Source organism: Methylophilales bacterium, assembly GCA_019823025.1.
Classification (GTDB): Bacteria; Pseudomonadota; Gammaproteobacteria; order Burkholderiales; family Methylophilaceae; genus BACL14.
In genome coordinates this window covers 230,685-346,027 of sequence record CP081940.1, presented here as the reverse complement: position 1 = coordinate 346,027, position 115,343 = coordinate 230,685, and the positions used below count along the sequence as shown (strand labels likewise).

The following is a 115,343-nucleotide window of genomic DNA, read 5'->3' as shown; positions in this document are numbered from 1 at the left end:
AAAAAAAGCAATCCCTCCAAAAATCAAGAATATCTTAGGAAAGGTTAAGAAAAATATCCCTGAAGGACTGTGGCAGAAATGTCCGTCATGCCAAACAGTTTTATACGGTACCGACTTAGAAAAAAATAACTACGTATGTCCTAATTGCGATTTTCATCACCGCATTAACGCCAGAAAAAGAATTAGTTTACTTTTAGATACCCCTGACCAGATAGAGCTTGGAAAAGATATTAAACCTATTGATCCATTATCTTTTAAGGATTCGAAACCCTATAAAGATAGAATTAAATCATCTCAAAAACAAACTAATGAGAATGATGCATTAGTTACAGTTAAGGGGCATTTAGAGTCATTGGAAGTGGTAATTGCATGTTTTGAATTTAAATTTATGGGTGGGTCAATGGGCTCAGTTGTCGGAGAAAAGTTTGTAGAGTCAGTAAATACCGCAATTAAGTTTAAATGTCCTTTCATCTGTGTCTCCTCAAGCGGAGGTGCAAGAATGCAAGAGGGATTATTATCTTTGTTTCAGATGGCAAAAACTAGTGCTGCCTTAACAAAGTTAAGCAAAGCAAAACAACCTTTTGTATCAGTGTTGACCGACCCAACTATGGGCGGAGTCTCAGCCAGCTTTGCAATGCTCGGAGATATAATAATTGCCGAGCCAAAGGCATTAATTGGATTTGCTGGCCCTAGAGTTATTGAGCAGACGGTAAGGGAAAAATTACCAGAAGGATTCCAAACGTCTGAGTTTTTGTTAACCCATGGTGCTATCGACATGATTGTGGACAGAAGGCAGTTAAGAAAGACATTGGCAGACCTTATTGTAAACCTTAAAAATTGAAGTGACTCGTGGGTTAAATAAGTCAGACTCTCTTGATGAATGGTTGGATTTCATTGATCAAATTACCATAGATGAAATAGAGCTGGGCCTTGATCGTGTCCGTCAAGCTTATAAAAATTTAAACATAAAACAATCATTCCCCATCGTAATGGTTGGTGGGACAAATGGTAAAGGCTCTACGTGTGCTTTTCTTGAATCTATTTATCATGGTGCTAGCTATAAAGTCGCAAGTTATTCATCACCACATTTTTTTAAATTCAATGAAAGAGTTAGGATTAATAAGACTGCTTGCTCAAATGAAGAAATTGTTAATGCTCTATTTAGGGTTAATGAGGCAAGAAAAAATATACCATTAACCTATTTTGAAATGACTACATTGGCAGCAATGTTGATATTCGTTGAGAGTGATATCGACATTGCCATAATGGAGGTAGGATTAGGAGGTAGACTAGATGCTGTGAATATTTTCGATCCAGAAGTTTCATTAATCACCTCTGTATCAATAGATCACCAAGAGTTTTTAGGAGACTCCATTGAAAAAATATTTAAAGAAAAAGTAGGGATTTTTAGGGAAAATAAAAATGCTATTTTAAATTTTAATAATAAGGAAGCATTTTTAAAAAAATTTAAAGATACCTCTAATGCGATTTTATCGCAATTAAATTCTGACTATTTTATAAAGGTTGATGGCTCAAAAATAGACTTCTATGGCCAAAGAAAAAATTTTTTAAACCTACCATTACCTAAGCTTTTTGGTAAAACACAACTTCAAAACTTATCTGGAGCTCTAAGGGTTGTTGAGCTTATCTATAAAAAGTATCCAATAACTCAAAGTAGCTTAAAGAAAGGTATAAAAGAAACAGATATAATTGGTAGGTTGCATTGTATAAATAAAAATCCATTCATCATTTTAGATGTTGCTCACAACAAAGAATCTGCTGAATCATTAAATCAATTTTTTATAAAACAAAAGCTTAAAGGAAAAGTTCGTTGTGTTTTTTCACTCCTTAAAGGGAAAAATATCATGGACATTACTGAGCAATTTATTGATTATGTAGATGAATGGTATATTTCAGAAATTGATTCACCTAGGGCATTACAAGCAAAAGAAATAATTTCATCACTTCAAAAGCAGAGAAAGGATGTCACCTATCATTCTTTTAAAAATACTGAAAAGGCCTTTTCGGCCGCATACAAAAATAGTGATGATAATGATAATATAATAGCGTTTGGTTCCTTTTTTATTGTAAGTGAAATTTTAAAAGATAATTCAATATGTCAAATTCAAAAGACTCAGTAACCAACCTTCTTCTTATCAAGAGAGCGAAGAGAAGGCTTGTGGGCGCGATAATAATTTTAATAATTTTATTTTCCTTATCTATTTTTTTTGTAAAAACTAAAACAGAAGCCATGAAGAGTAACCCAAAAATTTCTTTCTTAGAGACAACTCAGCAATATGCTGCCTCTGAAAATGTAATCAGTAAGTTTGAAAGTAAGAATTCGCCTGCAAAAGAAGAGCAAACAACTGAACATAATTCTTCAAAAAAAAAAGGCTTTACAGTTCAGTTAGGTATTTTTTCGGATGAAATAAATATGAAAAGAGTGAAAGATCAAGTTAATTTAATGGGCTACAAAACAAATACAGAAGCAATAAAAATCGATGATGAGCTAAAAATAAGACTTACAACAGAATTTTTTTCAAATGAAAAACAGGCGCGTTTAATTCTTCAAGAAATTAAGAAGGCAAATTTATCTGGTTTTATCAGAAAGCACCCATAGATTTATGTCATTTATCGATATCATAGTTTTACTAGTTTTATTTGCCTCCTTAATTTTTGGTTTTTTTAGGGGTTTTGTTAAGGAGCTACTCAGCCTCATGGCCTGGGCATTTGCTTTCTTTGTGGCGTATTATTTTTCTTCAAGTGTAGCTATATTTCTTCCTTTTGAAGCTGAATTCTCTATAAAGTATGTTGGTAGCTTTGTTCTAATTTTTATTTTCGTTCTAATTGTTTCATCTATATTGATAAAATTTTTAAGTACGTTTATTCATAAAATTGGCTTAGGCGCATCAAATATTATTCTCGGTGGATTGTTTGGTATATTGAGAGGAGTTATTGTTGTTTATTTATTGATTTTTGTTATTGAAAAAACCTCCTACGCTGAAGAAGCATCATGGCAACATGCAAATTCAATAGTTCTTATAAAACTTTTAGTAGAAAAAACATTTCCTTATTTGCCCCAGGACTGGGTTAACAATGTAAAATATGAAGAGAATTCAATCTAGATGAGAATTATATGTGCGGGATAATTGGAATAGTTTCAAATAGCCCTGTAAATCAGATGCTCTATGATGGATTATTAGTCCTTCAACATAGAGGCCAAGATGCTGCCGGCATAGCGACATGTGATAATGGTCGAATTAAAATGTACAAAAATAATGGCCTCGTTAAAGATGTTTTTCATACGAGACATATGAGGCATTTATCAGGAAATATTGGCATTGGACATGTTAGGTATCCCACAGCAGGATCTTCCTCTGCTGCAGAAGCGCAACCATTTTATGTGAACTCACCGTACGGCTTAGTCCTTGGGCATAATGGAAATTTGACTAATTCTGAAAAGCTGAAGGGTGATATGTTTAAACAAGATTTAAGGCATATCAATACAAACTCGGATTCAGAGGTGTTGCTAAATGTTTTAGCCGATGCTATTGAAAAATCAACAAAAAAAAATGTATTAACGTCAGATATTATTTTTGATTCTGTTAGCTCTGTGTATAAGAGATGTAAAGGGGCTTACGCTGTAGTTTCAATGATAAATAACTTCGGGCTGCTTGCCTTTAGAGATCCTCATGGAATTAGACCGTTAGTTATTGGAATAAAGCAGTCTGAAGATGGTCCAGAATATGTTGTTGCCTCTGAAACAGTCGCGCTTGATATTTTAGGGTTTAAATTACTCAGAGATGTAGAGCCTGGAGAAGCAATTTTTATTGACCTCGATGGAAATTTTTATTCAAAAATTTGTTGTGATGTGGTCAAGAAAACACCTTGTATATTCGAATATGTTTACTTAGCGCGTCCGGACTCTATGATTGATAATATATCGGTCTACCAAACAAGATTAAATATGGGCAGGTCACTTGCTAAAAAAATTAAGAGTGAATGGGCAGATCTTGACATAGACGTTGTGATACCCATCCCAGATACAAGCAGGCCAAGCGCACATGAAGTAGCACTCGTGCTTAACGCTGAATTTAGAGAGGGATTCATTAAAAATAGATATATTGGACGAACTTTCATTATGCCAGGTCAAGAATTAAGAAAAAAATCTGTCAGACAGAAACTTAATCCAATTAAAGTTGAGTTTAAAGACAAAAATGTGCTTTTGATAGATGATTCAATTGTTCGCGGGACTACATCAAGGGAGATAATTCAAATGGCTAGGGATGCTGGGGCAAAAAATGTATTTTTTGCATCTGCTGCTCCACCAGTAAGATATCCTAACGTATACGGGATTGATATGCCATCTCGAGACGAGCTGGTAGCTTTTAATAAAGATGATGAGCAAATTTGCAAAGAGATTGGAGCCGATGCTCTAATTTACCAAGATCTTGAGGAGCTTAAGAGAAACATTCTCCAAGAGGGAAATATAATTGAAGACTTTGATTGCTCATGTTTTGATGGGAAATATGTTACTAATGATATTGATGATGCCTATCTTAATAGAATCGAAATGCTAAGGTCAGATAAAAATTTGAATGAGCCATCAAAAAGTACATCTCAACTTGATTTAATTCTTGATCCAACATCTGAAGAGGAAGAGCCTGCATAAGAACACCTTGCTATTGTGTTTTGTAAGGCTGTATAATTTATAGAGATAAAGTAAATAATTTTAAGTTAATTTAAGTTATTTTGGGTGAATTTAGTCCAACTTGCTCCACCCGATACTAAAAAAAGAAGCTAAAAAGGAAGCTAATGAATAAAAAAAAATCACGAAGTAGTAAATTTGAAACAAATGCCGTCAGAGCTGGGACAATACGTTCAAGCCAGGGCGAACATTCTGAATCTCTTTATTTAACCTCAAGTTTTATTTTCGAAAGTGCTGAACAGGCCGCTGAAAGATTTTTGAATCAAGAAACAGGTAATGTTTATTCTAGATTTACTAATCCCTCAGTTAAGATGTTTGAAGATAGGCTGGCTGTCCTTGAGGAAGCTGAGGAATGTGTTGCTACCTCAACGGGGATGTCAGCAATTTTGTCATGCATCATGAGTTTATGTAAATCGGGAGACCATGTAATTGTCTCTAGAAGTGTATTCGGTACCACGGTTAAGTTATTCGATAATATTTTATCTGAATGGGGACTGGAGGTTAGTTACGTTTCTCTTTCAAGTAAAAATGAGTGGCAGAATTCATTAAAGAAAAATACAAAACTTTTCTTTGTTGAAACTCCTTCGAATCCTCTCATGGAAGTATGTGATATCCAATTTTTAGCAGACCTAGCCCATGAAAATAAAAGTTTATTGGTTGTAGATAATTGTTTTTGCACCCCGGCTCATCAAATTCCCACTAGATTCGGAGCAGATATAATAATCCATTCAGCAACCAAGTATCTTGATGGACAAGGCAGATGCCTGGGAGGGGCTGTTTTAGGTGATAGTTATCTTATGAAAAAAGTAAGGGGTTTTTTAAGGTCGGGTGGGACATCAATGAGCCCTTTTAATGCATGGGTTTTTTTAAAAGGGCTTGAAACGCTTAAGATAAGAATGGATGCCCATTCAAGTAATGCAAATAAATTAGCGGTTTGGTTAGAACAAAATAAAAATGTTGAACATGTTTACTATCCTGGTTTGGATTCACATCCTCAGTTTGAATTAGTAAAAAAACAACAAACTACTGGTGGCGGTATCGTCTCATTCAAGGTCAAGGGTGGAAAATCAGAGGCATGGAGTTTAATTAATAACACCAAATTATTATCAATAACAGCAAATTTAGGTGATACCAGATCTACGATAACTCACCCCGCAACAACAACGCATTCAAGGTTAAATCAAGACCAAAGAGATCTCGCAGGAATTACTGACAACCTCATAAGAATTGCAGTTGGCCTTGAGGATATTGATGATATAAAAGCAGATATTAAATAAATATTAAGTGAACATTTGCACTTAGTGGCCATGCTATACATGGTAAAATATTTTTTAAAGTAAACCAAAGAATTTATAAATTATGGATGATCAATTCGCAAAAGAAACAATCCCAGTAAGCCTTGACGGAGAGATGAAAAAATCGTACCTGGATTACGCAATGAGCGTAATCGTTGGGCGAGCTTTACCTGATGTCAGAGATGGATTAAAGCCTGTACATCGACGCGTTTTATATGCCATGCACGAACTAAGCAATAGTTTTAATCGACCCTATAAAAAATCTGCAAGAATTGTAGGTGATGTAATTGGTAAATATCATCCACATGGAGACACGGCAGTTTATGACACCATTGTTAGGATGGCACAAGATTTCAGTCTCAGATATATGCTAGTTGACGGCCAAGGAAATTTTGGTTCTGTTGATGGAGATAATGCCGCGGCAATGCGTTATACCGAAATTAGAATGTCCAAAATATCCCATGAACTATTATCTGATATCGAAAAAGAGACAGTTGATTTTGGTCCTAATTATGATGGTTCAGAGTATGAGCCTCTTATCATGCCAACAAAGCTTCCTAATCTGCTTATTAACGGAAGCTCTGGAATTGCTGTAGGTATGGCAACAAACATACCACCACATAACCTGACAGAGGTTATTGATGGATTGAAGGAACTTTTAAAGAAACCCGAAATTACTATAGACGAACTTATCCAGAAAATACCAGCTCCAGATTTTCCAACAGCAGGAATAATTCATGGAATATCTGGTGTAAGAGATGGTTATAGAACAGGACGTGGCAGGGTTGTGATGAGAGGAAGGACCCATATCGAAGAGCTTGATAGGGGAAAAAGGGAGGCTATTATTGTCGATGAGCTCCCGTACCAGGTAAATAAGAAGAATTTTATTGAAAAAATTGCCGAACTTGTAAATGGTAAAAAAATTGATGGAATCTCGGACCTAAGAGATGAGTCTGACAAATCAGGGATGAGAGTTGTGATTGAGTTAAAACGTGGTGAAATTCCAGATGTTGTGCTTAATAACTTGTTCAAACAAACTCAACTTCAGGATAGCTTTGGTATGAATATGGTTGCCCTAATAGATGGACAGCCAAAACTTCTAAATTTAAAAGAAATTCTAGATGCCTTTCTTAGGCATAGAAGAGAAGTTATTACACGAAGAACTGTTTATGACTTAAGAAAGGCTAGAGACCGAGGGCATGTTTTGGAAGGTTTGGCAGTGGCGTTAGAAAATGTCGATGAAATGATTAAAATTATTAAATCCGCAAAGACGCCTCCAGAAGCAAAAATTGAATTAATGAAGCAAACATGGAAATCAACTGTAGTTGAGGGTATGCTTCAAAAAACTACAACAGGTCTCTCAAAGCCTGATGGCTTATCTGATAAATTTGGCCTTACAGAAAAAGGTTATAAACTCTCTGATAACCAAGCTCAAGAAATACTCCAACTCAGATTACAAAGGCTAACAGGGCTTGAGCAAGAAAAAATTGTTAGCGAATATAAAAATATTCTTGAAGTAATAAGTGACCTTTTAGATATATTAGGAAATGCTGAGAGAGTTACTAAGATAATTGAAACAGAACTTGATGAAATTAAAGCTCAATATGCTGATGATAGAAGGAGTGAGATTATTGAGGATGCATTTGATTTATCAATCGAAGACCTAATTACACCTCAAGACTTAGTCGTTACTATATCTAATACAGGTTATATAAAAGCCCAAGTGCTTGATGAATATCGCGCTCAGCGAAGAGGTGGGCGAGGAAAGCAGGCAATGACTGCAAAAGAAGATGACTTCATTGAGCAGATGTTTGTTGCCAATACGCACGACAATATTTTATGCTTCTCAAGCAGAGGTCAGGTTTATTGGTTAAAAGTTTATGAAGTTCCTCAGGGAAGCAGGGTAAGTAAAGGTAAGCCAATTGTAAACTTGTTCCCCTTAATGCCTGGAGAAAAAATAAATGCAACACTGGTAGTCAAAGACTTTGTTGATGATAAGTTTATTTTTATGGCAACTTCTAAGGGCACCGTCAAGAAAACACCTCTCTCTGATTTTTCGAATCCTAGAAAGAACGGGATCATCGCAATCAAGCTTGATAATGGAGATTATTTAATTGGCGCTGAAATTACTAATGGGGAAAACGATATCGTCCTTGTCTCCAATGGTGGTAAGGCAGTATGGTTTGATGAAAATAGTGTTAGAAGTATGGGGAGAAATGCAAGAGGTGTAAGAGGCATGAAGATTCCAGATGAAAATCAAGCTCTTTCACTTCTCATTGCGTCCTCGGAAGATGAATCTGTGTTAGTTGCAACAGAAAATGGTTATGGTAAGAGAACAGTCTTATCTGATTTTAGAAAGTCTGGTAGAGGTACACAAGGTGTTAAAGCAATTCAGGTAAGCGATCGAAATGGCATTGTAGTTGCTGCAAGATTAGTTGGTGATTCCGATGAAATCATGTTAATTACCACTGGCGGGGTATTAATAAGAACCCGTGTTTCGGAAATTAGAGAGCTAGGAAGAGCAACGCAAGGTGTGACATTAATCAACTTAACCAAAGATGAGAAGCTATCAGGATTAGCCAAGATAGTAGAACCAGAACAAATTGAAATGAATCAAGATGAGCTACCAATATAATTTCTCTGCTGGACCAGCAATGATTCCAAAAGAGGTAATGTTGCAAGCACAGCAAGAATTTTTAAATTTTAATGAGACTGGAATTTCCGTAATGGAAATGTCCCACAGAAGTAAAGAATATCTTCCAATCGTGGAAAAAGCTGAAAAAAGTTTAAGAACTTTACTTAAAATACCAAATAACTATAAGGTCCTTTTTTTACAAGGGGGTGCGATTACTCAAAACTTCATGGTCCCAATGAATTTACTTAACAGCGGGTCAGCAAGCTATGTTGTTTCAGGATATTGGTCAAAGAGAACTTATAATGATGCCCAACCTTTTGGCACAATAAAATTGGCGGGATCATCAGAGGAAAGTAACTTTAAAAAAGCGCCTAGTGTTGGATCTTGGAATTTTGATAAAAATGACGCTTATGTTCACTTTTGTCAAAATGAAACCGTTCATGGCGTTGAGTATCTTGATTCAATTAAAATAGGAGCAGTTCCTCTAGTTTGCGACATGTCTTCAACGATTTTATCAAGACCTGTGAATATTGATGATTATGGAGTGGTCTATGCTGGAGCGCAAAAAAATATTGGCCCTTCTGGACTAACTTTAGTAATAGTTAGGGATGATTTACTTGCATTCGCAGACCAAAAAACTCCATCAACCTTAAACTGGAAAATCCAATCAGAGAATAATTCAATGATTAACACTCCTACTACATTTAGTATTTATATGGCTGGATTGGTTTTTGAGTGGCTTTTGAAATTGGGTGGCTTAAAAAAAATGGAAGAATTAAATATTAAAAAATCTAATTATCTATACAACTTCATTGATGCAGATGATTTTTATATTAATGATATTGAAATTAAAAATAGATCTAGAATGAATGTGCCCTTTAGACTAGTAAAAGATGACTTAACCAAAAAATTTGTTGCTACAGCAGAGGAAAAGGGGTTGTATGCTCTAAAAGGACATAGGGTAGTGGGAGGTTTAAGAGCCTCCTTATATAACGCTATGCCATTTGATGGGGTAGAATGTTTAGTTGAGTTTATGAAAGATTTTAAAAAAAATAATACATGACAAAAAAATTAGAAAAATTAAGGCAAAACATTGATGATATTGATAAAAAGCTCTTAGAACTTATATCTAGCAGGGGGCTCTTGGCAAAAGAAATTGGACTCCTAAAAGATGATGGTGTTATATATAAACCAGAAAGAGAAGCCCAGGTCATAACAAAGCTTATCAAAGAAAATAAAGGCCCACTTTCAAATGATAGCGTTACAAACATTTATAAGGCAATTATTTCAAATTGTAGAGCATTAGAAAAAAAATTAGCTATTTCATTTCTGGGTCCATCTGGCACATTCAGTGAAGAAGCAACCATCAAGCATTTCGGTGAAAATGTAAAATCAATACCAACAAGCAGTATTGATGAGGTGTTTAATAATGTTCAATCAGAAAAAGTACAATATGGTGTTGTTCCGATAGAGAATTCGACGGAGGGCGGCATTAGCCGAACTCTTGATTTATTGTTGATGAAAGACTTGAAAATTTGTGGGGAGATAACATTACCCGTTCATCACTGCTTAATATCAAAATCTAAGGATTTAAAAAAAATAACAAGCATATATGCCCATGGTCAATCACTAGCTCAATGTCATGACTGGATAGCCAACAACCTTCCTAACGCTGAGAAAATTACAGTGTTAAGTAATGCAGAAGGTGCAAAAATCGCATCAAAAGAGAAGCATTCTGCTGCTATTGCGAGTGCTAGGGCAGCCAGTCTATTCAAACTTAATATACTACAAAATCATATTGAAGATGAACCAAACAATACCACAAGGTTCTTAATTCTATCTGACCAAGAGATTTCACCATCAGGCAACGATAAGACATCAATAGTGGTTGCTACAAAAAATAAACCGGGTGCGATTGTTGATTTAATACAACCATTCGCCTCAAGAAAAGTTAGTTTAACTAAGTTAGAATCTAGACCCTCAAGGATTGGTATGTGGGAATATGTTTTTTTTATTGATATTGAAGGACACAGGGATGATTCTAAAATTAAATTATGCCTCAAGGATATTGAAAAAAAATCTTCGTTCATGAAATTTTTAGGATCTTATCCAAAAAATTAAATCTTAATTATCTATGGCTATAACTACTCCAAAATATATTGCTGAATTGGAGCCCTATGAAGGCGGGAGACCAATAAAGGAAGTTTCAAGGGAGCTTGGAATATCTCCAAATAAAATTGTAAAACTCGCTTCAAATGAAAATCCGCTTGGTGTAAGTCCAAAAGCTAAGATTGCAATTGATGAGAGTATCAATGAATCTCATAGATATCCAGATGGAAATGGATATTATTTAAAACTATCTCTGTGCAATAAATTTTCAATAAATTCCGACCAAATTATATTGGGCAACGGGTCTAATGATGTCCTTGAGCTTGCAGCAAGAACTTTTATCTCACCAGGAGAGGAGGTTATATACTCAAAACATGCATTTGCTGTCTATGAGATAGTAACGAATGCTGTTGGTGGTATTGGCGTTAAAGCAAAGCCAATGGAAGACTTTGGTCATAACTTAGACGAATTCATAAAGCTCATTTCAGAGAAGACGAAACTAATCTTTATTGCCAATCCAAATAACCCTACGGGAAATCTGATTGAAAAATCAAAAATATCAGCCTTTTTATCTAAAGTACCAAAACATATTTTGATTGTCCTTGATGAAGCCTATGATGAATACTTAAGAGATGAGGATAAATCAATTGCTTTTAACTGGCTTGCAGATTATAAAAACTTATTAATAACCCGAAGTTTTTCTAAAGCGCATGGCTTAGCTGGATTAAGAATTGGTTATGGTGTTGGAAGTAAAAAAGTTATTAATTTAATGAATAGGGTCAGGCAGCCCTTCAATGTAAATAGTATTGCTCAAGCTGCTGCTATAGCCTCTCTCGGGGATGATGACTTCATTAACACAAGTAGGGTTATTAATGACCAAGGCAGATTACAGCTAGAAGATGCATTTAGGGCACTTAAAATTAAATATGTTCCCTCGTATGGAAATTTTATTAGTTTTAATTTAGGAGACGAAACAAAAGCAATGATGTATTATCAGCATTTGTTGAAAAATGGCGTTATTGTGAGACCTATTCAAAACTATGAGATGACCTCATGGTTGAGGGTGAGCATAGGTCTTAAAAACGAAAATGATACTTTTATTGAATATTTAAAAAGCTTTAAGTAATAGGATAATTATGATTATTGTAATGAACAACTCAGCAACGGACGAAGAAATAAATTTTGTTGTCTCAAGAATAAAAGAGAAAGGCTTAGATGCAAGCATCTCAAAAGGCACAGAAAAAACGGTCATTGGTGCTGTTGGAGATGAGAGACTCTTAGACCCCAAGCTCCTAGACAACCTTCCTGGTGTAGAACAGGCCCTAAGGATAGTTAAGCCATATAAAATAGTTGCAAGAGAATGGCACCCTGAAGATACTGTTATTGAAATTAATGGTCACCCAATTGGCGGAAAAAATATACAAGTTATCTCGGGCCCTTGTTCTGTGGAAACTCCTGATCAAATGAAAAATGCAGCTGAAGGTGTAAAAGCGGCAGGGGTTAAGATTATGAGAGGTGGAGCATTCAAACCAAGAACAAGTCCTTATAGTTTTCAAGGGACTGGATTTGAAGGCCTAGAGATGTTTCGAGAAGCTGCAGATAATGCAGGTTTACCTATAGTTACTGAGCTTCTAGATGTCAGACACCTAGATAAATTTTTAGAGCAAAAGGTTGATGTGATCCAAATTGGCACACGGAGCATGCAAAACTTCGAATTATTAAGAGAAGTTGGAAGATTAAAATTGCCTGTTATATTAAAAAGAGGTATGTCTGCCACAATATCTGAATGGCTAATGGCTGCTGAATATATTGCCTCAGGTGGAAATCATAATATTATATTTTGTGAGCGGGGTATCAGGACTTTTGAAACGTACTATAGAAATGTTTTAGATGTGACTGCGATACCTGTACTTAAGAAAGAAACTCACCTTCCTGTGATTATAGATCCCTCACATGCGGGCGGAAAGGCCTGGATGGTTGCTGCTTTATCTAGGGCAGGAATAGCTGCTGGAGCAGATGGACTGCTTGTTGAAATGCACCCTACCCCAAGTGAGGCATGGTGCGATGCTGACCAAGCAATAACGCCAACAGAATTACAAAAACTAATGAAAGAACTTAGCGCTATTGCAAATATTTTAGGAAGAGATATATCTAAGTAACTCATGATATCCATGAGTTTTTTTTAGACATTTTCCCCTGTCTATGAATTAATTTCTCATCCATTATTCACCATAATAAATTTTAATGATTGGAAAAAAATGCATATCCGTGTTTTAGGTTCAGGCGCTGGTGGCGGGTTCCCACAATGGAACTGTAATTGCGAAAACTGCGCTGGTCTTCGAAAAAAAAATCCATGCCTTAAGGCAAGAAACCAATCTTCCATAACAGTAAGTTCTAATGATGAAGATTGGATTTTATTTAATGCCTCACCAGATATTAGAGCTCAAATAGAATCATTCCCACCACTTCAACCAGCAAGAAAAATTAGAGATACAGGAATAACATCAATTGTTATCACCGATGGACAGATTGACCATACAACAGGACTATTAATCCTAAGAGAGCATGATAAACCTTGGGATATCTACTGCACCAAGGAGGTGTATGAAGATATGACAACAGGCTTTCCTATCTTTAACATCCTTGAACATTTCAGGGGTATAAAATGGCATGAGGTCCAAACCGATCAAAGTAGCTACACAATTCCTAAAGCAGATAATCTTATTTTCACTGCAGTTCCATTAAAGAGTGAAGCGCCACCATATTCACCACATAGGCATAATACGGTACCAGGCGATAATGTTGGATATAAAATAGAAGATACGCAAAAGGGTAAAAATCTTTTTTATGCCCCAGGACTCGGTGTCATTGAAGATCATGTATTGGACTACATGAAAAATGCAGATGTTGTGCTTATTGATGGGACAGTCTGGACGGACGATGAAATGTCAAAGCATGGAATTAATAATAAAAAAGCCAGTGAAATGGGTCATCTCGATCAATCGAGTAAGGGCGGAATAATGGAGACACTTAACTCTCTGAAAAAGCCTAGAAAAATTTTAATCCATATTAACAATACAAATCCAATTTTAAGAGAAGATTCTGATGAGCGTAAACTTTTAGAGGAAAATGGAATCGAAGTCTCTTACGATGGGATGGATATTATTTTATAAAGGGAATATAAATGTCAGCACCTTGGACAAGAAAAGAGTTTGAAGATAAGTTAAGAGAGAAAGGGAAGGGCTATCATATTTATCATCCATTTCATGTGATGATGTATGAGGGTAAATTATCAAAAGAACAGCTGCAAAGTTGGGTGATGAACAGATTCTACTATCAAATAAGTATCCCGTTGAAGGACGCAGCAATTTTATCAAATTGCCCAGTGAAAGAGATAAGGAAAGAGTGGATAGTTAGAATTTTAGATCATGATGGTGAGGGTGATGCCGAGGGAGGTATTGAAGCATGGATAAATTTAGGGCGTGCGGTTGGTTTGAAAAGAGAAGAAGTAACATCTCTGGAGGGAGTTAGCCCAGGCGTTAAATTTGCTGTGGATGCATACATCAACTTTGCGAAACAAAGAACATGGCAAGAATCTGTTTGTTCATCACTGACCGAATTATTTGCCCCACACATACATCAACAAAGGATTAGTTCGTGGCCTGAAATGTACCCATGGATTGATGAGTCAGGTTTGAGTTACTTTAAAAAAAGATTAACTGAGGCTCGAAGAGATGTCGAGCATGGGCTTGGGGTAACTTTGGATTATTTTAGTACATCAAGAGAAATGCAAGAAAAAGCATTGGACATACTACAATTTAAAATTAACGTTCTATGGGTTATTGCAGATTCAATTATGTTAGCATCATCAAGTATCAAAGTTGATGATCGTGATTATATGAGGCAACCTAAATAAAATGACAATCAAACCAGAAGATATTTATAAAATTGCTCCACATCACAGATTTCAGTGGGAAAAAGCTCAAGATTGCTACGTTATTTTATTTCCAGAGGGTATGGTTAAGTTAAATGGTGGTGCGGGCGAAGTTTTAAATTTGGTTAACGATAACCTTTCTGTTGAAAAAATCACTGAAGCGCTAACTAAAAAATTTCCAGATGCCGATGGTATCGATAAGGACATTATTGGTATGATTGAGATGGCTCTTGAGAAAGCATGGATAGAAAAGACTAATTAAGAGGTTAAAAATGGCTGAAAAAAATAATGGAGTTTCAAGCAATACAACAGCAATGCAACCGCTTTGGTTGCTTGCTGAAATAACCTATCAGTGCCCACTTCAATGTGCTTTTTGTTATAACCCTACAGATTTTGATAAGCATACTCAAAATGAGCTAGACACGGAATCTTGGATTAAGATTCTAAGGCAAGCAAGAGATTTGGGCGCAGCGCAACTTGGAATTTCGGGAGGTGAACCTCTTTTAAGAAAAGACATTGAAGAAATTGTAACTGAAGCGAGTTCGCTTGGTTACTACAGTAACTTAATAACCTCTGGCGCTGGGATGAATGAAAAAAGAATCGATGCGTTAAAAGATGGTGGTCTTGATCATATTCAATTATCAATGCATGACATCACAGAAGAAATAAATAATTTTATAACCAATACGAAAACTTTTAAATTAAAACAAAAAATAGCAGCGATGATTAAAGATAGGGGGTACCCGATGGTCCTTAACGTCGTTTTGCATAGATATAATATTGATCATATTAAGGAGATTTTAGAAATGGCTGAGGGTTTAGGAGCTGATTATATTGAGCTAGCAAACACCCAATATTATGGTTGGTCATTGGTAAATAGAGATCAGCTTATGCCAAAAAAAGAACAAGTGCTGCATGCAGAAAAAGTGACAAATGAATTCAGAGAGCGTATCGGCAATAAAATGAAAATATTTTTTGTGGTGCCTGATTATTACGATGATCGACCTAAAAAATGTATGAATGGTTGGGGAGAGGTATTCATGATTGTCACTGCCAATGGAGATGTGTTGCCGTGTCATTCAGCGAGAGTAATCCCTAATTTAGAATTTCCTAACGTAAGAAATACAGATGTAAAACAGATTTGGTATGACTCACCCGCTTTTAATAAATTTCGGGGAACTGATTGGATGAAGGAACCGTGCAGATCATGCTCTGAAAAAGAAAATGATTTGGGTGGTTGTAGGTGTCAGGCAATGCTCTTAGCCGGTGATGCCGAGAGTGCTGATCCAGTTTGTTCAAAGTCACCAAATCGCCATTTAATAGATCAAGCAATAAAAGACACTGAAAATCCTGGCCTTAAAGCCAAACCGATAATGTTTAGGTCAAATAAAAATTCTAAGAAAATTTCTGAAGGAGAGGAAAAAGAGAGATTAGCAAAATTCCATGCTCTACCTTAATTAATCTATAATTAAAGGCATGAATCTCTTTCTTAACCCAAAAGTCATTGCACTTGCTGTATTAGCAAGCCTCGCTCCATTTGCAATTGATACATATTTACCCGGCTTTCATATAATCGCAACTGATTTATCGTCAACACCTGCTTATGTTCAACAAAGCTTGACCTTTTATCTTATCCCTTACACCATCATGACTTTATTTCATGGTGCAATATCTGATTCAATTGGTCGGATTACCACCATCAAATGGGGTCTGACTTTATTCTTTTTTGCCTCAATTGGTTGTGCTGTAGCTACTTCGGTAGAACAATTATGGTTTTTTAGGGCTCTTCAAGGAATTGGAGGAGGTGCAGGAAATGTCGTGGCTCGTGCGATGGTTCGTGATCTCTATGAGGGTGCACAAGCGCAAAGAGTAATGGCAACTATTCAGATAATATTTGGAATTGCCCCTGCAGTAGCACCTATTTTTGGTGGTTTTTTACTTGATTATGGATGGCAAAGTATATTTATCTTTCTAGCTCTTTACGCAGGAATTGCTATTTACTTTAGCTCAAGGGTATTACCTGAAACGATGCTTTTAAAAGATAGGCTTCCATTTGACATAAAATCAATTGCAACTCGCTATAGTACAATATTTAAAAATAAGGAATTTTTACTTTTAATACTATCTCTCTCAGCAAATTTTTCAGCCTTTTTTTTATACGTGCTTGCAAGCCCAATATTCCTGATTGATTTGTTAGGCTTTACTGAAAAACAGTTTGCATACTTATTCGTTCCAACCGTCTGCGGCATGATCATAGGTTCGTTTATTGCCAAAAAAACAGCAGGTGTAATCAATCCATCGAGAGTAGCAAGGCTTGGTTATTTTTGGATGTTTTTAATTGCGCTATCAAATTTAATATATTGTTATTTATTTGATAATAACCCGACATTTAATATAGGTTTCATAGCCCTTTATAACATTGGTATGGCTGCGATTATGCCAATTATCTCAATCGCTGCGCTTGATTGTTTTCCAAAAGCGAGAGGTACTGCGGCTTCAGGTCAAGCCTTTATGCAAATGTTTTTTTCGTCTGCAGTAGCAGGCGTAATCGTGCCAATTTGTTGGTTCTCAACATTTGGCTTATCGTTAGGATTATTTCTTATATTGATATTCGGGTTATTTTGCATAACCCGAACAAAACTTTGGGCTTATAGATCTAAGTTCTAAATATTCTTAACTACAGTTATAGATTTGGTAAACACCTGATTGTGTACCTTTTCCATCTTCAGGATCACTTATCATATACAAAGTATTTCCACCCTGCTCAACAGCAGCATTTTTAGCTAGTCGAATCTCATCTTGCATAGTGTAATCATCTCTTCGTTCCGCATAGCCTGTCATTCTAACTTTAACTTGAGCTTTTAGTACACAGCTGTTTTGGTCAATTGAGTCAACAATAGTTACATTTTCTGAACCTGGCTCTTCTTTTACGTATGATGTACTGCAGGCAATTAGAAAAGGGAGTGCCAAAGCAGTTATAATAATTTTGTTACTCAACATAAGTTCCTCCAAATTTTAAATTAGTATCTACAAACATAGATCTTAAACAAGGCTGACTGCGTTCCTCTATATTGTTTGTATTGAGACATTATAATAGTGTTACCATTTTTTTCAACTGCAGCATTTTTACCTAGTTGAATTAAGTTTTTTTTCGAAATGTCGTTATAGTCAGAGTATCCTTTTACTTTGTTTCTTACTTCACCTTTGAACTCACATTTATTTTGATCAACGCTTGTGACTAAATTTACATCGCTTGAACCAGGAGATTCCTGAACAAACTTTGCACCACCACAAGATATCAGTAACAAAAATATAATACTAAAAATTTTATTTTTACGAAACATTACTTTTACCCCTCATTCTCTATTAACATAGATCGCTTATCAGTTATTGTAGAAAACTTTTCAGCTTCTGGTAAAGGGTCTTTCCTTGAGGTAATGATCGGCCATACCTTAGATAATCTTGCATTGATTTCAATAAATTCTTGTTGGTCTTCAGGCACATCATCATCAGCATAGATTGCCTCAACAGGGCACTCGGCCACACATAATGTGCAATCGATGCACTCTTCAGGGTCAATAGCCAAGAAATTAGGTCCTTCAACAAAGCAGTCTACTGGGCAGACATCGACACAGTCTGTGTATTTACATTTAATACAACTTTGTGTTACTACATACGTCATTTTTCATATCCTTTAAAAAGTGAATTTTAAATTATTTTGTAATATTATTCTATGGTTTCAATCATGCCGGCACCAACCGTATGGTAGGTAGTCTCATCGATGATGATGAATGCACCGGTACTTCTATTTTGTTCATACTGATCAACAATTAAGGGTTGAGCTAACTTGAAATTAATATTAGCAATATCATTAGTTTTAAGCTCGTTAGCCCTTTCCTTGTCCAAAGTATTTATATTAATTTTGTTATTAATACTTGAAATTTTTGCTTTAGATAATCTGGTTGTATGCATAATCAAATAGGTTCTATTAATATTTAAATCTGATTCAGATAACCAACAAACGTTCGCTGTAAATTTTTTAGTGCTTATTAAGTTGTCATCTTTTTGAACGATCATATCCCCCCTAGAAATATCAATTTCATCATTAAGTGATAGGGTTACCGACTGCTCATAGTTTGCTTCAGAAATAAGCTCCTCTCCAATACGAATCTCTTTGATGGTTGATTCATAGCTTGATGGGAGCACTTTTATTTTGTCGTTTACTTTTAATGAGCCTGACTCGATTTTTCCCATAAAAGCTCTAAAGTCATGCAGTGCTTCATTAGCTGAATCTCTAGGTCGGCAAACAAGCTGAATAGGGAATCGTAACCGTGAATTTTTTGTTTCTTCTGTAGAGTCAATATTTTCAAGTGTTTCTAAGAGCGTTGCCCCTTTATACCAACTTAAGGAATCTCCTCTATCAACAATCATATCGCCATTTAAAGCTGACATGGGGATAAAGCTTATGTTTGCTTCTGGTTTATTTAATTTAATAGCAGATGCAAAAGAATTGTATTCTTCACATATATTTTGATATTCATTTTCATCATAATTAACTAAATCCATCTTATTGACCGCAACGATGATATTTTTAATCCCAACAAGCTTTGTTAAGTAAGAATGGCGTCTTGTTTGTGTCAACATCCCTTTTCTGGCATCAACGAGGATGATCGCAAGTTGAGCAGTCGAGGCAGCAGTAACCATATTTCTTGTGTATTGCTCATGGCCAGGTGCATCTGCAATGATATATTTTTTCGATCCGGTACTAAAATATCGATAGGCCACGTCAATAGTTATTCCTTGCTCTCTTTCGGCTTGAAGCCCATCTGTAATTAAGGATAAATCTAGTACTGTCATACCCTTTTTCTTTGAGGTCTTCTCAATTTGGCTTAAAGTATCCGTTAGGATAGTTTTCGTATCATACAGAAGCCTACCTATCAGGGTACTTTTTCCATCATCAACGCTACCACACGTCATGAACCTTAAAACCGAATTGTTTTTATTCATATCATTCATTAAAAATATCCTTCTTTTTTCCTTTGCTCCATAGAGGCCTCTGATACTTGATCATCTAAACGAGTTTCACCCCTCTCTGTGATCACCGTTGAAGCAGTTTCCATAATTATTTTTTCGATTGAATCTGCTGAGCTTGCGACCGGTGCTGTACAGGTAATATCACCCACAGTTCTAAATCGAACCATCATATTCTCTATTTTTTCATCAGGGGTAGGGGGGGTAACGTCAGTGATAGGGACAATTGCCCCATTTCTTTTTACAATATCTCTCTTGTGAGCAAAGTAGATACTTGGAAGCTCTAAATTTTCCCTTTCTATGTACTGCCAGACATCCATCTCGGTCCAATTAGATATAGGAAAGGCCCTAATATTTTCACCTTTGTGCACCTTCGCGTTATATAAATTCCATAATTCTGGGCGTTGATTTTTTGGATCCCATTGACCAAATTCATCACGAAAACTCATAATTCTTTCTTTTGCTCTCGCTTTTTCTTCGTCTCTCCTGGCTCCACCAATGCAGCAGTCAAATTCATTTTCCTCAATAGCTTCTAGCAAAGTAATTGATTGATATTTATTCCTTGGCTCATTGGGTGTCTTTAAGACGATCGTGCCTTTCTTCATAGAATCTTCTAATGATGCCACTATTAGTCTTTCACCCAGCTCTTTAGTTTTTTTATCACGAAATTTAATTACTTCAGGATAGTTATGGCCTGTATCAATATGCATAAGTGGGAATGGAAAGCGACCAGGCCTAAAAGCTTTCTCAGCAATTCTGAGAAGACATAAGGAATCCTTACCACCTGAGAAAAGTAAAACAGGGTTCGAGCATTGGCCAGCTACCTCTCTCATTATGTGGATTGCTTCCGATTCTAGCCAGTCAAGGTGACTTAATTTATTTTTCATTACTTACCTTCTCTATTGTGGAGGCCACATTCACGTTTTTCATCCACCTTTGTTGGGTCAAAGTAGTCATATTCATTCACTAATTTATATTTTTCCATATAAGTATCCAGGTCTTTATCTGTCCAGTGGTAAAAGGGACTTATTTTTAATAAGCCAGATTCAGTTTTATTAATAATATCTAACCCGTCACGAAATTCTGTTTGCCCTTTTCTTAAGTTTGTAATCCATAAATCAGGTTGAATTTCTGCCATCGCTCTCCTGAAGGGTTCAAGTTTTACTTGCTCTGTAAATAATTCATGGCGTGGATCATCAATTTCAGGCATTTCACCCATTACAGCCTCTCTAAAGGCTGAGGTATGAAGTGGAGTGAACAATTTTATATTTAAACTCAATTCACCAATAATTTTTTCAGCATAAAGATAGGTAGCCTTGGTGTTATAACCGGAGTCACACCAAACTATCTTTAATTTTGGCATGAGCTTGGTGCATAGATGGAGTATCGCAACCTCGTAGGGTCTAAAGTTTGTTGTTAGGATAGGGTTTTTTGTTTCTGCAAATGCCCACTCTACAATATCTTCAGGTGTTTTTTTATTAAATTCTTTATTAATTTGTACTAAGTTATCCATCGTAAAATTTAATTTCTGTTAATTATTTTCCATGCCGGTTCTGTTTGATCAACGGCACCCTGATAAGGGGTGGTGAAATCACTCAGGCCTAATAATGCGTCTTTGGCATCCTTATCTTTTCTAATTAGAAAGCTATTAAAACCCGATCTCTTAAGGAAGAATAGTTGGTCCCTTAACACATCTCCAATAGCTCTTAGTTCATTTTTATATTTATATTTCATCCTCAATAGATTCCCTATTGAAAAAATTCTACCGTCTGCAAATTTTTTTGTGCTTACTGCAATGCAAGGTAAATTATGCATATCTTCAATTTGATTTATAAAGCTATCAATTTCTTCATGTGTTTCTATCCAGATTCCGATTTCCTGGTTTGATATTCTGCTCTTCAAATTATCTTGATGATGCAAAAAAACCTTAACTGGTAGCAATAGCTTTCCTTCTTTAGGAATTGGCGTTTTTTCAATTTGCTCACTTGTTAATGAGTCTTCCCCTGTGAGTTTGAAAATTACAACCTTGCCCGCCTGCTTTTTAACCTCTATCTCAGTCTCTGGAGGCATTATTTGCTGCCAATCATCATCTACGATGCTATTATCTTTAATTAATTGTGAGCTCATACAGTCTTTTCCTTTTTCCCGTAAACCTCTTCTTTAAATGGCTCAAGTCCTATTCGTGAAACACAATCAATGAAGACTTCATCCGGATGACGATTTTTAACATAGGTATTAATAATTTTTTTTATGACCTTAGGCATTTCTTCTTCTGAGAAAGAGGGCCCTATCACTTTACCGATACTTGCAAAATTTCCTTGATTCCCACCTAGTGTCAACTGGTACCATTCACTACCATCTTTATCAACTCCTAAAATACCAATATGCCCAACATGATGATGGCCACAAGCATTCATGCACCCGGAAATATTTAAATTTATATCGCCTATATCGTGAAGGTAGTCCATATCATCGAAGATATCTTGGATAGATTTTGCTATTGGAATACTTTTAGCATTTGCGAGTGAACAAAAGTCACCACCAGGACAGCAAATAATATCAGTGAGTAAACCAATATTAGGGGTTGTTAATTTCTTAACTTTTGCTTTCTCCCAAAGCTCAAAAAGATTATCTTCCGAAACATCTGACAAGATAAGATTTTGTTCATGAGAGACACGAATCTCACCAAAGCTATATTGATCTGCTAGCGAAGCAACCGTTCTCATTTGGTCTGATGTTGCATCCCCAGGTGCCTGCTCATTGCTTTTGAGTGACAAAGTCACCGATCTATAACCTTCTTTTTTATGCCTATGCGTACACCTCAATAACCACTGGGTAAAAGATTTATTTGTAGTGTGTTTTTTAAGATCATCTTTTTTATCAGTCTTGTAGTTTGGCTCAGAGAAGAAAGCCTTAACTCGATTAATTTCTTTACTATCTATCGTATTTGGGCCATTTTTAATTGTAGCCCATTCCTTATCAACTAATTGTTTAAATTTTTCAATACCAAGAGCCTTAACCAAGATTTTAATTCTTGCTTTGTACATGTTATCTCTTCGTCCATAAAGGTTATAGACGCGAAGAATTGCCTCACAATAAGTGAGTATATGTTTCCAAGATAAATTTTCCCTGATAACTGATCCTAGAATAGGCGTGCGGCCTAGACCACCACCAACCCATACTTTGATCGCCATTTCATTATTTTTGTCAGAGAAAACTTCAAGTCCAATATCGTGTGCCTGAACAATCGCGCGATCTTTTGATGAACCAGTTACCGCAATTTTAAATTTTCTTGGTAGCAGAGCAAACTCAGGATGAAAGGTGCTCCATTGCCTTATAATTTCTGCTAAGTAACGGGGATCAATGATTTCATCGGGTGTAACCCCTGCAAATTGATCGGTGGTAATGTTCCTGATACAGTTTCCAGATGTTTGTATTGCATGCATTTCAACCGTGGCAAGCTCTCTTAAAATTTTAGGTGTATTTTCTAACTTCGGCCAATTAAATTGAATATTTTGTCGAGTACTAAAATGACCATAACCTCGGTCATACTTATCTGCGATATCAGCAAGCTTTGTAAGTTGAGCTGAAGATAATAAGCCATAGGGTATCGCAACTCTAAGCATAGGGGCGTGTCTTTGGATGTAAAGACCGTTTTGAAGCCTAAGTGGTCTAAACTCCTCCTCGGTTAATTCTTTATTTAAAAAGCGTGTGAGTTGTCCCTCGTATTGATTTACTCTTTCATTTACGAGTGTTTGATCTAATGAATCGTACTTATACATAATTTGCCTTAAACATTAATTGCATACCTACAATAAGTAGAATTATAACCAATATGAATCGTAAGAATTTTTCATCTATTCTTACACTCAGTTTACTGCCGAATAGTACGCCGGGAACAGAACCAATTAAAAGGGCTATCAATAAATTTATATCTACTGTACCTAAATTATAATGGCCGATACCTGCAAAAAGGGTCAATGGTACAGCATGGGCGATATCAGTTCCAATAATTTTCCTAAGTTGTATTTTAGGGTAAAGTAAAAGCAAGGCTGTGACTCCAATTGCACCTGCGCCCACCGAAGTCAATGTAACAACGGCTCCTAAAAAAATGCCCAATATAACGGTAAGTACATTTATATTTAGGCTTGTTTTCAATTTCTGCTTTACGGACTTTTTAATAATTATTGGCTGAAATAAAACTGCAATTGAAGTTAAAATAAGCGCTATTCCAAGTGAGAAGTTTATTATTTCAACATTTTGCAATGAGTAAAGGTCAATATCTTTTAGATAATAAGTTACTAGGTAAGATGACGGTAGGCTGCCAAGGAGTAGATTCCTAACAATTTTCCAATCAACATTACCTAGTTTATGGTGAGATACAGCTCCTGCAGATTTAGTAATAGCCGCATATAAAAGATCTGTTCCAACAGCAATAGCAGTTGGGAATTTAAAAAATAATACAAGTAATGGTGTCATTAGTGACCCACCACCAACACCAGTTAATCCAACAAGAGTCCCAACTACAAAACCAGAAATAATATATTCAAAAATCACGATAAATAATTTGAAGAAAATTTGTAAAATTGCATGCAATATAACAGTTTTTAATATACTATAAAATAATAATAAATTCTATTTATATAACTTTTAAGAATATGAAATTACAACAACTTAGATGTATTTCTCAAATTGTTCAATCTGAATTTAATATCTCAAAAGCATCAGAGATTTTGAACACTTCTCAACCTGGTGTAAGTAAGCACATTAAGCTTCTAGAGGAGGAGATTGGAATTAAAATTTTCCAAAGAAATGGTAAGAGGCTCGTTGGCTTGACTGATCCAGGAAAAAAAGTTTTGGGGTCTATAGAGGCAATACTTCAAGAGTCAAACAATATTAAAGTTATTTCAGAGGAATATATACAAAAAGATCAAGGTACTTTTACAATTGCTACAACACATACCCAGGCAAGATACAAACTTCCAAAGGTCGTTGAAGAATTTGTAAAAAAATATCCAAAAATTAATTTGAATATCCACCAGGGTAATCCGTCGCAAGTTACTGAACAGATTATCAGTGGTGAGGCCGATGTAGGTATTGCTACGGAGTCCATTAATTTAAGTGAAGATATACATACCATACCTTGTTATCAATGGAATCGTTGTATTGTAATGCCAAAAAATCACCCATTAACAAAAGCAAGGCGAATTACTTTGGAGGATTTAGCCTCATATCCGATGATAACTTATGACTATGCGTTCACTGGAAGCACAATTGTTTCTGAAGTTTTTAAAAATGCCAATATAGAACCAAATATTATGTTGACCGCGATTGATGCTGATGTCATCAAAACCTATGTAAGTCTGAACATGGGCATAGGATTAATTGCTGAAATGGCTTATGACTCAACTACTGACCATCCAATGGTCAGCAGAGATGTCAGTCATTTATTCCCTCTTAGTACGACCTATATTGGGATTAGACGTGAGAATTTTTTAAGAAAATATACCTCTGACTTCATCTGTATGTTTATCCCGCAAACAAGCAAAAAAGAACTAAAAAAAATATTGAATAAAAAATCACTTTAATTATATAAATTACTCCAATATCTTTTTTTATTAAAAAATATCTATTATAATCAATAAGTTAGTCTATTGATGAATCTTAAATATTGCTATATACTTAATTTAAGACTGTTCACATAACATTATCCATTGTTAACTACGGTCAATGTAATTCATGACCAAAAGTCTTCAAAAAACAAATCATGACCAAAAGTCTTCTTGTTTTAAAACCTGATAATTAAATCACGATCAATCAAATAAAAGATTTGACGTTATTTAACTTTAATTATCACTTTTTAATTAAACAATTTTAGGGAATAAATTACTATCATGAAATCAGATTTAGAAATAGCACAAAGTGCTCACTTAGAAAAAATTGAAGACGTCGCAAAAAAAATAAATATCACTCAAAATGCATTAATTAATTTTGGCCCATTTATGGCAAAAATTAATTCAAAAGAATTGGGTCATAAAGAAAAAAAGAAGGCAAAGCTAATTCTAGTCACTGCAATGAGCCCAACACCTGCGGGTGAGGGTAAGACAACAACAACTATTGGTTTAACAGATGCACTCGCAAGTCAAGGTAAAAGTGTCGTGGCATGTTTGCGAGAGCCATCATTGGGTCCTGTATTTGGTATGAAAGGTGGTGCTACAGGGGGGGGATATGCTCAAGCAATACCAATGGAAAACATCAACCTTCATTTTACGGGCGATTTTCACGCAATTACTTCAGCAAACAATCTTCTTTCAGCCTTAATAGATAACCATATTTACCATGGAAATGAGCTAGGGATTGATCTTGATGCAATTACTTTTAAGAGAGGGTTGGATATGAATGATAGATCCTTAAGAAAGGTAAATATAGATAACGCACGTTATCAATATCAAGGGGGGTTTGATATTTCTGTAGCAAGTGAGGTGATGGCAATTTTTTGTTTAGCCTCGTCATTAGAAGATTTGACTAATAGGTTAGGCGAAATTCAAGTAGCTCAAAATCTTGATAAGACTAAATCGCCGATATATGCAAAAGATTTAAAGGCGCAAGGAGCAATGGCTGCATTGTTAAAAGATGCTTTTATGCCAAACTTGGTCCAAACCTTAGAGCATAACCCGGTACTAATTCACGGCGGTCCTTTTGCTAATATTGCGCATGGTTGTAACTCATATATTGCTACCCAGCTAGGAACCAATATGGCTGAATATGTTGTAACAGAAGCAGGTTTTGGTGCTGACTTAGGGGCAGAAAAATTTATTGATATCAAGTGCAGACAAACAGGCCTCGAGCCAAGCTTGATTGTTATCGTTGCTACCATTAGAGCTATGAAATACCATGGCGGCAAAAAAGTAGAAGATCTTAACAATGAGGACTTGGATGCTCTTGAAAAAGGCTTCGCTAACCTAGAGCGCCATATCGAAAATTGCAGTCAACATTATGGATTAAATTTAGTAGTTGGAATCAATCACTTTAAAACGGATACCGATGAAGAGATTAAACTTATCCAAGAAAAAGTAGAGAAACTAGGCTTCAAGGCTATCTTATGTTCGCACTGGGGGGAGGGTTCCAAAGGTGCAGAATTATTAGCTAAAGAGGCAATCAATCTTGTCGACAAACCAAATCAATTTAAATATCTTTATGACACAAAGGATTCTATTAAATCCAAATTAAATACAATTGCTCAAAATATTTACCGAGCTAAAGATGTGATGTTTGAAGATGAGGCTTTAAAGCAGCTCAATCTTATCGAGGATGAATATGCTCATTTTCCTGTATGTATTGCAAAAACGCCATATTCATTCTCAGGAGATGCTAAAGAGATTGGTGCTGTTTTAGATCATACATTAACCATTAGAGAGATTAGGTTGGTAAGGGGCGCAGGATTTATTGTTGCTATTTGCGGCAGTGTAATGACGATGCCAGGGCTTCCACTAAAGCCAGCGAGTGAAGGTATTGCAATCAACTCAAGTGGAGAGATCGAAGGTCTAAGCTAAATATGCGTATATTAATCTCAGAAGAGCAATCTGAGTTAATCGTAAATAAGTCAAAGTTCATTGGATATAGCGTTATCGCAAATTCAAGAGAAGGCTTTTTAGATAAAGTGAGAGAGATAAAAATAAATAACCCATCAGCAAGCCATGCTGTTTATGGCTTGCGCATCAAAAAAAATACTATCGAACCTCATTTTAGTGATGATGGTGAACCATCCGGGACAGGCGGAAGGCCACTAATCAGCATTTTAGAATCTAAAAAAATTATCAATGGTGGTCTCGTGGTTGTTCGTTATTATGGTGGCATAAATTTAGGGAAGGGGGGTCTTGCAAGAGCCTACAGTCAGGCAGGCGAAAAAGCAATTTTGGCCTCAAGGTTAGATAATTTTATTGAATTACATGATTATATATTATTCTTTAAATACAGTAGTTTAGATTTTATTTCTAAAGTAATACTTGATAATAAAGGTGTCATACTAGATCGTAACTTTGATCAAAATATTACACTTAAAATAAGGGTAAGTGCTTCAACTAAGGCGCTGATAGAAAAAAAATTTCCAACGGCTAAAATCCAATTATTAGTCTAAACTTTTTCTTTATTTTTATTTGAAAAGTTAAACCCTCAGTCATTAAGCACCATAGTTAAATCTATGTTGTAATTCTGTTATTATTTATTATAAAAACAACCTTAGGAATATACCAATGAAACTTGAATCAATAGCACTTCATCACGGTTATGAATCAAAAAAAAATGACCAGAAAGCTGCAACAGTACCAATTTACCAAACTTCAGGATTCACTATTGATGATACGCAACATGGTGCAGATTTGTTCGACTTGAAGGTTGAAGGAAATATTTATACAAGAATTGGTAATCCTACCAACGACGTCCTTGAGAAAAGGGTTGCAGAAATGGAAGGTGGGATTGCTGGTTTATCTCTTGCTTCTGGAATGGCTGCAATTACTTATGCTATTCAGACCATCACAAGATCGGGCGATAATATCATAAGCACAAACCAACTATATGGTGGAACATATAACTGTTTTACACATAGCTTCCCTAAGCAAGGCATTACTGTGAAAATGGTTGATGGAGCTGATTATGAAGGGATTGAGGCAGCTATAGATGAGAAAACTAAAGCTTTATATTGTGAATCAATTGGTAATCCTCTAGGAAATATTATTGATTTAAAAAAGTTTGCAGATATTGCCCATAGGCATGGCATTCCCTTGATTGTTGATAATACTGTTGCAACGCCTTATTTATGTAGACCTATTGACTTTGGCGCAGATATTGTGGTGCATTCCCTAACAAAATATATAGATGGTCACGGAGCTACGATTGGAGGAATTATTGTAGATTCTGGAAAATTTGATTGGGCTAAAGATCCTAAAAAATACCCTATGCTGAATGAACCAGACCCTTCTTATCATGGTGTGATATATACCGAAACATTTGGAGCCGCAGCATTTGTTGGTTGCTGTCGTGTCGTTCCTTTGAGAGAAACAGGCGCATGTTTAGCTCCCAATAATGCTTACATTATTATGCTAGGTCTTGAGTCGCTAGGCGTAAGAATGGAACGACATTGTGAGAATGCACTTGCGTTAGCGAAATATTTAGAAAGTCATGATCGTGTGGAATGGGTAAATTATGCTGCTCTTCCTGAGGATAAATACAATGATGTTTGTAAAAAAATTACTAATGGTCAGGCATCAGGCATTGTTAGTTTTGGTCTCAAAGGTGGAATAGATGCAGGCGCTAAATTTATTGACGCACTTCAAATGATTTTGAGAGTACTCAGTATGGGGGATGCAAAATCACTTGCCTGTCATCCAGCATCAACATTACATAGGCAATTAACTCCAGAACAGAAGGTTTTAGCAGGTGTAAGTGAGGACTTGGTAAGAATCTCTGTAGGTATTGAACATATTGATGACATTATTCAAGATGTTGAGCAGGCAATTGAGGCTTCAAAAAAATAAGGCATAATTTTATTAAAACCAATTACAAGGAATTTTAAGATATGAAACTTGAATCGATAGCACTTCATCATGGTTATGAATCTGAAAAAACTACGAAGTCAGCAACAACACCAATTTACCAAACAACCTCATTTACATTTGATGATACAAAACATGGGGCAGACTTATTTGACCTTAAGGTTGAGGGAAATATTTATACCCGAATAATGAACCCCACTAACGGTGTGCTGGAACAAAGAGTCGCTGAAATGGAAGGCGGAATTGCTGCCTTATCTCTTGCCTCTGGTATGGCTGCAATTACTTATGCTATTCAGTGCATTACGAGAACGGGCGATAATATTGTGAGTACCAATCAGCTTTATGGGGGGACATATAACTTATTCGCACATAGTTTTCCTCAGCAGGGAATAAATGTAAAGATGGTTGATGGTGCTGATTTTAAGGCAATCGATGCGGCAATCGATGAAAAAACGAAGGCATTATATTGTGAGTCAATTGGTAACCCTTTGGGAAATATTATTGACTTAAAAGAGCTTGCAGACATCGCTCATAAGCATGGTATTCCTTTGATAGTCGACAATACCGTCCCAACTCCGTATTTGTGTCGACCTATCGATTTTGGAGCTGATATTGTGATTCATTCGCTAACAAAATACATGGGTGGTCATGGAACAACAATTGGCGGAGTCATTGTTGATTCTGGAAAATTTGATTGGGCAAAGGAGCCTAAAAAATATCCTATGCTTAATGAGCCAGATCCCTCTTATCATGGCGTTGTTTACACGGAAGCGTTAGGGCCGGCGGCCTTCATTGGTCGATGTAGAGTTGTTCCTTTAAGGAATACTGGGGCAGCACTCTCTCCTCATAGTGCCTTTTTAATAATGCAGGGACTTGAGACATTGGGTTTAAGGATAAAGCAGCATTGCGAGAATGCTCTTGCACTAGCCAAATATTTAGAAGGTCATGAATCAGTGGAATGGGTAAATTACGCGGCACTCCCTAATGATAAATACAACGCTCTTTGTAAAAAAATTACGAACGGCCAAGCATCAGGCATTATTAGTTTTGGAATAAAAGGCGGTATTGAGGCAGGAACTAAATTTATCGATGCACTTCAAATGATTTTGAGGTTAGTGAATATTGGAGATGCTAAGTCACTCGCCTGTCATCCTGCTTCTACAACTCATAGACAACTTAATCCAGAAGAGTTAGCTCTGGCAGGCGTTAGTGAAGATATGATCAGAATTTCTGTGGGCATTGAACATATCGATGATATTATTCAGGATGTTGAGCAAGCTATTGAAGCTTCAAAAAAATAATGCTCCTTGAGATAATCTTAGGATTAATATTATTAGTCAGCATCATTATCTTATGGAAAGTCTATGGAGGTTCTGGTGGAGGCAATCATCTAGATAAGCTTCTCGAGGAAAAGCATCGAGCGATGATTCTTGATATCAATGATAGCCTGAATAAATCATCTGATCGTCTAAACAAAACAGTTACAGAAGAATTAAAGTCGACAAGAAAGTCATTAAACGACCTCCAGCTATCGCAACAAGAAGCTTTATCAAAGATTCGTGAAGAAATTACTGAAAAAATACATAAAACACTTTCTGAGCAAGGAAAGGCTCAACAAGAAACTCTTCAAAACTCTCTTAAAAATACAGCACTGCAGTTAATTGCCTCTGTTGAAACGTTGACTAAATCAGTTGATAAAAGACTTGAGGCCATCACAGGAAAAGTGCAGGAAAGGCTCGATGAGGGATTTAAGAAAACAAACCAAACCTTTATAAGTGTCATGGAGCGATTAGCTACGATTGACGAAGCACAGAAAAAGATTGATGGCTTAACAACCAACATGGTCAGTCTGCAAGAGCTATTAGGAGATAAAAGATCTAGAGGGGCATTCGGAGAACTCCAATTAGAAGGTTTAATAAAAAACATATTACCACCAGATTCATACAGTTTTCAGCATACCTTCTCAAAAGGAGTCAGGGCAGATTGCGTATTATTTCTGCCAGACCCTACAGGAACAGTAGCCGTTGATTCAAAATTTCCGATGGAAAATTATCAAAAAATGTTTGATGTAAAGTTAACAGATATAGATAAAGCTAAAGCCCAAAAACAATTTAAATTAGATGTCAAAAAACATATCAATGATATCGCGTCAAAATATATTATTACAGATGAAACTTCTGATGGTGCTGTTATGTTTCTTCCAGCTGAAGCTGTCTTTGCAGAAATACATGCTTATCACCCTGAACTTATTCAAGAAGCAATGGCAAAAAAAGTTTGGCTAGTTTCACCCACAACATTAATGGCCGTTCTCAATACTGCAAGGGCAGTTCTAAAGGATGTTGAAACAAGAAAACAAGTGCATATTATAAAATCTGAACTTGGTAAGCTAGGTAAAGAGTTTGATCGGTTTGATACCAGAATGAAAAAGCTGGCTGATAACATTCGTCAAGCACATGAAAATGCTCAGGATGTACATATAACAAGTCAAAAAATAACACAAAGGTTTACCCAAATTGAGAAAGTTGAGCTTGAACAAGACTCAAATAATGTATTAGATTTCGAAGAAAAGCCTATGATTGGCAAAGAAAATGAATCTTAAACTTTTATTTTTTGCATCCCTTAGAGAGCTGTTTGAGTTTAGCCAAAAAGAAATTACATTAACAAAAGAAGTAAGAACAGCAGAGGAGTTTTTGTTGGTCATGAGTAAACAAAGTGGAGGAGAGTGGGTTAACTTGTTTGAGAATAAAAACATGTATAAGTTAGCTATCAATCAAGAGCTTTCTTTATGGAAAGATCCCATTCATGAGGGAGATGAGCTTGCAATTTTTCCACCGATAACGGGCGGGTAAATGAACATCATTATCCAAGAAAATAGCTTTTCTATCTCAAAAATTATTTCAGAGTTCTCAAAAAAAGAAAATGTGGGGGCTGTAGTAAGTTTCAGTGGTTATGTTCGCGAGTTCTCAAAAGAGAGGCAATTAAAGTCAATGGAACTTGAGCATTACCCAGGTATGACTGAAAAAGCTCTTGAAGATATTGTGCAAAGTGCCAAAAGTCATTGGGATATTCAGGAAGTAACCATTGTTCATAGAGTAGGCAAGCTTTTACCTAAGGATATAATTGTAGGTGTAATTGTTTCAAGTAAGCACAGATCAAATGCCTTCAAGGCTTGTGAATTTATTATTGATTTTCTAAAAACAGATGCACCATTTTGGAAGAAAGAAATTTCTGATGAGGGAGAAATATGGGTTGCTGAAAGGCAGGAGGATGTTGTTAAGAAAACAAACTGGAATAAATTAGATTAAATTTACATTTTTCAAGCATAATTGCACCTGTAACTAATATAAGTTTTTTAAATATGAACATAAAAAAAGTGGTATTCCCAGTCGCTGGCTTAGGCTCAAGATTCTTACCTGCGACCAAAGCTATTCCAAAAGAAATGTTACCAATTAATGATAAGCCTTTAATTCAATATGCTGTTGAAGAAGCAATTGATGCTGGATTCACCGAATTAATTTTTATTACGGGAGAAACTAAAAAATCCATCACAGATCATTTTGAATTTAATCCTGACCTAACTGTTTCAAATCTAACAACAGATAAAAAAAAATATTTATCAGAAATGCATAAAATTATCCCTGATCATGTTTCATGTAAATATATTATACAAGAAGAGCCACTTGGGCTTGGACATGCAATTCTTCAGGCAAAAGAAGCAGTTGGTAAAGAGCCCTTTGCAGTTGTACTGGCAGACGATCTTATTGAAGCAAAAAAAGGCGTTCTTCAGCAAATGCTAGATCGCTATGAGGATGAAAATTCATCAATTGTTTCGGTACAAAAAATTAAAAAATCAGAGTCAGTGAATTATGGAATTATAGAGTTTAAGGATGATAAAAATGCACTTATTAAAACTACAAATATTATTGAAAAACCTTTACCAGAAAATGCACCCTCTAGTTTTGGTGTTGTAGGAAGGTACATATTCTGTAATAAGATATTTTCTTATCTTGAAAAAATATCAGTGGGGGTAGGTAACGAAATTCAACTTACGGATGCTATCAAGTTATTATTAAAAACAAACCCTATTTATAGCTATGAATTTACTGGAACAAGATATGATTGTGGATCTAAATTAGGTTTTATAAAAGCCAATATTTCATTTGCCCTCAAGGATGATCAGACTAAAAATGAATTGAAGGGATTTATTAAAAATCTATTATGAAGATTGAGGGTATAGTAAATAACTCCAAAGTCTTATATACATCTGATGAAATTAAAGTTGGTATTTCAAATATTGCAGGTACGATTAACGAATATTTTAGAGGTATAAAAGATTGCGTAACTGTTTTACCCGTAATGAAAGGAGCGATTCCATTTGCAGGTTACCTTATTCCACAGCTTTCATTTAATACAATTATTGAGTATATCCACGTGACTCGATATCACCAAAATATAGGAACAAAAGATTGCTCTTGGATCTATAAGCCAAATAAAAGTGTTGTCAAAGATAAGGTTATACTGGTTTTGGATGATATTCTTGATGAGGGGATTACACTCCTAAATATAAAAGATGAGTTAAAATTAATGGGAGCAAGATCAATAGTGACAGCCGTTTTATTCGATAAAAAAATCAATAAAAAAAAATCAACGCATGCAGACTTTGTAGGCTTAGCAGTGCCTAATAAGTATGTTTATGGTTTTGGTTTAGACTTTAAAGGTAATGGGCGAAACCTTCCTAACCTCTATTCATTCAATGAAAAATAAAAAACAAAACAGAAGGCTTGATCCTCAATTAGCTCGAGAATCTGAGCTTTATGAAAACCCAATACCGAGCAGAGAACTAATCCTACAAGTGATGGATGAGCATGGAGTTCCTGTGAAAAAGTTAGACTTGATAAAAATTTTAGAGATTCAAGATGATGAAATTATTTTTTTTGAAAAAAGAATACGAGCAATGGAACGACAAGGACAAATCTTAATTAATCGCAAAGATGTTCTTTGCATATCAAAAAAAATAAATTTAAGCTCGGGTCGAGTGATGGGTCACCCTGATGGTTATGGTTTTTTGATACCAGACGACGAAGAAATGGATGATGTTTTTCTATCTCCAAGAGAAATGTCTCAAGTATTTAATAAAGATCGTGTCATGGTTCAGGTAACAGGCCAGGATAGAAGGGGTAGGTTGGAGGGGAAGATTGTTGAAGTATTGGAGAGAGTAAATAAGGTTTTAGTGGGAAGGGTTATTCAGGGTCAGGGCGTGACAGTGGTTTCAGCTGAAGATAAAAGAATAAGCCAAGATATATTAATTCCATATGATTTGGATCTTGATGCAAAAACAGGTGATGTCGTTGAGGTAGAGATAACAACCCAACCTAGCTTTAGAAGTAAGCCTATGGGTAAAGTGATAAATATTCTCGGAAATTACTCTGATAGTGGCATTGAAATAGAAATTGCTTTAAGAAAACATAATCTACCCTATGAGTTCAAAAAGGAGGTTATCAATGAGGCTGAGTCTTTTGATCAAGAGGTAAAGGAAAAAGATTTCAAGGGCCGGATTGATATAAGAGATTTACCTCTAGTAACTATTGATGGTGAGTCTGCAAGAGATTTTGACGACGCAGTTTATGCAGAGCAAAAAAAAGATAGTTGGCGGTTGGTTGTTGCAATTGCTGACGTTAGTACTTATGTTAAAGAGACCTCAATGTTAAATGAGTCTGCAATTGAAAGAGGTAACTCGGTTTACTTTCCAAGGCGTGTTATACCCATGCTGCCTGAGGCGCTTTCAAACGGTCTTTGTTCGCTAAACCCGCACGTTGATCGATTGTGCATGGTCTGTGATATGACTTTTGATTTGAATGGAGATATAACAAAGTATAAATTTTATCCTTCCGTAATGAACTCAAAGGCAAGACTAACCTATACTATTGTTGATAAAATCCTCAATAAGAACGACCAGACATTAAAAAAAGAATATGAAAAATCATATAAGGATTTAGTGAATTTACAAAATCTATTTAAGCTTCTGTCGAAAAAAAGGGAGAAAAGAGGCGCTATTGATTTTGATTCAACTGAAACTTCAATTGTCTTCAATGACAAGGGAAAAATAGACTTTATAAAACCCATTTATAGAAATGAGGCTCATCGAATCATAGAAGAATGTATGTTGTCTGCAAATGTTTGTGCAGCAAACTATCTATTAGATAACCCTGGAGATGGTATATACCGAAATCATGAGACCCCATCAGAAGAAAAATTAACAAACCTAAGAGATTTTTTACTTGATTTTGGTCTTACATTGGGAGGTGGATCGGAACCTACAGTTAAGGATTATGGGGAAATATTAAAAAAAATTGCTAATCGACCTGATGCACATTTATTACAAACCGTTTTACTGAGGTCAATGCAGCAAGCTGCTTACAGCAGTAAAAATCTAGGCCATTTTGGTCTCGCCTATTCAGCATATACTCACTTTACTTCGCCTATTAGGAGATATCCTGATTTACTGGTTCATCGGGCAATTAAGTCACAACTTGATGGTAAGAACCCTAAGATTAAAAATATTGAAGCAATAGCATTGCATTGTTCAACTACTGAAAGGACAGCTGATGATGCCACAAGGGATGTTGAATCCTGGCTGAAGTGTTACTTTATGCAAGATAAGGTAGGGGAGAGTTTTTGGGGTACGGTTGCAGGCGTAACGGGCTTTGGTTTATTTATGGAGCTTGATGATATATATATCGAAGGGCTTTTACATGTCACTGAGTTAGGGAATGATTACTTTACCTACGATAAAGCAAGACATGCAATGGTAGGTGAAAAGACGAACTTAACCTATCGGCTTGGTGATCGGTTGGAGATAAAGGTTATCAGGGTTGATTTAGATTCAATAAAAATTGATTTAGGATTAATCAGCTCACAAAAAAAACCTTCCAAAAAATTTAAAAAATCATTTATCAGGGCTGAAAAAAGCAAGAAAAAAATTAAACGAAGAAAGAAAAAATGAGTACTGAAAAAAAAATATATGGATTCCATTCAATTACCTCACAAATAAGGTTAGACCCTTTGGTTGTAAAGGAGGTATTTATTGATGAGGCACGGTCCGATGGCAGAGTAAATGATTTAATGAAGATAATTAAAATAAATGAAGTTAAATTTCATTTATCAACCAAAGATAGACTTGATGGCATGGTTTCTAGCAATAAGCATCAAGGTGTGGTGGCTTTAGTGAGAGAATCTCAAAATAAGTATGTAACCGTTGAAGATATTATTGAAGAAAATTATGACAAGCCTCTTTTATTTTTAATCCTTGATGGTGTCGTTGATCCACATAACCTTGGTGCTTGTTTTAGGGTTGCTGATGCTATGGGTGTTGATGCACTAATCTGCCCAAAAGATAATGCGGTAGGATTAAACGCGACTGTAAGGAAGGTTGCATGTGGTGGAGCGGAGTCTGTCCCGTTTGTCGTTGTAACAAATTTAGCTAGAACAATCAGATACCTAAAAAATTCAAACGTTTTTGTTTATGGAACTGATGATGATGCAAACAAACCCCTTCAAAAAACTAACTTTAAAGGTTCTATTGCTATAGTGATGGGGTCTGAAGGAAAAGGAATGAGGCGCTTAACAAAGGAGTTATGTGATGATATTTTTTCAATTCCAATGTTGGGGCAAGTTGAAAGTTTAAATGTAAGTGTTGCCTCAGGCATCTGTTTATATGAAATTAACAGACAAAGAAAATTATAGACGCTGTTTTTTTATAATACCTTCCAGTTTTTATAAAAAATTCCCTTACTATATTTCATAAAAAAGTTTACGCAATGCATTAAGAAATTAAGCGTGAAATATGAATAGGTCGGACGCAAAATATCTATGAATGCACAGTACCTCAAATCATCCTCCTCATTTATACTTTGATGAATTAAGGTATCATCAAAGATGAACAATGGGTTATCCTTCCAGCGGTTTTTTACATTATCAACTTCAATGAATGAGCCGGGATTCTTTACTTTGTTAAAATTGTATAAAACTCGGTAACTTAATCTTAGCGGACCAAAATGTTTTGATGTTCTAGTTTTCTCTCTAAATAAGGATACACCTATTGTTTTAATATATTTAAAGTCTTTATTAAGGTCAGGTATAGACTTATTTAGCTGATTCCCATACCAACGATAAAATATCATTGTCCTTTTGCTATGTTTCTCTTTATGAAATTGTTTTTTGATTTGTATTTTATTTTTATCAAAAAGCCTAATAATTTCATTAATTTCATCTTGATGTGATTTTGGCATCGATGAAAGTTTAAAGTGATGACTGTTTGCCTTGCTTATTAAATCTGAGAATAAATTTATGGGAGACAGAATAAAAGTAAGGATACCCTTACTTAAAAAATATTTTTTTAATAAAAATTTGTTTACGTTTTGATGTCTCAGCACGTCTACTATGCCAAAAATAAGAAAGACAATGAGGAATGTAAAGTAACCTGTAACTGGGAAACAAAAATAAGCTATCAGGCATATTGCTGATAATAAACATATTTTTTTTAAGAAATTGATTGGCAGTCTCCAGAGTTATTTTAATCATACTCTTTTGATATATAAAAGGCCTCTTTATAGAAGCCTTTTATTTTTTTGGCTCCTCAACCTGGGCTCGAACCAGGGACAACATGATTAACAGTCATGTGCTCTACCAACTGAGCTATTGAGGAATAACTTTAAACAGCGTGCATTTTAACAAAGCTTTTAAATTGAATCTAGTCTTCTATTGCTTCTTTAATGCGCTTAAGTGCTTTTTCTAAATTATCCAATGATGTTGCAAAAGATATTCTGAAGTAATTAGGAGCACCAAATGCGGTTCCTGGCACAACAGCAATGCCTTTTGTCTCAAGTAGATATTCAGAAAAAGCGATGTCATTATTTTCTTTAAGTTTGCCGTCATTGAATAATTTATTTATTGCTTCCTGCGCATAAGGGAAGGAATAAAAAGCCCCCTTTGCATCTATACACTTTATGCCCTTAATATTGTTAAAGGCATTTACAACAAAACGATGCCTTTCTTTAAAAGCTTTAACCATTGGTGTAATGCATGATTGATCACTGTTGAGTGCAGCTTCTGCAGCAACTTGTGATATCGACGTTGGGTTAGATGTAGATTGCGATTGCAGTATTCCCATTGCTTTAATAATAGATGAAGGTCCTGCTGCGTATCCAATTCTCCACCCAGTCATAGAATAGGCTTTAGAAACACCACTCAGGATTATAGTTCTATCTTTGAGTCTTGGTTCAACCATAACGATATTATAAAAAGGTTCACCATTTAGGTTAATTTTTTCATAAATATCATCAGTGCCTATCAATATATTTGGGTGATTTAATAAAACTTTTGCTAACTCTTTTAACTCATCTCTGGAATAGACTGACCCAGTTGGGTTTGATGGAGAATTAATCAAAACGAGTTTAGTATTTTTAGAAATAGCGTCTTCTAGTTGTGATGGAATCATCTTAAACTCTTGTTCGATTCCACATGACACGACAATTGACTTTGCTCCTGTGAGTTCAGCAATATCAGTGTAAGAAACCCAGTAAGGCGCGGGGATGATAACCTCATCTCCTTGATCAAGAGTAGCAAGACATAAATTAAAAATGCATTGCTTACCTCCAGTCCCAACAATAACCTCACTTGTATCGTATGTTAAATTATTTTCTCTTTCAAACTTCGTTACAATCGCTTTTTTTAGGCTTGGAGTACCAGTTGCCGCAGTATATTTAGTGAAACCTGCTTGAATAGCTTCGATAGCTGCATTCTTAATAAAATCAGGCGTATCAAAATCAGGCTCACCAGCGGCTAAACCAATAATGTCCTTTCCTTCTGATTTTAATTTAAGTGCTTTGGCAGTGATGGCAAGTGTGGGCGATTCTTGAATACGACCCATACATTTCGAAAGGACTAACTTACTCACAAAAAATCCAGTTATTTATAAAGAAGTTTAATTTTACTTTAAAAATCTTTTAGATTAAATATTTGTTTGTAATTTAGTATTTATTATTTTTAAGTATCCAAGCTTTATTTGGATCAACATCATTTAATGTTGCCTGTATTTGAGCAACCTTATTTTCATCGCCTTTGTTTTTATAGATTACAGCTTCCCTTAGAAGCGCGTCAGAATTATTTTGATCGATCTCTAAAGCTTTGTCATATGCAACCAAGGCCTCAGCAACCTTATTCAATTTTTCGTAAGCATATCCAAGCTCATACCAGGCTTCAGTATTATTTGGTTCTTTTTCAACCCATTCTTCAGTTACCAACTCTAGTTCAGCCCAATTTTTTTTTGTTTTTGGTATAGCAATTTTTAAAAAATATGGTTTTTTATCTTCATCCTCTTCCCAAAGAGCTTTACCATTAATCGGAAAAACTGTTTCCATTTCCATACTCATAAGTGGTTTAATCCAGTCTGCAGGAAGCGAGTAATAATTTCCGTAGCCAGTAGTTTTAAACGTATTAATTCCAATAAGATTCCCCTTCAGGTCAAACAGACCACTACCACTTGCACCCATTCTAAATTTCGCAGAGCTAAGAATTATATTTTCTCCTTCAAAATCATATGTTGCGATGACATTCCCACCAGTTGTCAACGCTACTGGGGCTCCACCAGAATGTCCAATACCAACTATCTCCTGACCCTTTTTTAAATTTTTGCTATTTCCTAAAGGAACTGGCTCAACCGGGAGATTGAAGACTGATAGCAGACATAAGTCATGCCATCTATCTGCTTGCACACCAGTAACAGGAAAGCTTGTATCACCGAAAGAAACCCATGGAGATTTTGTTTTTCTGAGCACGTGGCAATTTGTTACTACTTTGTCTTTAGCGACAACCACGCCCGATCCGTAAGCTAACCCATCATCTGTATAGCCTCGGATAACAACACTTGATGACCATGCTTTCATGAGGTTTTCTCTATCAAATGCATGAGTAGAAATAGAAGCGCTAAGTGAGAGTATTATTATGAAGAGTTTAAACATTTAAATTTCCTGTTAATTAAATATTACTTGTAGAGACTGGTAGTATTTATTAAAGTTCTCCTACTAATAAATAATTTTTTAAAAAAAAGTGATATTTTGAATTTAACATTCCCTAAAAGCCCATTTATTTTAAATCAGCCTTTTAAACCGGCCGGTGATCAACCCAAAGCTATAAACAGTTTGGTAGATGGTATAAATAAAAATGAAAAATTTCAAACATTATTAGGCGTTACAGGCTCAGGTAAAACTTTTACGATAGCTAACGTTATTGCACAAACAGGAAAACCCTCAATCGTGATGGCTCCGAATAAAACTTTAGCTGCACAGCTTTATTCAGAATTTAGAGATTTTTTCCCGCAAAATGCAGTCGAATATTTTGTTTCCTACTACGATTATTACCAGCCTGAAGCCTACGTTCCTGGTAGAGATGTCTTTATTGAAAAAGATTCAAGTATTAATGATCACATAGAGCAAATGAGATTGTCAGCAACCAAATCCCTATTGGAAAGGGATGACTCAATTATAGTTGCAACAGTGTCTGCTATTTATGGAATCGGAGATCCAGTTGATTATCATGGAATGGTTCTTCATATTCAAGTTGACGAAAAAATTCTTCAGAGAAATATTATTTTACGGCTAGTTTCAATGCAATATGATCGAAATGATTTTGATTTTTCAAGGGGTTGTTTTAGGGTTAGAGGAGATGTTATAGATATATTTCCTGCAGAAAATTCAGAAACTGCGATTAGAATCACCTTATTCGATGATGTTATTGAATCTATCACAGCTTTTGACCCATTGACTGGACAACTTTTTGATAAGTTAAAAAGATTTACCATCTACCCATCAAGTCACTATGTAACTCCAAGAGAAACAACATTAAAAGCTATCGAGAGGATTAAAAAAGAATTAGTTGAGAGGGTAAAACAATACACAACCGAAGGAAAGCTTCTTGAAGCACAAAGAATAGAGCAAAGAACAAAATTTGATCTAGAAATGTTAAATGAAATTGGGTTTTGTAAAGGAATTGAAAATTATTCTCGGCACTTATCTGGAAGAAAAGCTGGAGATCCAGCTCCAACTTTACTGAATTATCTCCCAAATAATGCATTAATGATTATTGATGAGAGTCACGTCACGGTTCCTCAAATTGGGGGTATGTCAAAGGGAGATCGTGCAAGAAAAAATAATCTTGTTGATTATGGTTTTAGATTGCCATCTGCTCATGATAATCGCCCCTTAAAGTTTAATGAATTTGAATCGATTATGCCGCAATGTATATTTGTTTCTGCAACACCTGCAGATTATGAGGAAAAGCATTCACCAATCATTGTGGAGCAGGTCGTAAGGCCAACTGGCTTAATAGATCCTAAGATAGAAATTAAACCAGCAGATTCACAAGTGGATGATGTACTAAGCGAAATTAAAATTAGGGTTGAGGCAAATGAAAGAGTATTGATAACAACACTAACAAAAAGGATGGCAGAAGACCTCACAGACTATTTAACCGAGCACTCAATTAAGGTGAGATACCTTCACTCTGAAATAGACACCGTCGAAAGGGTAGAAATTATAAGAGACTTAAGGTTAGGTAAATTTGATGTGGTTGTTGGCATCAATTTATTGAGAGAAGGGCTTGATATACCTGAGGTATCTCTTGTTGCTGTATTGGATGCTGATAAGGAAGGATTTCTGAGGTCTGAAAGATCACTTATTCAGACTGCCGGCAGGGCAGCAAGAAATTTAAATGGAAAGGTAATTTTTTATGCCAATAGTATTACAAGGAGTATGCAGGCAGCAATTGATGAGACAAGTAGACGAAGAAAAAAACAAATTAAATTCAATAAGGATAATAATATTACACCTGTTGGTATTTTGAAAAAAGTTAAAGATATTATTGAAAGTGTTCAGGATGAAGAGGAGTTTAAAAAACAAAAAGCGATATCAAAGTCAAACCGTAAGTACGAAGATTTAGCTGAACCACAAATAATAAAAGAAATCGGAAAGCTTGAGAAGGTTATGCAGTCAGCTGCAAGAAATCTTGAGTTTGAAAAAGCTGCAAATGCACGTGATCAAATTAAGTTTTTGAAAGAAAAAATTTATGGGGCCAACATCCAAGATAAAATTAAATAGGCTAAATACATTGATTTAAAACAATTTTGACAATATAATTAGCAACCTTTAATCCTTGCTTCACGACAAAAGTTGGAAGCTTATAACCATAAGGAGAGTATATGCGACATTACGAAATCGTTTTTATTGTTCATCCTGATCAAAGTGAACAAGTACCATCAATGATCGAAAGAATTCAAAAATCTGTCACCGCTAACAAAGGTAATATTCATCGATTAGAAGATTGGGGAAGAAGGCAGCTCGCTTATCCAATTCAAAAAATTCATAAAGCACATTATGTACTTATGAATATTGAATGTTCTTTAGAGTCCTTAGCTGAACTTGAACATAATTTTAAATTTAATGATGCAGTAATTAGACATCTTGTTGTTTCTAAAAAAACTGCTGTTACTTCTGAATCTCCAATGATGGGCGAAGAAAAATCTAAATCACTTCTTGGAGAAAACAAAAATAATACTAAATCTGAAGCTGAAGAAAAAGCGCCAGTAGCTAAGAAAGAGCCAGTAGCTAAAAAGGAAGTAGCTAAGAAAGAGCCAGTAGCTAAAAAGGAAGTAGCTGAAGAAAAAGCGCCAGTAGCTAAAAAGGAAGTAGCTAAGAAAGCGCCAGTAGCTAAAAAGGAAGTAGCTAAGAAAGCGCCAGTAGCTAAGAAAGCGCCAGTAGCTAAGAAAGCGCCAGCAGCTAAGAAAGCGCCAGCAGCTAAGAAAGCGCCAGCAGCTAAGAAAGCGCCAGCAGCTAAGAAAAAGGAAGATGCCTCATAAGTGAATAAACTTCAAATTGATGGAGAAATCATTTTTGAAGATAAAATTCGTCATACACCTTCGGGGTTAGTTGTGCAGAGATTTAAAATTGAACATCAATCTCTCCAAGAAGAAGCGAATTTAGATAAGCAGGTTAGCATTGAAGTGGATGCAATTTTTATTAATAAACAATTAAGGAAAGAAATTCAGATTGGGAAAAAAGGTTTATTTATTGGTTTTATGGATAAAAAATCATTTAAATCAACGCAATTAATTTTTCACGTTACTGAATTTAAATTTTAGGAGTTTTATATTATGGCAAGAGATATGTATAAAAGAAGGAGGTATTGTAGATTTTCTGCTGAAGGAATTAGTGAGGTAGATTATAAAGATGTATCAATACTCAAAGATTTTATTACCGAAAACGGAAAATTAATACCTGCTCGTATTACTGGTACAAAAGCAAGATACCAAAGACAACTTTCAACTGCAGTAAAGCGTGCACGATTTTTAGCTTTACTTCCGTTTACTGACAAGCATTAGGAGGGAACATGGAAATCATACTACTTGAAAAAATTGTAAACCTTGGTGAGTTAGGGGATGTTGTAAATGTAAAAGATGGATTTGGGAGAAACTTCTTAATTCCACAAGGAAAAGCCAAAAGGGCTACCGCTCAAAACATGGAAGAATTTAAGGTTAAGAAAGCTGAGCTTGAAAAGCAACAAGCAGCTCTCGAAAAACTATCTCAACAGCGCGCTAAAAAGCTTGAAGGAGTAAGTATTAAAATATCTCAGAAAGCGGGTGTTGATGGAAAGCTTTTTGGTTCTGTAAGTAATATCGATATATCTGAAGCACTTGCGAAAGAGGGGCATGAGGTAGTGAAGTCTGAGATAAGACTCCCTGAAGGACCTCTTAAATCAACTGGTGAATTTGACATAACGGTTGATCTTCAACATGACTCAACAGCTTCAATTAAAGTTACTATTGAAGGCGAAGAGTAGTTTCTTCAAAATAAATTTATTTTTTTAGGCTGTCAATGAGGCAGCCTTTTTTTTATTCGTTATAATGAAATTATGGATAAAGATCAAATATCTGCTCTAAAAGTACCCCCTCATTCCATTGAGGCTGAACAATCAATATTGGGAGGGCTTTTGATTGATAATAAAGCTATTGATAGAATTGCTGGTCAAGTTTCAGCATCTGATTTCTATAGAAATGACCATAGAATAATTTTCACCCATATAAGTAAATTGATTGATAACAATGACCCTGCAGATATTGTCACAGTTGCAGAATCATTAGAACAGAATGCTGAATTGACTAAAGTTGGTGGAGTTGCCTATTTAGGGCTTGTTGCTGAAAATACACCAACAGCATCCAATATTACAGGCTATGCAAAAATTGTTCGTGAAAGATCAATTATGAGAAATCTTGTTGAGGTTGGCTCAGATATTGTAGAGAGTGCTTTTTCACCTCAAGGAAAAGATGCACAACAATTACTTGATGAATCTGAATCAAAAATATTTCAAATAGCCGATGCAGGAACTTCTGAAAAATTAGGTTTTGTTGATATAAAAGAACTTCTTCCCAAGGCTGCTCAGAGAATTGATGACCTGTATCAGTTAGACGATCCCAACGGTGTTACTGGAGTCCCTTCAGGATATTCAGATTTAGATCAAAAAACAGCAGGTCTCCAACCTGGAGATTTGATTATTATTGCAGGCAGGCCATCAATGGGAAAAACTTCCCTTGCTTTAAATATTGCAGAGCATGTAGGGATGGAGGCGGGTTTGCCTGTAGCTATTTTCTCAATGGAAATGGGTGCAGCACAACTAACAATGCGTTTACTGGGTTCTGTAGGTAAATTAGATCAACATAAGATGAGAATTGGACAATTAGAAGATGAAGACTGGCCTAAATTAACAAATGCTTTGGGCGTGTTAAATGAAGCCCCAATTTTTATCGATGAGGGATCTGCTTTAAATTCATATGAAGTTCGTGCAAGGGCTAGAAGGCTTCATCGGCAACAAGGAAAATTAGGGCTTATTGTTATTGACTATATTCAGCTTATGTCATCGGCAAACGAGCAATCGACTGAAAATAGAGCCACCGAAGTTTCTGAAATCTCAAGATCGCTCAAAGCTCTAGCAAAAGAACTCAATGTACCAGTTGTTGCTTTATCTCAACTCAACAGAAGTGTTGAATCAAGACCTGATAAAAGACCAATGATGTCCGATTTAAGAGAATCTGGCGCTATTGAACAGGATGCTGATGTGATAATGTTTATTTATAGAGACGAAGTTTATAATCCAGAAACAGCAGAAAAAGGTGTTGCTGAAATACTTTTATCAAAACAAAGAAATGGACCAACTGGGACAGTTAAATTGACTTTTCTTGGGCAATATACTCGCTTTGAAAATTATGCGAACCCAGGATATGACTCAAATACATAAATTATGCGTCCGCTTAAAGCTTATATCGATCTAAGCGCTCTTACTTCAAATCTAAAGTTAGTTAAAAAAATTGCAAAAAATAGTAAGGTAATGGCAGTTCTCAAAGCTAATGCCTATGGGCATGGCCTCATAGAGTCAGTGAAGGCGATCAAAAGTGCTGAAGGAATTGCAATCTTAACTATCGAAGAAGCGGTAAAAATTAGGAAAGCTGGTTTTAAAAATACCATATTACTTCTCGAAGGTTTGTTTGTTGCTGAAGATATTCATCAGGCTGAAAAACTTAATTTAAATATAGTTGTACATAATGATCAGCAAATGGATTACTTAAGGGACGTGACGCTCAAAAATCCAATAAATGTGCACTTAAAAATTAATACAGGAATGAATAGGCTTGGCTTTCCGCCTGATCAGGTCGACTACTTAATTGAAAATTTAAATGCTAATCCAAATATATCTGAGATTACTTTGATGACACACTTTGCAACTGCTGATGAAAAGGAGGGGATTACAAAACAGTTAGATTGCTTTAATCGGGTGACTAATAATTATAATTTTAGTAGCTCAGTAGCCAATTCCGCAGCTCTCTATAAGTTTCCTGAGGCAAGGTTGGACTGGGTTAGGCCTGGTATTATGCTTTATGGAGCATCACCTTTCGATGATATTTCAGCAAAAAAAATTGAAGTCAAGCCAGTGATGTCACTGGTGAGTAAAATAATTGCTATTCAAGATATCAAAAAAGGACAAGCTGTTGGCTATGGAGATAATTTTATCGCTAAGGATGGTATGCGTATCGGGATAGTTGCTTGTGGATATGGCGACGGTTATCCAAGACACGCCAAGACCGGAACGCCTATTTTTGTTCATAACAAAACAACAAAGACAGTCGGAAGGGTTTCAATGGACATGCTATATGTCGATTTGTCAAAAATTGAAAAAGCAGCAATAGGCTCAAAAGTTGAAATGTGGGGGAATCATATTTCTGTTGATGAAGTCGCAAAGAATTCAGGTACGGTCGGGTACGAACTATTATGTAATGTCTCCGCCTCAAGTCGTGTCCCATTGGAGTATATAGATGGCCAAAAGTAAAACAGCATATCAGTGCAGAGAATGTGGCGGAACTTCATCTAAATGGCAAGGACAGTGTCCACATTGTTTTGTTTGGAATTCTCTCGATGAGACAACCATTGAATCAAAGATGCCTTCAAGGTTTGCTGCATTATCGAAGACTAATGAGCTTACAAAGTTAGATGATGTTAAAGCACTCTCTATACCAAAGAGAAAAACAAATATCTCAGAATTTGATCGAGTTCTAGGCGGAGGTTTTGTGCCAGGGGGGGTTATTTTAATTGGCGGGGATCCAGGAATAGGTAAGTCCACCATTTTAATTCAAGCATTGTCTAAAATTACCCAAGATCCAAAAGATAATTGTAATGTGATCTATGTCAGTGGTGAGGAGTCCAAGGAACAAATTGCCATGAGAGCAAAAAGGCTTGAGCTAGAGGTTTCTGATATTTCAATACTATCTGAAATCAACCTTGAGAAAATAGTAAGCGTTGTCCAAAAAACTAAGCCGAACGTGGTCGTAATTGACTCCATTCAAACAATTTATTCTGAAGAGATGACTTCGGCACCAGGGTCAGTCACCCAAGTCAGAGAATGTTCTGCCCAACTCACTCGAATTGCCAAACAATTTGATATAACGATGTTGCTTGTTGGCCATGTCACGAAGGAGGGGACACTTGCTGGCCCCAGAGTGCTTGAACATATTGTAGATACGGTCTTATATTTCGAAGGTGACCCAAGCTCAAGTTTTAGAATGATTAGGGCATTTAAAAACCGTTTTGGTGCTGTCAATGAGTTAGGTGTATTTGCGATGACAGAAAAGGGTTTAAAGGAGGTCACGAATCCATCAGCACTTTTTTTATCTCATCACCATGAGGAAGTTAATGGCTCATGTATTACTTGTATTCAAGAGGGTTCAAGACCTATGCTCATAGAAATTCAGGCTCTGGTTGATAATGCCCATGGACATTCACCTAAAAGACTTTCAGTGGGTTTAGATCAAAATAGGTTAGCCATGTTACTTGCCTCACTTAATAGGCATGTGGGTATTGCCTGCTTTGATCAAGATGTATTCGTGAATGCGGTTGGCGGGGTAAAAATTACTGAGCCGGGAGTAGACCTAGCTATTTTATGTGCCATTGTTTCATCATTTACAACTCAACCACTAGATCAAAAAACAGTTATTTTTGGTGAAATAGGTTTGGCGGGAGAGGTTAGGCCAGTTCAAAGAGGCCAGGAGAGGTTAAAAGAGGCTGCAAAATTAGGTTTTACCAAAGCAATTATCCCTAAGGCAAATCAAGCTAAACAAAAAATTAACGGTATTGAGATATTTCCAGTCGATAATCTTTCACAAGCCATCAAGTTGTTAAAAGACATTTAAAAATTTATCTGTTATTTAAGTATTCTTAATCCAACTAAATCCCAGCATAGTTAGAATTGAAATTCTCAATTTCCTAAACCCAGGCAGGATAGTTTTTTGATTGAGTATTTTTTCAGGATTATCTTTTAAAATCTCGTTTAGAAGCACATAGTAAATATTACCCATGATAAGACCTATTTTTTGAGATTTTTTATCTTCTGCAGGCAGAGTTTTAATAGCTAAGCTATAAAATTTTATGGCCCTATCTACTTGATTTTGAACCAATTTTTTTATTTTATCGCTATTCTTAAGTGAAATAATCTCATCCTCAGACACACTTAATTTTTTTAACTCATCGAGTGGTATATAAATCCTTCCTCGCCTAGCATCCTCTCCTATATCTCTGATAATATTTGTTAACTGTAATGCAATGCCGAGATTTTTTGCAAAGGTGAGAGTATTTTTGTTCTTGTATCCGAATATATGAGCAGAGAGAATACCGACACATGAGGCCACCCTGTAGCAATAAAGTTGAAGCTGTTCAAAGCTCTCATATCGATTAAACTTCACATCCATCTCCATACCATCAATTATCTCAATAAAATAATTCTTTGAGAGATTAAAGTGTTCTATGAAGGGATACAACGCTTTACTTACGGGATGCTGAGGCGCATCTTTAAATAGTCTATCTATCTCATCTCGCCACCAATTTAATTTCTTACTCGCAATTTCGTGATCCAGACACTCATCAGCAATATCATCAACCTCCCTGCAAAAAGCATATAAAGCAGTGAGTGCTTCACGTTTTTCTTTTGAAAGAAAAATAAAAGCAGTCAGGAAGCTTGAATGGCTTTCTTTTGTTTTTTGCTTGCAGTATTCTTGTGGCGTCATTTTTTATTGATAATAGTTTTGACTAGTAGGGTTATCCAATCAAAATTTGAAATTTTAGGAGGATTCACAAACCAATCACAATCTTCTTTTTTTAATCTCGAGACTAACAATTCAGCACCCGCAATTAATATCTTGATTTGCAGTTTTAATCGTCCTGTCACATTCTCACCCAAAGGTCTCCCTTTATTAAGGAGTAATTCTATCTTTTTTAACCATGAAATTTTGAACATTTTCCAATTATGATTAAAGCTTTTTATTTTGATATCAGATTCATTCAATGTAAATTTGTTCATTTCCGTTGATGGTATGTAGACCCTGCCTTTTAATAAGTCCTCATAGATATCCTGAGTCATCCCAATTAAAGCCAGTGCCTGACAAAGGCTATTAGAATAACTTACGTTTTTCTTATTATGCGCATCAAATAGGCTCAAAATCATTTCTCCGGCAGGGCATGCTGCCTTATTACAATAATTTATTAAATCATTAAAATTTCTATATGTTTTTTTTTCGACATCTTGTTTGAAGGCTGACATAAATCGTTCAAATAATTTAATATCGAGTGAATACTGATTAATAACTTTATCTAAATCTCTAAAAAATGGAGCCTGAATTTTTTTTTGATGCTTTATCGAGTTTATATTGATCTCTATTTCTTTTAGTAGCTTTTTTCTCTCATTTTTAGTTAAATTACCTTCATCTGCAATGTCATCTGCATTTCTTGCAAATGAATAAAGAATTGTTGCGGCATCGCGGTGTGCTTTTGGAAATAATAAAGTAGCCACTGGAAAATTTTCATAGTGTTTTTTTGTAACTTTGGCTTTTCTGAGGGTAAGATATTGACTCATAAATTAAGTATGCCATAGACTGGCATCAACATTAATTGGAAAAGGACTATGAAATGATCGGTGTGATTGGAGGGACAGGTTTAAGAAAAATTGATGGCCTCAATATAACTCGTGAATCATTGGTTGATACGCCCTATGGAAAACCATCCGATAAAATATTGGTTGGCAAATTAGAAGATCGTGACATTGCTTTCCTAGCTAGGCATGGAGAGGGACATACCATACCTCCACATTTAATTAATTATCGGGCGAATATTTATGCGCTAGAGAATTTAGGTGTAGAGGCTATCTTGAGTATTGCGACAGTGGGCTCAATCCCTTCAGAAATTCAACCCGGCTCTATTGTGTTACCTCATCAGGTGATTGATTACACCTATGGACGCGAACATACATATTTCGATGGCATAAAAAATCCAGTATCACATATTGATTTTACCCATCCTTACAATTCAGATTTGAGAAAATTATTATGTAAAAACACTTCGTTAAAAAATATTAATTTTATTAAAGAGGGCGTTTATGCGGCAGTTCAAGGCCCAAGATTAGAGACGGCAGCAGAAATAGACAAATATGAGGGAGATGGGGCGACAATAGTTGGCATGACAGGAATGCCAGAGGCATCTTTAGCAAGGGAGGTTAATCTACCCTATGCTGCAATCTGCCCTGTGGTAAATTTTGCAGCTGGCAGAGTGAGTAGTAAGGAGGGTATTAGGCATGAAGAAATTAATAAGCAATCTGAGATAATGTCATTAAATGTAAGTAAATACTTAAAAGTGGTGATTCAAGCTTATGGCAATTAGAGAAATATTAAGGATGGGTAATCCGATCTTGTTAAAAGAGGCTGAAAAAGTTGAAAAATTTGATACCCCTGAAATTCATGAATTGATTAAGGATATGATAGAAACTATGAAAGATGCTCAAGGAGCTGGACTTGCAGCACCCCAAGTAGGAGAGAGCATTCAATTAGTTATATTTGGTGTTGATAAAAATGAGCGATACCCAGAGGCAGAGGAGGTGCCATTTACTGTACTTATTAACCCTGTCATCACACCCTTAAATCAAGAAAAAGAGGATGATTGGGAAGGGTGTCTATCAGTTCCCGGGATGAGAGGAGTGGTACCTAGATATAAGACAATTAACTATAAAGGGTTTGATCAATATGGAAATGAGATCGATAGAGATGTAGAAGGGTTTCACGCGAGGGTAGTTCAACATGAGTGTGACCATCTATTCGGAATTTTGTATCCATCACGCATCGAAAATATGAAACTCTTTGGTTTTCATGATGAGATATTTGCCGAATAAATTTTGTTCAATGTATAAACGATATGATAAAATTCCGTTTCCGGAAGAGTGGCAGAGCGGTTTAATGCACCGGTCTTGAAAACCGACGTGGGTTCGCGCCCACCGTGAGTTCGAATCTCACCTCTTCCGCCATATTCATTCAGAAATTAATGGCAAAATAAAAGCAAAAAAGAATCCAACTAAATAAATAAAGCTTGAGACGAGTAAAATTAGACGTGATCGATGTCTCAATTGCTGGCATTTTTCTGCTAGATCTTGATCAGCGGGACAAGGTAAATTTTGAGCTTGGCGGTATGCGATTGAAGCAATGATAAGCATTATAAAAGCACTAATAAAAATTGGTGTTTTATAGACAGATAAAAAAACTATTTGTGGGAAATAATGAATAAAAGTACTAAGTGTTGCACCCGCACCTATGGCAACTAACATGGCAGGAAGGGCACAACAGACAATCGTACTTCCGCTACTAAGTAGAGAAATATAGCTTGTATTTTTAATTTTTTCTAATTGATTTAATCCATTATTTTTTTTCATATTTTTTGCGTATATCTTCAACTGACTCACTGATTATTTCAATTTTATTTACATCGTAACCCGCATCAATAATAATATTTCTTATTTTCTCATTTGAAATTCCGGCTGTATTTTTTGATTCAATGACAACAAAATAGTTATCTAAATTGATATAAACATTGCTCACACCCTCTATATCCTGCAAATTTTTTTCTATCCCTTGTGCACAAAAAGCACAAACCATTCCCATCAATTCGATTCGCTGTGTGGCAGAGTAACTTGTAAAACTTAAAAAAAGTAAAAGAAAGTAGAGTATTTTTTTCATTTTATTCTCCTAGAATGTATACATTAAATGAAGCTTTGGGTCTCCTTCAGTAGAGACACCAGCCTCAAAGTAAAGAGCTTTATTTATTAATCTCAATGTTGGTATTACCTCTATTTTTTTATTGATAGTATTAAAATGACTTAATTCTAATATAAACCATGGTTGCGTTTCTTCGTAGCTCGTTTTATAGAATGAAAACCCAGCTTTAAATTTGCTAGTATCAAAATTATCATTTGCCACCCGAAAGAGTTGATAGGAGCCCATCATGTAAATACGTCGTGTTTCATAGTCTGCCTGAACTGTTGGACTTACATAAGCTTGATTGTTATTGCGATTATTTTTTTTTACATTGACAATGCCAGCACTAGTAAACAGCCATAAATTGGCTTGTGATTCAATGGCATTAATTCGATGCAGACGTCTTAAGTAATAAAATTCATCTCCATTTAATTTATAACCCTCACCTTTTGCTTGGTATAAACGAATACCTAATGAATCTTTTGCTGTTATTGCATAACTAGTATCTATTTTGCTGTACTCTTGACTGATATCGACCATGGTCGTATTCGAACCTTTATAGCTCATTGGTGCTGCTATGCATGTCATTTGAAACATGCTTGTAGCTGCCAATATAATAATTTGATAATATCGTTGCACCATTATTTTTTATATAATTTGGTAAGTTCCTTTATTTTTTTTGCTTGCCCATTTGCGTCATTTGACTTAAATGTATCCATCACACACTTCTCAAGGTGCTTTTCAAGTATAATAATCTCTAATGATTGACATGCTGAGCTTACTGCTTTTAGTTGAGAAATAATATCAGGGCAATATCGCTGATCTTCAATCATCCTCTTTATTCCATTTAGTTGACCTGTAATTTTATTTATTCTTGGAATATACTTTTCATATTTTGGATGATTCTCATCACATAAATCAGTCATACTTTCCTCCTTATTTTTATATACTATATACCCCTATAGGGTTTAATAATACTCTATAGTTCATTTTTTTATAAATAAAAGAACCTTTTTAATTATTGGTAGTCATCACAAATAGAAAGAGGTTTGAATATTTATATACACAAATTGGAGAATACAAAATGTTTTTTAAAAATTTACTTGCCTTAATTTTAACTTTTTCTATAGGAACGGTTATGGCAAAAGATCATCAAGTAAAAATGCTTAACGGTAAGGCACCAGATATGTTTGTTTTTGAGCCCGCTGTGATAAAAATCCAAAAAGGAGATACCGTCACATGGACAGGGGATGCAATGCATAACTCTGCTTCTATCAACAATATGCTCCCCAAGGGTGCGTCGCCGTGGGAGGGTAAATTAACGAAAGAGGCAGGCGAGGTTTCAATATCAGTAAAGTTTGAAACTGAAGGAGTCTATGGCTACAAATGCACACCTCACGAAATGTTCGGTATGGTTGGGTTGGTTGTAGTTGGAGATCCAAGCTCAAACCTGGGCGAGGCTACTTCCGAAGGTAAAAAAATTGAGGGTAAATTTGCAGCAGGTAAGGGTAGATTTTCAGAATACTTTTCTCAAATAAAATAGCCTAATTTGTAATTAATAGATTTATACAGGCTCATATGAGGCCGACATTCCAAGTGGCATGGATCATGCAATATATTCATGTAATGTTGGCCTCCTCCCAATATATCTTTGAGCTTACAAACTATCTTATAATTATTAATTTCAAAAAAAATAAATCTTAGAGTTTAAGTTCATATGAAGTCAATATATTGGTTTAGAAATGATCTGAGAGTAATAGACAATCTCCCATTAAATGAAGCAATTGAATCTTCTGATGAGATTTTGTTTGTGTATGTGCAAGATGTGAAGAGCTTCAAGGACACTGAGTGGAAGTTCTCCCGCATGGGGCCTCATAGAAAGTTATATTTATCCCAAGGCCTCAATGCTTTGCAAGAGAAGCTAAGTAATTACGGACATTCCTTGAATTATTATTTAGATGACGCAGTGGATGGATTGCTTAAGCTTGTAGAAAAATTCCATATTGATCGTGTTTATTGTGAGTCTATTGATTCTCATGAAGAGCTTGAACAAGAAATAAGGTTGAGTGGGCATAAAGTTGATTTATATTCTTATTATCAATCAGGTTTGTTTTTAAATGATCAAATCCCCTTTAACTTAAATGAGCTCCCCGATGTATTTACAAAGTTCAGGAAAGAAATTGAATCACGAGAGGTTAAGCCTATTAAGCCCTTACCAATCAACCAAAGAATAAATGCAATTAAATCAATTGTTGATGAGGAGTCAAATGAAATTGAAATGGAGCAAATGAGCTACCCAAAGAGTTCTTTTCCAATTTCTGAGGATAGATTTTTTGGCGGGGAGGACAAAGGCTTTGCATTCCTAAAGGCCTATTTTAGCTCAAATAAACCCTCTACTTATAAAAAAACAAGAAATGAATTAATGGGAATAGACTTTTCAACAAAATTTTCACCGTGGTTAGCTAGTGGTTATATTTCAGCTAGACAAGTTTATGATTTTTTATTGAGTTACGAATTTAATGTAATAAAAAATGAGAGTACCTATTGGATATTCTTTGAATTACTCTGGAGAGATTACTTTAGGCTTATCTTCAAGAAGTATGGGAAAAAAATATTTCATAGGTATGGGCTTGGTTTATCAGATGAAAAAGTTAGTCATTCTGATGAAAATTTTGAGTTATGGAAGGAAGGAAGAACTGATAGTAATTTCATAAATGCAGGAATGAAAGAGTTAAAGGAGACAGGTTTTCTTTCCAACAGAATGCGCCAGATTGTTGCAAGCTATTTAGTTAACGAATTATCATGCGACTGGAGAGCAGGGGCCGCTTGGTTTGAATCTCAGCTTATTGATTATGATGTTTCTAGTAATCATTGTAATTGGGCCTATATTGCAGGTCATGGGACAGATCCTCGAGGAGGTAGGCATTTTAATATCCAAAAACAGAAATCAACCTATGATCCATATGGCTCATATGAGAAGCTATGGTGTTAGATTACTTTAGTTTTTAAAAAAATGATTATTTTCGGTAAAAGCATGTGCGCTATTGTAAGGCATGCGAGGATTGGGAAGACAACTAAAAACCCTTCAAGACTTAGGTCCAAATTCATATAAATAATTATCAGGGTAATGGGGGTAGTGAATAGTAATAGCCAAAGCATATCGGTGAAGAAATTAAAATTGTAGTTAATTAGCGCTCTGATTCCATGCAATATACAAAAATAAAATGCAAACCAGACTAATGGATGTAGGTAGTAACCTAATATTATCATTATGGTCAGCTCCCCAGTTAGTAGGAAATAAATTTTATCTTTTGTTTTAAAAAGATTAAATATTATATAGCTAGTTAAAAGTATCAGATTCAATGAGATAAGGTATTTTAAAAAACCAAGTGAAGAAGAGATAACGTCACTGTCTGTTAGCAAATAAAATATTTCAGAAACACTTGCGTGATGAAATAACACTGGCATAAATGTCATAGAAAGACCCCAGCTATATTTTAAATATTTTTGTTTGTTATCAATGTAAGCAAGGTCTGAATGTCCAAAATGGATAGTTGATATCGCAAGTAAAATAAATAGCCCTAGGGTAGGGGAGATAAGCCATAACATTAGCCCTAATAGAGAAATTGATATGTAGATTAAGTAAAGTATGGAGGCATTTTTCTTACTTCCACTCTCCCAAATTATCTTGCCATCAAATGCACCATGACTGATTCCTAATGTGCTTATCAATAGAAATGAAATTAATAGAATAGGGTTTGCTTTTGAAAGAAGGGTAAAGTCTAAATTTAAATGAGTCGTTGGTAAAAGAAAAAAATATAAAGACAACATAATAAGACCGCTCATGATGACGAATATTTGATGTTTTAGAATCTTATTCATTTCTTCTTCAAAAGACCCTTGAGCATTAATCTTTTTGGCATGCTCATGATGATATTTATAATATCTAACCATGAAGGTTTATCTGATAAAAATTTAATGAGTGATTTATGGTTTGATTGATTAAAAAGATTGAAAAATAAATCGGGGCTTTTATTTGGATAATCTTTAATAACCCTAAGGAAAATTTTATCAAAAAAATCAAGCAACGGATTTGGAGCATACCTAAAAGATAATAAATTATTTTTCTTTAGAGTTTTACCTTTATGGTTTGATATCCAATTTGCAATTTTTCTCATCGAGTATCCAGACGAAGCTCTCACCATGCCAGCACTGGTACCAATCTTCATTATTCTTTTGTTTGCTTTAGCTTCGACTATTGACATAGGGATAATGCCTCTTTCACTCTTTAGTATTTTATAGTTCCCATATTTTTTCAAATTTCTTGTATGTTTTTGTTGGAGTTTTCTTAAATCAGGATTTGTAGAAAATAAAGTTGTTTCAATAAGTGCTCTTTTTTTTGTGAAGGGCAATTGATAAATAAATTCTGTTTCAGTTTTATTTTTTGAAAAAGACATTATAGTTGCTTCATCTTTATTAAAATAATTGGATTTAACTTCAATCTCGTTACCAATAAATGCTTGTTGCATGTAATCCGACTTAATTTCATTTTTCTCTATCTTGGGTCTACTATCAATTAGGTATTTAGAGCAGAAATTTCCCTCAGAACTAATAACTTGAATTTTTTCATCTATCTGATTTATTCTTGTCACCTTTGACGCATAAGAAATTTTTACCTTTGCATTTAATTGTCTTGAAAGTTTCTTTAGAGTTGAGTGTCCATCATGACAAACATAGTGATAGGGGTGAATATTTTTTTTAATTTTTTCTTTATTGTTCTCAATTAATATCTTATCCCACCGATGTTTTGCCCTAAGTTTGAATTCTTTTTCAATATTAATTAGACCAGGTCCTTCCCATACACAAAATGATTGATTACGGACAATTGAATCTTTTTGCTCTAAAACAAGAATTGATAATTTTGATTTTTTGCTTATCATCTTTGACAAGAACATAAGGCTAGATAGTCCAGCTCCGATGACGATGATGTCATATTCAGTTTTCATTAAAGATCTGTATCCGGGAGATTTTGTAGTGAGGCATGTAATTTTTTTTCATGCATAGATTTTTCAATAATTTTTGAGCGCTTAAGAAAAGTTTTAATTGTAAGGTTAAGCTTTTCAAATTTACTGAGATATACTCTTTGTTCATTGAAAGAGTATCTTTTTTTTAATATCTTGTGACCAATGCCCTGATAAATATTTGATGCCACCATAAAAGACCTTTTAATTTTTTTGGGTAGCTGATTGATTCCGCATATACCACTTTGGTAATATTCATCAGCTAATTTAATTAGTTTGTCTCTTGAGCTGTTAATTATTATTAGGTCAGTATTTGATGGTGATCTAAAATTATTTATTCCTAGTGAGATAGTTTCATTCTTAGGCAAATATATTCTACCAATTTGAGCATCCTCTTTTATATCACGACATATGTTAGTTAATTGCATCGCAATACCAAAATCAATGGCAAAATATCGTAGCTTCGAATCATGTATATCTAGAACATCACAAATCATTAGGCCAACAACACCTGCAACGCGATAACAATACTTTAAAAGTTGCCCAAGATCATTTGGTTGCCTAAAGTCTAGATCGCTTAATTGCCCTTTTAGGAATTCAATTATGATATCTTGTCTTGGGTGAAGCTTGCTATCGAGACTCTTAAATTCTTCGAATGTTTCTTTATATTGACTATTATTTGTAAGTGAGATTACTTTAGCAATTTCTTCTTTAGCCTCAGAGTTTCTGTTTGATGTGTCAACAAGATCATCCAGTCTGCGACAGAATGCATAAACGGCAAACAATTTATTTGCTGTATTTTTATCCAAAAACCATGAAGCCCAAAAAAAGGACTTACCATGCTCCTGCATGACTTTTGAATGATTGTTCATGGGTATAATATTTTTTCAACTGCCTTTGCTGAATTAATCACGCCGGGTACACCAGCACCTGGATGGGTGCCTGCACCCACATAAAATAAATTTTTATACTTCCCGTCTTGGTTATGAGTTCGAAACCATGCTGATTGTCTTAAAATAGGGGCTATTGAAAAGCCACTTCCAAAGGGTGTTCTATAGTTGGATTTGAAGTCCTTTGGCGTCATTGAAAAAATGTCTCTCGCATTTTCTTTTATTCCCGGCATGATAGTCTTTCCCAAAGCATCAAGGATATTATTTGCAAACTTTTCTTTTATTTTATCCCAGTTCTGATTCCCTTTTAAGTTCGGGACAGGAACGAGCGCGTAATAGCTGTCATGTCCCTTAGGTGCGAATGATGTATCAGTGCAGGTGGGTCGATGGAGATAAATAGAGAAATCGTCAGCTAGCTTATGGCGATCAAAAATATCTTCTAAGAGCCCCTTATACCTTGGTCCCATCCAGATTGTGTGATGGGCAACATTTTTATATTGTTTTTTTGATCCAAAAAATAAAACAAAAAGACCCATAGAGTGCTTAGCAAACTTATTAACGAATGCGTTATGAAGCGATATTTTTTTTCTACCGATGAGTTCGGTTGATACTTGAATGGGGTCAGCATTACTGACAATAATATCAAACTTATGACTATGACCACTTGTGAAATGAAGCTCTGAAATTTCATTACTCCTGGTTGATAAATGCTCAACATCATGTTGGTATTTTATTTTAATACCCTGTCTTAACATTAGCTTTTCAAGCTCCTTAACAAGTTTACCTGTGCCTCCCATACAGAAATATATCCCCCATTTTTGCTCCAGGGAATGAATGAGGGCATAGATAGATGATGTTTGGAATGGATTACCGCCAACTAACAATGGTTGAATTGAAAATGCTTGCCTTAAATTAGGGTGTTCTAGGTATCTCGATACAAAGGTATATACTGTTTCGTAGCCCCTCATTTTAATAATGGCAGGAGCATATTTAATCATTGTCATAAGTTTGTGAAAAGGGTGCCCAGCTAGTTTTTGGTATCCTAACTCAAATATTGCATTTGCTTCCTTAAGCATTTTTAAATAACCGCCAACATCATTAGGTGAAATTTTTTCAATTTGAGAGAGCATTTTTTCACGGTTAGGGCCATAGTCAAATTGTGTTTGGTCATGGAAGTTAAATCTATACCAGGGATCTAGGGGTCGAAACTCTAGATAGTCATCGAGTTTTTCTCCGAACAATTCAAATAATTCATAAAATAAATAAGGTGCCGTGATAACAGTGGGGCCTGCATCATGAATATAACCATTTTTTTTGAATATTTGAGCGCGTCCACCCAATGCATCAAGTCTCTCATATAGAGTTACTTCAAGACCTCTTGAACGGAGTCTGAGGGCGGCAGCGATTCCTCCAAAACCACCTCCAATAACTGCAGCTTGTTTCAATTTTTAACCTTATCTAAGTTTTTCATTCTCAATCTAATTTCACTATAAATTGATATCAATACAGGCTCAATCACTTTGGGTACCCTATGGAAATGACTTTTCGCATCATTTAGTAGATTTTTGATCATATTTTTTTGGTTTTTAAAAGCAATTTCATCTAAGCAATCTTTAAGAGTGCTTGGGTCTTTGATAATTTCAATTTTTTCGGATTCATCTATGTTTTGTAAGATATTTATTATCATCCCATTGGGATGGTTATTGTATATATCTGTAAATTTATCTTGATCGACGCCAATTAAATTTTCCAAATCATTTAGCCACTGGTAGGAGAGACCGAGGATATCAGAAGACTCTTGAAGTCCTTCACATTCAGCCTTTGAACATTCATTACAGTTAAACATACCCATCATAGGAAGGGCGATAAAGGGGGCAGTTTTATTCGTCGCCATCTTTGTATATTGATCCCATGTCATTTCATAGGAGCTAATACTTATATCTTTTGATTGCCCAAAAATTATTTCTTTTACCGAATAAGAAAGAAGCTTTAATAAGATAGTTTGGTGCCAACCCTGATCTATTTCTGTAATCTTTCTGAAGGACTCTGCAATTAGATAGTCACCCGTGCAGATAGCAGCTGGAATACCAAATTCCTTCCATAAACTCGTTTGACCACGTCTGAGATTGTCTTGATCACATATGTCGTCATGTAGCAAGGAGGCGCTATGAATTAACTCACATACAACTGCCCAATTAATATAAGTTTGAGATGAAATTCCTAATAAACCGCCTGTCGCAAGCGCTAGTCTGGCTCTCAACCATTTTCCTTGGGATTCTCCGTGGTGTGATAGCCATGCAGATAAAAACTGATCATTAACTTCGAAACTTTTTGCAAAATCAATTTTTACCTTGTCTAAAAATTGATCTGCCTCAGGCGGCACAAAAAAATCATCCCAATATTTTTTCATAATTGATTATTTTTTTAATTAACTTTTAGGCTCCAATATCCGATTTTCTTTGAGCGATTAAATAAATCATAATGCCAAATAAAGCGAGTGAAAATATATCTGCTACTGTATAGCCAATCTGAAGATTTATGTAGGAGGTGCTAGGATCAAATATTGGAAGTAAATAAACAATAGGGTAAATTGCCCAAGATAGGATAAGTAGCCATCTTGCATTACTGACCAGGCTACGAACATTTTTCGGTTGTTTTGATATAGGGCGTTTTAATTTTATGATCAGGTAATAGAGAATGTACAAAAAAGGCAGCATTGCCAGTGACCAATATACCCATCTTTCTTGTATTTGATTGGTATCGACTAAACCTTCTCCAGAGTAACCCAAGAGCACCATAATAATTGCTGCAACAGTTAATTTTGTCCCCACAGAAAATGTTTCTTCTCTTGTAAGCCTGATAATTAAGACGAGCTCAAGCAATAGTAATGGGACGGTTAAAAGCCAACCAACATAACGATATCTAACATTTAATTGCCCACCAGTTTCTTTCACTAGGCCATCTTGAAATACATAGGCATCATTGAAGCTTTCGAATATTCTAAAATAGTGATAGAGAGCGATCAAGCAAACTAAGCCAGCAAGGGTCAGTGAGGTCTTATAAGCAGGTGCAACTTGTGATCTTTGGCAAAAAAAGAATACGGTACTTGCACCAAATGTGGCAATTGCAAAAGATAAAGAGTTATAAAGTAAATTGTAGTCAGCTACTTGCATATCACCTAAAAAAAATATTAAAAAAAACGCGCCAAAAATGACGCGTTCTTAATATTACACTACAGGTTCAAAAATTACTTGGCTTTTGCACCTGATGTAGCTGCTGCCCATATTACTACACCGAAGGCAATCTTGTTAACAAAGTCAGCTAAGTTATATACGATGTTTAAAGTACCGGCATCAGCGCTGCCTGTGTACCCTAGATAGTAACCAATTGGATATATAGCCCAACCCACAGTTACAATTAATCGTAACGCATTAAATGCTTTCTTACTTGCCGCAGTACCTTTGCTTGCACTAATTTGGCTAGCTTCACCTTTAAATACTTCCCAGATGATGTATAACCATGCAACCATACCGATCCAGAAACCAGACCATAAGCTACCACCGTCTCCCATTGCACTTACTTCACCAATATAGCCTGCAACTAACATAACTACAGAAGCAATAAGTAAACGCCAGAAAACGGATATAGAAACAACCGCTATCGCAGCAAGAATTAAATAGAACTCTACAATTTGAAGTGGGACTGTAAGTAACCAGTCTACGTATCTAAATACTGTAGGTGAACTTCCAGTATCAATCCAAACACCACGCATGTAAAAATAGTGAATAGCAGCAATACCTGTAACCATTGCAGCAACTGTAAGTGAAGTTTTCCATTTACCTACAGCTCGATCTCTCTCAACCCAGAAAAAAAATGTTGCAGCAACCATAGCAGCAGAAAGCAGCCAAAAGGTAACTCCAACGTAATCTGATGGATTTAACATATTTAAAACCCTCCTATAAAAACGTTAAACAAAAAACATCTTTACATCATCATCTTAAAGATTGTTTACGTTTTGATTAAAAAAAATGCCTTAAAAAGAGAGCTAATAAATAAAAAAAGTAATTTTTATTAGCACACCTGATAAAACAATATTAAATTTACCACAATTTTTAAAAAAATTTTAAAAATTTAGACATTAATTGACACATTAACTAATATAGAGTTCCCTCCAAAAAAAATTAAGTTTTATCAACCAGTATTTTGAAACCAATAATCTAATCTATAATCAGAATAATTATGAATAAATTAAGATTAATTCTAGGTGATCAGTTAAATATAAACCATTCATGGTTTAAGGAAAATAATTCTAAAACTACTTACGTGTTGATGGAGGTCAAAGAAGAAACGAGCTATGTGCTTCATCATGCACAAAAGATAATTGCGACATTCGCAGCGATGCGATTTTTTGCTGAGCAACTTCAACAAAAAGGTTTTGAAGTTATTTATTTTAAAATTAATGATAAAGAAAATGAACAGAGCTTCTACCAAAATATTAATAAAATTATCAAAGAAAGAAATATAACCGAATTACAATATTTGGAACCCGATGAATATAGACTTTCAACTGAATTAAAGAAACTTGAGTCTATCGAAAATATAAAAGTTGAATCAGTTGATACAGAACACTTCTTAGTCCCGAAGTTTTATGCAAAGGATTTCTTTTCTGAAAAGAAACATTGGCGGATGGAAGAGTTCTACAGAAACATGAGACAGAAATTTTCTATTTTAATGGATGGGGATAAACCTATTGGAGGTAAATGGAATTTCGATTCAGATAATCGAAAACGATGGGACGGCAGCCCAAACACAACTGAGGACTTCAGGCCATCTCACAATCATGAAAAGATATTTTTAGAAATAAATAATGAAAACATCAAGCACTTTGGCGAAAGCCAAGAATCAAATTTTCGTTGGCCAATAAGTAGGGACGAGTCTATTAAACTTCTTGATAACTTTGTAGCAAAAGATCTGTTTAACTTCGGTGATTTTCAAGACGCACTTCATGATGAAAATTGGAGATTGTTCCATTCGTTTCTATCCTTTTCGCTTAATTCTAAAATGCTTAGTCCACTTGAAGTTATTAAAAAAGCTGAAGAAGCATATTATGAAAAGGATTTACCTCTCTCGTCCGTTGAAGGATTTATTAGACAGATCTTAGGATGGCGTGAATATATTAGGGGAGTTTACTGGGCAAATATGCCTGGATATGATCAGCACAATTTTTTTAAACACAACGCTAAGCTTCCAGATTGGTTTTGGACAGGAAAAACCGATATGCGTTGTTTATCATTAAGTATTTCCCAATCATTAACAAATGCCTATGCCCACCATATTCAGCGATTAATGATTATCGGTAATTTTAGTTTGCTGGCAGGTGTAGATCCTAAAGAAGTTCACAAATGGTATCTTGGTATTTATATTGATGCTTATGAATGGGTAGAGATGCCAAATACTCTAGGAATGAGTCAGTTTGCAGACGGGGGCTTATTAGCTACCAAGCCTTATGTTTCATCAGCCGCCTATATCAATAAGATGGGCAACTACTGCTCAAGTTGTAAATATAAATTTAAGGAAAAACTCGGAGAAGATGCCTGTCCATTCAATTCACTTTATTGGAATTTCTTTGATAGACATCAGGATAAACTTTTAAATAACCCAAGGCTTGGCATAGTTAATAGCCAGCTTAAAAAAATGGATCAGCACCAAAAAATAGAAATTAATAAAAAAGCTAATTTATATTTAGACAACATTAATTTACTCTAAAAAATTTTAAATTTAAAACGAAATAAAAATTATTTAGGTATAATTTTTAAGTAATGTTTTCTATCAAAATAAATACAAAATCCTATCTAAAAGTACTCAGCCTGTCAGTATTTATTTTGTTTTTAGTATCTTGTAAGGCGGTTGGACCTGACTATGAAGGTGCACCTGAGTTAGAGGTACCTGAAAATTGGGAAAATCAATTAAATGGCGAATTCAATGAGACAAGTGCTAGCCAAACACAGTGGTGGACTCTCTTCAATGATCCAGTACTTAATGATTTAATTAGCAGAGCAGCTGTTGATAATTTGGATGCAAAAATTGCACTAGCTAGAGTAGAAGTCGCTAGAGCAAATTTTGGGATTGCTGATGCCGCTCGATCACCGGAACTTGATGGGGTAGGGGATGTATCAGAAAAAAGTCAAAGTAAGTCTGTTTCGGGAGATAGGGATACAGGGCTTTACTCATCGATAGGTCTAGATATCAGTTGGGAGATTGATATTTTTGGTTATGTGAGAAGGTCAATTGAAGCTGCAGATGCTCAATTAGAGCGCTCGGTTGAGGCATATCGAGATGTCATGGTGATTTTATATGCGGAAATTGCTAAGAACTATGTAGCCTTAAGAACCGCACAAGAGCGTCTTCAATATGCCCTTGAGAATGTTAAATCGCAAAAAGATACCTTGAGAATAGTAAATGCTCGATATAAAGCTGAGCTTGTTTCAGAAGTTGATCTTCTTCAATCAGAACAAAACTTAGCTGCAGCGGAATCTAACATCCCTCTTTTTTTTGCAAGAATCAATGAATTATCAAATGGCCTTGCAATTTTATTGGGTAAAAATCCAGGCACTTTAAACTCAGAGTTAAAACAGAGTTATGGTATACCTCACGTGCCTGAAAAAACAGTTGTTCAAGTCCCTAGGGAAATTCTAAGACAACGACCAGATATTAGGGAAGCGGAGAGACTGTTGGCTCAAGAAACAGCTGAGGTCGGTATTGCAACTGCTGAAGAATATCCTAGGTTCAATCTAAACGGTACCTTTGGTTATGATTCAAAAGAATTTGATAATCAATTTAGCTCTGATTCAAGATATTGGTCATTTGGTCCAAATTTTAGATGGAATATTTTTGATGGAGGTGCAACCCAGGCTGCAATTGAGGTCCAGGATGCGCAAGTTGAAGAAGCTCGTGTAAACTATGAAAAGAAAGTCTTGACGGCATTTGAAGAAGTAGAAAATGCAATTAAGTCTTATAAGGAGGAGAAACAAAGAAATGCCTCATTGAACGCGTCGGTCAGTGCTGCAAAGAAAGTAAACAAGATTACACTTGCTAGGTATACCTCTGGCTTGATCGATTTTCAAGAAGTTCAAGATGCTGAAAGGGTAATCTTTTTTCAAGAAGATGAGCTGGCGATAAGTGATGGTAATTTAGTACAATTTATCATTCAATTATACAAAGCAATGGGTGGCGGTTGGGAAGACACAGAAATCTTAACGGATGAAATTGTTAATGAAAAGATCTAGGAATAGCGAATGAAAAACATAATTTTTTTGATATTTTTAAGCTTTTTTCTTTTATCTTGTGATGAAGATAAGCCAGCCAAGGATGCTCCAATTCCGAAGATTGCTTGGATGGAGGTAAGTGTAACTGGTGTAGAGCAATCAAGAAAGTTATCTGGGCAACTTAACCCTAGAGAAGGAGCCTCTTTAAGTTTTAATAACGGTGGCTATGTTACGGATGTAAAGGTTGACTTAGGCAGTAAAGTAAAAAAGGGTCAAGTTCTAGCAAGGTTAAGTCAAAGGGATCCCAAGAGTATCTACCTTTCCTCTCAAGCTGATTTTGTTAATAAAGAATCATATTACAACCGCATGAAAGTTGCACGTGAAAGCAAGGCAGTTTCACAACAGGATGTGGCAGACGCTAAAACAGAATTAGAGATTGCTGCCTCTAATTTAGCAATAAGCAAGAAGGGTCTTGAAGATACTGTCCTTAGAGCTCCTTATGATGGCACAATTACATTTAGAGATGTCGACCCAGCGCAACAAGTTTTTACTGGAGAGACACTCTTTAAAATTGATGGCGGACAAGGCCTTGAGGTTTCTGTATATGTTCCAGAGACATTAATAAAGAAATTAGTTCAAGATAGGATATATACAGTCACTTTTCCCGCAGCCAGAAATCTTATAATGGAAGCAGCTTTAAAAGAAATTGGAACCCAAGCCACTAGAGCAAATTCATTCCCCGTTGTTTTATATCTCACTCAACAGTCACCGGAATTAAGAGCAGGAATGACAGCAGAGGTTTCATTTGTTTATTTTCAAGACGTTGAAGAAAGTATTTTGATACCAAATTCTGCTTTGGGTGTTGGTAACGAACAATCAAGCTTTGTTTATGTTTACGATAAAAATACAAGCAGACTTAAAAAAGTTAATGTAAAGCCGCTTAACATTACAAACAATGATGTTTATGTGCAAGGCAACATAAAGTCTGGTGATATTATCGCAGTCGCAGGTATTCCATATCTTAGAAACAATCAAGAGGTTGTTCTTCAAGAACAAGATATAGAAATATTTAACTTTAACTAATGCTAATATTTTAATGAATATCTCAGAATTAGCTTTTAAATATCAGAAAATATTTTTATTCATAGTTTTAAGTTTAATGGTCTATGGAGGTATCAGTTATTTTACTTTACCTTCTCAAGAAGACCCTAATATTGTCAATCGTGAAGCTATTGTTACAACCAAATTTCCAGGCATGTCTCCACAAAGAATAGAGCTTCTAATCACCAAAAAATTAGAAGAAAATATTCGTAAGATTCCAGAGATTAAGAAGCTGACGTCGATTTCAGAAACAGGATCCTCAATCATTCATGTCAAGATTGAAGATAAATATTTTAACTTAGCAGATATTTGGCAAAATTTACGAAATAAGGTTAAGGATACAGAAAAAGACTTACCTGAAGGAGCCTCTACCCCAAATGTTAATGATGAGTTTGGAGATGTTGCTGTCATCACAATGGCACTAACTTCAGATGGTTTCGGTATGAATGATATGCATGATATGGCAAAACATATTAGAGATATTATTTATGGCGTAAAAGGGATAAAAAAAATTGATCTATTTGGGGTACAAGAGGAAAGAATTTATTTAAAAATAGAATCAACAAAGCTTGCAGAATTAGGAATGAATCCCAGCCAGATTTCTGCTGCACTGAAAACACAAAACATTATACTTCCTGGAGGTCAGGTCGATACGGGTGCAAGATCATTTGTTTTAGAGCCTACTGGTGATTATAAAGATATCGAAGAGCTAGGCGATACATTAATTTCAGTGCCACATTCAAGCTTTAAAACAGATACTGAGGACGTCATTTCTCTGCGAGATATAGCAACTATTGAACGAGGATATGTAGATCCACCTAGCAAAACGGCATATTTTAATGGTAAACAGGCTATTGTTTTTGGCATCTCTATGCTTGATGGATATAACCTCTTAGAATTTTCACCAAGAGTTTTAAATGTAATTTCTGAAATTCAAGAAACAATGCCCTTTGGATATCATTTAGACATTGCTACCTATCAGGCTGATGTCGTTGAGGAAACCATCAATGGGGTATCAATTAATGTTTTGCAAACATTAGTCATTGTCCTTTTTTCAGTCATTATCTTTCTTGGATTTAGAACTGGTTTTATTGTTGGCTCAATCGTTCCAACTGTGATGTTGATAACACTCGCATTAATGAATTTTTATGATCTGCAGCTAGAAAGAATGAGCTTGGCAACCCTTATTATTGCTTTAGGCTTACTTGTTGATAATGGCATTGTAGTGGCCGAGGATTTTATGAAAAGACTAGAGCGGGGTATTTCCAGAATTGAGGCCCTCAAAGGGGTAGGAAAAGAGCTGACTATTCCGTTACTGACTTCATCCCTAACAACTATTTTATTTTTTATGCCACTCATGATGGCAGAATCTACAGCAGGAGAATACACAAGGTCGCTTTCATTAGTCATTGCAATGGCCTTGTTGACCTCATGGATAGCTGGACTTTGTCTGACACCTCTACTTTGTTACTACTTCCTAAAAATTGATAAGAAAAAAAGCAAAGAAAAAGAAACATCGGGTATTTTTTATAAACTATCCATAGGTTACGGTTTTTTATTAAAAGGTATTCTAAAGATCAGGTTTTTATTTTTAGCTGTGATGTTTGCTACTTTTATATTTTCAATTATGGCGAGTAAAGAAGTCCCAAAACGTTTTTTCCCCGATTCTGACAGACCTCAAATTCTTGTTTATACTCAACTACCTGCTGGTACCTCCCAAAGAGAAATGACGTTTCAAATGGAAAAGGTCTTTGGGCTTTTAAATGACAGAGAATTATTTCCAAATATTGAATCATATTCAGGCTATGTTGGCTTTGGTGGTCCTCGATTTGTTTTGTCTCTTGCTCCTGAAGATGCTGCGGATAACATGGGCTTTATTATTATTAACATTGAAGATATTGAAGCTCAGGATAGCTCCATTGAAAATTTAAAAAATAATTTAAATGATCAATTCCCAGGTATGTTTTTTAGGGTGAATAAGATGTTTTTAGGATCAAGTGATTCAAGTGAAATTAAACTTCAGGTGGTTGGCCCAGACTCTAATATTATATATGCTAAGGCGCAGCAGTTAGTTGATAGGTTGCACGAGGTCCCTGGAACCGTAGATATAAGGACAGATTGGCAAAACAGAACCTTAAAAATTCTAATCAAAGTAGATCAGGTGAGGGCGAGAAGGGCAGGTGTTTCTTCAAATGATATTGCACAATCCCTCAATGCATATTTTGAGGGTTCAGAGGTTACCCAATTTCGTGAAGAAGATAATATCATTCCAATTCTCTTCAGAGCTGAGGATGATGAAAGATTCAATATGGATAGGATGAGGACATTAAATGTTTACTCATCAAGCAATAATACCAATGTGCCATTGTTCCAAATAGCAGATTTTGAAGGCGAAAATCAGTTTTCACGTATTGCTAGGCAGGATTTATTCAGAACAGTCTCTGTTGAAGCAAAAAATATGAATGTAACGGCTCAGGACTTTAGAGAGGTATTAGATCCAATTGTTGAAGAGTTAAATGCGGACTTACCACCTAACCATATGATCAGATACGATGGCGTTATCACTGAGTCTAAAGAAGCACAAGATTCACTTTCCGCAAGTGTCCCTTTGGTAATTGGCCTTATTATCATTCTTCTTGTTGCACAGTTCAATTCATTTAGGCGACCATTAATTATTTTAATTACCATCCCTTTGTCCTTCATCGGTGCTGTATTAGGCTTATTAATTTCTGGATCAAACTTTGGGTTCATGGGCACGCTCGGCCTTTATAGCTTAGCAGGCATTATTATTAATAATGCGATTATCTTGATTGATCGAATTGATTTAGAAAGAGAGATGGGTAAGAAAATTTATGATGCAATCGTTAGTGCCTGCAAGCAAAGATTAAGGCCTATCATAATTACTACATTAACCACAACCTTGGGCTTGCTGACTTTAATAATACCTCATGACCCACTCTTCTATGGTCTTGCTAATATTATTGCATATGGCTTGGCTGTGGGTACATTCCTGACATTAGCGGTTGTCCCTGTTTTATACTCCCTGATGTTTAGTGACAAGAAAATACTTAAAAAGCAAAGTTAATGGTTGGTAAAGAAATAAAATTTGCAGAAAATGGTCAAAGAATTGTGAATAATTCTCAAAGGTTATTTTTAGTTTATATTATTTGTATTCTTGTAGATATGACGATTCTAAATATATATGCAGAATTCAGTAACTCTGTTTACATAGAGTCTTTTTCTGTAACTATTTTTATCGCTATTTTTTTACAGTTATTTATTGTTTTAACAAGACATGTTGAGCATAAGTTATCAAATTTTTTTAGTGATAAGAGAAGCTATCTGACAAAAATAAAGTATTTCTTGAGCCTCTGGGCGTTATTATTTTTCTCTAAATTTCTAATGCTTCAAGGGGCTAATTTAATTTTTGGCGATAAGATTAACTTTTACGGCATGTTTGATGGGCTATTAGCTTTTATTGTAGTCATCTTTTCTTTTCTTTTAGGTGAGTATCTGCTTACCAAAATTTACCGAGCACTTGAGTCCAAATAAATGAAAAAAATTAGTAATTAAGATTAATATTTGATTTATTAATAGTGCCTAATAAGTCGCAGTAAGACCCATTCGTCGGATAATTTTTATCTATTTTAAGACTATCAATTTCTGATGTTAACTTTTTGAGAAGTTCTGTATAAATTTCGTTTATATAATAATCCATCGTAACTTTGTCAAATTTAACAACCTTCCATAGAGATAATTTCATTTTTTTTATAAAATTATCTGGATTTGTCTCATTATTAGATTTTGATTGATAGACTTTTACGTGTAAATCACCATACAAAATAGTACTTTGTGCTTGGTAAGATAAAATTGGTTTGAGAATAATAATGGCATCTGTAATATTGTTTGTGGAACATTTTTTTATATTTGAGTATTCGGGTAAGCTTTCAATTGCCTTGTCCATCATTTGTGATGGTTGGTAATTATAATAAGAATAGGCCGAGGTAAGTGTTTGATTGATAGGTTGGTTGACGAAGTACTGAAGGCTCGCAGCATATAACAAGTTTGATAAAAAGAGAGTTGATATGAAAAGTGTAACTTTTTTTACGAATGCATTTGTCATTATTATTATCCTAAGTATTTCCTCTTTAAGAGCTGATTTTACCGCAAAAGTTCTGCGAGTTGTTGATGGGGATACAGTTCATGTTGTAAATAAAGCTGGTAAAAAGTTTAAGGTTAGATTGACCGGCATTGATGCTCCTGAGAAAAATCAACCATATGGCTTGGCTTCTACCTATAAGCTTACTGAGATGTTAATCAATAAGTGGGTGTTGTTAAAATCAAAACCTGATAATGGAAATCTTTATTCTATTGATAGATATAACAGGGTTTTAGCTAAGGTAATATTAGATGGACGGGATATAAACCTAGCACAAGTATCAAATGGGTATGCCTGGCATTTCAAAAGATATCAAAAACAACAAAGCTCATTAGATAGAAAAACATACAATGAAGCAGAGTTTAATGCCAAGAAAAATGAGTTAGGACTTTGGGGCGAAAAAAAACCAATTGCTCCATGGAAATGGCGTAAAATAAAAAAATAATTTTATTAACACTTTAGGAAATGAGGTTCGTTTTGCAAAAAAAATTACATAATAATATAGCAATAGCAGCTCTTTTTTTATTTATCTTTTTTACTGGCCCAGTGTATTCTGCTTGTATGGATTTTTACAATCAAGATTTAAAGACTTTACAAGGTAAGAAATTTAACTTGTGCGAGTATCAGGACAAACCTATTTTATTTGTGAATACAGCTAGTAAATGTGGTTTTACTTCCCAGTTCGAAGGCTTAGAGAAGTTATATAAAGAACATAGCAATGAAATGCTAGTGGTTGGCTTTCCTTCGAATGACTTCAATCAAGAATTTAAAACTGATAAAGAGATTCAAGATTTTTGTAAATTAACATACGCGGTTGATTTTCCAATGATGAGTAAATCAAGTGTCGTTGGACCCAATGTGAATCCTGTATATAAAAATTTAAAACAAATGACTGGCGAAGCGCCTATGTGGAATTTTTATAAATATATTGTAATGCCAAATGCTGAATCAGCTTTTGTTTTCCCTAGTACTGTAGGCCCTGAATCTGCTGATATTATGGGGATACTTGAACCTTATTTTGAAAATTAGTGTTTCATAAATTGTATGATGATTGCGGAGAGCTCCTCAACTGATTTTGATGTTGAGTCGGCTGTAGGGATTCCTACCTTTTTCATTAAGTCTTCGGCTTGACCTATTTCATGTCTGCAATTAGATAATGATGCGTAAGAACTGTCTGGCCTCCTTTCACTTCTGAGTGAATGTAGCCTTTCAGATTTGATAGTAAGTCCAAAAATTTTATCAAGATATCCTTCCAAGATAGGGGGTAATTTTCCTCTTTCAAAATCCTCAGGTATTAAAGGATAGTTTGCAGCCTTGATACCAAACTGCATTGCAAGATAAATGCTGGTAGGTGTTTTACCGCTTCGAGAGACACCTACAAGTATAACTTGTGCCTGATTTAATCCAGTATGTGTCATGCCATCATCATGGCCCAATGCAAAATTTATTGCCTCCATCCTTGAGCCGTATTGATTTGTTTTAATGCTATGAGAAACACCGGGCCTTGTTAATGCTGGTTCATTAAGTTCCACCCCCAACGGATGAATAAATGAATCAAACAGATCAATATAATATGCATCTACAGCTTTTAATTCGTTCCTTAGGATTTCATTTCCGATAGACATGATGACGATAGGCCTTGATCCAGTCATCATTTTAATATTAGCAACTCTTTTTTGAGCATCCTCAACTTTTTCAATTGAGTCTGTAAAAGGAATCCTAATTTGATCAAACTCAGTTTCTGGGAAGTGCGCCAACAACCCTCCTAAAGATCCAGCCGTAATACCAGTTCCATCTGATATAAAAAAAGCTGTCCTTTTATTTTTTGCCATTTATTTTTTGCTTAAACTTTTCCATGTGCTTATTACTGTATCAGGATTTAATGACATTGAATCCATTTTTTGTTCCAATAGCCACTTAGCAAAATCAGGGTGATCAGATGGGCCTTGCCCACAAATACCTACGTAACTTTTACTTGCCTTTGCTCCCTCTATCGCCAATTCAATGAGTTTCATAACAGCGGGATCTCTCTCATCAAAACCATCGGCTAGTATGCCTGAGTCTCTATCAGTTCCTAAGGTCAGTTGAGTTAAATCATTAGAACCAATTGAAAATCCATCAAAATATTTTAGGAACTCTTTAGCCAAAATAGCATTTGAGGGGACTTCACACATCATAATTAACCTTAATCCATTCTCTCCTCGCTTAAGACCATTCTGTTCAAGAACATCAATGACTGCTTCGGCCTCTTTGAGAGTCCTGACAAAAGGGATCATTAGTTCGATATTAGTAAGACCCATCTCATTTCTTGCTTTTAACATAGCCTCGCATTCGAGTTTAAAACAATCTTTAAATTGATCAGATATGTATCTTGCTGCCCCTCTGAAACCAATCATTGGATTTTCTTCATCAGGCTCGTAAATATCTCCAGCAACTAATTTTTTATATTCATTTGACTTGAAATCTGACATCCTTACAATCACGGGCTTAGGATAAAAGGCAGATGCAATTGTAGCTACACCCTCAGTCACCTTGTTTACATAAAATTCTTTTGGTGATGAATAGCCCTTAAACTTATAGTTAATAGTCTTTTGAATATCCTCTGGCATAGCCTCATAATTTAATATCGCTTTGGGGTGAATTCCAATCATGTTGTTAATAACAAATTCCAGCCTTGCGAGACCAACTCCATCATTAGGGATTTGGGCAAATGTAAAAGCCATATCTGGGTTACCAACATTCATCATGAGTTTTATTGGTAATTTTGGTAAATCCCCATCCTCTTGAACCTTAATTTCATAATCTAATTTTCCTTGATAGACAATTCCTGTTTCACCTTCAGAACATGAAACTGTCACTGTATCCTGTTCTGTAAGAATCTCTGTTGCATTTACGCTGCCAACAATTGCGGGAATTCCAAGCTCTCTAGCAATAATAGCGGCATGGCACGTTCGACCGCCACGGTTTGTGACCAAAGCCGAGGCTCTTTTCATCACTGGCTCCCAATTCGGGTCAGTCATGTCGGCTACCAGAACATCACCTGGCTGAACGGTATGCATTTCTGATGGGTCTTTTACTATTCTAACGGGACCTATTCCAATTTTTTGTGTCACCGCTCTTCCTGCAACGAGCGCTTTGCTTGATTCTTTAAGTTTGTATGTCTCTGTCGTATTTTGATGTTGAGATTTTACAGTTTCAGGTCTCGCTTGGAGTATATATAACTTACCATCTAGTCCATTCTTGCCCCATTCGATATCCATTGGACAGCCATAATGAGATTCAATTATCATTGCGTAATTAGCTAATTCCGATACGTCATTATCATTGATGCTAAATTGATTTGCTAGATTTTCTACTACATCAACAGTGCTTGTGCTAAGTCCAGCTTTGGTGTCCTCACTAAATACCATTTTAATCTTCTTTGACCCAATAGACTTTCTTACGATGGCATTCTTACCTAATTTTAAAAGTGCCTTATGGACATAAAATTCATCTGGATTAACTGATCCTTGAACAACTGTCTCACCAAGGCCATATGAGGAAGTGATGAAAATAACATCTTTAAAACCAGATTCTGTGTCAATGGTAAACATCACCCCAGATGAGCCCATATCACTTCTGACCATCTGCTGGACACCAGCAGAGATTGCCACATCTGAATGAATAAAGTTTTTATGTACCCTGTATGAAATTGCACGATCATTATAGAGGGAGGCAAATACCTCTCTAATTGCTTGCTTAATATTTTCTAATCCATGGATATTTAAAAAGCTCTCTTGCTGTCCAGCAAAGGACGCATCTGGTAAATCTTCTGCAGTCGCTGAAGAACGCACCGCAAATGTTGTGCCTTTCGGTGATCTTTTAATTAGACTTTCATAATGATTTTTAATGCTATCCTCAAAATCACTTGAGAAGGGCGTATCCAGAATCCATTTTCTAATTTTTTTACCACTTTGCGCAAGCTTTAGGACGTCATTAATGTCTAGATCTTCAAGCTCCTGTTCAATCCTCTTTCCCAGCTGATCTTGAGTTAAGAATTCGTTGAAAGCATCTGCGGTGGTGGCAAATCCAGTTGGAACCCTTACACCCTTAGTCTTTAGTTGAGAAATCATTTCACCGAGAGAGGCATTTTTGCCACCTACAATGCCTACATCCTTATTTCTTAGCTCTTCGAATGAAATTACACTCTGTGTCATGGGATACCTTTGGGATAGTTATTATTTAATTACTTGTTATGCTTAATTTAATAGTAAATATATAAAGAACGTAATTCTGCCATATTATATGATTGCTTGTCGACTTAAACGTATTGTAAGGTTAAATATAAAAATAAATTGATAATGACTGTCTCAATGGCATTGAAGAAAAAATTGTTGTTATTTGTTAATTTTTGTTAAAATGTCCAACCCAAGTCATAAGGTTTAAAACTAAACTAAGACTTTATTAAAATATACTTAATTTAAAAAATACGGAGAAATTAATGGCTTCATTACTTGAACAACTTAAAACAATGACAACAATTGTTGCGGATACAGGAGAGGTGGACGCAATTAAGTCTTTAAAACCTGTCGATGCTACAACCAACCCGTCTTTACTATTGAAAGCAAGCAAACTACCGCAATGTGAGCCTATGATTGAGGAAGCTATCACCTATGCAAAAGGTAAAAGTTCTGATAAAGCACAACAAATTGAAGATGCTGCAGATAAGCTTGCCGTTCTTGTTGGTTTAGAAATTTCAAAACATATCCCTGGAAGAATCTCTACAGAAGTTGATGCAAGCCTATCTTTTAATGTTGACAAGATGGTAGCTAAAGGTAGAAAAATTATTTCATTATATGAGGAGGCTGGATTAACAAAGGATAGAGTTTTAGTTAAGTTAGCTTCTACGTGGGAGGGTATTAAAGCAGGTGAAATATTAGAAAAAGAAGGAATTAACTGTAACCTAACGTTATTATTTAGTTTTGCTCAAGCGAGAGCTTGTGCTGAGGCTGGTGTATTCTTAATATCTCCTTTTGTTGGAAGAATTTTAGATTGGTACAAAGCAAGTACAGGTGAGGAATATACTTCTGAAACTGACCCAGGTGTGGTTTCAGTACGAAAAATTTATAGTTGGTATAAAGAACACGGATTTAAAACAGTCGTAATGGGTGCATCATTTAGAAATATTGGTGAAATTACAGCTTTATCTGGCTGTGATCGATTAACGATAGGTCCTGCATTAATCGAAGAGTTAGCAGCAACAGAGGGGGATTTACCTCAATACCTTAAAGACAATGGTTCCACTAAAGAGAAGCCTTCTAAACTTGAAGAGGACCAATTTAGATTTGATCATAATGAAGATGCAATGGCAACTGAGAAGCTTTCTGAAGGCATTAGAAATTTTGTGATTGATCAAAATAAACTAGAGGATGCTTTAAGTCAAAAACTTTAAGCGATAAAGCTTCTTTGATTGACAATATTTCACTGAAGTTATATTATCCTCGGTCTACTCGACCTAAATGAGAAAAAAAGTTTTACGAGTTTTTAGCGTAGATGTTTATTAATAAAGTAATTTTAAATATGGGAGATTAAACCATGGCATTAACACAAATGGCACTAGATTCATTAGATTTTGACGCAACGGTAGCACTAGCTGAAACAGTTGCTCCTCACGTTGACATCTTAGAAATTGGTACACCTTGTATCAAACATAACGGTATTAAACTGCTTGAAACACTAAAAGCAAAATTTCCAAACAACCTTATCCTTGTTGACTTAAAAACAATGGACGCTGGTGAATATGAGGCAGAACCTTTCTACAAAGCAGGTGCTGATATCTGTACAGTTCTAGGTGCTTCAGGTATTGCAACAATTAAAGGCGTTATCGCTGCAGCTAAGAAATACGGTAAAGAATGTCAGGTTGACATGATTAACGTTGATGATAAAGAATCATTAGCAAAAGAAGCTGTTGCTGCTGGTGCAGATATCATCGGTGTTCATACTGGTCTTGATGCACAAGCTGCTGGTCATACACCTTTTGCGGATCTTGCTTCAATTGCTGCACTAAATACTGGTGCTAAAATTTCAGTTGCTGGTGGTGTTAAAGCTGCTACAGCACAAGAAGTTAAAGATGCAGGCGCTGCAATTATTGTTGCCGGTGCTGCTATTTATGGCGCTGCTGATCCTGCTGCAGCTGCTTCAGAAATTACAGCTATTGCTCACTAATCAGTAACAATAGAATGTATAACTAGAAAACCCGGATTAAATGCCGGGTTTTTTTTTGGTATTATGTAAGTATAAATAATGATGAGGAGTAAATGTTGATATGGATACACAAAAATTAATTGTAGATAAAATTGCTGCTGTTTTAGATTCTACAGATAAAAATCAATCTGCAGAACTAAAAAAGCTAATTGACCAAGCAGGACATATTTTTGTTGCAGGCGCTGGACGATCAAAACTGGTATCGAGTTTTTTGGCTATGAGGCTAGTTCATTGTGGATATAGTGTGAGTATGGTTGGAGAAATTGTGACACCCGCCCTGAAGGAAGGAGATTTATATATCGTAATTTCTGGGTCTGGTGGAACTAAAACACTCCTTCCTACCCTTGAAACTGCAAAATCTAAGGGAGCAAAAATTGCTGTTGTCTCTATGAAAGCTTCCTCTGCGATGGCTGATTTAGCTGATTTAACCTTAAAAATGGGCAATGATGAAGTATTTGCTCTAACAAAAGGCCTACCAATGGGTACCTCATTTGAGCTTTCTACGCTGGTTTACCTTGAAGCTATTATTGGTGAGATTGTTTTTGATAAAGATCTTACTGAAGAAGGAATGAGAGCTATTCATGCTAACCTTGAATAGTTATTTAATTTAGACGTTATTAAAAGAAGACACTTCGGTGTCTTTTTTTTCTTATACATAAAATGATTTTTGCTGGATAATAATTTTTATGAACATCAAAAAAATTCCTTACAATCTAGATACAACTGCTTATTACGAACAAATTAGACACCTAGACTGGCCTGTTTTTTTTGATAGTTGCTACCAAGCAGACCGGGAAAAAAGCCCATACGCACGTTATGACATAATTTCAGCGGACCCATTCGTAAAAATTAGTTCAGATTCTAATCATATTAATATTCAAGAAAAAAATAAGAGTTATACCTCAGAGGAAGATGGCTTAAAGATAGTTGAAGAATATATCAATCAATTCGCAACACCACATTCAGAAATACCATTTATTGGTGGCGCAATAGGTTATTGCTCCTATGAGTTGATGGCTGAGGCGAAAAATAATTCTGTGTTACCTAAATTCGCAATGGGAATTTATGACTGGGGGTTAGTAATTGATCACTTTCTTCAAGAGGCATATTTAGTGACAACAAACGCTGATAAAGATACAAGTAAAAATTGGCCTACTTATATTAAATTATTTAGTTCGCTTAAAACTAATAACAGAAATGACTTTAAAGTAACAGGTATTATTGATGATAATTTATCTTTCGAAGCTTATCGTAAAAAATTTGACTCTGTGATGGAGTTTTTAAAAGAGGGCGATTGTTACCAAATCAACTTATCTAAACAATATAAAGCAAAAGTTGATGGGGATAGTTGGCAATTTTATAAGATTTTCAGAAACTTAAATAAATCAAGATATATGGCTTTTTTAGATTTTACGGACTTTGAGATCTTATCAGGCTCACCAGAGAGATTTATCCAAGTCAGAGATGATGATGTTGTCACTAGACCAATAAAGGGCACAAAAAGAAGAGATAAAGATCCTTACCAGGATAAAAAAAATGCTGAAGCACTGAAGAAATCAATCAAAGATCAATCAGAAAATTTAATGATAGTTGATCTCTTAAGGAATGATCTAAGTAAAGATTGCGATATCGGGTCGATTAAGGTGAAGGAATTGTTTGAATTAGAATCCTATCCAAATGTCCATCATTTGGTAAGCACTATTTCGGGTAAGCTTAAAACTGATTCAAGTATGATTAAACTTTTTTCAAGTTCTTTTCCAGGTGGCTCAATTACAGGGGCACCAAAAATAAGAGCGATGGAAATTATAGATGAACTCGAAGAACACAACAGAGAGCTTTATTGTGGCTCTGTGGTTTATTTTAGCTTTAATCGATCTATGGACAGTAATATTGCAATTAGGAGCTTATTTCGCAAAGAAGATGAGTTATATTTTTATTCTGGAGGCGCACTCACAATTGCATCAAATGATCATGATGAATATCAAGAAATTGAAGATAAGGTCAAGAATATAAAAAAAACCATTAATTTTTTTAAAGGGGAACAAGATGATTGAAATTTCAGGTGAGATAGAAAAAAAATTCAAAGAGGAGCTCTTAAATTGGACATTGTCAGATGATGGAATTCATCGCTGGATATCAAGAGATATTTCGACCGACTTAGGGGGAGTGGTTAACGATATATGGAGTCTTGCGGAAGATGCCAACCATCATCCAGATATGGAGATTGGATACAAAGGCATTTCAGTTAAGCTCTTAACACATGATAAAAATGCAATTACAGATAAAGATATTGATCTGGCCAATAAGATTGAAAACTTAATTCTATCTCTGAATTAATTTTTTAAATGAGCCATAATTTAAGAGTATGGTTGGGAGTATTAGAAGATTAAGGATAGTTGAGGTAAATAAGCCCCCTATAATTATCATGGCCATTGGCCCCTCAATTTCCTTTCCTGGTTGATCAGAACCAAATGCGATGGGAGTTAATGCTAAACCCGCAACAAGCGCTGTCATTAATATAGATGGTAGTCTTTCCTTTGCTCCTCTTATAGATGTCTCCAGATTCCAGGTACAATTCTCCTCATTAATCAAGAATTGGTAATGAGATATCAACATAATTGTATTTCTTAGGGTGATTCCAAATAATGTTACAAACCCAACAAGAGACCCAATGGAAATCCATCCTCCTGTAAAAGAGGCAGCTAAAACACCACCAATTAACGCAAAAGGAAGATTTAAAACTGTTAGACATAAGTTAGTGAAAGAACCAAAAGCAATATAAAGTAAAAGCAGAACTGCACCTCCAGCCAGAAGAGACTGTGTAATAAGCTCATTTCTTGCCTGCATATTTTCTTGTGCAGATCCTGTAATTTCATAGTAATTGCCTGTATTGAGTGTTAATTCTTTTAATTTTTTATGCAGGTTTTCAGTAAATATATCAATATCAACATCACCTATATTTGCAGTTACCGTTTGTACTCTTTTACCATTTTGGTGCAGAATTTTTGAGCGGCCATTTTTTTGAGATATATCAGCAATTTCAGATAGTTTTATTATTTGATTTTGAGCATTCATGATTGGTAATTCCCTAATATCAAGAATGTCATCTCTCGATTCCTTATTAAGCGTGACAGCAATTGTTGTGGGGATAATGCCATTATAAATTTTTGTGACGGGATAGTTATCATAAGCCGCTCTGATAAACTTTAAGACATCTGCCTTATTTATTCCAAGTGAGCTCATCTTCTGTGATCTAAGTTTTATAAAGACTTCTGGTGATCCTGGTGGTGATTGGAGGGTGATGTCTCTGATTCCATCAATAGAATTTAATGTTGAACTTATTAATGCGGCGTCCCTGTCAATTAAATCTAAATTATCTCCAAATAGGTTTATTACTACGGATGCATTATATCCAGAAATGGTCTCCTCAATTCTTTCCGTAAGAAAGGTGTTAATAGCAAAATTTACTCCCACAAAACCTGCATCAAGCTCTTGATCCTCGCCTCCATGAAGTAATGATTTTATTTTCTCTAAAATATGATCTTGTTCGGGACCGCCTAAGCCCTCATCTAATTCAATTTCAAATTCACTGTAATGCGTTCCAAATGTATCGGCACCCAAGGGAGAGCGACCAACCCATTGTGCAATCGATTTTATGCCCTGAATAGATTCCAATTTTTTTGTTACTAGATTACCAACGCGTATTGATTCCTTTTCAGAAGTGCCAGGAAATGAGGTCATATGCATTATGAAATGGCCTTCGTGCAGGGGAGGAATGAATTGTGTCTTGAGAAACGGTAAAAATGATAAGCCAATGGCAATAACTAATAGAGATGAAATAATAATTAACTTAGACTGCTTTTCGATTAGCAATAGAATGGTTTCATATTTACCCTTTAAAAACTTAACAACAGGTGAATCTTCAGTCCTTATGTCCGAATAACCAATCATCAAATAACACAATGCAGGCGTGATGGTTAGGGCAACAAAAAGAGAGGCTGTAATTGATGAAATATATGCAATTGCCAGCGGACCAAAAAGCTTTCCTGCTACGCCTGATAGCGATAATAATGGAACAAAAACAAGAACAATAATAACGGTTGCAAAAACAACTGATTTTCTTACCTCCATTGAAGAGTTAAAAACAACCTGATAGAGGGGGAGGGGTTGTTTTTTTTCTTTATTTTGTCGCATTCTCCTAAAAATATTCTCCACATCAATAATTGCATCATCCACGACTTCACCCAATGCTATTGCCAGGCCGCTGATGACCATAACGTTGAGACCAAATTCAAAATAACTCATGACCGAGATTGCCGATAAAAGTGATAGTGGTATAGCAACAGCCGAGATAAATGCTGTTTTTAGGTTAAACAGAAAAAGGTATAGGATAGAAATTACAAAAAAAGCCCCAATAATAATATCAATCCTCAAGCCTTTTATCGAGGCATCAATAAAGTTGGAAGGTTTAAATAAATCAGGAATAATTTCGATATTTTGGTCTTTAAGTAAAGGCTCAATTAGTGTTAGAGCGCTTTCTAGTTCTTGAGTTAATTTATAAGTATCAGCATTTAATTGACCTTGAACTGATAAATAAACGCCGGGATTCCCATTGATTGATGCCGCACTTATGGATGGCTCAAAGCTTTCCTTAACAACTGCAACATCCCTTATCTTAATGACACTATTATTAATAGTTTTAATTGGAGCGATTTCAATTTCACCCAGCGTCTTTGACTGTCCTTCAGTGTTTATAATTAATCTTTGATTAGCATTTTCGATAAATCCTCCACCTACAACAAGTGTGGAATTTTCGACAGCTTTAAGAATTTCACCTATGGAAATATTATATTGATAGAGTTTTTTAGGGATTATTTCTATATGAATTTGTTTCACTTTTCCACCGAACCGATTTACATCGGCAACCCCAGAAACTGACATAAGTTGAGGTATTATGAGTGTTTCAGCAACCGTTCGCAGCTCTGTCAATGTTTTATCGTTTGAATAAATACCTATACCAAGAACGCTTGAGGCTGATGAGGTGAGGGGGGCAATAGTTGGAATAACGCCGTTGGGCATTGATCTGATCAGTTTTGAAAGGCTTTCCGAGACAGCTTGTCTATTTTTATGAATATCGGTACTTTCATCAAAGATGACCGTCACAACAGAGAGTCCAGGAATAGATTGTGATCGGGTTTGTTTAATACCAATCGTTCCTGATATAGCTTGTTCAATTGGCTTAGATACAAGCGTCTCAACTAAATTAGATGAGAATCCAGGGGCCTCTGTTTGAATAATTACTTGAGTAGGGGAGAATTCTGGAAAAACATTCAGTGGACTTTGTTTTATCTGATGAATACCATAGGCTATGATAATGAAAGCTAGACCAATTATGACGCCAGGATGACGTATAGAAAAACGAATAATTGATCCCATCTTACGACCTAATCCTCGTTTTCGTTTTTAATCTGATACTTAAACTCTTCTGAAAGAAGTAATTGTGCACCATTCGTTACTATTTCATCATCAACGTTAATTTTTCCTTTTGGGACAATCCATCCATTCTCGGAGCCATTCTCAGCCTCGCGCATACCTTGGAGTGAACGTCTTTCAAAATTACCATTTGATTTAATTCGGATATATGCCCATGGTTGCCCATTACTCCATACCACCGAGGAGTTTGGTACGAGAAGATAATTTTTTTGATTATTAGGTTGTGATACATAAGCAGATATCCTTTCACCAATTTTCAATTTATTGTTGTCTGTAACGTAGAAAAAATTTTTGCCTACGATTGATGGATTTACCATCGGGGCAGATGAAAGAAATTCTCCTTTAATCTCTGGTGCGCTCGATATAGAAGGCATTATCACAATTTTTTGAGGCGGTAATTCTTCACGATTGCTCTGGGTAATAGACAAACTAATCAATTGGTTCTTATTTTTTAAAATTTTGTTTAATGGATCATTTTTATTTTTAGTGGCTCTGACAAAAAAATCACCCCACTCCTGCCTAATTGAGCTCAAAATGCCTGTCTTTTCGTTCATATATATATTTAACTGATTTTCTAAATCACTAATCTCGATTTCTTTTTTGCTGATTGTAAGATCTGAAATATTTTTGTTGTCTTCATTAAGTGCCCTTAAGGCCTCTAATTGTTTCTTTTGAATACGAATTTTATTTCTTACCTTTTTACTTTGATGGTTTACCCTCGCAAGGTTTGTTCTTTTGCTAATTAATGGGCCCAAATTTTGAACCATGCCATAGTTAAGTTTTTTTTGATTTATTTGGGTTTTTTTTATTTTTTCGTATTGAATGTTGCTGTTTGTTTCAACGGAAGTGGGTAATTGAATCTGCTTGATACCATCAACAACTGTTGTGTAGTCGATAATAATTTCTTCATCAGCTTCATCTTCATCGGATTGAATGCCGGTAATATTTTTATTCCCCAATAAGACTATTACCCAGATTAGAATTATTATTATTATTACTTGAGCAACTATGACAATTGTTGTTTTATTTTTCATGGGCCATAGTAAATAGAAGTTGGAAATATCTGATCCTGGAGAACCCGTTCGGCTAGAAGGCCTAACTTAATTGAGGCGTTGTTCGCTCTATTAAGTTCTAAATCAATATCAAGTAAAGCAAACATTTCTTTCTCAAGTTCCATTCTATCAATTTGTCCTTGATCGAATCTTTCTTGTAGCTGATTGATTAGTATGTTTTTTGAGACTAAAGACTGTTTGACTACCGATTCATGCTCTTTATTTTTTTGTATGGACAAAGATAGTTCCTCTACCTGATTGTTAACCTCGAGCTCAAAATTTTCTACCTTACTTGCTTCTAACTCTCGAAATATTGTTGCACGATCAATGAAAGCTTTATTTCTCTCGGGAGTCTTTAAAAGTGTTTGGATACCTAACCCCCATACATTATAACCAAAGTCGTAAATATAGGCAGGTGTAAATGTCATATCAGGATATTGCTTCGAAATTTCTAACTTAAGATTAGCCTCAGCAATTGCGTAGTTCGCCAGCTTTTGTCTTAAATCTATCCTATTTAGTAAGGCGGTTGAATGCATTTTAGTTTGGTCAATATTTGCAAAATACTCTGTTAGACTTGAGGTTAATTTCTTCTTTGTTTTTTTAATATCTATAGCTAGCAGGTTAAATTGTTCAAGGCTAAAACCAACAAGCGTGGCCATATTTTTTGTAATGTTTAGTTGTAAATTTTGATGTTTCATTAATTCTTTTTTTATAGAGTTGAATTTTATTTTTTCTCTTGATAAATCTATTTTTGAAACTAGGCCAAAATTAAGCCTTTTTTGTACCATGAAAACGATGGACTGCTGAAGTCGTATTTTATTTTTAAGTATTTGAATTAAATTTTGATTATTTATGTATTGAGTAAGGCTTTCAATCAGATTACCTCGTAACTTCCAATGTATTAACTCTTTATCAAGAAGCGCCAACTGAGTTTCATTGAATGCGAGCTCATATCTAATTAGTCTTTTGTTGGCAGTTTCGTAGGTAAATGTATAGTCAAATTTGAAAAAGTTTTCACTTGGATCACCAACATCACCTCTTTCATACTTAGCTCCTAATGAGGATAGGGGTCGAAGCGAGGCAATTTTTTCGTTGCTTTCGATGTATTTGAGTTCTAAGTCAGCTGTCTTTAACTGCGGGTTAAAGTACTTTTGCGCAATTAAAAGCTCATCAATCCCCCAGCTCTTAAATGGAATATTTGCTTTATCGAAGTTATTTTTTTCTAAGTAGGCTATGAAGTCTGAATCATTAAAGTTTACTTGTTTATTTTTTTGGTGGACTTCGTTGATATCAAGCGGTTTTTCTTGATAGTCGATAAAGCTGCATGAGGTTAAAAAAAATAAAAATGGGACTAATAAATTTTTTAAAATTGGTGAAATCCCGATATTCATTTTTTTTTAATTAATTTTGATTGTGAAATAATATCTAGCAATTTTAATGTAATTAATCATCAACTACCAAGTAATAATTTAGATTGAATTTTTCGGTACCAATTTTGACTAAACTGCTATAATACGCGCTTATTATAGTTGTACGTTTACTAGAACAAGCGAGAGTGGCGGAATTGGTAGACGCACTGGTTTTAGGTACCAGCGCCGCAAGGCGTGAGAGTTCGAGTCTCTCCTTTCGCACCAATTTTTAGGAATTATTTAATGGCAGAAGCATTAGAAAAAATAAGCAATATTGAAAGAAGAGTAAAGGTCATGGTGCCTGTTGCTCCCTTACAAGATCAAATAAACCAACGTTTTCAGCAGCTTACTAAAACAGCGCGTGTCCAAGGGTTTAGGCCAGGAAAAGTACCCTTGAGCATCATTAAGAGACAATATGGCCCTGACATCAAAACAGAAGTTTATTCAAAAGCCATTGAAGAGAGATTTGGAAGTGTAATAGAAGAAAACAAAATACAGGTTGCAGGCATGCCTGATATCCAGCATGAACCTCTTTCAAACATTGATGATGATTTCGAGTTCACTGCTACATTTGAGATATTTCCAGAAGTGAAAGACATCGATGTGAAAAAAATCAGCGTTACTGATTATGAAGCTGATGTAAATGAAAAGGATGTTAAGAAAACAATAGACACAATCGCCAAACAAAGAAGTACTTTCAAATCTGTAAAAAGAGCATCAAAGTTGGGAGACAAAGTTAGCATTAAGATGGAATCTTTTATTGATGGTGAAAAAATTGAGGATACCGGAAAAGAAAACATTGAATTTATTTTAGGTGACCCAAAAAGGGTGAAAGAAATAGATCAACAAATTATTGGGCTAAAGGAAAATGAAGAGAAAGATTTTGATGTAAATTATCCGAAAGATCATGAGCCTGCTCAACTTGCCAACAAGGCCGTCAAGTACCACATAAAAATGGTTAGTGTTGATGAGCCGATATTGCCAAAAATTGATGCAGAGTTTGCAAAGAGCCTTGGTGTTGAGTCGGGTGATATCAAGCAGATGAATACAGAAATTAAGAATTCTTTACTTGATGAAGTTAGTGTTAGAAAGAAAGCTGCACTTAAGAGGCAAATCTTCGCTGAATTAGTCAAGCATGCAAAAATAGAGCTTCCTAAGTCCCTAGTTAGTATGGAAATCAATCGTATGATGCAGACTATGCAACAAAATATTGAAAGGCAAGGTGGTAATGCCAAAGATATTAACTTTCAACCTGAAATGTTCGAAGGTAGAGCAAAAGAGACTACTACATTGCGATTAGTTTTAGCTAAAGTTGTTGATAAGAATAAACTTCAAGCAACTGAAGAGCAAATTAAAGAAGAAGTTAAAAGTTTTGCAGGAAATTATGATGACCCTGAAAAAGCCGTTAAATGGTTTTATGAGGACAAGCAAAGATTAAGTGAGCCAGCAGCACTAGCTACTGAAGATAACGTGGTTGATTGGATTACTTCACAATGCAAGATAACAAAGAAAACCTTATCACTTGATGAGCTTATGGAGATTCAACCTAATGGTTAAAACTACCGATTCAATAAGTAAGTTTTCAGCAAACAATCTTGGGTATATACCTATGGTTGTTGAGCAAAGTGGCCGTGGTGAAAGAGCGTATGATATTTATTCTCGACTTCTCAAGGAGAGAGTGATTTTTTTGGTCGGCCCCATAGATGACATTATGGCGAATGTCGTAGTAGCTCAACTTTTATTTTTAGAGGCAGAAAACCCAGATAAAGATATTTCACTTTATATTAATTCACCAGGTGGTTCAGTGACTGCAGGGATGGCTATCTATGACACCATGCAATTTATAAAGCCTGACGTTAGCACCCTATGTATTGGCCAAGCAGCTAGTATGGGCGCGTTACTTCTTACTGCAGGTGCTAAAAATAAAAGATTTTGTTTGACTAACTCTCGTGTAATGATTCATCAGCCCCTAGGAGGGTTTCAAGGTCAGGCATCTGATATTGAGATACACGCAAAAGAAATTCTTTATTTAAAATCTAAGCTCAATGACATATTAGCTAACCATACAAAGCAATCCGTTAAAAAAATAGCTGAAGATACTGATCGAGATAATTTTATGAGCTCAGAGGATGCTGTCGCCTATGGAATTGTGGATAAGGTTATTAATAGCAGGTCAAATTTAAAATAAGATTAAAATGGCTGAAGACTCTAAAGAAAAAACATTGTTATGTTCATTCTGTGGGAAAAATCAGACAGAGGTTAAAAAATTAATTGCTGGTCCTTCTGTTTTTATCTGCGACGAATGTGTTGATCTTTGTAACGACATTATTGTTGAAGAAAGTGATATTGATGCTGATTCAATTAAAAGTAAGAAAGAAAAAAAACGATACACCCCTAAGGAAATTTTCTCCAAACTAAGCGAACATATCATAGGCCAAGATGAGGCCAAAAAAAGCTTAGCCGTTGCCGTTTATAATCATTACAAAAGATTAAGTTCAGTAGGTCAAGATAACGAAGATCCTGTCGTTATTTCAAAGAGCAATGTCCTTTTTATTGGACCTACTGGTTCAGGGAAGACTCTTTTAGCCCAGACCCTTGCAGAGCTTCTTGATGTCCCCTTTGTGATGGCCGATGCCACCACTTTAACTGAGGCTGGTTACGTTGGAGAAGATGTGGAAAATGTAATGCAAAAACTTCTTCAGAAATGCGATTACGATGTCGAAAGGGCACAAAAAGGAATCATCTATGTAGATGAGGTGGACAAAATATCAAGAAAGAGTGAAAACCCATCGATTACAAGAGATGTGTCTGGAGAGGGTGTACAACAAGCTTTACTAAAGCTGATTGAGGGAACAGTTGCATCAATCCCACCCCAAGGTGGAAGAAAACATCCTAACCAAGAATTTGTTCAGCTAGATACAACCAATATCTTGTTTATTTGTGGAGGGGCTTTTGATGGGCTGGAAAAAATAATACAACAGAGAACTGAAAAAAATAGCATAGGTTTTGGTGCAGAGGTTCATGGTGAGGATGAGAGTAAAGAAATTGGAAAAATAATCGCCAATGTTGAGCCTGAAGATCTTATAAAGTTTGGTTTAATTCCTGAATTTATTGGTCGTCTCCCAGTGATAGCATCACTTCAGTCCCTTGATAAAGAGGCGCTTGTTAAGATTCTCACAGAACCTAAGAATGCATTAACAAAACAATTTAAAAAATTATTCCATATGGAGGGCGTTGATCTTGAATTTAGACCTGATGCAATTGATGAAATTGCTTCACAGGCAATCATCAGGAGAACAGGGGCTAGAGGTTTGAGGTCTATTATGGAAGAGTCACTTAAAGAAGTGATGTTTGAGTTACCTGGCGTAAGAAACCTAAAAACGGTTGTTATAGATAGTGCATCAATTAAGGATAAAACAAAACCTTATTTCGTATACTCAGAAGAGAAGAAAAGTAACAGCGCAGTTTAAATATTCAATAAACTTGATATTATAAAAATCATCACCATAATTTATAGTGTTCAACACTGAGAGAATAGTAGAAAAATATGAATAAATCATTCCCAATGCTTCCTTTACGAGATGTTGTTGTTTATCCACATTTGGTGATACCACTGTTTGTTGGAAGAGACAAATCCATTTCTGCTATTGAAAAGGCAAATAATGGCGATAAAAAAATACTTCTAGTCGCACAGAAATCTGCAAATCAGGATGAACCGAAAGCTAAAGATTTATATAAAATTGGGACGCTTGCGACAATTATTCAAACCCTTAAATTACCTGATGGAACTGTCAAGGTTTTAGTTGAAGGGCTTGAAAGAGCGAACATAAAAAAAATAACACAAACGAGTGATTATTTAACAGCAGAAGCATCTATCGTAAAAACAAGAGAGCCAAAGGATAAAAATACAAAAGCTTTCATGAGGTCAGTTTTTTCTCAATTTGACCAGTACGTAAAGCTTAATAAAAAGATTCCACCAGAAATTTTATCATCTCTGACATCGATTACAGAGCCAGGAAGATTAGCTGATTCAATAGCAGCCAACCTTTCATTGAAACTATCTGAGAAACAGAAAATATTAGAAACATTCGAAGTAAAAAATCGCCTAAATCTTCTTTTAGAGCTCATGGAGGCTGAAATTGATATTCTTCAAGTTGAGAAAAAAATTAGAGGTCGAGTTAAGAAACAAATGGAGAAGTCACAACGGGAATATTATTTAAACGAACAGGTTAAAGCTATTCAGAAAGAGCTAGGTGATTCAGAAGAAGGTGCAGAATTTGATGAGCTGCAAGATAAAATTAATAACACTGACATGTCGAGCGACGCTAAGGATAAATGTTTATCAGAACTTAAAAAGCTAAAAATGATGTCACCAATGTCTGCTGAAGCTTCTGTTGTGAGAACATATATTGAAACAATTGTTAACCTCCCATGGAATAAAAGCACAAAAATTAACCATGATCTAGGTAATGCTGAAATTACTTTAGATAATGACCATTATGGTCTTGATAAGGTGAAGGAGCGCATTATTGAGTACCTCGCTGTCCAGCAAAGAGTGGATAAACTAAAAGCACCTATTTTGTGTCTTGTTGGACCTCCTGGAGTTGGAAAAACATCATTAGGTCAGAGTATTGCACAGGCAGTAAACCGAAAATTTATACGAATGGCACTCGGTGGTGTCAGAGATGAGGCTGAAATAAGGGGTCATAGAAGAACTTATATTGGTTCAATGCCAGGTAAGATTTTACAGAACATGACAAAGTCAGGAGTGACTAACCCACTTTTTTTGCTTGATGAAGTCGATAAAATGGGCCAGGATTTTAGAGGTGACCCTTCATCGGCATTACTTGAGGTACTTGACCCAGAACAAAACCACACATTCAATGATCACTATGCTGAAATTGAATATGATTTATCGAATGTGATGTTTGTAGCAACTGCAAATTCAATGAATATACCTGAGCCACTTCTTGATCGAATGGAAATAATCAGGCTGCCCGGCTACACCGAAGCAGAAAAGGCAAGTATTGCCGATAAACATCTTCTTCCTAAGCAATTAAAGGCGCATGGCTTAAAAAAATCAGAAATGAAAGTTACCGGTAAGGCAATCAAGGATATCATCCAGTATTACTCGAGGGAGGCTGGAGTAAGGAAACTTGAGCAAGAATTATCTAAAATATGTAGAAAAGCTGTAAAAAAATTACTTACAGATAAAAAAACTAAATCAATCAATGTTAGTAACAAAAACTTACAAGATTACCTAGGTGTTAAGATTTTTGATATTGGGCTGGCTAGTAAAAAGAATCAAATTGGTCAAGTAACAGGGCTTGCATGGACCCAGGTGGGCGGAGAATTATTAACCATTGAAACGGTAGTTGTTCCAGGAAAAGGAAAAACAATTATTACGGGTAAGCTTGGAGATGTAATGCAAGAATCCATTCATGCAGCGATGAGCGTTGTTAGAAGTAGGGCAGATGTCCTTGGTATTGATAGTGATTTTTATGAAACAAAAGATATACATATTCATTTCCCAGAAGGGGCTACCCCAAAAGACGGACCAAGTGCTGGTATTGGTATTACAACAGCGATAATATCAAGTTTAACAAACATTCCTGTGTTTAATGATGTTGCTATGACGGGTGAGATAACATTAAGGGGCGAGGTCCTTGCTATCGGTGGTTTGAAGGAAAAGCTATTAGCAGCGCATAGAGGTAATCTTAAAAAGATTTTAATACCAGAGCAAAACCTGAAAGATTTAGTGGATGTTCCTTCTGATGTGAAAGATTCATTAAAAATAATTCCGGTCAGATGGATTGATCAGGTTATTGAATTAGCTTTGACAAGACAACCAAGTAAGAAAAAAGGTAAATCTAAAACAAGCCATGGAGCCGAAAAGAAGTTTGTTGAAATTGATAAGCCAATCGCTCATTAGTTAGTCTGCATTTTGCTAGCATTGTTGTTAACTTTATTGTAAAATTGCCGAGCTCAAATTTGACAATTTGGGTGCTTAGCTCAGTTGGTAGAGCGTCGCCCTTACAAGGCGAATGTCACAGGTTCGAACCCTGTAGCACCCACCAGTTTAGGAGTGGTAGTTCAGTTGGTTAGAATACCGGCCTGTCACGCCGGGGGTCGCGGGTTCGAGTCCCGTCCACTCCGCCATCGATTTCGTAAGCTGCATAAAGTAGCTTACGATTTGATTTAAGAACTTTAATGGGTAAAAAAAGTCAATTAAATTAGTTTAAAAAAAAATAAAACATGTTAGATAAAATACGAAACAATACACAGTCGAAATTTGCTAAAATCGTCCTTGTAATAATAATTATTCCTTTTGCACTCTTTGGTATTGATTCGTACCTCAGTTCTATAGGTGACGACGTTTATGCCGCTAAGGTCAATGGTGAATCAATCACAATTCAGAGCTATCAGAATGCTCTCAATCGTGTGAAAGACCAGTTTCTTAATCAAAACACCCCCCCTGACCCTGCCATCTTTGAAACTGCTGAATTTAGAAAAAGTGTTCTTGATGGAATGATAGCTTCCAAATTAGTGGCGCAAGAAGCAGTTAGGGCTAACTTCGTTATCAGTGACAACCAGCTCAGCCAATATATTCTCGGAATGCCTGGCTTTCAAAGAAATGGAAAGTTTGATCAAGAGGCTTATGATAATTTAGCAATGAGACAAAATTTAACACCTAAGAAGCTTGATGAACTTATTCGAAAGGATCTGGCAAAACAACAAGTCAAAGATAGTATGAATAAATATGCCTTTGTGACTAAAGAAAAAATTCAAAAACTTGTCAACTTAGCCTACCAAAAAAGAGATGTAAGCATGCTTGAACTCAGACTTGATGATTACCTTAAAAAAGTCAATGTCACCGATGAAGAGATTAAAGAATATTACGAAGCCAACCCTAACAATTTCATCATGCCTGATCAGGTAAAGGTTAATTTCTTACTCTATTCTGTTGCAGAGATACTGCCCAAAGTTAAGATTACGGATGATGAAGTTAAACAATATTTTGAAGAAAATAAAGCTCAATTTGAAGGTTCTCAACAAAGGCGCGCTAAGCATATTTTATTTTTAACAGATTCAGGTATGACAGAGGGCGAAGTTGCAGATGTAAAAAAATTAGCTGAATCAGTTAGGGAAGAAGTTGTAAAATCTCCCAAGAAATTTGATGATTTGGCGAAAGAATATTCAAAGGATACAGAATCTGCTAAAAAAGGTGGAGACCTTGGATTTTTTTCAAGAGGTATGATGGTCAAAGAGTTTGATGAAACAGTGTTTGATATGAAAGTAGGCGATGTGTCTTCATTAGTTAAAACCCAGTTTGGTTTTCATATCATTGCATTAACTGATATAAAAGGAGATGAGGTAACCTTCGACTCGGTAAAAGCGCAAATTAAGGGTGAGATTTTATATTCAAAAGCCCAACAAATTTATGCAGAAGGCGCTGAGGAATTTGCTAACTTAATTTATGAAAAATCAGACTCACTTCAACCTGCAGCCGATAGATTTGACCTGACTATCCAAGAGAGTCAATGGTTATCCCTCGATACAGCGACAAAATTTTTTAATAATGAAGCCTTTGCGCAAGCTGTATTTGATCCAGAGGCTATTGAGCAAAAGACTAATATTAATGCAATTGAAGTTTCTCCAAATAATTTAATATCCGCACAAGTGATAGACTTTAAGCCGAGCGCTCCAAGGACACTTGATGATGCAAAAGATGAAATAAAAGAGTTTTTGACCAAGAGTAATGCTCAAAAATTATTGATCTCCGATGGAGAAGAAATGATTGAAAAATTAGAATCAAATACTAAAAAAGCGGAATGGATTGATGAGCTTGTTATAGATAAAGTTGATCCACAAGGTATCTCTAAACCCATTGTTAGAGCAATATTTAGCATGAACCAAGAAAATTTGCCTTCATATGAAGGCATTTATGACCCTGCAAGTGATGAATATATCATTGTTAGATTAAACGATGTTATCAGTGATGAAGTAACTGATAATCTATCAGTTGATATATACCGTGATGAATATGTGGCTGCTCTGAAAGATGCAATTGATAACGCCTATGTTGATGACTTAAGGGCGATGGCGGATATCGAATATAACCCACAGGTTATTCAATACAGAAATTAGTCCTCGACCGTACCTGCAGCAGTAATGTTCATCCCACCATCGACATAGGTAATTTCTCCAGTAACGCCAGACGCCAGATCACTGCACAAAAATGCTGCAACGTTTCCTACTTCATCTGTGGTCACATTTCTTTTTAGCGCTGCATGCCTTTGGTTAAAGTCATACATTTTATCGAAATTAGCGATACCTGAAGCTGCAAGAGTTTTAATTGGGCCAGCAGAAACCGCATTCACCCTTATATTTTTTTCACCTAAACTATGTGCCATATATCTTACGTTCGCCTCTAGGCTCGCCTTTGCTAACCCCATCACATTATAATTAGGCATAGTTCTTTCAGCGCCAAGATAACTCACTGTCAGAAGACTGGCATTTTGATTTAAAAAAGGTAGGGCGGCTTTTGCTAATGCAGTAAAGCTGTATGAACTGACATCGTGTGCAATCTTAAAGTTTTCTCTTGAAGTGGACTCAACAAAGTCGCCTGTCAGCGCATCTCTTGGAACGAATGCAATGGAATGTACGATGATGTCAAAGGTCTTCCAATGCTCAGAGAGCAGGGGGAATAGTTGATTTATATCGTCATCTGAGGAGACATCACATGGCAAAACAATAGTTGAATCAAAAGCACTTGCCAATTTTTCAACTCGACCTTTATGTTTTTCCATTTGATAAGTAAATGCTAGCTCTGCACCTTGCTCTCTCATACTTTTTGCAATGCCATAAGCAATAGACCTATCACTCAATAAACCTAAAATAAGTACCTTTTTATTTTTTAGAAAACTCATAAATACCTTTCTTTAATCAAATTTATTTATTTTTTGGATCGAGAACATCTCTTAAACCTTCACCAAGAAGATTATAACCTAATACAGTTACAAGAATTGCTAAGCCTGGGAACAAGGAAAGCCACCAAGCAAACTGAATGTATTCTTTTCCATCGGTGAGAATGTTGCCCCATGATGCTGTTGGCGCCTGAACACCTAGGCCTAGAAAGCTTAATCCAGATTCAATTAACACAGCACTAGCTATCCCCAAAACAGAACTGACAATAATTGGTGTCAAGCTGTTCGGGAGAAGATGTTTTGTGATAACTTTTGTATTGCTAGTCCCCATTACAATGGAAGCTAACACATAGTCTCTTTGTCTTAGACTCAAAAATTCTGCTCTGACAAGTCTTGTCACGCCCATCCAAGAAGTCAGTCCAATCACAATCATGATGTTCCAGATTGAAGGCGTGAGAAATGCGATTACAGCCAGAATTAAAAAGAAACTAGGAATCGATAACATTATATCAACTAGACGCATAATAATTGAGTCTAACCAACCCCCATAGAAGCCTGCTATTGAGCCCAGAAAGATGCCAATAAGAGTTGCAATACCAACAGCAACAAACCCAACAAAAAGTGAAATTCTAGCACCATACAACATCCTTGAGAGAACATCCCGACCAAGACCATCAGTGCCCATTAGATGATCATAAGAGGGAGGTAACAATATTGAGTTGATATCAATATAATTTGGATCATACGGGCTTAGCAGTGGAGCAAAGATAGCAACAAACAAAATAATTGAGATAATAATAAACCCAACAGTTGCTAATAAGTTTCCCTTAAATAGATTCATCTAACTAAGCCCTTTCTTATCCTTGGGTCAGCCCATGCGTATCCAATATCAGCTATTAAGGTACCAATCAAGGTAAGAACAGAGCCAATAGTAAGTATGCCCATGATGACAGGAAAATCTCGCATTAAAACTGAGTCATAAAATAGTTTACCCATTCCTGGTATGGCAAATATAGACTCGGCGATCACAGAGCCGCCAATCAGACCTGGTATAGAGAGTCCTATGATTGTAATTAAGGGAAGAATGGCATTTTTAAGTGCATGAGTAAAAATGACATTTTTTTCTTTGAGCCCCTTAGATCTTGCTGTGGTTATAAAATCCTGGTGAAGGACATCAAGCATCCCGTTTCTAACATATAAAGAAATTCCAGCTAACCCACTTAACATTGATATAGAGACTGGAAGGATCAAGTGTTTCAAAAGGTCAAAAAATTGACCTATTTCAGAGAAACTTTTGTAGTCAAGTGAATGTAATCCTGATATTGGGAGCCACTGATTTACTACTCCGGTCCAGTACATAAGCAAAAGAGCAAGCCAAAATCCAGGGATAGCAAAAGCGACAAAAATAAAGAAGGTGATCGATTTATCAACGACAGAGTTTTGTTTAACTGCCGAAATAGTTCCAAGTACTATCGAGACTGAAAAAATTAAAAAAATCCCAATCAAGTTAATTAAGAGTGTAATGGGCAGTGATTCTTGAATTAAACCTTTAATCACATTACCATTGGCGTCTTTTTTCTCCCACAAGACAGGCCTCTGGTGGGACGCAAATGAATTACCAAAATCTAATTCGACCATTCTCTTAAGCCATAAGCCATATTGAATAATGACAGGCTTGTCTAAATTATAAAGCTCTCTTAATTTTTGCCTAGATTCTTCTGAAGCTTTTGGATTAAAAGCTGCCTCTGATGATGTTATATCACCGGGTGCTAAGTGCATAATAAAGAAAGAAATGAGGCTAATACCTATAAGCATAGGTATCATCCAGAGTATTCTTTTAATAAGGTATTTAATCATTTATTTGTCAATTCGTTTCTTCTTAAGCTTTTTGGGATATACCAATCTTGGCTATTATGGTAAATACCTGCTGGTGGTGCCGGGGATTTAATTCCCTTTATTCTTTTATTAACTGCTGTTAGGCCATAGCCAGCATAAAGGTAAACTATTGGAGAGTCCTCTAATAGTTGCCGCGAAAATTCGTGATAGATTTTCTCTCTTTTATCTAGGTCCAGCTCTCTCCTTCCTTTCTCGAGTAGTTGATCAACTTTCTTATTATCGTAACCAACAAAATTGAATTGTCCAGGACCTTGTTGTGAAGAATGCCAAATATTGAATTGATCTGGATCCAAAGATAAGCTCCAACCCAAAACCACTACATCAAAATCACCTGGCTTTATAAACCGATTAACGAAGCTTGCCCATTCTATTACTCGAATGGAAACCTTGATACCAATTTCCTTAAGCCTACGTTGGATTAATACTGCTGTCATCTCTCTTTGTTTATTTTGATTTGTAATAATCTCAAATTCTAGCGCTTTACCATCTTTAACCAAAAAATTATCAGCTGACATTTTGTAACCGGCTTCTTTTAGCAAATTAAGTGCTTTTTTTGGGCTATATTCATAAGGTTTCAAAGATGGGTCACTCCATCTTGTTCCTGGCTTATACGGGCTAGAGATTGGCTCACCAAGGCCTAAAAGAACGCCTTTGATAACTTCATCTTTGTTAATAGCGTAATTGATTGCCTGCCTTACTTTTTTATCATTAAACGGCTCTCTTTTAAGGTTGAAGCCTAGGTATGTATAGCCATTACCCATCTCTTTATATAATGCTGTCCTATTTTTTAGTTTTGGTTTAGCTGGAAAAACTCTCTTAAACTGTATGGGATTAATATTCATAAGGTCAATATTACCGGCAGATAGCTCTAAGAATTGCGAGGAGGTATCAGGTATAATTCTAGAGGTTAACTTTTCTATGTAAGCCGCTCCCAACACACCATTTTCACTTTTGATTAAATTAACTTGTTGTCCGCTTACCCAATCGCCAAGCTTGTAGTAATTAGATCCAATTGGTTTTCGTGAAAAAAAGGTGCTATTGATATCCTCATTCTCTAGTATGTGCTTTGGGAGTATTTCTAATGATGCCCATGTATCTAGGGCAGGCGCATAATTATCATCATATGTGACAATGAAAGTATTTGCATCAGGAGTTTTAGCTTCACTCACAAGGGCATAATCAGACCCATAAGGCGTTCTTGTGTTTGGATTAGTAATTAACTCCCAAGTGAAGTAAACATCAGCACTTGTAAGTGGCTCACCATCCGACCATTCAAGTCCCTTTTTTATTTTAAAGGTAATGGTTTTTTGATCATTTGAGATCTTCCAACTTTCGGCAATATCAGAAGTAAAGTTGAGATTTTCATCATACCTGATCAGCGAATTAAAGATTTTACTTGCAATTGCGCTTGATGCGCTGTCACCTGCTATCATCGAAATGAGGTTACTTGGTTCAGCAGACATTGCATTAATCAATACCCCACCAGTTGATAAATTATTATCATTATAATCAATAACTTCTGAATTATTATTAGAGCAACTTATTATAAAAATAAGCGAACATAGTAGTAAAAAATTTTGTTTCAAGATTGATCTCTTAAATAAATTATTGTGGAATGTCTATAGTCGTTCCTATGATTATTATATGCGAATCAAGTTCATTAAACTCTTTAAGATCCTCTATTGAAACTTTATATTTTCTAGCTATTCCACCCAATGTATCCCCTTTGGAAACATGATGTGTTCCAACTGAAGTATAGTTAAAATCTCCTGTTCCTTCTAAGGTATATTTGCTTTTAAGTTCACTGCTCTTTGGAATTAAAACTGTGCTGTTTCTTCTAAAAGTGACTCTTCCATTAAGGCTATTGATTCTTTTGAAGGTGCTCAGGTTAATATCAAATTTTTTAGCTACTTTCATGATTGACTCTTTTCTTTTAGGTTTATATAAAACCCAATTCGATAGGGGGCCATCATGAGCTGCCAGATTTTTGTTATAGGTATTTATTTTGTGATGAGGTAATAAAACCCCAGTTGGTTGCGATTCATTAGGAATAAGAGGTCTTTTATGATGCGCATTTAGTAGCTCAAATTCTTCTGAGGATATATCGGCCAATTTTAAAATAAGATCTATGTCCATCTGTTCCGTTAATATTACTTCACCAAAGTAGGGTGCATTTGGGATGTAAGGGACTTCAACATTATACTTTTTGGGATTCTGGATAATATGCTTCATAGCAATTAACTTTGAAACATATTCGTCGGTCTCTCTTGGAAGGCTAATAGTGTAGTAGTCAGTTGCTCTTTTTCTTCTCTTATTTTTTTTAATTTCTCTGCTTACTTTACCTTCACCAGCGTTATATGCGGCAAGTGCCAATTCCCACGTTCCGAATTGGTTATAGAGCTTCTCAAGGTAATTGAGAGAAGCATTAGTTGAAAGAATCACATTGCTTCTCTCATCTTTCCACCAGTCTTGTTTAAGACCATAATTTTTTCCAGTTGAGGGTATAAATTGCCAGAGTCCAACGGCCTTCATGTTTGATCTTGCAATTGGGTTATAAGCGCTTTCAATGATAGGCAGTAATGCTATTTCCATTGGCATATTTCTCTTTTCTACTTCTTGAACAACATGGTAGATGTATCTTTTAGTTCTTTCGAACATTCTGTAAGTGTATACCGGATGTTCACTGTACCAACGCTCATATTTTTTAACTACTTTTCTAGCCCATTTCTTTTTTGGGTCAGGAATTCGATAACCTTTATTAACGATATCCCAAATATTTTCTGGCTTTTCTTGAATTAAAATTTCTTTAGTGGATGCCGATAGCGCCTCAGTACTTTTTGAAATTTCACTCTGTTCAATATCATCCAGATATTCAAAAGATTGCTGCTGAGCATTTACACAATGACAATGATCATCAATAGGTTCTGATTTTAGATTCATGGGAAATATAAATAGGAATAAACTAATATAAATACAGAAAATATTTTTAGTAACTCTAAACATCTTAAAAATTATCCTTTCTAATTCTCAGTTCTTTAAATTGTGATAAGGTTTTTGATCGAAGAAACGGGTTTGTTTCTAGCTCCTCACTCAGTGTTGATGGGAGTGTAATATCCACATTCTTTAAACTATTTTTTCTGGCAATAAGGTTCTCATTATCTTTTTCAAACATAAGCGCAAATTCGATATTTTTTTTTGTATATTCGTGAGCACAAAATATTTTTATCGACTTAGGTAGCTTTGAAAGGACCTTTAATGATTTGTGCATTTGAGAGAATGTGCCCTCAAATAACCTTCCACACCCGCATCCAAAAATTGTATCCCCACAAAATAAATGATTCTCGTCGGCGAACACAATATGATCAAGCGTGTGTCCTGGAGTCTCTATAACTCTAAATGAAATATTTAGCTCGTCAATCTTTACAAGCTCATTATTAGCAACTTTATTAAAAATAAAATTAAAGTTATTCTTTGGACCATATATCTTAACGTTGGGATAGGTCTTTACTAAATTCTTTATACCGCCAATATGATCAGCATGTTTATGGGTAATTAAGATGGCTTGAAGGTGAATATTTTCTTTTTGAAGTATTTTCAATACAGGAGATGCGTCTCCAGGATCAACTATAACCGCATCCTTATTTTTTTTTATCATCCATATATAATTATCTGTGAAAGATTTTATTGGGTGTATGGATATATCAGTATTTTTTGGTAGACTAAATTGCATGTATGAACAAAATTTTACTATAGATTTAGGGAATATTTTTATAAAATGAATTGGTTTGATAGTCAGTTAGGAAAAAGCCTTGTAAGCTTTGAACAAAAGACGATAGAGAAGTACTTAGATCAAAAATTTGGCTATTATGCTTTGCAGTTAGGTGAGCACAAAAGCAACCTAATAAAAAACACAAAAATAAAGCATCAAATTGTAGTGAGTGGTAAGGATAAAAATGTTGATTTAGATGCAGAATGGTTACCTTTTGGTTTCGATTCTATCGATCTTACTTTGTGTTTGCATCTATTTGAAAAGGTAGGGGACCCCAAAAAACTTATGGATGAATTATTTAGAGTTACCGTTTCTGGTGGCTATATAATTTTGTGTGGATTTAATCCAATTAGTTTTGCTGGCTTAAGAAAAACAGTTAAATTTGATAACTTTTTTCCTTGGAATGGCGATTTTATAAGCATCTCAAAAGTACAAAAAATGATGAAAGAGTCGGGATTTACAATAAGAGAATCTAAGTTAGGGCATTACCAGCCAATGTTTTTTGACAGCAAGTCGAGCATTAATGATAAGTTAGAGAAGATAGGCAATAGGTGGCTACCACTCTTTGGTAATATTTATTTCTTAGTGGCAGAGAAGGTGACTGTCTCAAAAATTCCAAAAAAACAAAAATGGAATAAATTAAAGCAAAGGAAGGTGGTAGCAACAAAATCTTATGATTAAAATTTATACAGACGGAGCGTGTAAGGGTAATCCTGGCGTTGGTGGTTGGGGTGCAATCATTATGCAAGATGAAAAAAATATTGAGTTATTTGGCGGTGAAAATGACACAACAAACAATAGAATGGAATTGAAGGCGGTTATTATGGCGCTAAAAGAAATGCCAACAAACCTTGAGCTTACTATTTACACTGATTCTACATATGTACAGAAGGGGATTAGTGAATGGATTAAAAACTGGAAAGTTAACAATTGGCGTTCAAGTAATAAAAAACCAGTAAAGAATAAGGACTTATGGGTAGAGTTAGACGAAGCGGTAGGCTCAAGAAAGATTCACTGGGAATGGGTGAAGGGCCATGCAGGAAACGAAGGCAATGAAAAAGCAGATGAATTGGCCAATCAAGGTGTAACATCTGCGATGAGGAGGTTATGAGGCAAGTCTTTTTGGATACAGAAACAACTGGCCTTGACCCAAATCAAGGCCACAGAATAATCGAAATTGCTGCTGTCGAGATTAATAATCGCCAACTAACAGAAAATCAATTCCATGTTTACACGAATCCAGAGCGTGAAATAGATGCAGCTGCCCAAGAGGTGCATGGGATTACAATAGAGTTTTTAAAGGATAAAAGTTTATTTAAGGATATAGCCGAAGAATTTTTGAATTTTGTTCAAGGAAGTGAATTAATTATCCATAACGCACCTTTTGACATTGGCTTCCTTAATATGGAATTAGGGAGGATAGGCCTTCCGAAAGTCGAAAATCATATCGAAAAAGTTACAGACTCTTTAGTGATGGCAAGGGACTTGAGACCTGGCCAAAGAAACAACTTAGATGCTCTATGCAGAGCCTATAAGGTGGATAATTCAAAAAGAAGTCAGCACGGTGCGCTTTTAGATTCTCAGTTGCTTAGTGAAGTTTATTTAGGGATGACTCGTGGCCAAGAAGATATAGCAATCAATTTTTCTCAAGATGAAAAAGAGGTTCAACTAGGTGTCGTTGATCAAAAGAAATTAAAGGTTATACATGCTAACGACAAAGAAATATTATCGCACGAAGCTTACCTAGAAAAAATTCAGACTAAATCTTCATGGTAGTGGCAAAAAGATAGCCTAAGTTGTTAATGCATCCGCCCAGTTATTGGGCGTCTCATAAAGCCTCACTTTTATAGGTCTAACTAGGTCACCAAATTCATTTTTAAATGCACTTGAGAGCAATTCAAGGGCAGTAAGTGCCATATTTTCTGCAGTGGGGACCCTCTTAAGTATTACTGTTTTATGATTATCTAAAGTGTTGAGGAAGGAAATGACTTCTAAGTCCTTCTCATATGCAATGAAGGCATGATCCCATTCATCTACAATAACCTTCTTTACAAGATTTTTTGCATCTTTAAAATCCATCACCATTCCAAAATCTGATTCATGGATTTGTTCTCCAATTTCACCTTTAATAGTAACTTCAATTGCATAGCGATGCCCATGAAGATTTTTACATACACTTTTATGACTTGGGATTCTATGTCCAGAATCAAATTCCATCCTAGTGGTGATTTCCATTATCAGCTCTTATCGATAGCTTGAATTCTAATAGATGCTGGGGGGTGAGAATGATAGAACGCCGAATATAAAGGATCGGGAGTTAAAGTAGATGCATTGTCTCGGTAGAGCTTTAATAGAGACTGCTTTAAGTCTGATGATTTAGTAAATTCACAGGCATATTCGTCTGCTTCAAACTCATATTTTCTTTGAAGCCAGCTAATAAATGGGCCGACAAAAAACATTACAAAAGGTAATAAAACTAGAATAAATAATGTGAGAAAATTTGCATCACTTAAATTCTCAACACCTAGCCCATTATAAAATGCTTCATTTTCTTTTAGCCCACCTAAAAAATATAAACTAAAGAAAATTAAAGAAATCTGTATCAATAAGAGTTTTTTAACATGATTTCTTTTGAAGTGACCTAGCTCATGTGCTATTACTGCCTCGATTTCTTTAGTATTTAATTTAGCGAGTAAGGTATCAAAAAATATAATCCTTTTAGTCTTACCAAATCCACCAAAGAATGCGTTGCCATGTGTACTCCTTAAAGAACCATTCATCTCAAATAAACCACTAGACTCAAAGCCACAGCGTTTTAATAGTTTTTCTATATTCTTCTTAAGACTTTTGTCTTTTATTGGTGTGTATTTATTAAATAACTGTTTTAAGACGGGTGCTAATGCAACACCTATAAGTGAAAGAACACTTAAAAAAACCCATAACCATAACCACCATTCATTACCAAGCTCAGATAAGATCCAAAGCACAGCATAGGAAACGACAACTGATAAAATAATCATAATAATTACTGATTTAATTTGATCCGTAATAAATAATTTTGGTGTTATTTTATTGAAGCCATACTTTGTCTCAATTACAAATGTCTGATAAATAGATGATGGTAGACCAATCAAATGAAGTGCTACAAATACACTGGTAATGATTAAGGCTCCATTTAACAATGAATTTTCAAAATATTGGCCCATCAAATTATTCATTAAGTTAATACCGCCACCCAATGTAAAGAGATACAAGATTATTGCCCCGAATATAAGGTCAATAGAATTAAAATTTATCTTTGAAACAGTGTAATCAGCAGCTTTTTTGTGATCAGCTAATTTAATTATTTTTGAGAATGCTGAAGGAACCTTTTTTTTGTTCTTTAAAACAAAGTTTTTTTGTCTTTGGCCTAAATAAAATTCAACAGCCGTTGTAAATATTAATAAAAAAATAAAAATAAATTGATAGCTCTCAGCCATAGCTTATGCTCTATAATATTAAAAATAGTATTGTGCAGTAAAAACAAGCTAAAAGTAAGTGTGAACCTTTAAATCTAAGTATCAGATAATAATTTTAATGGAAATCATGATGAGCAAAAATCATAATAATTTAATTTGGATTGATATGGAAATGAGTGGGCTTAACTCACAGACCGACCGAATCCTTGAGATTGCAATTATTATCACTGATCCCTTTTTAACCATTTTAGAGGAAGGTCCTGTTCTTGTTTTGAAGCAACCTGATGAGGTCTTAGCAAAAATGGATGCGTGGAATCAATCAACTCATGGAAAATCTGGACTAATTGAAAAAGTAAAGAATTCATCAACTACTGAAGAGGTTGCAACCCATCAGTTAATAGAGTTTATTTCAAAGTTTGTGGGGAAAAATAGATCCCCAATGTGTGGAAATTCAATTTGTCAGGATAGAAGGTTTTTAGCAAATTACATGCCTGACCTTGAGTCTTACTTCCACTACCGAAATTTAGACGTCAGTGTCTTTAAAGAATTGGCTAAACGCTGGAAGCCAGAATTGATAGATGGTTTTAAGAAAGGCGGCAAGCATGAGGCTTTGGCTGATATAAGAGAATCTATTGAAGAATTAAAGTATTACAGAGAGCATTTCATTAAAATTTAACATTATGTTCACCTTTTCAAATTTTATGTTGGTAGGGGTAGCAGCAGCCTTTGGTGCTTGGCTAAGATGGCTGATAACATATTTTTTATCTACTGTTGACCCATCACTGCCTCATGGAACGCTCGCAGTTAATCTAATAGGTGGGCTATTCATTGGGATATCATTTGCTGCAATACAAAGCACATCTATTGATGTATCTGAAGAAATTAAATTGATCTTAAATGTAGGTTTTTTAGGTGCTTTCACTACATTTTCAACATACTCTATGGAGCTTCTCAACCTTTTTTTAAAAGGTGAGATAGCTTTAGGAATTTTCTTTGGCGCCCTAAATGTAATTGGCGCATTACTTTTTTGTTTTATTGGTTGGTACTTATTTAATCTTCTTTTGAAGTAACTTTCGCCTTCTTCGCTTTTGGTGCAGCCTTGGGTTTTGTTGTTTTCTTTGGCTTTGTTGCTTTAGTTGTTTTAGTCTCCACCATTACCAATTCCTTGATATCTTTTTTATCTGTTTTTTGTTTTTGCCAGTCAGCAACTTTTTTAGGCGGTGCTTTTCTTGTACTCTCTTTTTTAGGCTCGGAAATAGGTTTACTTGACGTTTCAACAAGCTTTAAGCCAACACTATTTAGATCAACTTTAGGCAATTTCTCAGTTTTCTTTCTCTTTGGTTTAGTTGGAATTGGTTTTTTAGCTAGCACTGGTTTTTCTTCAACCTTAATCTCTATTGGAGCGGGATCTTTTAGCGGCTTTTCAGATGCTTTTTTATCATGGGATATAGCAGAATTGTTTGTTGTATTATCTTTAGGAAATTTGTCCTTATAATTTGATTTTCTATTTCGATTATTCCTTCTATTACGATTATTTCTTTGGTGATTGTCGGGCCTTGAGCTTTTTCTTTCTTCATCAATGACTTTATCAGACGAAGTGTCCTTCTCTGAGCTTTCATTTGATACCTCGTCACTGCTTGGGGTAATTAAATCTTTGATAAACCCAAAGATTGACTTATTCTTTTTACCTGTCTGATTTGGTACAACCTGCTTAACCGCTGGCTCGAGTTTTTCTTGTTTTGTCTCTGCTTTATTACTCTTATCAAGATCTTCCTCAAGTGGTTGCTCTACCACCTTATAACTAGCTTTACCAGAATTTTGGGCTGAACGTTCTATGTGAAATTTAGGTATGTCAAAGTATCTATTTGGGATTACAACAATTGTACATTCTGACTTCGTTTCAATATCCTTAATATCATTCCTTTTTTCATTTAGTAGAAGCGTAGCAACCTCTATCGGTAATTGGATTGCAACACTTTGTAACTTCTCTTTGTTACATTCTTGTTCAATCGTTCTTAGCATTGATAATGCAGTTGATTGAATATCTCTAACGCGACCAGTTCCTTCACATCTAGGGCATACGCCACTAATCGACTCTCCAAGGCTTGGTCTTAGTCTCTGTCTTGAGATTTCAAGTAGACCAAATCGTGAAATTTTATTAGTCTGAATTCTCGCTTTATCATGCTTTAGCTCGTCACGCATTTTATTTTCAACACTTCTTTGATTTTTTTGATTCTCCATATCAATAAAATCAATCACAATAAGTCCTCCAATATCCCTCAGCCTTAATTGCTTAGAAATTTCTATAGCAGCCTCGATATTAGTATTGAAGGCTGTGCTTTCAATATCTCTACCTTTGGTTGATCTACTGGAGTTAACATCAATTGAAACAAGCGCTTCTGTATGATCAATTACTATTGCTCCCCCTGAAGGAAGCTGAACCTCTCTTAGAAAGGCAGATTCTATTTGATTTTCAATACCATATTTTGTAAATAGCGATATTTCTTCATCGTAAAATTTAATTCTCTCTGCGTAATTTGGCATTACATGCGACATAAACTGGTGTGCTTGATCAAAGATGGACTGTTTATCGATTATAATTTCTTCAATATCTGTATTAAAGTAATCTCGAATTGCCCTAACTACCAAGTTACTCTCTTGATAAATTAAGAAAGCTCCAGACTGGGCATCAGCTGCTCCCGCAATAGCAGCCCATAGCTGGTTTAAATAATCTAAGTCCCATTGAATTTCTTCAACGGATGCTCCGATACCAGCTGTTCTTCCGATAACACTCATACCCTTTTTTACTTTGACTTGCGATAATATTTCTTTAAATTGAGCGCGTTCTTCACCCTCAACTCGCCTTGAGATACCCCCACCATCATTATTATTAGGCATCAATACGATATATCTTCCAGCAAGTGATAGGTAAGTTGTTAGGGCGGCGCCTTTATTTCCTCTTTCATCTTTACTTACCTGGACTACAAGTTCTTGACCCTCGGACATTACATCCTTAATTGAAACACTTTTTTTTCTAGATTTTTTTGAATATAAATCTGGGGATATTTCTTTGAATGGAAGGAAGCCGTGACGGTCAACACCATAGTTGACAAAAGCCGCTTCTAGGGATGGTTCAATTCGTGTGACTACTGCTTTGTATATATTACTTTTACGTTGCTCTTGATTTCCTCTTTCAAAGTCCAGGTCTTCAAGTTTATTCTCATTGATTGTTGCAACTCTTAGCTCCTCAGATTGAGTAGCGTTAAATAGCATTCTTTTCATCTTAATCTCCAATTTAAGTTTGAAGATTTTACATAAAAGAATATAGGTGAAATATAAATAAATACCTGACTCATAAATAGAGTCATGAAACTAATAAAGCTAACTTATTTGGTGTCCATTTCTTTTTTTATCTACAATATTTTTATATTTAAATTTAATTTCTACTATATTTTTATTAAAATCTTTTTGTGTATCTGCCTCTTTTATATTATTTTTAAATAGGTGCGCAGATCAAACCTCGAATTTTTTGTTTATGTATAATTCAGATCACATTCATTATCTTTTGCACTATTGCATAAGAAATCTGAATGTTTAGTATAAGTTATAATTTAAATGAAAACAAACAATGACCAACTTTATTGAAAAAAAGGTTACTTACAGGCGTGTTGACGAGGGCAGTATTGGCCAAAAAATTGATAATTATTTAATTAAAATACTGAAAGGAGTCCCTAAAGGGCACGTATATAAATTATTAAGAACTGGCCAGGTAAGAGTAAATAAAAAAAGAGTTAGAACTGAGTACAAGCTTTGTCAAGGAGATGAGTTGAGAATTCCTCCTGTTGACTTTAAAGAAAAGATTGCACCAAAAAGTTTAAAAATTGATAATCATACTAAAAAATCAATCACTCAAAATATATTATTTGAAGATGATAATTTACTCATTATCAATAAACCCCATGGTTTAGCTGTGCATGGCGGCAGTGGTCTTAGTTTTGGAGTTATTGAGCTAGTTAGACAAATTTATCCCGATGAAAAATTTCTAGAACTCGTTCACCGCCTTGATAAAGAGACCTCGGGAGTTCTTATGATCGCAAAAAAAAGAACGGCTTTGGTAGAACTTCAAAAACAAATAAGAGAGAAGAAGATCCATAAAAAATATATGGTTGCTATTTCTGGGCTATGGAAAGACAAACAAAAGACTGTCAATTTAAACTTGATAAAAACATCTAATTCAGAAGGGCAAAAAGTATCTGTTGTTGATAGTAAAGAAGGGCACATCAATTCAAAGGAATCAAAGTCTGTTTTTTTCTTAAAAAAGCATTTTCGGAATTTTAGTTTGTTAGATGTAAAATTAATTACTGGTCGCACACACCAAATAAGAGTCCATTTAGCTCATTTAGGGTTTCCAGTATTAGGGGATCAAAGGTATGGTGACTTCAAGGTGAATAAGGAACTTGAAAAGAATGGATTTAAAAGAATGTTTTTGCATGCTAGTGAGTATGGAGTCATTCACCCGAAAAGTGGAGAGAAGTTATTTATCTCAGCCCCATTGCCAGAGGAGTTATTTAGCTTTATTGACTTGAGATAAGGGTTAAAAAATATTTTTATGAAGACACGATTTGAATTGATTATTTTTGATTGGGATGGGACTTTATCCGATTCTGTTGGGCTTATTACCGACCTAATGATTCAATCTTTTGTTCTTCATAATGTTGAGCCGCCATCAAGAGGCGAGGTAGCAGATATACTTGGCATTAAGTTGAGTGAAGCTTTTAAAATTCTTTTAGAAGAAAAAAACCAAAATAATAGTGAATTAATATTAAATTCATATCTTAATTTGTATAATCGTAGCCAAAATAAAGTTAAATTATTTGATGGTGTGGAATACGGTATTAAAGAATTACATAGATGTGGATATAAGATTGCAATTGCAACTGGTGGAGGAAGAAATTATTTAGACAGTTGCCTTTCTCAAACTTCCATTAGAAATAATATAAGTGTAACCAAAACCTCTGATGATTGCTTTTCAAAACCACACCCACAGATGTGTAAAGAGATTATGGATGAGCTTTTAATTGAGCCTGAAAAATCCATAGTTATTGGTGATTCCATTCATGATTTACAAATGGCAAAAAATGCGAATATTTCATCGCTTGCTGCCACTTATGGGGCTCACAATCAAAAGGCCTTATCAATCTATAACCCTTTAGGCTATGCGGAGAGCGCAGATATGATATTTGATTGGATAAGAAGGAATGGGTAACTCTGTTATTATAAGAAAAAGCAAATTTAAACAGTCTGCAGATACTGTCACATTCGATATACTTTTGCAGGGAGAAAAAAAACAAGGTTTCTTAGTTTGGTTTGAAGGGGTATTTAAAGCATATGTAAATCAATGCCGGCACATGGAGGTTTGTCTCGATTGGCAGCCTAATGATTTTTTTGATGAAGACAAAAAATTTATTGTTTGCTCAACGCATGGTGCGTTATATTCACCTAAATCCGGTTTGTGCGTTGCTGGCCCATGTAAAGGACAAAATTTAATCAAGTTAAATGTTTCAGAGAGAAATGAAGATATCGTAATTTTTATTGATGAGGAAGGGTGTATAGAAGATGGCTGAGAATAAAAAAGATAACTGGGAACAAAAAACAATTGAAAAGATTGCATCTAGCTCTCTAATTGAGCAAAGGCGTTCAAGGCGATGGGGTATATTTTTTAAACTCTTCACTCTTTTATACATTGGAATTATTATTTACGGATTTAATTCAATGTCTCATACAACAATCCCATCAAATGAGAAGATAACAGCCCTTTTAAAGCTTGATGGTGTCATTGGCTCAAATCTTGAGGTAAATACTGATGATGTTATCAATGGTTTGAAAGAGGCTTATGCCCATCAAGGTACAGAAGCTATTATCTTATCCATAAATAGTCCCGGGGGAAGTCCTGTTCAAGCTGGCATCATCAACGATGAGATTAATAGGTATAAATTGCTTCACCCTAATATCCCAATCTATGCAGTCGTAGAGGATGTCTGTGCCTCCGGTGGCTATTATATCGCCGCCGCCGCAGACCAAATATTTGTAAATAAGGCAAGTATCGTAGGCTCCATCGGTGTTCGTATGGATGGTTTTGGTTTGGAAGAATTGATAAAAAATATTGGTGTCGAACGTCGTTTAATGACCGCAGGTAAAAATAAAGGTATGTTAGATCCATTCCTGCCAATAGTCCCAGAGCAAGAGGAGTTTGTTCAAAATCTTCTTAATGAAATCCATGATCAATTTATCGCTGTTGTAAAGAAAGGGCGAGGCGATCGTCTTACAACAGACGAATCGATATTTTCAGGTTTATTTTGGGATGGAAATTCGGCTATTAAATTAGGATTAGTAGATAATCTTGGTTCTGTCGGTTCTGTTGCCAGGGATATTGTAGGCAATGAAAATATCGTCGACTTTACAACAAAAGCATCCTTTGGGGAGCGAATAGCTGAAAGATTTGGTGCGGGTGTTGGGGTTTCATTTAGCAATACAGTTTTAAATAGATTTAAAAATAATACTGTTATAAAATAATAGTTTAACTGTTATTATTAATGTATCTAATCAAGTTATTTGTTGATGAATCAAAAGTCTTGGTGTCTTTTTTTGATTCGAGCTCGGGTAAAACAAGTTTAGCAATTTGTTTACCGTACTCCACACCCCACTGATCAAAAGAATTGATGTTCCAAATGATACCTTGAGTGAAAATTTTATGCTCATATAGCGCAATTAATTTTCCTAAGTTTTTTGGCGTTAATGATTTAAACAGTATTGAATTTGATGGTCGGTTTCCCTCAAAAGTTCGATGAGAAATAAGTCTTTTGAGGTCAGGGTTATCATCTATTTCGTTTTTCATCTCACTTTCAACATCATGCTTACTTTTTCCCATCATTAATGATTGTGTTTGCGCAATAAAGTTAGATTGTAAAATATTGTGATGATTATTTTTATCATTACCAAGCTTATAGTTTGAATTGATTGGCATAATAAAGTCACTTGGGACTATTTGGGTACCTTGGTGCAGAAGCTGATAGAATGCGTGTTGACCATTAGTGCCTGCTTCCCCCCAAAGAATAGGCCCAGTTTTTTGGCATACCTTTTGGTTGTTACGTCCAATGAATTTACCATTACTCTCCATATCCGCTTGTTGCAGGTAGGCGGGTAGCTTAGTAAGACATTGGTCGTAGGGTAATATTGCATAAGTAGAAAAATCAAAGAAATTGATATACCAGACGCCTATAAGTGCCATCATGATGGGAATATTTTTCTCCATTGGTTCTGCAATAAAGTGATTATCAGCTTCATGTCCACCTTCTAGAAGCGCTTCAAAATTTTTCATACCGATGAAGATTGCTATCGATAAACCAATTGATGACCAAAGGGAATATCTTCCGCCAACCCAGTCCCATAAAACAAATATATTTTCTGGATGGATTCCAAATTCTATTACCGCTTCTGAATTACTTGAAATCGCCACAAAATGATTTTTTATAAATTCATTTTTTTTTGCTTTATCTATAAACCAATCACGAGAAGAGAAGGCATTGGTCATCGTTTCTTGTGTGGTGAAGGTTTTAGATGCAATGATAAATAATGTTGTTTCGGGGTCGCAGACATCAAGAACCTGCGATAAATCTGCCGCATCAACATTTGATACAAAATGAGGCGTTATTTCATTAGAACCAAATGGCTTAAGAGCTTCACAAACCATCGATGGACCTAAGTCTGAACCTCCAATACCAATATTAACAATCGATGTAATTTTTTTGCCACTGTAACCTTTCCAAGAGCCATTCCTTATATCTTCAGATAATTTACTTATCTTGGAAAGTTCGTCGTTTACGAGCGGCATTACATCCTTGCCATCAACCATTATTGAATTATTTGAACGATTTCTTAGGGCTATATGTAAGGCTGAACGATTCTCTGTGAAATTTATTTTTTCTCCAGAAAATAATCGTCTACGCCAATTTTCAATATCGGCAGTTTTCGCAAGAGATATTAGTAATTCTTTTGTCTCTTTTGTAATTCGATTCTTTGAATAATCAAATAAAAAATCATCAAATAAAATATGATTATTCTCAAACCTGTCAGTATCATTCTCAAAAAGATCTTTCATATGAAGATCTTTTATCTTCTTATAATGTTTTTCTAGCGATTGCCATTCAGGAGTTTTTGTTATTTCTGCCATAGGAGTATTTTTTAATCGTTGGGCAGTATTGTATCAAACTTTATGGAATATTTATTGTTAGTTTTTATGAGCCTGCTCTTTTATTGCCCAATATATATGTTCTTGAAGCATTGGAGAAGCATCATTTAGGCGGTTTTTCAGAGCAGCTATGATGGCTTTTGATTTCTTGGCATTCCCTAAGCCGATGGCAATATTTCTTGACCATCGCTCATAACCTAATCTCAGGATGGCGCTCCCATTAAATAGTTCCTCAAATCTTTTCTTAGACATTTTAAAGCTCTCCAATAGAGAAATTTTATGTAAATTATTCCGAATCATAAAGTCATGCTCATTTGTGACTTTGCTGTATTTATTCCATGGGCACATTAATTGGCAATCATCACAACCATAAATACGGTTACCAATAGCATTTCTATATTCAATTGGAATAATGCCTTTGTGTTCGATTGTTAGGTAGGAGATACATTTTCTTGCGTCGAGCTTATATGGAGCAACAATTGCCTTTGTTGGACATATATCGATGCATGCTGAGCATGTTCCGCAATGATTAGTTAGTTTTTTATCGACAGGTAGGGGTAGGTTGATAAAAATTTCACCTAAAAAGAACCATGATCCATGGTCTTTATTAATTAGCAATGTGTGCTTACCTCTCCAACCTAGGCCTGATTTTTCTGCAAGCTCTACCTCCAATACGGGTGCGCTATCAGTAAAAACTCTAAATTCTATTGGGTAATTAGTTATTTCATCTTTAATTTTAATACTAAGTTTTTTAAGTTTTGCTCTGATAACTTTATGATAGTCTCGACCGAGTGCATATCTAGATATGTATGCTTGATCTTTATTTTTTAGGGCAAGCTTTGTATTCTTATCGTTTGGAAAGTAATCAATTCTTGCACTAATTATTCTTATTGTTTTCGGAACTAGCTTTTGAGGGTTAAATTTAAGATCACTATGCTTTTTTAAATAACTCATATCTCCTTGAAAGTTTGAATTTATCCAATTCTGATAGGGTTTTTTTGCATGTTCTAAGTTCAAGTCAGATATACCAATATGATTAAAACCTAATTCAAGTCCAAGGGTTTTAATTTTTTTTGCTATTCTCTTCATGATTAACTGTTCATTCATAGTTAAAAATAATAAACTAAAAACATGAAGAAAGAGATATCAGTTTTCTTAGAAAACGAAAAAAATACCTCAGAACTTGGTTTAAAATTATCAGAAAAGCTTACTGCAGGTTTATTATTATTTCTCAAAGGCGATTTGGGAGCAGGAAAGACATGTCTTGTGAGATCAATATTAATGAGTTTAGGCTTCGAGGGGAAGGTTAAAAGTCCGTCATATAGTTTGTTTGAACAATATGTTATTGATGGTAAAACCATTAATCACTTTGATTTATATCGTTTTAAAAGTCCTGAAGAATGGCTTGCTGCAGGATTTAATGATCATATTAATAGGCGTGACATTACAATAATAGAGTGGCCTGAAAAGGCGCAAAATATCCTATGTGAACCAGATATTGAAATTGAAATTTTATACGATAAAGAAATAAGCAGAAGAGCTCTAGTAAAAGCAAAATCAAAAAAAGGGGAGATGGTTTGCAAGGATTTAGTTTGAGATATTTTATTTTATTTGCTTTACTTTCACTTATTTCATTTAATAGTTTTTCAGCAAACGAAGTAAAGGCTACACGTCTCTGGCCTGCCCCTGATTACACTAGAATTACCATTGAATCTTCTTCAAAAATTAACAATGATCAGATGATGCTTCAAAACCCTGAGCGAATTGTTATTGATTTGAAAGGAATTGCCGTAAATCAAGCATTAAAAAATTTATCTACCAAGGTAAAGCCAAATGATCCAAATATTCTAGATATAAGGGTGGGCCAGTTCACACCAAAAGTATCAAGAATAGTAATTGATCTAAAAAATTCTGCCAGGGTAAAGATATTCTCCTTACCACCAGTTGCGCCTTATCAAAATAGATTAGTTATTGATGTCTATCCAGTAGAGAAAGATGATTTAGCTAATCTCTTAAATAAACTTGAAAATAAAGAAGTAAAGAAAAAAGAGAAAATCGAGAAAAAGAAAGACTCAATTATAAAAGACAAACCTAAGGAAAAAAAGAAAGTAATTATCGCAATTGATGCAGGACATGGTGGAGAGGATCCTGGGGCAATTGGTAAGTATGGAACAAAAGAGAAAAAAATTGTGTTACAAATTACCAAAAGACTTAAAAAATTAATTAACTCTGATCCATCGATGAAAGCATATTTGATTAGAGATAGTGATTACTATATCCCCTTAAACAAGAGAGTCTCTAAAGCTAGGAAGGTAAAAGCAGATATCTTTATTTCCATTCATGCGGATGCCTTTAGAAAAAGAAATGTAAGTGGTTCATCAGTCTTTGCATTGTCAGAGGGTGGTGCAACCAGTGCTTTTGCAAAATTTATTGCTAATAAAGAAAATGAATCAGATCTAATCGGCGGCGTAAGTATTGATGATAAAGACCCCTTACTTGCTAAAACATTATTAGACCTATCTCAATCAGCCACAATTAACGACAGTCTCAAGCTTGCTAACTTTGTCCTAAAGGAGATTAAAAAAGTAAACAATCTTCATAAAAAATGGCCGGAACAAGCTGGATTTGCTGTTCTAAAGGCACCAGATATACCATCAATCCTTGTTGAAGTTGCATTTCTGAGTAACCCCAAAGAGGAGAAGCAACTTAAAACTGCCAAGTTTCAGAAGAAATTAGCAAAGGCGATTTATCTTGGTACTAAGAAATATATAAAATCGGGAGTCACTATTTCCTCAACAAATGACCCAGATAATTGAGTAAATGAAAAAAATATTTATCATTGGACCAACTGCCTCAGGAAAAACAGAATTAGCAAAGTTTATATTTGATAATTTTAAAACTGAAATAATTAGTGTTGATTCTGCACAAATTTATCAAGATATGAACATTGGCTCAGCCAAACCTAATTCATCAGAGCTGAATAGCTATCCACATCATTTAATAAATTTAATTAAACCAACAGAAAATTACTCAGTTAGCCAGTTTAAAAAAGATGAATCAGATGTCTCTAGTAAAATATTTAAAAATAAAAACATACCTCTCTTGGTAGGGGGGACAATGCTTTATTTTAATGCTTTGGAGTATCCAATTGATGATATGCCTGCATCAAGTGAAGCTGTAAGGAAAAAAGTATTTGAGGAGTTAGAAAAATTTGGATTAAATCACCTTTACGAAAAACTTCTTAAGATAGATTCAGAATGTACAAAAATGATAAAACCAAATGATAAACAGAGAGTTATGCGCGCCCTTGAGGTCTATTACTTAAGCGGAAAGCCTATTTCTACATTTCAAACTAGAAATAAAATCCCTCAATCGAAATTTGATTTTTTGAAAATAGGTCTTATGCCTCAAGATAGAAGTAAGCTACATAAAAAAATTGAAATTAGGACAAAGGAAATGATCGACAAAGGCTTTTTGGAGGAAGTTAAGGAACTTATAGAAAAGTATCCCGATCTCAATGCAGAGCATAATTCCATGCGCTGTGTAGGATATCGACAAGTATTCAACGCTATTAGCAAAAAAGTTGATAAAAGAGAGCTTATAGAAATGATCATTATTGCGACAAGGCAGTTGGCAAAGAGACAGTTAACCTGGATGAGAGGGATGGATGGATTGAAAATTCTTGATCCATTTGATCTAAAGAGGGAAGATATAGTTAAAGAAACAATAGAAAGCTTTTTGGAGGTTAATTCATAAGGTCGATCATTTTGTCTTCTAAGTCAAGTGTAAATTTTTTCGGTTTGAATAGGCTGCTTGTTTTTTTTAAATCTAATATCTTTCGTTTTAGAGAAATAATTTTATCTGGATTAGAAGCTAATTCAATTGCCTTTTTCTCATATTCTTCAAATGAGGAAACGATTAATTCTGAGCAGCCGATTTCGGTGAGAATGCTCCCAGCAACTCTGCTAGCAAAAGTTTCACCTGAGACTGAAATGATAGGACACCCTGCCCATAAGGCGTCACTAGTAGATGTGTGTGCATTGTAGGGGAATGTGTCAAGAAAGAGATCTATAATTTGATGTCTTTGTATGTGAGCGTCAAAGCTAACTTTCTTGGCAAAATTTATTCTTTCTGGTTGTATTCCAAATTCATTTTTAGCAAAGCTTTTTTGATTGCTTTCGCAAGTTTTATTTGATGTTAACAACCATAAGACGGAATTGGGGACCTTTTGCATTAATCGCATCCATATTGAAAACATTTGCTTTGTAATCTTAAGTGACTGCCCAAATGAGGCAAAGATAAAATCATTTTCCTTAAAGCCATAATCTAATTTCTTAACAGATCTTAGGATAGGTCTAGAAGATATATTAGGTTGATAACAACCTTTTAAATAGATAACTTTCTCAGCGTATTCGCTTTTTTTAGATTTTGGAATAATATATTCATCAGCAAGAATGAGATCGTAAAGTGGGTTTTTATCTAAACTACC

General features: G+C 35.3%; 111 protein-coding genes, 5 tRNA genes and 1 pseudogene (2 of these 117 cut by a window edge). 73 read left to right on the top strand and 44 right to left on the bottom strand.

Going from position 1 to position 115,343, the window contains the following annotated elements:
- The 16 genes from accD to K6112_01750 all read left to right on the top strand — a co-directional run.
- Positions 1-841 carry the 3' portion of an acetyl-CoA carboxylase, carboxyltransferase subunit beta gene (gene accD, locus K6112_01825; protein ID QZP18113.1) on the top strand. The gene continues 11 nt to the left of window position 1, outside the view, so the window shows 841 of its 852 coding nt (coding positions 12-852); the start codon falls outside the window, past its left edge; its stop codon occupies positions 839-841.
- 1 nt (position 842) lies between these two features.
- Positions 843-2,141: a bifunctional folylpolyglutamate synthase/dihydrofolate synthase gene (locus K6112_01820; protein ID QZP18112.1), complete on the top strand. Its 1,299-nt coding sequence runs from the start codon at positions 843-845 to the stop codon at positions 2,139-2,141.
- Entirely contained in the window at positions 2,117-2,620 is a 504-nt protein-coding gene (locus K6112_01815; protein ID QZP18111.1) for an SPOR domain-containing protein, read from the top strand. The genes K6112_01820 and K6112_01815 overlap by 25 nt, the downstream gene beginning before the upstream one ends.
- Positions 2,621-2,624: 4 nt before the next feature.
- On the top strand, positions 2,625-3,125 hold the full coding sequence (locus K6112_01810; protein QZP18110.1) for a CvpA family protein: 501 nt from the start codon (positions 2,625-2,627) through the stop codon (positions 3,123-3,125).
- A gap of 11 nt (positions 3,126-3,136) precedes the next feature.
- Positions 3,137-4,672, top strand: a complete 1,536-nt coding sequence (gene purF, locus K6112_01805) for an amidophosphoribosyltransferase (GenBank protein ID QZP18109.1) — start codon at positions 3,137-3,139, stop codon at positions 4,670-4,672.
- Positions 4,673-4,815: 143 nt separating this feature from the next.
- Positions 4,816-5,985, top strand: coding sequence for an O-succinylhomoserine sulfhydrylase (locus K6112_01800; protein ID QZP18108.1), 1,170 nt, complete (start codon positions 4,816-4,818; stop codon positions 5,983-5,985).
- Between the two features lie 82 nt (positions 5,986-6,067).
- The gene (gene gyrA / locus K6112_01795; protein ID QZP18107.1) at positions 6,068-8,638 is read left to right on the top strand and encodes a DNA gyrase subunit A; all 2,571 of its coding nucleotides are present in this window, start codon (positions 6,068-6,070) and stop codon (positions 8,636-8,638) included.
- Positions 8,622-9,701 carry a 3-phosphoserine/phosphohydroxythreonine transaminase gene (gene serC / locus K6112_01790; GenBank protein QZP18106.1) on the top strand — a complete coding sequence of 360 codons (1,080 nt, stop codon included), beginning with the start codon at positions 8,622-8,624 and terminating at the stop codon, positions 9,699-9,701. Before gyrA ends, serC begins: the two co-directional genes overlap by 17 nt.
- Entirely contained in the window at positions 9,698-10,759 is a 1,062-nt protein-coding gene (gene pheA, locus K6112_01785) for a prephenate dehydratase (GenBank protein QZP18105.1), read from the top strand. The genes serC and pheA overlap by 4 nt, the downstream gene beginning before the upstream one ends.
- 13 nt (positions 10,760-10,772) lie before the next feature.
- Positions 10,773-11,873, top strand: coding sequence for a histidinol-phosphate transaminase (gene hisC, locus K6112_01780; protein QZP18104.1), 1,101 nt, complete (start codon positions 10,773-10,775; stop codon positions 11,871-11,873).
- A 10-nt stretch (positions 11,874-11,883) separates the two neighbouring features.
- Positions 11,884-12,906 (top strand): 3-deoxy-7-phosphoheptulonate synthase, encoded by a 1,023-nt coding sequence (gene aroF / locus K6112_01775; GenBank protein QZP18103.1) that lies wholly within the window; start codon positions 11,884-11,886, stop codon positions 12,904-12,906.
- Positions 12,907-13,005: 99 nt separating this feature from the next.
- Positions 13,006-13,920: a pyrroloquinoline quinone biosynthesis protein PqqB gene (gene pqqB, locus K6112_01770; protein ID QZP18102.1), complete on the top strand. Its 915-nt coding sequence runs from the start codon at positions 13,006-13,008 to the stop codon at positions 13,918-13,920.
- Between the two features lie 11 nt (positions 13,921-13,931).
- On the top strand, positions 13,932-14,663 hold the full coding sequence (gene pqqC, locus K6112_01765; protein ID QZP18101.1) for a pyrroloquinoline-quinone synthase PqqC: 732 nt from the start codon (positions 13,932-13,934) through the stop codon (positions 14,661-14,663).
- Between the two features lies 1 nt (position 14,664).
- A complete protein-coding gene (gene pqqD, locus K6112_01760) occupies positions 14,665-14,943 on the top strand; it encodes a pyrroloquinoline quinone biosynthesis peptide chaperone PqqD (protein QZP18100.1) in 279 nt (92 codons plus the stop codon).
- A 10-nt stretch (positions 14,944-14,953) separates the two neighbouring features.
- A complete protein-coding gene (gene pqqE, locus K6112_01755) occupies positions 14,954-16,138 on the top strand; it encodes a pyrroloquinoline quinone biosynthesis protein PqqE (GenBank protein ID QZP18099.1) in 1,185 nt (394 codons plus the stop codon).
- A gap of 19 nt (positions 16,139-16,157) precedes the next feature.
- Positions 16,158-17,348 carry a multidrug effflux MFS transporter gene (locus tag K6112_01750; protein QZP18098.1) on the top strand — a complete coding sequence of 397 codons (1,191 nt, stop codon included), beginning with the start codon at positions 16,158-16,160 and terminating at the stop codon, positions 17,346-17,348.
- 6 nt (positions 17,349-17,354) lie between these two features.
- Here K6112_01750 and K6112_01745 read toward each other — a convergent pair whose 3' ends face one another.
- The 9 genes from K6112_01745 to K6112_01705 are packed head-to-tail and all read right to left on the bottom strand — an operon-like array spanning position 17,355 to position 24,269.
- Entirely contained in the window at positions 17,355-17,681 is a 327-nt protein-coding gene (locus K6112_01745) for a DUF4156 domain-containing protein (GenBank protein ID QZP18097.1), read from the bottom strand.
- 20 nt (positions 17,682-17,701) lie between these two features.
- Positions 17,702-18,025, bottom strand: a complete 324-nt coding sequence (locus K6112_01740) for a DUF4156 domain-containing protein (GenBank protein QZP18096.1) — start codon at positions 18,023-18,025, stop codon at positions 17,702-17,704.
- A 5-nt stretch (positions 18,026-18,030) separates the two neighbouring features.
- Positions 18,031-18,363, bottom strand: coding sequence for a ferredoxin family protein (locus K6112_01735; protein QZP18095.1), 333 nt, complete (start codon positions 18,361-18,363; stop codon positions 18,031-18,033).
- A gap of 44 nt (positions 18,364-18,407) precedes the next feature.
- On the bottom strand, positions 18,408-19,697 hold the full coding sequence (locus K6112_01730) for a sulfate adenylyltransferase (GenBank protein QZP18094.1): 1,290 nt from the start codon (positions 19,695-19,697) through the stop codon (positions 18,408-18,410).
- The gene (cysD, locus tag K6112_01725) at positions 19,697-20,599 is read right to left on the bottom strand and encodes a sulfate adenylyltransferase subunit CysD (protein ID QZP18093.1); all 903 of its coding nucleotides are present in this window, start codon (positions 20,597-20,599) and stop codon (positions 19,697-19,699) included. The genes K6112_01730 and cysD overlap by 1 nt, the downstream gene beginning before the upstream one ends.
- Positions 20,599-21,225 (bottom strand): phosphoadenosine phosphosulfate reductase family protein, encoded by a 627-nt coding sequence (locus K6112_01720; GenBank protein QZP18092.1) that lies wholly within the window; start codon positions 21,223-21,225, stop codon positions 20,599-20,601. The genes cysD and K6112_01720 overlap by 1 nt, the downstream gene beginning before the upstream one ends.
- 8 nt (positions 21,226-21,233) lie before the next feature.
- Positions 21,234-21,839, bottom strand: coding sequence for a DUF934 domain-containing protein (locus tag K6112_01715; protein ID QZP18091.1), 606 nt, complete (start codon positions 21,837-21,839; stop codon positions 21,234-21,236).
- Entirely contained in the window at positions 21,836-23,494 is a 1,659-nt protein-coding gene (locus K6112_01710; protein ID QZP18090.1) for a nitrite/sulfite reductase, read from the bottom strand. Before K6112_01710 ends, K6112_01715 begins: the two co-directional genes overlap by 4 nt.
- A complete protein-coding gene (locus K6112_01705; GenBank protein QZP18089.1) occupies positions 23,487-24,269 on the bottom strand; it encodes a sulfite exporter TauE/SafE family protein in 783 nt (260 codons plus the stop codon). The genes K6112_01710 and K6112_01705 overlap by 8 nt, the downstream gene beginning before the upstream one ends.
- A 101-nt stretch (positions 24,270-24,370) precedes the next feature.
- Between K6112_01705 and K6112_01700 the strand changes: the two genes are divergently transcribed.
- The 12 genes from K6112_01700 (at position 24,371) to rlmB (ending at position 37,006) form a co-directional block, all read left to right on the top strand.
- Entirely contained in the window at positions 24,371-25,300 is a 930-nt protein-coding gene (locus K6112_01700; GenBank protein ID QZP18088.1) for a CysB family HTH-type transcriptional regulator, read from the top strand.
- Positions 25,301-25,606: 306 nt separating this feature from the next.
- Entirely contained in the window at positions 25,607-27,265 is a 1,659-nt protein-coding gene (locus tag K6112_01695) for a formate--tetrahydrofolate ligase (protein QZP18087.1), read from the top strand.
- A gap of 2 nt (positions 27,266-27,267) precedes the next feature.
- The gene (locus K6112_01690) at positions 27,268-27,849 is read left to right on the top strand and encodes a YigZ family protein (GenBank protein QZP18086.1); all 582 of its coding nucleotides are present in this window, start codon (positions 27,268-27,270) and stop codon (positions 27,847-27,849) included.
- Positions 27,850-27,964: 115 nt separating this feature from the next.
- A complete protein-coding gene (locus K6112_01685; GenBank protein ID QZP18085.1) occupies positions 27,965-29,245 on the top strand; it encodes an O-acetylhomoserine aminocarboxypropyltransferase/cysteine synthase in 1,281 nt (426 codons plus the stop codon).
- A 41-nt stretch (positions 29,246-29,286) separates the two neighbouring features.
- Entirely contained in the window at positions 29,287-30,564 is a 1,278-nt protein-coding gene (locus tag K6112_01680) for an aminotransferase class I/II-fold pyridoxal phosphate-dependent enzyme (GenBank protein QZP18084.1), read from the top strand.
- Complete coding sequence (gene rmuC / locus K6112_01675) at positions 30,564-31,862, top strand: DNA recombination protein RmuC (protein QZP18083.1); 1,299 nt, start codon at positions 30,564-30,566, stop codon at positions 31,860-31,862. Before K6112_01680 ends, rmuC begins: the two co-directional genes overlap by 1 nt.
- Positions 31,852-32,112, top strand: a complete 261-nt coding sequence (locus K6112_01670; protein ID QZP18082.1) for a MoaD/ThiS family protein — start codon at positions 31,852-31,854, stop codon at positions 32,110-32,112. The genes rmuC and K6112_01670 overlap by 11 nt, the downstream gene beginning before the upstream one ends.
- Positions 32,113-32,568: a molybdenum cofactor biosynthesis protein MoaE gene (locus tag K6112_01665; protein ID QZP18081.1), complete on the top strand. Its 456-nt coding sequence runs from the start codon at positions 32,113-32,115 to the stop codon at positions 32,566-32,568.
- Positions 32,569-32,621: 53 nt separating this feature from the next.
- Complete coding sequence (gene galU / locus K6112_01660) at positions 32,622-33,485, top strand: UTP--glucose-1-phosphate uridylyltransferase GalU (GenBank protein ID QZP18080.1); 864 nt, start codon at positions 32,622-32,624, stop codon at positions 33,483-33,485.
- Positions 33,482-34,027: a hypoxanthine-guanine phosphoribosyltransferase gene (locus K6112_01655; protein QZP18079.1), complete on the top strand. Its 546-nt coding sequence runs from the start codon at positions 33,482-33,484 to the stop codon at positions 34,025-34,027. The genes galU and K6112_01655 overlap by 4 nt, the downstream gene beginning before the upstream one ends.
- On the top strand, positions 34,017-36,266 hold the full coding sequence (rnr, locus tag K6112_01650; GenBank protein ID QZP18078.1) for a ribonuclease R: 2,250 nt from the start codon (positions 34,017-34,019) through the stop codon (positions 36,264-36,266). The genes K6112_01655 and rnr overlap by 11 nt, the downstream gene beginning before the upstream one ends.
- The gene (gene rlmB / locus K6112_01645; GenBank protein ID QZP18077.1) at positions 36,263-37,006 is read left to right on the top strand and encodes a 23S rRNA (guanosine(2251)-2'-O)-methyltransferase RlmB; all 744 of its coding nucleotides are present in this window, start codon (positions 36,263-36,265) and stop codon (positions 37,004-37,006) included. Before rnr ends, rlmB begins: the two co-directional genes overlap by 4 nt.
- 11 nt (positions 37,007-37,017) lie before the next feature.
- On the opposite strand, the gene K6112_01640 is transcribed toward rlmB, so the two are convergent.
- The 4 genes from K6112_01640 to K6112_01625 form a co-directional block, all read right to left on the bottom strand.
- A complete protein-coding gene (locus K6112_01640) occupies positions 37,018-37,551 on the bottom strand; it encodes an aspartyl/asparaginyl beta-hydroxylase domain-containing protein (protein QZP18076.1) in 534 nt (177 codons plus the stop codon).
- A 340-nt stretch (positions 37,552-37,891) separates the two neighbouring features.
- Positions 37,892-37,967, bottom strand: a tRNA-Asn gene (locus tag K6112_01635).
- 45 nt (positions 37,968-38,012) lie between these two features.
- Positions 38,013-39,191 carry a pyridoxal phosphate-dependent aminotransferase gene (locus tag K6112_01630; GenBank protein QZP18451.1) on the bottom strand — a complete coding sequence of 393 codons (1,179 nt, stop codon included), beginning with the start codon at positions 39,189-39,191 and terminating at the stop codon, positions 38,013-38,015.
- 100 nt (positions 39,192-39,291) lie between these two features.
- Entirely contained in the window at positions 39,292-40,281 is a 990-nt protein-coding gene (locus K6112_01625) for a trypsin-like peptidase domain-containing protein (protein ID QZP18075.1), read from the bottom strand.
- A 96-nt stretch (positions 40,282-40,377) separates the two neighbouring features.
- Here K6112_01625 and uvrB point away from each other — a divergent pair, with 96 nt between their 5' ends.
- From uvrB to radA, 8 genes and pseudogenes are all read left to right on the top strand, one after another.
- The gene (gene uvrB, locus K6112_01620) at positions 40,378-42,414 is read left to right on the top strand and encodes an excinuclease ABC subunit UvrB (protein QZP18074.1); all 2,037 of its coding nucleotides are present in this window, start codon (positions 40,378-40,380) and stop codon (positions 42,412-42,414) included.
- A 101-nt stretch (positions 42,415-42,515) separates the two neighbouring features.
- A pseudogene (gene rpsF, locus K6112_01615) lies at positions 42,516-42,851 on the top strand (30S ribosomal protein S6).
- 321 nt (positions 42,852-43,172) lie between these two features.
- Positions 43,173-43,454 carry a hypothetical protein gene (locus K6112_01610; GenBank protein QZP18073.1) on the top strand — a complete coding sequence of 94 codons (282 nt, stop codon included), beginning with the start codon at positions 43,173-43,175 and terminating at the stop codon, positions 43,452-43,454.
- Positions 43,455-43,466: 12 nt separating this feature from the next.
- Complete coding sequence (rpsR, locus tag K6112_01605) at positions 43,467-43,694, top strand: 30S ribosomal protein S18 (GenBank protein QZP18072.1); 228 nt, start codon at positions 43,467-43,469, stop codon at positions 43,692-43,694.
- 8 nt (positions 43,695-43,702) lie between these two features.
- A complete protein-coding gene (rplI, locus tag K6112_01600) occupies positions 43,703-44,152 on the top strand; it encodes a 50S ribosomal protein L9 (protein ID QZP18071.1) in 450 nt (149 codons plus the stop codon).
- 72 nt (positions 44,153-44,224) lie between these two features.
- Complete coding sequence (gene dnaB, locus K6112_01595; GenBank protein ID QZP18070.1) at positions 44,225-45,604, top strand: replicative DNA helicase; 1,380 nt, start codon at positions 44,225-44,227, stop codon at positions 45,602-45,604.
- A gap of 3 nt (positions 45,605-45,607) precedes the next feature.
- Positions 45,608-46,690 (top strand): alanine racemase, encoded by a 1,083-nt coding sequence (alr, locus tag K6112_01590; protein QZP18069.1) that lies wholly within the window; start codon positions 45,608-45,610, stop codon positions 46,688-46,690.
- Complete coding sequence (gene radA / locus K6112_01585) at positions 46,677-48,047, top strand: DNA repair protein RadA (protein QZP18068.1); 1,371 nt, start codon at positions 46,677-46,679, stop codon at positions 48,045-48,047. The genes alr and radA overlap by 14 nt, the downstream gene beginning before the upstream one ends.
- Before the next feature lie 15 nt (positions 48,048-48,062).
- On the opposite strand, the gene hpnD is transcribed toward radA, so the two are convergent.
- Together hpnD and K6112_01575 are read right to left on the bottom strand one after the other, a co-directional pair.
- A complete protein-coding gene (hpnD, locus tag K6112_01580; protein QZP18067.1) occupies positions 48,063-48,917 on the bottom strand; it encodes a presqualene diphosphate synthase HpnD in 855 nt (284 codons plus the stop codon).
- The gene (locus K6112_01575; GenBank protein ID QZP18066.1) at positions 48,914-49,762 is read right to left on the bottom strand and encodes a squalene/phytoene synthase family protein; all 849 of its coding nucleotides are present in this window, start codon (positions 49,760-49,762) and stop codon (positions 48,914-48,916) included. The genes hpnD and K6112_01575 overlap by 4 nt, the downstream gene beginning before the upstream one ends.
- 53 nt (positions 49,763-49,815) lie before the next feature.
- Here K6112_01575 and K6112_01570 point away from each other — a divergent pair, with 53 nt between their 5' ends.
- From K6112_01570 to K6112_01560, 3 genes are all read left to right on the top strand, one after another.
- Entirely contained in the window at positions 49,816-50,562 is a 747-nt protein-coding gene (locus tag K6112_01570; protein ID QZP18450.1) for an S-methyl-5'-thioinosine phosphorylase, read from the top strand.
- Positions 50,552-51,067, top strand: coding sequence for a peptide deformylase (def, locus tag K6112_01565; GenBank protein ID QZP18065.1), 516 nt, complete (start codon positions 50,552-50,554; stop codon positions 51,065-51,067). Before K6112_01570 ends, def begins: the two co-directional genes overlap by 11 nt.
- Positions 51,068-51,109: 42 nt before the next feature.
- A tRNA-Ser gene (locus K6112_01560) sits at positions 51,110-51,199 on the top strand.
- Between the two features lie 3 nt (positions 51,200-51,202).
- Here the strand turns inward: K6112_01560 and K6112_01555 are convergent.
- The 4 genes from K6112_01555 to K6112_01540 are packed head-to-tail and all read right to left on the bottom strand — an operon-like array spanning position 51,203 to position 52,849.
- Positions 51,203-51,601 carry a hypothetical protein gene (locus K6112_01555; protein ID QZP18064.1) on the bottom strand — a complete coding sequence of 133 codons (399 nt, stop codon included), beginning with the start codon at positions 51,599-51,601 and terminating at the stop codon, positions 51,203-51,205.
- A complete protein-coding gene (locus tag K6112_01550) occupies positions 51,588-51,905 on the bottom strand; it encodes a cation transporter (protein QZP18063.1) in 318 nt (105 codons plus the stop codon). Before K6112_01550 ends, K6112_01555 begins: the two co-directional genes overlap by 14 nt.
- A gap of 9 nt (positions 51,906-51,914) precedes the next feature.
- Positions 51,915-52,565 (bottom strand): hypothetical protein, encoded by a 651-nt coding sequence (locus tag K6112_01545; protein QZP18062.1) that lies wholly within the window; start codon positions 52,563-52,565, stop codon positions 51,915-51,917.
- A complete protein-coding gene (locus tag K6112_01540) occupies positions 52,565-52,849 on the bottom strand; it encodes a metal-sensitive transcriptional regulator (GenBank protein QZP18061.1) in 285 nt (94 codons plus the stop codon). Before K6112_01540 ends, K6112_01545 begins: the two co-directional genes overlap by 1 nt.
- A 158-nt stretch (positions 52,850-53,007) precedes the next feature.
- Here K6112_01540 and K6112_01535 point away from each other — a divergent pair, with 158 nt between their 5' ends.
- Positions 53,008-53,466, top strand: coding sequence for a pseudoazurin (locus K6112_01535; GenBank protein ID QZP18060.1), 459 nt, complete (start codon positions 53,008-53,010; stop codon positions 53,464-53,466).
- Between the two features lie 174 nt (positions 53,467-53,640).
- On the top strand, positions 53,641-54,915 hold the full coding sequence (locus K6112_01530; GenBank protein QZP18059.1) for a DASH family cryptochrome: 1,275 nt from the start codon (positions 53,641-53,643) through the stop codon (positions 54,913-54,915).
- On the opposite strand, the gene K6112_01525 is transcribed toward K6112_01530, so the two are convergent.
- From K6112_01525 to K6112_01495, 7 genes are all read right to left on the bottom strand, one after another.
- Positions 54,912-55,805 (bottom strand): Brp/Blh family beta-carotene 15,15'-dioxygenase, encoded by an 894-nt coding sequence (locus K6112_01525; protein QZP18058.1) that lies wholly within the window; start codon positions 55,803-55,805, stop codon positions 54,912-54,914. The genes K6112_01530 and K6112_01525 overlap by 4 nt on opposite strands.
- Complete coding sequence (locus K6112_01520; GenBank protein ID QZP18057.1) at positions 55,802-56,929, bottom strand: hypothetical protein; 1,128 nt, start codon at positions 56,927-56,929, stop codon at positions 55,802-55,804. The genes K6112_01525 and K6112_01520 overlap by 4 nt, the downstream gene beginning before the upstream one ends.
- The gene (locus tag K6112_01515; protein QZP18056.1) at positions 56,929-57,816 is read right to left on the bottom strand and encodes a phytoene/squalene synthase family protein; all 888 of its coding nucleotides are present in this window, start codon (positions 57,814-57,816) and stop codon (positions 56,929-56,931) included. The genes K6112_01520 and K6112_01515 overlap by 1 nt, the downstream gene beginning before the upstream one ends.
- Positions 57,813-59,279 (bottom strand): phytoene desaturase, encoded by a 1,467-nt coding sequence (gene crtI / locus K6112_01510; protein QZP18055.1) that lies wholly within the window; start codon positions 59,277-59,279, stop codon positions 57,813-57,815. Before crtI ends, K6112_01515 begins: the two co-directional genes overlap by 4 nt.
- On the bottom strand, positions 59,276-60,244 hold the full coding sequence (locus tag K6112_01505) for a polyprenyl synthetase family protein (GenBank protein ID QZP18054.1): 969 nt from the start codon (positions 60,242-60,244) through the stop codon (positions 59,276-59,278). The genes crtI and K6112_01505 overlap by 4 nt, the downstream gene beginning before the upstream one ends.
- A 25-nt stretch (positions 60,245-60,269) precedes the next feature.
- Complete coding sequence (locus K6112_01500; GenBank protein QZP18053.1) at positions 60,270-61,007, bottom strand: bacteriorhodopsin; 738 nt, start codon at positions 61,005-61,007, stop codon at positions 60,270-60,272.
- Positions 61,008-61,081: 74 nt separating this feature from the next.
- Positions 61,082-61,777 (bottom strand): bacteriorhodopsin, encoded by a 696-nt coding sequence (locus K6112_01495; GenBank protein QZP18052.1) that lies wholly within the window; start codon positions 61,775-61,777, stop codon positions 61,082-61,084.
- Positions 61,778-62,061: 284 nt separating this feature from the next.
- Here K6112_01495 and K6112_01490 point away from each other — a divergent pair, with 284 nt between their 5' ends.
- Genes K6112_01490 through K6112_01470 form a run of 5 tightly spaced genes read left to right on the top strand, consistent with a single transcriptional unit; the run spans position 62,062 to position 69,752 of the window.
- Positions 62,062-63,600 (top strand): cryptochrome/photolyase family protein, encoded by a 1,539-nt coding sequence (locus tag K6112_01490; GenBank protein QZP18449.1) that lies wholly within the window; start codon positions 62,062-62,064, stop codon positions 63,598-63,600.
- Positions 63,601-63,653: 53 nt separating this feature from the next.
- The gene (locus tag K6112_01485; protein ID QZP18051.1) at positions 63,654-65,120 is read left to right on the top strand and encodes an efflux transporter outer membrane subunit; all 1,467 of its coding nucleotides are present in this window, start codon (positions 63,654-63,656) and stop codon (positions 65,118-65,120) included.
- A 9-nt stretch (positions 65,121-65,129) separates the two neighbouring features.
- On the top strand, positions 65,130-66,182 hold the full coding sequence (locus K6112_01480; protein ID QZP18050.1) for an efflux RND transporter periplasmic adaptor subunit: 1,053 nt from the start codon (positions 65,130-65,132) through the stop codon (positions 66,180-66,182).
- Between the two features lie 13 nt (positions 66,183-66,195).
- The gene (locus K6112_01475) at positions 66,196-69,285 is read left to right on the top strand and encodes an efflux RND transporter permease subunit (protein ID QZP18049.1); all 3,090 of its coding nucleotides are present in this window, start codon (positions 66,196-66,198) and stop codon (positions 69,283-69,285) included.
- On the top strand, positions 69,285-69,752 hold the full coding sequence (locus K6112_01470; protein ID QZP18048.1) for a hypothetical protein: 468 nt from the start codon (positions 69,285-69,287) through the stop codon (positions 69,750-69,752). The genes K6112_01475 and K6112_01470 overlap by 1 nt, the downstream gene beginning before the upstream one ends.
- Positions 69,753-69,762: 10 nt before the next feature.
- Here K6112_01470 and K6112_01465 read toward each other — a convergent pair whose 3' ends face one another.
- Entirely contained in the window at positions 69,763-70,323 is a 561-nt protein-coding gene (locus tag K6112_01465) for a hypothetical protein (GenBank protein QZP18047.1), read from the bottom strand.
- Here K6112_01465 and K6112_01460 point away from each other — a divergent pair.
- Positions 70,286-70,804, top strand: coding sequence for a thermonuclease family protein (locus K6112_01460; GenBank protein ID QZP18046.1), 519 nt, complete (start codon positions 70,286-70,288; stop codon positions 70,802-70,804). The two genes, K6112_01465 and K6112_01460, sit on opposite strands and share 38 nt — an antisense overlap.
- A 116-nt stretch (positions 70,805-70,920) precedes the next feature.
- Positions 70,921-71,388: a glutathione peroxidase gene (locus K6112_01455; protein QZP18448.1), complete on the top strand. Its 468-nt coding sequence runs from the start codon at positions 70,921-70,923 to the stop codon at positions 71,386-71,388.
- On the opposite strand, the gene K6112_01450 is transcribed toward K6112_01455, so the two are convergent.
- Positions 71,385-72,191 carry a kinase/pyrophosphorylase gene (locus K6112_01450; protein ID QZP18045.1) on the bottom strand — a complete coding sequence of 269 codons (807 nt, stop codon included), beginning with the start codon at positions 72,189-72,191 and terminating at the stop codon, positions 71,385-71,387. The genes K6112_01455 and K6112_01450 overlap by 4 nt on opposite strands.
- Positions 72,192-74,555 carry a phosphoenolpyruvate synthase gene (gene ppsA / locus K6112_01445; protein ID QZP18044.1) on the bottom strand — a complete coding sequence of 788 codons (2,364 nt, stop codon included), beginning with the start codon at positions 74,553-74,555 and terminating at the stop codon, positions 72,192-72,194.
- A gap of 284 nt (positions 74,556-74,839) precedes the next feature.
- Here ppsA and tal point away from each other — a divergent pair, with 284 nt between their 5' ends.
- The 5 genes from tal (at position 74,840) to K6112_01420 (ending at position 78,939) form a co-directional block, all read left to right on the top strand.
- Positions 74,840-75,790 (top strand): transaldolase, encoded by a 951-nt coding sequence (gene tal, locus K6112_01440; protein QZP18043.1) that lies wholly within the window; start codon positions 74,840-74,842, stop codon positions 75,788-75,790.
- A 143-nt stretch (positions 75,791-75,933) separates the two neighbouring features.
- Positions 75,934-76,563, top strand: a complete 630-nt coding sequence (gene hxlA / locus K6112_01435; protein ID QZP18042.1) for a 3-hexulose-6-phosphate synthase — start codon at positions 75,934-75,936, stop codon at positions 76,561-76,563.
- Between the two features lie 100 nt (positions 76,564-76,663).
- Complete coding sequence (locus K6112_01430) at positions 76,664-77,200, top strand: SIS domain-containing protein (protein ID QZP18041.1); 537 nt, start codon at positions 76,664-76,666, stop codon at positions 77,198-77,200.
- 88 nt (positions 77,201-77,288) lie between these two features.
- A complete protein-coding gene (pabB, locus tag K6112_01425; protein ID QZP18040.1) occupies positions 77,289-78,656 on the top strand; it encodes an aminodeoxychorismate synthase component I in 1,368 nt (455 codons plus the stop codon).
- Positions 78,649-78,939 carry a 4a-hydroxytetrahydrobiopterin dehydratase gene (locus K6112_01420; GenBank protein ID QZP18039.1) on the top strand — a complete coding sequence of 97 codons (291 nt, stop codon included), beginning with the start codon at positions 78,649-78,651 and terminating at the stop codon, positions 78,937-78,939. The genes pabB and K6112_01420 overlap by 8 nt, the downstream gene beginning before the upstream one ends.
- Here K6112_01420 and K6112_01415 read toward each other — a convergent pair.
- Genes K6112_01415 through K6112_01405 form a run of 3 tightly spaced genes read right to left on the bottom strand, consistent with a single transcriptional unit; the run spans position 78,925 to position 84,538 of the window.
- Positions 78,925-82,038, bottom strand: coding sequence for an efflux RND transporter permease subunit (locus tag K6112_01415; GenBank protein ID QZP18038.1), 3,114 nt, complete (start codon positions 82,036-82,038; stop codon positions 78,925-78,927). The two genes, K6112_01420 and K6112_01415, sit on opposite strands and share 15 nt — an antisense overlap.
- Before the next feature lie 8 nt (positions 82,039-82,046).
- Positions 82,047-83,129, bottom strand: coding sequence for a hypothetical protein (locus K6112_01410; GenBank protein QZP18037.1), 1,083 nt, complete (start codon positions 83,127-83,129; stop codon positions 82,047-82,049).
- Positions 83,126-84,538, bottom strand: a complete 1,413-nt coding sequence (locus K6112_01405; GenBank protein ID QZP18036.1) for a TolC family protein — start codon at positions 84,536-84,538, stop codon at positions 83,126-83,128. Before K6112_01405 ends, K6112_01410 begins: the two co-directional genes overlap by 4 nt.
- A 158-nt stretch (positions 84,539-84,696) precedes the next feature.
- Between K6112_01405 and K6112_01400 the strand changes: the two genes are divergently transcribed.
- From K6112_01400 to K6112_01365, 8 genes are all read left to right on the top strand, one after another.
- Positions 84,697-84,781 (top strand) — tRNA-Leu (locus tag K6112_01400).
- 18 nt (positions 84,782-84,799) lie between these two features.
- On the top strand, positions 84,800-86,113 hold the full coding sequence (gene tig / locus K6112_01395; protein ID QZP18035.1) for a trigger factor: 1,314 nt from the start codon (positions 84,800-84,802) through the stop codon (positions 86,111-86,113).
- Positions 86,106-86,744 carry an ATP-dependent Clp endopeptidase proteolytic subunit ClpP gene (clpP, locus tag K6112_01390; protein ID QZP18034.1) on the top strand — a complete coding sequence of 213 codons (639 nt, stop codon included), beginning with the start codon at positions 86,106-86,108 and terminating at the stop codon, positions 86,742-86,744. The genes tig and clpP overlap by 8 nt, the downstream gene beginning before the upstream one ends.
- Before the next feature lie 7 nt (positions 86,745-86,751).
- Positions 86,752-88,026, top strand: coding sequence for an ATP-dependent Clp protease ATP-binding subunit ClpX (gene clpX / locus K6112_01385; protein ID QZP18033.1), 1,275 nt, complete (start codon positions 86,752-86,754; stop codon positions 88,024-88,026).
- 77 nt (positions 88,027-88,103) lie between these two features.
- On the top strand, positions 88,104-90,488 hold the full coding sequence (gene lon, locus K6112_01380; GenBank protein QZP18032.1) for an endopeptidase La: 2,385 nt from the start codon (positions 88,104-88,106) through the stop codon (positions 90,486-90,488).
- A gap of 69 nt (positions 90,489-90,557) precedes the next feature.
- A tRNA-Val gene (locus K6112_01375) sits at positions 90,558-90,633 on the top strand.
- 5 nt (positions 90,634-90,638) lie between these two features.
- Positions 90,639-90,715: transfer RNA gene (locus K6112_01370), tRNA-Asp, on the top strand.
- Positions 90,716-90,811: 96 nt separating this feature from the next.
- The gene (locus K6112_01365; protein ID QZP18031.1) at positions 90,812-92,704 is read left to right on the top strand and encodes a SurA N-terminal domain-containing protein; all 1,893 of its coding nucleotides are present in this window, start codon (positions 90,812-90,814) and stop codon (positions 92,702-92,704) included.
- Here the strand turns inward: K6112_01365 and K6112_01360 are convergent.
- The 6 genes from K6112_01360 to gloB all read right to left on the bottom strand — a co-directional run bounded on the left by K6112_01360 (position 92,701) and on the right by gloB (position 99,109).
- Positions 92,701-93,486, bottom strand: coding sequence for an enoyl-ACP reductase (locus K6112_01360; protein ID QZP18030.1), 786 nt, complete (start codon positions 93,484-93,486; stop codon positions 92,701-92,703). The two genes, K6112_01365 and K6112_01360, sit on opposite strands and share 4 nt — an antisense overlap.
- A 22-nt stretch (positions 93,487-93,508) precedes the next feature.
- Positions 93,509-94,324 (bottom strand): ABC transporter permease, encoded by an 816-nt coding sequence (locus K6112_01355; protein QZP18029.1) that lies wholly within the window; start codon positions 94,322-94,324, stop codon positions 93,509-93,511.
- A complete protein-coding gene (locus K6112_01350; GenBank protein ID QZP18028.1) occupies positions 94,321-95,340 on the bottom strand; it encodes an ABC transporter permease in 1,020 nt (339 codons plus the stop codon). Before K6112_01350 ends, K6112_01355 begins: the two co-directional genes overlap by 4 nt.
- A complete protein-coding gene (locus K6112_01345; protein QZP18447.1) occupies positions 95,337-96,842 on the bottom strand; it encodes a peptide-binding protein in 1,506 nt (501 codons plus the stop codon). Before K6112_01345 ends, K6112_01350 begins: the two co-directional genes overlap by 4 nt.
- Positions 96,843-96,984: 142 nt before the next feature.
- Complete coding sequence (locus K6112_01340) at positions 96,985-98,382, bottom strand: transglycosylase SLT domain-containing protein (GenBank protein ID QZP18027.1); 1,398 nt, start codon at positions 98,380-98,382, stop codon at positions 96,985-96,987.
- A gap of 1 nt (position 98,383) precedes the next feature.
- A complete protein-coding gene (gene gloB, locus K6112_01335; protein QZP18026.1) occupies positions 98,384-99,109 on the bottom strand; it encodes a hydroxyacylglutathione hydrolase in 726 nt (241 codons plus the stop codon).
- Between the two features lie 45 nt (positions 99,110-99,154).
- Between gloB and K6112_01330 the strand changes: the two genes are divergently transcribed.
- From K6112_01330 to dnaQ, 3 genes are read left to right on the top strand one after another with little or no spacing between them, the layout of a single operon-like run.
- Complete coding sequence (locus K6112_01330) at positions 99,155-99,829, top strand: class I SAM-dependent methyltransferase (protein ID QZP18025.1); 675 nt, start codon at positions 99,155-99,157, stop codon at positions 99,827-99,829.
- The gene (gene rnhA / locus K6112_01325; protein QZP18024.1) at positions 99,822-100,259 is read left to right on the top strand and encodes a ribonuclease HI; all 438 of its coding nucleotides are present in this window, start codon (positions 99,822-99,824) and stop codon (positions 100,257-100,259) included. The genes K6112_01330 and rnhA overlap by 8 nt, the downstream gene beginning before the upstream one ends.
- Positions 100,256-100,924: a DNA polymerase III subunit epsilon gene (dnaQ, locus tag K6112_01320; GenBank protein QZP18023.1), complete on the top strand. Its 669-nt coding sequence runs from the start codon at positions 100,256-100,258 to the stop codon at positions 100,922-100,924. The genes rnhA and dnaQ overlap by 4 nt, the downstream gene beginning before the upstream one ends.
- 15 nt (positions 100,925-100,939) lie before the next feature.
- Here the strand turns inward: dnaQ and queD are convergent, their stop codons facing one another.
- Both queD and K6112_01310 read right to left on the bottom strand, forming a co-directional pair.
- Entirely contained in the window at positions 100,940-101,383 is a 444-nt protein-coding gene (queD, locus tag K6112_01315; GenBank protein QZP18022.1) for a 6-carboxytetrahydropterin synthase QueD, read from the bottom strand.
- Positions 101,384-101,385: 2 nt separating this feature from the next.
- Positions 101,386-102,627, bottom strand: coding sequence for a M48 family metallopeptidase (locus K6112_01310; GenBank protein QZP18021.1), 1,242 nt, complete (start codon positions 102,625-102,627; stop codon positions 101,386-101,388).
- 109 nt (positions 102,628-102,736) lie between these two features.
- Here K6112_01310 and orn point away from each other — a divergent pair, with 109 nt between their 5' ends.
- Both orn and crcB read left to right on the top strand, forming a co-directional pair.
- Complete coding sequence (gene orn, locus K6112_01305) at positions 102,737-103,282, top strand: oligoribonuclease (GenBank protein QZP18446.1); 546 nt, start codon at positions 102,737-102,739, stop codon at positions 103,280-103,282.
- A gap of 25 nt (positions 103,283-103,307) precedes the next feature.
- A complete protein-coding gene (crcB, locus tag K6112_01300; protein ID QZP18020.1) occupies positions 103,308-103,676 on the top strand; it encodes a fluoride efflux transporter CrcB in 369 nt (122 codons plus the stop codon).
- Here crcB and K6112_01295 read toward each other — a convergent pair.
- The gene (locus K6112_01295; protein ID QZP18019.1) at positions 103,657-105,888 is read right to left on the bottom strand and encodes an Rne/Rng family ribonuclease; all 2,232 of its coding nucleotides are present in this window, start codon (positions 105,886-105,888) and stop codon (positions 103,657-103,659) included. The genes crcB and K6112_01295 overlap by 20 nt on opposite strands.
- A 346-nt stretch (positions 105,889-106,234) precedes the next feature.
- Here K6112_01295 and K6112_01290 point away from each other — a divergent pair, with 346 nt between their 5' ends.
- Genes K6112_01290 through K6112_01275 form a run of 4 tightly spaced genes read left to right on the top strand, consistent with a single transcriptional unit; the run spans position 106,235 to position 109,179 of the window.
- On the top strand, positions 106,235-107,197 hold the full coding sequence (locus K6112_01290) for an RluA family pseudouridine synthase (protein QZP18018.1): 963 nt from the start codon (positions 106,235-106,237) through the stop codon (positions 107,195-107,197).
- An 18-nt stretch (positions 107,198-107,215) separates the two neighbouring features.
- Positions 107,216-107,872 (top strand): HAD-IIIA family hydrolase, encoded by a 657-nt coding sequence (locus K6112_01285; protein QZP18017.1) that lies wholly within the window; start codon positions 107,216-107,218, stop codon positions 107,870-107,872.
- Positions 107,865-108,230, top strand: coding sequence for a Rieske (2Fe-2S) protein (locus K6112_01280; protein ID QZP18016.1), 366 nt, complete (start codon positions 107,865-107,867; stop codon positions 108,228-108,230). The genes K6112_01285 and K6112_01280 overlap by 8 nt, the downstream gene beginning before the upstream one ends.
- Entirely contained in the window at positions 108,223-109,179 is a 957-nt protein-coding gene (locus K6112_01275) for a S49 family peptidase (protein ID QZP18015.1), read from the top strand. The genes K6112_01280 and K6112_01275 overlap by 8 nt, the downstream gene beginning before the upstream one ends.
- A 4-nt stretch (positions 109,180-109,183) precedes the next feature.
- On the opposite strand, the gene pgi is transcribed toward K6112_01275, so the two are convergent.
- A complete protein-coding gene (gene pgi, locus K6112_01270; GenBank protein QZP18014.1) occupies positions 109,184-110,836 on the bottom strand; it encodes a glucose-6-phosphate isomerase in 1,653 nt (550 codons plus the stop codon).
- A gap of 57 nt (positions 110,837-110,893) precedes the next feature.
- Positions 110,894-111,961, bottom strand: a complete 1,068-nt coding sequence (gene queG / locus K6112_01265; GenBank protein QZP18013.1) for a tRNA epoxyqueuosine(34) reductase QueG — start codon at positions 111,959-111,961, stop codon at positions 110,894-110,896.
- A 24-nt stretch (positions 111,962-111,985) separates the two neighbouring features.
- Here queG and tsaE point away from each other — a divergent pair, with 24 nt between their 5' ends.
- From tsaE to miaA, 3 genes are read left to right on the top strand one after another with little or no spacing between them, the layout of a single operon-like run.
- The gene (gene tsaE / locus K6112_01260; protein QZP18012.1) at positions 111,986-112,450 is read left to right on the top strand and encodes a tRNA (adenosine(37)-N6)-threonylcarbamoyltransferase complex ATPase subunit type 1 TsaE; all 465 of its coding nucleotides are present in this window, start codon (positions 111,986-111,988) and stop codon (positions 112,448-112,450) included.
- The gene (locus K6112_01255; protein QZP18011.1) at positions 112,447-113,670 is read left to right on the top strand and encodes an N-acetylmuramoyl-L-alanine amidase; all 1,224 of its coding nucleotides are present in this window, start codon (positions 112,447-112,449) and stop codon (positions 113,668-113,670) included. Before tsaE ends, K6112_01255 begins: the two co-directional genes overlap by 4 nt.
- A 4-nt stretch (positions 113,671-113,674) precedes the next feature.
- Positions 113,675-114,610, top strand: coding sequence for a tRNA (adenosine(37)-N6)-dimethylallyltransferase MiaA (gene miaA / locus K6112_01250; protein ID QZP18010.1), 936 nt, complete (start codon positions 113,675-113,677; stop codon positions 114,608-114,610).
- Here miaA and K6112_01245 read toward each other — a convergent pair.
- Positions 114,600-115,343, bottom strand: the 3' end of a protein-coding gene (locus K6112_01245; GenBank protein QZP18009.1) for a tetratricopeptide repeat protein. Its footprint extends 1,113 nt past the window's final position; the window shows 744 of its 1,857 coding nt (coding positions 1,114-1,857); its start codon lies off the right edge, out of view; it ends in the stop codon at positions 114,600-114,602. The two genes, miaA and K6112_01245, sit on opposite strands and share 11 nt — an antisense overlap.

Bases quoted from the DNA above. Each gene is read 5' to 3' on its own strand.
- K6112_01630 (QZP18451.1), bottom strand. From the start codon at position 39,191: ATGGGTCGTATTCAAGAATCGCCCACACTTGCCATCACTGCCAAAGCA.
- K6112_01415 (QZP18038.1), bottom strand. From the start codon at position 82,038: ATGGGATCAATTATTCGTTTTTCTATACGTCATCCTGGCGTCATAATT.
- K6112_01810 (QZP18110.1), top strand. From the start codon at position 2,625: ATGTCATTTATCGATATCATAGTTTTACTAGTTTTATTTGCCTCCTTA.
- alr (QZP18069.1), top strand. From the start codon at position 45,608: ATGCGTCCGCTTAAAGCTTATATCGATCTAAGCGCTCTTACTTCAAAT.
- K6112_01815 (QZP18111.1), top strand. From the start codon at position 2,117: ATGTCAAATTCAAAAGACTCAGTAACCAACCTTCTTCTTATCAAGAGA.
- K6112_01360 (QZP18030.1), bottom strand. From the start codon at position 93,486: ATGAGTTTTCTAAAAAATAAAAAGGTACTTATTTTAGGTTTATTGAGT.
- K6112_01640 (QZP18076.1), bottom strand. From the start codon at position 37,551: ATGCCAAAATCACATCAAGATGAAATTAATGAAATTATTAGGCTTTTT.
- dnaB (QZP18070.1), top strand. From the start codon at position 44,225: ATGGATAAAGATCAAATATCTGCTCTAAAAGTACCCCCTCATTCCATT.
- K6112_01515 (QZP18056.1), bottom strand. From the start codon at position 57,816: ATGAACAATCATTCAAAAGTCATGCAGGAGCATGGTAAGTCCTTTTTT.
- K6112_01310 (QZP18021.1), bottom strand. From the start codon at position 102,627: ATGGCTGAGAGCTATCAATTTATTTTTATTTTTTTATTAATATTTACA.
- tal (QZP18043.1), top strand. From the start codon at position 74,840: ATGGCTTCATTACTTGAACAACTTAAAACAATGACAACAATTGTTGCG.
- orn (QZP18446.1), top strand. From the start codon at position 102,737: ATGAGCAAAAATCATAATAATTTAATTTGGATTGATATGGAAATGAGT.
- K6112_01680 (QZP18084.1), top strand. From the start codon at position 29,287: ATGAAACTTGAATCGATAGCACTTCATCATGGTTATGAATCTGAAAAA.
- rnr (QZP18078.1), top strand. From the start codon at position 34,017: ATGAAAAATAAAAAACAAAACAGAAGGCTTGATCCTCAATTAGCTCGA.
- miaA (QZP18010.1), top strand. From the start codon at position 113,675: ATGAAAAAAATATTTATCATTGGACCAACTGCCTCAGGAAAAACAGAA.
- K6112_01665 (QZP18081.1), top strand. From the start codon at position 32,113: ATGAACATCATTATCCAAGAAAATAGCTTTTCTATCTCAAAAATTATT.
- pqqC (QZP18101.1), top strand. From the start codon at position 13,932: ATGTCAGCACCTTGGACAAGAAAAGAGTTTGAAGATAAGTTAAGAGAG.
- K6112_01540 (QZP18061.1), bottom strand. From the start codon at position 52,849: ATGACTGATTTATGTGATGAGAATCATCCAAAATATGAAAAGTATATT.
- K6112_01695 (QZP18087.1), top strand. From the start codon at position 25,607: ATGAAATCAGATTTAGAAATAGCACAAAGTGCTCACTTAGAAAAAATT.
- K6112_01710 (QZP18090.1), bottom strand. From the start codon at position 23,494: ATGTATAAGTACGATTCATTAGATCAAACACTCGTAAATGAAAGAGTA.
- K6112_01295 (QZP18019.1), bottom strand. From the start codon at position 105,888: ATGAAAAGAATGCTATTTAACGCTACTCAATCTGAGGAGCTAAGAGTT.
- K6112_01475 (QZP18049.1), top strand. From the start codon at position 66,196: ATGAATATCTCAGAATTAGCTTTTAAATATCAGAAAATATTTTTATTC.
- K6112_01455 (QZP18448.1), top strand. From the start codon at position 70,921: ATGGATTTTTACAATCAAGATTTAAAGACTTTACAAGGTAAGAAATTT.
- K6112_01625 (QZP18075.1), bottom strand. From the start codon at position 40,281: ATGTTTAAACTCTTCATAATAATACTCTCACTTAGCGCTTCTATTTCT.
- K6112_01355 (QZP18029.1), bottom strand. From the start codon at position 94,324: ATGAATCTATTTAAGGGAAACTTATTAGCAACTGTTGGGTTTATTATT.
- K6112_01690 (QZP18086.1), top strand. From the start codon at position 27,268: ATGCGTATATTAATCTCAGAAGAGCAATCTGAGTTAATCGTAAATAAG.
- dnaQ (QZP18023.1), top strand. From the start codon at position 100,256: ATGAGGCAAGTCTTTTTGGATACAGAAACAACTGGCCTTGACCCAAAT.
- K6112_01470 (QZP18048.1), top strand. From the start codon at position 69,285: ATGGTTGGTAAAGAAATAAAATTTGCAGAAAATGGTCAAAGAATTGTG.
- K6112_01405 (QZP18036.1), bottom strand. From the start codon at position 84,538: ATGAATATCGGGATTTCACCAATTTTAAAAAATTTATTAGTCCCATTT.
- pqqD (QZP18100.1), top strand. From the start codon at position 14,665: ATGACAATCAAACCAGAAGATATTTATAAAATTGCTCCACATCACAGA.
- K6112_01555 (QZP18064.1), bottom strand. From the start codon at position 51,601: ATGAAAAAAAATAATGGATTAAATCAATTAGAAAAAATTAAAAATACA.
- K6112_01730 (QZP18094.1), bottom strand. From the start codon at position 19,697: ATGAATGATATGAATAAAAACAATTCGGTTTTAAGGTTCATGACGTGT.
- K6112_01575 (QZP18066.1), bottom strand. From the start codon at position 49,762: ATGAGTCAATATCTTACCCTCAGAAAAGCCAAAGTTACAAAAAAACAC.
- K6112_01750 (QZP18098.1), top strand. From the start codon at position 16,158: ATGAATCTCTTTCTTAACCCAAAAGTCATTGCACTTGCTGTATTAGCA.
- gloB (QZP18026.1), bottom strand. From the start codon at position 99,109: ATGCAATTTAGTCTACCAAAAAATACTGATATATCCATACACCCAATA.
- K6112_01570 (QZP18450.1), top strand. From the start codon at position 49,816: ATGATCGGTGTGATTGGAGGGACAGGTTTAAGAAAAATTGATGGCCTC.
- K6112_01535 (QZP18060.1), top strand. From the start codon at position 53,008: ATGTTTTTTAAAAATTTACTTGCCTTAATTTTAACTTTTTCTATAGGA.
- K6112_01685 (QZP18085.1), top strand. From the start codon at position 27,965: ATGAAACTTGAATCAATAGCACTTCATCACGGTTATGAATCAAAAAAA.
- clpX (QZP18033.1), top strand. From the start codon at position 86,752: ATGGCTGAAGACTCTAAAGAAAAAACATTGTTATGTTCATTCTGTGGG.
- hpnD (QZP18067.1), bottom strand. From the start codon at position 48,917: ATGACGCCACAAGAATACTGCAAGCAAAAAACAAAAGAAAGCCATTCA.
- K6112_01520 (QZP18057.1), bottom strand. From the start codon at position 56,929: ATGAAAACTGAATATGACATCATCGTCATCGGAGCTGGACTATCTAGC.
- K6112_01450 (QZP18045.1), bottom strand. From the start codon at position 72,191: ATGGCAAAAAATAAAAGGACAGCTTTTTTTATATCAGATGGAACTGGT.
- K6112_01740 (QZP18096.1), bottom strand. From the start codon at position 18,025: ATGTTTCGTAAAAATAAAATTTTTAGTATTATATTTTTGTTACTGATA.
- K6112_01745 (QZP18097.1), bottom strand. From the start codon at position 17,681: ATGTTGAGTAACAAAATTATTATAACTGCTTTGGCACTCCCTTTTCTA.
- K6112_01505 (QZP18054.1), bottom strand. From the start codon at position 60,244: ATGAAAAAATATTGGGATGATTTTTTTGTGCCGCCTGAGGCAGATCAA.
- queG (QZP18013.1), bottom strand. From the start codon at position 111,961: ATGAATGAACAGTTAATCATGAAGAGAATAGCAAAAAAAATTAAAACC.
- tsaE (QZP18012.1), top strand. From the start codon at position 111,986: ATGAAGAAAGAGATATCAGTTTTCTTAGAAAACGAAAAAAATACCTCA.
- rplI (QZP18071.1), top strand. From the start codon at position 43,703: ATGGAAATCATACTACTTGAAAAAATTGTAAACCTTGGTGAGTTAGGG.
- rlmB (QZP18077.1), top strand. From the start codon at position 36,263: ATGAGTACTGAAAAAAAAATATATGGATTCCATTCAATTACCTCACAA.
- K6112_01735 (QZP18095.1), bottom strand. From the start codon at position 18,363: ATGACGTATGTAGTAACACAAAGTTGTATTAAATGTAAATACACAGAC.
- K6112_01530 (QZP18059.1), top strand. From the start codon at position 53,641: ATGAAGTCAATATATTGGTTTAGAAATGATCTGAGAGTAATAGACAAT.
- K6112_01500 (QZP18053.1), bottom strand. From the start codon at position 61,007: ATGCAAGTAGCTGACTACAATTTACTTTATAACTCTTTATCTTTTGCA.
- K6112_01800 (QZP18108.1), top strand. From the start codon at position 4,816: ATGAATAAAAAAAAATCACGAAGTAGTAAATTTGAAACAAATGCCGTC.
- K6112_01420 (QZP18039.1), top strand. From the start codon at position 78,649: ATGATTGAAATTTCAGGTGAGATAGAAAAAAAATTCAAAGAGGAGCTC.
- radA (QZP18068.1), top strand. From the start codon at position 46,677: ATGGCCAAAAGTAAAACAGCATATCAGTGCAGAGAATGTGGCGGAACT.
- pqqB (QZP18102.1), top strand. From the start codon at position 13,006: ATGCATATCCGTGTTTTAGGTTCAGGCGCTGGTGGCGGGTTCCCACAA.
- K6112_01525 (QZP18058.1), bottom strand. From the start codon at position 55,805: ATGAATAAGATTCTAAAACATCAAATATTCGTCATCATGAGCGGTCTT.
- K6112_01480 (QZP18050.1), top strand. From the start codon at position 65,130: ATGAAAAACATAATTTTTTTGATATTTTTAAGCTTTTTTCTTTTATCT.
- pabB (QZP18040.1), top strand. From the start codon at position 77,289: ATGAACATCAAAAAAATTCCTTACAATCTAGATACAACTGCTTATTAC.
- K6112_01545 (QZP18062.1), bottom strand. From the start codon at position 52,565: ATGGTGCAACGATATTATCAAATTATTATATTGGCAGCTACAAGCATG.
- K6112_01330 (QZP18025.1), top strand. From the start codon at position 99,155: ATGAATTGGTTTGATAGTCAGTTAGGAAAAAGCCTTGTAAGCTTTGAA.
- K6112_01280 (QZP18016.1), top strand. From the start codon at position 107,865: ATGGGTAACTCTGTTATTATAAGAAAAAGCAAATTTAAACAGTCTGCA.
- clpP (QZP18034.1), top strand. From the start codon at position 86,106: ATGGTTAAAACTACCGATTCAATAAGTAAGTTTTCAGCAAACAATCTT.
- K6112_01670 (QZP18082.1), top strand. From the start codon at position 31,852: ATGAATCTTAAACTTTTATTTTTTGCATCCCTTAGAGAGCTGTTTGAG.
- K6112_01715 (QZP18091.1), bottom strand. From the start codon at position 21,839: ATGAGCTCACAATTAATTAAAGATAATAGCATCGTAGATGATGATTGG.
- rpsR (QZP18072.1), top strand. From the start codon at position 43,467: ATGGCAAGAGATATGTATAAAAGAAGGAGGTATTGTAGATTTTCTGCT.
- serC (QZP18106.1), top strand. From the start codon at position 8,622: ATGAGCTACCAATATAATTTCTCTGCTGGACCAGCAATGATTCCAAAA.
- K6112_01350 (QZP18028.1), bottom strand. From the start codon at position 95,340: ATGATTAAATACCTTATTAAAAGAATACTCTGGATGATACCTATGCTT.
- K6112_01700 (QZP18088.1), top strand. From the start codon at position 24,371: ATGAAATTACAACAACTTAGATGTATTTCTCAAATTGTTCAATCTGAA.
- pqqE (QZP18099.1), top strand. From the start codon at position 14,954: ATGGCTGAAAAAAATAATGGAGTTTCAAGCAATACAACAGCAATGCAA.
- cysD (QZP18093.1), bottom strand. From the start codon at position 20,599: ATGAAAAATAAATTAAGTCACCTTGACTGGCTAGAATCGGAAGCAATC.
- K6112_01460 (QZP18046.1), top strand. From the start codon at position 70,286: ATGAAAAGTGTAACTTTTTTTACGAATGCATTTGTCATTATTATTATC.
- crcB (QZP18020.1), top strand. From the start codon at position 103,308: ATGTTGGTAGGGGTAGCAGCAGCCTTTGGTGCTTGGCTAAGATGGCTG.
- K6112_01290 (QZP18018.1), top strand. From the start codon at position 106,235: ATGACCAACTTTATTGAAAAAAAGGTTACTTACAGGCGTGTTGACGAG.
- purF (QZP18109.1), top strand. From the start codon at position 3,137: ATGTGCGGGATAATTGGAATAGTTTCAAATAGCCCTGTAAATCAGATG.
- K6112_01275 (QZP18015.1), top strand. From the start codon at position 108,223: ATGGCTGAGAATAAAAAAGATAACTGGGAACAAAAAACAATTGAAAAG.
- K6112_01340 (QZP18027.1), bottom strand. From the start codon at position 98,382: ATGTTTAGAGTTACTAAAAATATTTTCTGTATTTATATTAGTTTATTC.
- aroF (QZP18103.1), top strand. From the start codon at position 11,884: ATGATTATTGTAATGAACAACTCAGCAACGGACGAAGAAATAAATTTT.
- K6112_01550 (QZP18063.1), bottom strand. From the start codon at position 51,905: ATGAAAAAAATACTCTACTTTCTTTTACTTTTTTTAAGTTTTACAAGT.
- hisC (QZP18104.1), top strand. From the start codon at position 10,773: ATGGCTATAACTACTCCAAAATATATTGCTGAATTGGAGCCCTATGAA.
- queD (QZP18022.1), bottom strand. From the start codon at position 101,383: ATGGAAATCACCACTAGGATGGAATTTGATTCTGGACATAGAATCCCA.
- K6112_01345 (QZP18447.1), bottom strand. From the start codon at position 96,842: ATGTCTGCTGAACCAAGTAACCTCATTTCGATGATAGCAGGTGACAGC.
- gyrA (QZP18107.1), top strand. From the start codon at position 6,068: ATGGATGATCAATTCGCAAAAGAAACAATCCCAGTAAGCCTTGACGGA.
- pgi (QZP18014.1), bottom strand. From the start codon at position 110,836: ATGGCAGAAATAACAAAAACTCCTGAATGGCAATCGCTAGAAAAACAT.
- K6112_01430 (QZP18041.1), top strand. From the start codon at position 76,664: ATGGATACACAAAAATTAATTGTAGATAAAATTGCTGCTGTTTTAGAT.
- lon (QZP18032.1), top strand. From the start codon at position 88,104: ATGAATAAATCATTCCCAATGCTTCCTTTACGAGATGTTGTTGTTTAT.
- K6112_01365 (QZP18031.1), top strand. From the start codon at position 90,812: ATGTTAGATAAAATACGAAACAATACACAGTCGAAATTTGCTAAAATC.
- K6112_01485 (QZP18051.1), top strand. From the start codon at position 63,654: ATGTTTTCTATCAAAATAAATACAAAATCCTATCTAAAAGTACTCAGC.
- galU (QZP18080.1), top strand. From the start codon at position 32,622: ATGAACATAAAAAAAGTGGTATTCCCAGTCGCTGGCTTAGGCTCAAGA.
- tig (QZP18035.1), top strand. From the start codon at position 84,800: ATGGCAGAAGCATTAGAAAAAATAAGCAATATTGAAAGAAGAGTAAAG.
- hxlA (QZP18042.1), top strand. From the start codon at position 75,934: ATGGCATTAACACAAATGGCACTAGATTCATTAGATTTTGACGCAACG.
- ppsA (QZP18044.1), bottom strand. From the start codon at position 74,555: ATGACACAGAGTGTAATTTCATTCGAAGAGCTAAGAAATAAGGATGTA.
- K6112_01410 (QZP18037.1), bottom strand. From the start codon at position 83,129: ATGAAAAATAAAACAACAATTGTCATAGTTGCTCAAGTAATAATAATA.
- rnhA (QZP18024.1), top strand. From the start codon at position 99,822: ATGATTAAAATTTATACAGACGGAGCGTGTAAGGGTAATCCTGGCGTT.
- K6112_01465 (QZP18047.1), bottom strand. From the start codon at position 70,323: ATGACAAATGCATTCGTAAAAAAAGTTACACTTTTCATATCAACTCTC.
- pheA (QZP18105.1), top strand. From the start codon at position 9,698: ATGACAAAAAAATTAGAAAAATTAAGGCAAAACATTGATGATATTGAT.
- K6112_01655 (QZP18079.1), top strand. From the start codon at position 33,482: ATGAAGATTGAGGGTATAGTAAATAACTCCAAAGTCTTATATACATCT.
- K6112_01495 (QZP18052.1), bottom strand. From the start codon at position 61,777: ATGTTAAATCCATCAGATTACGTTGGAGTTACCTTTTGGCTGCTTTCT.
- K6112_01720 (QZP18092.1), bottom strand. From the start codon at position 21,225: ATGGATAACTTAGTACAAATTAATAAAGAATTTAATAAAAAAACACCT.
- K6112_01285 (QZP18017.1), top strand. From the start codon at position 107,216: ATGAAGACACGATTTGAATTGATTATTTTTGATTGGGATGGGACTTTA.
- def (QZP18065.1), top strand. From the start codon at position 50,552: ATGGCAATTAGAGAAATATTAAGGATGGGTAATCCGATCTTGTTAAAA.
- rmuC (QZP18083.1), top strand. From the start codon at position 30,564: ATGCTCCTTGAGATAATCTTAGGATTAATATTATTAGTCAGCATCATT.